Here is a 96,194-nt window from a genome sequence, read left to right on the forward strand (position 1 = left end):
AGTATTCATTTCCAGGCGCCTAATAAGTAAAAAAGCCCGTTGCAAATGCAATGGGCTTTTTTACGTCTAAGATTTGTGTATCAAATGAACATGATAGCTGTGTGGTCGACATGCCCATGTGATAATAGGTCATTTTCAGACGCCTAATTTCTCTGAAAAGAGAGTGATAAGCCCGTTGTTAACGCAACGGGCTTTTTTACGTCTGGAATTTGAGTTTTGTGCATCAACCTTTATTTATAAAAATGATCAAGATAGCAGTGTGGTCGACATGCCCATATGAGAGTAGGTCATTTCCAGGCGCCTAATAAGTATGAAAGCCCGTTGCAAACGCAACGGGCTTTTTTACGTTTGGAATTTGAGTTTGGTGTATCAATCTTTATTTATCAAAATGAGCAAGATAACAGTTTGTTCGATATGGTCATGTGAGAGTGATTCACATAAATAAATTATAAAACAGCTCTAAACACCTGGAATTAATATTATTTTTTTACTCGAGTCGGTTTTGTTTTATTGTTTGGATAAATTTGAACTACAATATGTGGAGTAAAGCTTTCATTATTAAACAGTGTTTATCCTGTTTATGTGGTTGTGTTATATAACTATTCCTTTACATCTTGCTAAGATTACCGCTAGCATATATTTATCTATTTTATTGGGTGGGTTTATTTTGCCTCGGTTGCCGAAACTGTCTTTGTCTGTAGTTGTTCCTGCATGTTTTTTTATCCTTTACCTCGGTTTGGTATGCGGGGAGTATTTTTATGAACATGCAGAATTAAATGATCAATTAGCGTTAAGACAATCAGAGCAAATTCAAAAAGATCTTTTTCGTATGAGTCATGTGATTGAGTCTTCTGTTATGACTCAAGACTTTGAACGTATTGAGCAGGAAGTTGCGTTAGTATCGACCGATCAGAATATGATGGCTTATGTTATTTTAGATTCTGCTAGTGATATTAAATTTGCTAACCATATAATTTGGCGGGAAAGTAATGCCATCAATGTCCTTGAAGGTTATTCAGCCGATAAGCATCGTGCTTCTATTGGCAGCAATAAACCTAATGTCATCGTGAATTTTGAACGTTTATCGATTCAAGCCTATTATCCGCTGAATTCAAATTCACGTTTTAGTTATTCGAATATGGTTGAACTTATTTATCTCGAATATGATATTGCAAATCTGCTATCTGAAGCTTCAGAGAGTTTGCTCAAGCGTTTTATTGAAATATGGGGTTTAGGTGCAATTGTACTGACATTGTTTTATATGCTCTTACATTATGCTTTTATTCGACCGCTGTCTCAATTAAGTCGTGCTGCTAAAAACATCGATAAGCCAGACTTTAATACGAATATTATCTGTGTTACTCGTGAGATGACGACCTTACGAGATTATTTAAATTTAGTGAAAGGGCGTTTGTACCGTAGCCAAAAGCGACTTAATAATGCTGAGCAACGTTGGTTGTTTGCTGTAGAGGGGGCACGTAATGGCATTTGGGATTGGGCTATTGCTACTGGTGATGTGTTTGTTTCTGATCGCTGGAAAGAAATATTAGGCTATCAACCTTATGAACTTGATAATGACTATTCTGTTTGGGAGTCTCGTTTACATCGTGACGATAAGCCCCAAGTATTAAATACCCTTCAAAATTATATCAATAATCAACATGATGAATATGAGAGTGTACATCGTCTACGGCATAAAGATGGCCGTTATATATGGGTGCTTGATCGAGGTAAAATTGTTGAGTGGGATGAGTTAGGTAGACCTTTAAGAATTATTGGTACTATTACCGATGTGTCAGGTGACGTTAAAAGTCAGCGTATTTCAGTGGATAAACCTAATCACAATGGCTTAACTGATTTAATTAATCGAGAGGTGCTTGCAGATCAACTTTATGATTTGCAAGTGCTTAGTCGCAAATCAGGTCAATTCTCAGCACTGTTAATGATTAATTTAGATAATTTTAAACTCATTAATGATGCCCTCGGACGGCAGTTAGGTGATCGCCTATTGATGCAAATTGCAGCTCGGTTATCTGGGAGCTTTGCTAATGCGGGTACCGTGGCGCGTCTTGGTGCCGATGAGTTTGTTATTTTGGCTAAAAACTTTGGTCATGATATCGATCAAGCAAACAAACGTGCATTAGCCTTAGCGAGTGAAGTTAGGCAGCTCATTGGTCGCGGCTTTACTATTTCCGAACAAAACTTATCTATAACAGCTAGGGTGGGTTTGGTTGTTTTTGACGGTATTGAGTCGCTAGAACCACAAGTATTATTGGCTCGAGCAGATAGCGCTTTAGAGCAAGCAAAGGATAGTCGCTCCAATGGCTGCGCTATTTATCAGCCAGAATTAGACCAGCAACATGTACAGCCAATAAAGCTGCAAAGTGAACTTAAGCTTGCAATTCATAATAAACAAATGTCATTGGTGTATCAGCCTGTTGTTGATCATGCTGGGCAATTAAATAGTGTCGAAGTGTTGATGCGCTGGTATCACCCACAATTTGGTTATATTAGTCCGCGCAAATTTATTGCAGCAGCTGAAGTGACAGATTATATTTTTGAGATTGAGCTTTGGGCACTCGATCAAGTGTTGTTGTTAATTAACTCTTTACTGCAAACTAATTCTACTGTGCCTGTGATGTCTCTGAATATTTCTTCAAGGCATTTTCATCAGGATCATTTTGCTCATGTAGTGATAAGCAGAATATCAGCGGTTCATATCTCACCTAAATTGCTCCAATTTGAATTAGCGGAAGACATTTTCAAGGTTAATGCTGATGACGCAAGAAATAAGATTATAGAACTACAAGCTTATGGTATTAACATCGCGATGGACGATTTTGGTGGTGGCTCTTGTGGTGTGCATCAATTGCAAGGAATTTCATTTTCGCAGGTCAAGTTAGCAGCTGTGTATCTTGAGGAAATAGAATATAACCCTGAAACATTTAACATTGTTAATGCCGTAGTTGAGTTTGCTAATAAGTTGAATTTACCTGTTGTCGCTAAGCAAATAGAAAATAAAAAGCAACTAAACTTATTAACTCATGCAAATTGTTCAGGGTTTCAAGGTTACATTATTAGCCGACCACTTGATCAAGATGACATTACACAGTTGATTAAGACGCAGTTATCGTTGAGTGTTGCGCCATAAAGTCCATTGAATACGACAATGCGATATTGCGCATTGTATCTGTTTCAATAAATACCTCATGAAACGCTCCTTCAATAACGACTTTATGACACTTGTTACTAAGCGAGCGATTTTGTGCTTCATTGCAAACAACGCTGTCCTTTTCTGCCTGTAAAATCAAAATCGGAGTTTGGCTCTCTTTGGCATAACCGATGCTTTGCATCGCTGCATCTAAGGCTTCAAGTAACCAATGATTGGTCGGTGATCCTAATTGAGCCTCTGGTGTGGCGTTAAATACGTTACGATAGTGCTGATAACGCTGCAGGCTATGAGTAAGCTGATTTCGGTTAAAATTGACGGCTTGATAAGCACCACCGCCTAATACAAAACGGCTGTTTACCTTGCCATTAACTATCTCGCTGTTATCAAATTTAGTGGCTAACCATCGTACTAACGACTCAGCAAAAGGCAGATTAATGCCAAACATAGGTGCTGAAAACACGGCCGCTGTAAATGTTGTGGGGTGCAAGTGTATATAGTGGCTTGCTATGGTGCTTCCCATTGAATGAGCTAACATAAATAGCTCTGTATGCTTAAAAGGCCTGACAACCTCATCAATGAATTGGCTGAGGTCTTGGGTATAATCACTAAAATTATCGACATATCCCATATGAGGGTTATGTGTCAGCCGGTCAGATAACCCTTGGCCTCGATGATCTAATGCATAGACGCTAAAACCCTGTTGAAATAAATCAAACATTAACTCTTTATATTTTATATATGACTCAACACGACCATTGCTAATGACTATTGCTTTTTGGCTATCTGGATGTTGGATATGGGCATAAGCGATATTAATCCCGTCTGGTGTCTTAAAGTGACTTTGTTCGACTCCTAGCCAAAAATCGCGCTGGGCGCTGGTATCTAACTTGAGTTCAGACGAAAATTTCATGTAATGCATTATGTATAAGCCAGCTGGTTAATATGTTTAGGCGTTTATCGAGTCATCACAATGGCCGTTAACTTTGGCCATTGGTGGTTAATAAGGCCTGTTGCTGCAAGATAAACTGATCAATCATTTGTTCTAATACTGACATTGGAATTGACCCATTTTCAAGTACTGCATCATGAAAAGCTCTGAGGTTAAAATCAGCGCCTAATTCGGTCTCTGCTTTTGCACGTAAACGTTTAATGATGAGCTCGCCTATTTTGTAAGACAGTGCTTGCCCTGGCCATGAAATATAACGGTCAATCTCTGTGGTGACATTATGCATTGATAGCGCGGTATTACTGGCCATAAAATCAATTGCTTGTTGGCGAGTCCAGTCTTTTGAATGCATCCCAGTGTCGACGACTAGGCGAGCTGCTCGCCACATTTCGTAAGTTAAACGGCCAAAGTTACTGTATGGGTCTTGATAAAACCCGGCTTCAAGTCCAAGGTATTCTGAATATAGTCCCCAGCCTTCACCAAACGCTGAAATATAGCTATAACGTCTAAAGTTGGGTAAATCAGTTAGCTCTTTATTTAATGAAATTTGCAGGTGATGCCCTGGTACTGCTTCATGCAGCGTGAGTGCTTCAAGTTCATATAAAGGGCGTTTATCTAAAGCGTAAGTATTAACCCAATAATAGCCAGGTTCGTCATCGCGGTTTGAGCCAGAGTAGCGTCCAGTGGTGTATTTAGGTGCTATTTCTGCAGGCACAGGGGCAATGCCATAAGGTGTACGAGGTAATTTACCAAAATATTTAGGCAGCATGGCATCGGCTTTTTTGGCAATAAAGGCGGCTTCTTTTAGTAGCTCATCAGCCGACTTAGGGTAAAACTTCGGATCGGTGCGTAAAAAATGTAAAAAGTCCGCAAAGCTGCCGTCAAATTTTACCTGTTGAATAATCGCCTCCATTTCGGCGCGTATTCTTGCCACTTCCTCAAGTCCAAGTTGATGGACTTGCTCGGCACTCATGTCGACTGTGGTGTAGTAATTAACTCTATTTTGATAAAACGCTGGGCCATCAGGTAGTGCTGATGCGGCAATTTCAGAGCGTGCATTGGGTATGTATTGCTCAGTCATAAAATCATAAAACTGTTGGTATACTGGCAATACTGTATTTGATACCAACTCAAGGCCTTGCAGGGTAAGTGCGGTTTTCTGTGCAGCGCTGAAATGGTTTGGGTAGTTAGTAAATGGCTTAAAGTAGCCACTTTTTTGTGGTTCAACAATAAAAGCACTAATACTGTCTTCGAAGCCTTTTAAGGTTATTTTTGCCGGCGTTATCCCGCTGGCAAGACCCTGCTTAAGCCAGAATGTTTGTTGTTCAAAATAGCGAGGCATGTCTTCTAACTTGGCAATATATTGCTGGTAATCTTCAATATTGTTAAAAGATGATTTTGCGATGGAGGCGATATACGCGTGAAAGCCACTTTCAGCGGTGATCGGCAGGTAATGGTCATGAAAGCGATAAAGGTCAACATCATTTTGCAGCTGAGCTTGGAGCATATCGGCGTTGATAACACTAGCGCTCGATAACTCACTACGGTCTAGCGCAGCGAGCTGTTTGAGCAACGTTTTTATTCGCTGATCTTTTTGTGCTAATGATTCTGGGGATAAGTCGGTGAGTTTACTGGCAGCATCTTTGTTGCCTAAACTGGCAGCAAGCTCAGGAGAATACGCTAAAGTGAGCTCCCAGCTTTTATCTATTAAGGTCTGTAAGTCTTGTTCGGCATTGGCTTGTGTCGCAGGCGCTACTGCGGAAGCTAGTGGTGCCGCGTTAAATTGACAACCAGATAAACTGAATACAAAAAGTGCAGGTAAAAGCAGCAAGCGCATCGAAAGTCCTTTCATGTAGCAAAGTGTTGGCTTCGTTTATTGAGAGTATGCCCGATTTCAATCTAAAAACACATGGCAAATACAGTTAAGGTTTGTTGTGACAGGGTTCAGAAATAAGCAATCGTCATCAGAAAATATGTAAATACATGTTAAACTAAATGCTATTCTCTGACCGAAAAAATTAAACCAATGGCAGGGTAAGTTTATAGGGGTTAATTATGATAGATACAACCATTCCGCTGGTTGATTTACATCGTCACTTAGACGGTAATGTTAGCGTAAAAACCATTTGGGAATTAGGCCATCAACATGGCATTCAGTTACCCGCTAATTCGTTAGAAGAGCTTGCGCCTTTTGTGCAAATTCAGGGTAAAGAAAACAATCTGGTTGATTTTTTAAAGAAGCTAGATTGGATGGTTGCTGTATTGGCTGATTTAGATGCTGTTAAGCGTGTTGCCTATGAAAACGTAGCCGATGCAGCAGCTCAAGGATTAGATTATGCAGAACTGCGCTTTAGTCCTTATTATATGGCGATGAATCATAATTTACCCATTGAAGGCGTGGTTGAAGCGGTTATTGATGGTGTTCGTGCTGGCGTTAAAGAGCACGACGTTCAAATTAACCTCATTGGCATTATGTCGCGCTCTTTTGGCCAAGAAAAATGCCGTTTAGAGTTAGAAGGCATTTTAGCGCACCGTGACAGCATTGTTGCAATGGATCTCGCGGGTGATGAGCTAGGTTTCCCAGGCGATTTATTTACCGAACACTTTAAACGTGTACGTGATGCCGGACTACAAATCACTGCTCATGCGGGTGAGGCGGCGGGTGCTGAAAGCATGTGGCAAGCCATTAACGTTTTAGGTGCCACTCGTATTGGCCATGGTGTTAATGCTATTCACGATCCTAAATTAATGGAATACCTTGTTAAACATCGTATTGGTATTGAATCGTGCCCAACCAGTAATTTACATACTTCAACCGTCGCAAACTATGATGTGCATCCTCTGCGTAAATTTTTAGACGCTGGTGTGTTAATTGGTTTGAATACTGATGACCCAGGCGTGAGCGCAATTGATATCGCGCACGAGTATCGTGTGGTTAAATCAGAAATGGGCTTTAGCGATAACCAATTGGCAACCTTGCAACGTAATGGCGTTGAGATGGCGTTTTTGTCAGACAATGAGCGTAAAGCGTTATACGCAAGAAAAGAGAAATAACCTGAGTTTAAATAGCTTGAGTTGAATGCCAATAAAACATTGCGTTAAACCTGATAAAGTACATAACAAAATAGCCAGCAAATGCTGGCTATTTTTATGTTCAGATATTGATTAACGCTGGGTTAAATCACCCGTGAAAACTGCTGTTGACGGGCTTTTTGACGATAATAGACATCAAAGCACATACAGATGTTACGGATAAGTAGACGACCGGTCGCGCTAACGGTAAGTTTGCGGTCCGTTATATCGACAAGCTTATCGTTAATAAAGGTCTGTAATAACTTTAAGTCTTCAGCAAAGTAGTCTTCAAATTGAATATCAAATGCGGCATCAATTTTGGCCATATCTAAGTCAAAATGACAAATGATTTGCTTAATGACCGCACGGCGGATTTCATCATCGCGGTTTAAGCTACAACCTTTCCAAAGTGCATGACCATTAGCGTCAATTGACTCGTAGTAAGGGCGAATGTCTTTTTGATTTTGTGCATAACAATCGCCAATTTGGCTGATTGATGAAACACCTAAACCTAATAAGTCACATTCTTCCTGAGTGGTATAACCTTGGAAATTACGATGCAGCTTGCCGGCATTTTGTAATTTAGCTAATTCATCTGTTGGCTTAGCAAAGTGGTCCATACCAATAAACTGATAACCGGCACCCGTCAACGACTCAATGGTTTGATGCAACATATCGAGTTTTTGTTGTGGTGATGGCATATCGGCATCTTTAATTTTACGTTGTGCCGCAAAACGTGATGGCAAATGCGCATAGTTAAATACCGATAAACGATCTGGCGATAATTCAATAATACGCGCGATAGTCTTCGCAAAGGTTTCGGGTGTTTGTAGCGGTAGACCATAAATAAGGTCAACGTTTGTCGATACAAATCCTAGTTCTTTTGCTCTGGCTATTAAGTCGAATATAAATTGTTCGTCTTGTTCGCGATTTACCGCAACTTGAACATCTTTATTGAAGTCTTGCACACCAATAGATACCCGGTTAAAGCCGGCTTCTTTTAGCGTGTCTAACATGGTGAGTTCTATTTCACGCGGGTCGACTTCAATTGAGTATTCACCTACTTCAGCAAAGTTAAAGTGTTCTTTAATTAGTGTCGTTAACTTAAGAATTTGCTCAGGACTTAAGAAGGTTGGTGTGCCGCCGCCCCAATGCATTTGGGTTACGGTGTAGTTTTTGAATAGTGGTGCGCGCTTAATAATTTCAGCGGCTAAATACTCAATATATTGGTCTGCTTTGTGGGCATGGCGAGTAATAATTTTATTACAGCCACAGTAGTAACAAAGCTTGGCACAAAAAGGAATATGCACATACAACGACAGTTTGTCGGTTTTGCTATTTTTAATCGATGTCAGTAAATCTTGCTCAGTAAAGGCGTCATCGAATTCTAATGCGGTCGGATAAGAAGTATAACGGGGACCGCTGTAATTGTATTTTTCGATCATCGACTGATCCCAACTAATCTGAGTGGGCTGCTTCAAGGCGTGTCCTCCGGGGGTAAATTAGCAACACGCGAAGTATGCAATGTTCGTAAACAAATTAACTTGATCTAGGTTGTAAAAATGAATGTTGCTTGTTTAAACCCATGCAGTTTAGCGCTCGCTGATATGAGATTTTGTTAGTAATGAGGCGTATATCACAGTCTATTACCGTAAAATATTGAAGTTAACCCAATGTAAATTGCTGCGAACCGAGATTTCGGGCTTTTCCGTCATAACGCGTTTCACAAAAGGTCATACTGCCGCTTCGGTGTTTGAGTAATATGCTAGTCGAGCGGGTGCCATACTCTTCGTGTTGAATAAAAATGGATGATAATCTGCGTTCCCACTCCATGCTCAGGCCTGTTTGTGGTAAATCGGCATCTGCTGGTTGAGAAGTGTCGAGCATTAATGTGCGTAGGGCTTCCACATCGGGTTGAACTGTTTTGGATATGTAACTTTGTAGTGCTTGTTGGCCTTTAGCCATTTTGGGCCATACATCGTCTAACGCACCATTGCTCACCGCATGAAATCCTGGTGATAACAATGTCGTTTGCAAGGTTTTACTGTTAAAGCAATACAGTTGTTGCTGTTGTTGAAATACTAAATTGAAAGGGTTGTAGTTGATGGCATGTTCGCTTAGCCATTGTGGCGTTATATCAGTCGTACATAACGCATTAACGACCAATTCACCACGACTTCGCACGCCGTTTTGTTGTTCCATTTCTCTTATATTGGTTAACCCTGCAAAGTGGCCAAGATCATTCACTCCAAGCCAAGTGCCGCCAGCGAGTTTGTCTTGGCCAGCATAAATAGTCGGTATGGTTGGCCAGCGATAAGCGGGCTCTGTTGCTCTATGATGAAATTCATCACGATTAGCACAAACAATCAGTGGGTAATCTGGGTGGGCATCAATAGCAACAAATAAAATGCACATGGGGCTACTCGTTAAAGGACGGTAACCCCATCATAACCATAAATGGTATTTACGGGTTATTTATGTTGATGATTGTGCTCTGAGTTATTAGCTTTAGCATGAGAATGATGATGGCTATGGTCATGACCTTTTGCATGGTCATGTGGCGCAGATTTTATATTAATCATCAAGCGACTTAAAAACTGTCGAGGTCCAAGGCGTAACAAGCTTGCGCCAAATAATAATACTATCGCCACCAAGCCAATCATATTGACGCTATCTGGCAGATTTAACGTAGCTGTTGAGCTTAATGTCACTTGGTCTGCGACCATTAGCCCCGCTAATAAAATAACGCCTAACATTAAGCCTTGTTTCCAATTCATTAATTTTAACTGACCAATACTGAGCACAGGTGCAGCTAATAACGTAAAGGCAATGGCTATCTGACTCCACCCGCTGTACGCCAAGGCTAATGCCAAAATAACGGTGCCAAGATTACAAAAGCGCATAGGTAAAAAGACCAACAGTAAAATAAACACCTGTGTCGCTGGGTTCTCTAGTGGTACGGATGGATGACCAATTAAATTAGCCAATACTAAACTTAATATTATCCAAGGCGCGCTTCGGTCAACGAGTTGGCCAAAACCAAAACGCAACGCTGATTTAGGCTGCGAAGGGTGTGGGTCGGTAATCTCGACTTTAGTGGTTGTCATCAGCACACCTATCGCCAATAAGCCAAACAGTTGATACAGTGCAAACCAAGGGCCCAGTAGTAGTAAGGTCACCAATAGCGCTTCAGGCCCTGCTAAGCGTTGTAACCAGCGCAGTGCGAGTGAGTGATGCGATGGTTGTAAACCCAGAGCAAATCGGGCTGTCGCAATAACATAGCTGGCTAATAAAATGGGTGAAATGGTTAATAACCAGCTCACAAACTGTTCAGGGCCATGGTTATGATGTGCATGCTCGTGACCTCCTGTGTCCATTAACAATAATAGTGCCAATAAACCTAAGCCTAATAAGCTGCCAATGCCTGCCTGGTATTGATATTTTCCTTGCTTGTCTTCGTGCTGATGACCATGAGGTTGATGTAGTACAACATGTAAAATTGAACCGGTTACAAATGCTTGTAGATAAACCGTATTTTCCAGGCTTAATTGAGTTAATAACTGCTCACCAGCAAAATAGCCTGCTGCGGTGAGTAACATCATTGCTGCTAACACAATACTGGCCCAGCGGGTTCCCACTTGCGGCTTTAATAACCACCAAATAGCCACCCCGACAGGTAGGCGGTGCATAATCACGCCCAAGGCAAGTAAGATAGAATTGCCTTCTTGCTGTGCGAGCACCATTGCACCACCATCGGTAATGGTGTGCAGTAACAGACCGCCAATACCGAGGGTTAAAGTAATATTATGGGTAATGTTTGAGTATCGATGAAACAGTTTTTCACTGGCTGTAGGGCCCCAAACACCGAGCAATACAAAAAATAGCGTAACAAAACCGCCGTGCTGAAGCAGCTCTGGCAATATATGGATGAGCACTAAACCGCCTAGTGAGACGAATATAAACCCGTCTAAGCCTTTGTGCAGCCCACTTCCCGATGAAAAATAACGGTAAAAAAGTGGCCCAAATAATAATGCGATACAACTAGCGATGAGATAGAGCATGTTATCCAAGAGTTCAATCGAAAAAAAACGATGCAGTATAACATTTTTCAATTATGTTGTAGCGTGCGAATAGCACAAGCTGAAAAATTTACTTAAAACAGATGAGGTAAGCAATGCTCGACAGTCTGCCATAGGCCACCGTGAAGGTAGAAGGTTATGCGATTGGAAACAGATTAAACGAATATCTGACTCATTACGTCGATTGTTGTGATGGTTTCGGTATACAATATCGCCACTGTTTTACAAATTAAAAGATTGTTGTCCATGGATATTTTTTCTGCTGCTGTGATGTTATTTCTGATTATGGATCCCCTCGGTAATTTACCGATTTTTGCCTCCATATTGCGCCACATCGATCCCAAAAAACGCCGCAGAGTCTTAATCCGTGAATTATTATTTGCGTTAATTATTATGCTGTCATTCTTGTATGCTGGTGAAGCTATTTTGAATTTTCTTAATTTACGTTCAGAATCGGTCAGTATTGCCGGCGGGATTATTCTATTTTTAATTGCGATTAAAATGATTTTCCCATCGCCTGGTGGCGTAGCAGGATTAGCCGCGGGAGAAGAGCCGTTTATTGTACCTATGGCTATTCCTTTGATGGCTGGCCCGTCTATTTTGGCCGCGTTGATTTTATTAGCACATACCGATAGCAGTCGAATGATGGATTGGACCATTGCTTTAGTGTCTGCATGGGCATTAAGTGCGTTTATTTTGATGTTTTACAAATTATTTACCCGTTTATTAGGCGAAAAAGGCTTAACTGCTGTTGAGCGATTGATGGGTATGGTGCTGGTGATGATTTCAGTGCAAATGCTGCTCGATGGTGTTTCAAATTATATAAGCCACACTGCCAGTTAATCCCAATCGGCTGTATTTACTTTTAAAACCGACTTTAATGAGTCGGTTTTTTGCTTTTTCGGCCTTCGTAATGATTTTTTTACTACTTTTTAATCGAACGGTCATCAATACATTAAACAATGTCTAAGTTTAATTGTAAGTCTATCGTTGCAGCTGTTAATGTCATGTAATTATGGGGTGGGGTGATATATGAAGCATATTTTGATTATGTTGGGACTGCTAAGCTTGAGCTTGCAGGGTTGCCAACATCAAGTGACTGAGACGCAAACCAGCAAACAGACCGCAGAAGGGGTCACACAACCCATCATTAAAGATTGCGGGCCTAGCGCCATGCCGCCGATACGAGATCGCAGCAAGTTAATTGTAAACTTGCGCGCCAAAGGAATAATTACCGACGATATGGAGCAGGCACAAATAGATAAAACGGTTGCCGACTATATTGCTAAGCGTCAAAAAGCATTTGAAAAATGCCATAAACCTACACCAAATACAGGTAAGTCGTAATGAGTAAGTTAACTAAATATCAAGGGTTTGCTGTTTCTAGCTTGTTGCTTGCATGCAGCATGGCCGCGGTAGCCGCGCCGCAAACGGGCACGCCAACCGATGGCGCTATCATCAATGAACAGCAAGTATTGTATTGGTTAATTAAACGCGGTGAATTAGCAGCAGATGCCAGTGATGCAGAAAAGCAAGCTGCTGTAGAAGCATTTGTGAGCCGCGGCCGTGATGCCACGTTTAAACCTGCTGCCATTGAAGCCAAAGCGGAGCAAGCGCGTCTTAATCAGTTATCACGGTCAAGTAGCAGCAATAAAACTGCTCAATATGCGGCCTCAAATAACACCGTTCAGGCTGACCAAGATATAACTAAAACGGTTAAGGTGTTGGCCGTGCTGGTGGACTTTCCTGATTTACCTTACGATGCTAACCAGCTTGAGTCTGGGGATACTGCGATGTATTACAGCAGTTACCCCGCATCACATTATCAGCAATTGTTGTTCTCAGAGACTGGTTTTACTGGACCCAATAATGAAACGTTACAGTCGGCATATCAATATTTTCAGGCCGTATCGGGCGAGAGTTTCTTTTTTACCGGTGACGTAAAAGGTTGGGTTACAGCAGACAATAACGCGGCATATTATGGTGCCAATAATGCTGACGAAGATGATCAAGCCGTGCCTGAATTGGTTAAAGAGGCGGTGGTTAAAGCGGTTGCTGATATGACCGATGCCGAGTTAGCTTCTTATGATGTAGAAGACCCATACGATTTAGACGGCGACGGTAATTACGATGAAGCCGACGGCATTATTGACCATGTAATGCTGTTTCACTCAAGTATTGGTGAAGAAGCGGGTGGCGGTGTATTAGCCGATGATGCTATTTGGTCGCATCGCTATTATGTAGACTCTAGCACAAGCGGTTATGCCATACCTGGGCGTGGTGGCCTTAAAGTATTTGGTTATACCGTGCAGCCTATCGACTCTGCTGCCGGTGTCTGTACCCATGAGTTTGGCCATGACTTAGGTTTACCTGATGAATATGATCTCACTTACAGTGGCGATGGTTCACCCGTAGGTGCTTGGTCGTTAATGTCTGACGGCAGTTGGACCGGTAGTATTGCTGGGGCTCAGCCAAGTGGCTTTAGCCCATATGCGAGATCGTATCTTCAACAAAAATATAAAGGCAAATGGGTTAACGAGCAAAATATTGCCCTAGCCGATTTAACCCGTAGTGGTACAGCAGTACAGTTAAATCATGCGGTTAATGCCGATGCCGTAAACCAGCTATCGATAGCCTTGCCCGCTGAAGATATTGCCTTTACAGCTCCTTTCAGTGGCGAGTACCAGTATTATTCTGGCCAAGGCAACATGGTTAATAATGCAATGTCTTTTGATGTGGCTTTACCTTTAGATACACCATTAGCGCTGACATTTAAAGCACATTGGAACATTGAAATTGATTATGATTATGTGCAAGTGATGGTCGACAGTGTGGCTATTGCGGGTAACTACACCGCCACAAATAATACTATTTACCCTAGTGTTAAAAACTTTATATCTGGCCAGTCGAGTGATATCAGCACGGCAACGGGGACAGAGTCTTGGGTTGATCTTAGTTTCGACCTTAGTGCTTATGCTGGCCGCACTGTTCAAATTAGTATGGTGTATAAAACCGATGAAGCTGTAGGCGACTATGGTATGGCGATTGATGACATTCAACTTACCAATCAAGGTAGCGCATTTTATGTCGATGGCGCAGAGTCTAGTGGTGTTGCAACCTTATCAGGTTTTAGCCGCATTGATGATAATCGTCCTGGTAAAGCAAGACGTTATATTGTCCAGCTTCGAAGCCATCAAGGTGTTGATGGTGGATTGTTTTATGAAAAATACGAACCGGGCGTATTGCTATGGTTAGAGAACTTTAATCAGGACGACAATAACGTTTCAGTGCATCCTGGTGAAGGTTTAATTGGGGTGATTGATGCTGATCAGAATCTTATTGGCACCCGCAGTACCGACGTGCAAATTCGTGACGCGGCCTTTAGCTTGTATGCTCAAAATAGTTATTCTGGTGACACTCACTTAAGCGCTGAGTCATTATTTGATGACAGCCGAGATTACAGTGCGCCACTTAAGCCACAAGCAGGTATGATATTACCTGAGTTAGGGTTAACCATGCAGGTAACTGAGCAAGCCTCCGATAGCAGCACGGCAACCGTTGAGTTTGCCTTAGCTGACAGCAGTGTTTTACCTGACGTGACGCTGACTGCAGAGGTTAGCGCACAAGTAAACGGTGCTGATGTGAGTTTTAGTGCTGAGGTGACAGGTGGTAGCGACTACACCTATGCTTGGTCTTTTGGTGATAATGCCACTAGCACAGATGCTGCTCCCACTTATACTTATGCACAATCAGGTGATTATGCCGTGAGCGTTGTGGTGAAAGACAGTGCGGGTAATACGGTTACCGCCACAGAGAACGTACGAGTGGTCATATTACCTGTTGCTGCGTTTACGTTAACTCAAACGGATGCCAGTGTTAGTATGACAAACCGTTCAACCGAAGGCTTTGGCGGGCTCACTTACCTTTGGAATTTTGGTGATGGCAGTGCCTCAAGCACAGTACAAAACCCGAGCTACACTTACACCCAGAGTGGCACTTATGCGGTGACATTAGTCGCAACAGACTCATTAGGCAATGAATCAACGGTTAGTCAAAATGTGACGATTACGCTTGCTACCACGCCTACTACCACCACGCCAACAGAGACCACATCTACTGACAGTAGCAGTGGTGGCGGTAGTTTAGGTTGGTTAAGTATGGTGCTGCTGGCACTTTCTGGTGGGTATCGTAAGCGGACTCAAACCGTTTAACGATTAGATTATCGACACAACCCATAAAAAGCCCGTTACTTTACATAATGGGCTTTTTTATTGCGGTGCGGCCAAATTTTTATTGATGTAATCAACTGCAGCGGGTAAAAAAATCTCGCTAACAATCAGTTGTGAATCGAGTAAATTAAAATAACGCCTTCGCCCCCACAAGCTCGATGCCACATGCTGGTTAAGGCTTGTGGCTAATGCCGCAAGTCTGCCACAGGTTTCGAACTGGGCCACTTCGATATCACCAGGGGTAATATCTGGGCTGGTAAATAATACCTCTCCAAGCGGGCGGGTTCCTAAACCTTCAAAATGATGGCTCTGAGTATGTAAAATATTTTGCGGGATTAATGTGCGGGCAAACACCCAAGGTGTGCCATCAAGGCATAATAGTACTTCACGGATCCAAACCGGTTCATTGTGGCTTGGAAACTCATGTTCAAGAGGTGAGAGCAAATGCTCCCCAAGGACTTTGACTTCAAAATGGCGACAATGGGTTTTAAGTCGTTGGGTTAAACTGCCTGGCGCTAATAACCAGTCTTTAAGTTGGTTATCGGGTAAGGAATCGATTTTTTGTGGCGAAAACCAATGAATTGATTCACCATATGGAAAGCTAACACTGGTCACGTTCATCTAAAACTCGTTACAATATACCTCAACGGCAATAGTCTATCATGTCGTGAATCACCAAACACGCCTCAAGGTGTGGACAACATGGCCGATTTAATTAACGTTACATCTTTAGGAGTGTCTCTTATTATGAAAAAATGGTTTTTTACGTTAGTTATTTGGTGCTGTGTTTCATTAAACGTCAACGCGGCAGATGAAGGTGTTGAAGATTACGCATATTATGGCTTTGAGCCTGATATCGTGACTAATTATATTTCTAATCGTAAAAAGTTAGGTTTTGTTAAGATCAGTGTTGAGTTGATGGTAAAAGATCCTAATGATCTTGTGAGTTTAGAGCACCACGACCCGCTATTACGCTCAGCTATAGTTGAGATTCTGGGTAACCAGTCTGAAGATAAAGTGAAATCGCTATCTGGACGTGAAGAAATTCGCCGTGAATGCTATGAAACCGTTAACCGTTTAATGGAGCAAGAAGTTGGCCGTGCAATCGTGGTTAATTTACTGTTCACCAAATACTTATACGATTAATGACCTATCCCAAATCTCGTGTTGGTCGAGCTAAGCAACCTACAAGTAAACGCTCGCCAATGGCACAGAAAAAAGCGCCACAGAGCAAAACCATAATCAAAACGTTACACCCTCGTAATGCTCACCAGCATGGTTATGATTTTGACAAGTTAGTTAGTGTAATGCCGTCATTAGCGACTTTTGTGCGGCCTAATCCTTATGGAAATCCATCAATCGACTTTGCTGACCCTCAAGCTGTTAAGGCGTTAAATGCGGCGCTGTTGCTCAGTGAGTACAAAATCAAAGCATGGGATATTCCGTCAGGATATTTATGCCCCCCAGTGCCTGGACGTGTCGATTATTTGCACTACATTGCTGACTTATTAGCATTAAAAGGTCACATTAAACGTGGAGCAGGAATACGCGCGTTAGATATTGGTACCGGTGCCAATGGCATTTATCCTTTGTTGGGGATTACCACCTATGGTTGGCAATTTGTTGCTTCAGATATTGATCCAGCATCGATTGATAACGTGGCTCATATTGTCAAGCAAAACCCTGATATTGCTGCAAACTTACAGCTAAGGTTACAACCCGACCCTCAGGCTATTTTTAGTGGCATTATTATTAAAAACGAACGTTTTGATGTCACCATGTGTAACCCGCCTTTTCATCGTTCTTTAGCCGAAGCCTCCGCAGGTACTTTGCGTAAGGTGACTAATCTCGCTAAAAGCCAACAACAAAAACACGGCAAAACCTCAAGCAATTTATCTGCAGTACAAACTAATCCTAAGTTGAATTTTGGTGGGCAAAAAGCTGAGCTGTGGTGCGATGGCGGCGAGCAACAATTTTTAGCTAATATGATCAACCAAAGTAAAGCGTTTGCCAGTCAAGTACTGTGGTTTACTTCGTTAGTCTCAAAGTCCGATAACCTCAAGCCATGCTATCAACTGCTTAAGCAATTAAATGCGGTTGAAGTAAAAACCATTGAGATGGCCCAAGGTAATAAAGTGACTCGCATTTTGGCGTGGAGCTTTATCCCCACGCAATTACATCAGCAGTGGGGACAATTACGAGGTTAGCTTGAGGTGTTATACGTTATTTTTGAGTGCATCAAACTCTACGGTTTCACTGCCGTGATAAATCAAAAAATGACGCCCTTTGGCGCGTGCTATCAAGGTAATGCCTAGCTGCATGGCTAAGTCTAAGCCCATTTGAGTCACACCACTGCGAGACAATAATACCGGTATTCCCATCTTGGCGACTTTAATCACCATTTCTGAGGTGAGTCGGCCTGTAGTATAAAAGATTTTATCGCTGCCTGTTTGCTGCTCTAGCCACATATCGCCGGCTAACGTATCTACTGCGTTATGACGCCCAACATCTTCAACAAATGCTAAAATTTTATCGTCCTGGCAGATACCACAGCCGTGTACTGCACCCGCATTTTTGTAGGTTTCATTGTAGGCATTAATATTATTGAGTAGCGCATAAACTGTTGATTGTTTTAATGCTGGTGTCGGCAGCACTATATCGTCTAAACCTTGTAAGAAACCACCATAAACCGTACCTTGACCGCAACCTGATGTAACCGTTTTTTCAGACAGTTTTTGCTCAATATCATCAGAGACTTCTTGGGTAATTACCGCTGCAGAACTCACCTCCCAGTCAACAATGACAGACTCTAATAAGCTTAAATCGCTAATAAATCCTTGGTTTTTAAGATAACCAATCGTCAATGACTCGGGTTTAGCACCTAGGGTCATTAAGGTCACGATTGGACGCCAATTTAAATACACAGTTAATGGGCGTTCACATGCGACAAATTTATCGACTATTTCACCTTGATCATCAACGGCTTTTACTGCAAGTGTTAATGGAACTTGAGTCGCTGTTTTAACAAAATTAACGGGCTTTGGAGTTGCAGATTTTGCCGAAGCAGATTGGGTCATAGGTAGCCTCTTGAGGTGTCTTTATTGAGATGTTGGCACAAATAAATGGCTTCATGGTTGATGAAGCATAGCAATAATTATTCCCTAAAACTGAAAACATCTTACTTAAGCGTGATCTGGCGCAAATCTTCAACAAATCAATACTTTTAACGTGTATTAATGTCCCAGTTAACATTGCAGAGTGGACATAATGTCCTATTGTTAATGGGTAAATTGGGATCAAGTTCAAAGTTAATTTTGATTTTTAGTTGGCACTATTTTTGCTGTAACTAAGATATAGCAATTCAAATATCCGTGGCTAGTTCAGCACGTCATTTAAGTCAGAGGTCAGCATCAATATGCAACATACCGACAAGATATGGCCGATGTATGTGTCACTCAAAAAAGTGCAAGTGCAAACCGGGCGCTGGTCATCAGTGCGCTGGGAGCTTGAACACATGGTGCCAGCAACGCAACCTAAACCAGAAAATGCGGTATTAATTCCGCTTGAGTTATACAAAGATCAACGCGGCAGTTACCGCATTAATCTCGATATGGAAAATCCAACGTTATTCATCGTATGCGATGAGCTAAGCGATGGCACCTGGGTTCCTGCGATGATTTCGGCCGACCAACACGTGAGTGCCGGTTGTCTAGAGTCAGACACGCCAGTGCTAAACGTTGCCATGCCAGGCGCCGTTGCCTGTTGGATTGAAGCCTTTATTACCCGCCATGGCGAAGTGGAAATCAGCGCCCATCGTCGTAAGCATGTTAATCGTCGTAAAAATGAAGGCCCGAGTGCAGATCATTTAGGAAACATGCGATGAGTAGCTCTGACGGATTATTAAGTCGTTGGGAGTTACGTCGCCAACGAGTCGCTGAAGAAGCTGAACAGCTTGAGCAAGAAGCCGCTCATGTTGATGAAACTGTTGATGTTGTCGCCCTAGATGATGCGAGTCAAACAAACGATGTTGATGAGGCATTAACTGATACCAACGTCGAAGACGAGCCGTTGCCCGATCCAAATACCATTGAAGTGGGTGGCAGCTTTGCCCGTTTTATGGCTAAAAATGTAGACCCAACCGCGAAGGCGGCAGCATTACGTGCCTTATGGAAACAACCACAATATGGGCATATTGATGGATTACTAGAATACGCTCTGGATTACTCCAATCAGCCAGTGTTATCTGCTGATGTATCAGCTGAGTTAGCCAATAAAGTATTTCGTTATGTTGTTGAAAAAACTGATGATGCTGAAGATGAACAGCTAGCAGAAGTAGAAGACAGTATTGATACCCCGCTTGAAGCTGAAATGGCCGAAACGGCAAATAACACAGATGTTATCGATGGCGATGAATCGTTAAGTTTATCTCAACAATCGACAGAGCCGCTTATGGCCAGTCGTGCACAAGTTCAGGATGATGACCAGCTTGTGCCAGCTTTTGCCAGTGATGAGGCTAAAGGCTAACAGACCTCTGCATACCTATATGATATTGATAAAGTAATGGGTGTGCGGTCAGTCGTTTGAATGAGCTTAGTTAAACAAGCGTTAATAACAGTAATGAGCCACTGTCATTAACCCAGAATAAAACCGATATTAGGAACGCAATGAGCATAATTAAAAACCAACCTATGCTGAAACAAGCTCGGCAGCAGGTGATGGCGAATACGCAGATCCTACAAAATCTGATCCCGCCAACAGTCAGCTATACTACTCAAGGTAATGTATTAGTCATTGGCCCAGAAGATCTTGCCCGTTTAGCCGCGGACAAATTGTCCACTATGAACAACTGTGTCATTTTGGCGAATGAAGCGATTACCAGCCAGGATGAAGCTCACCTTGAAGCAGTAATGAATGCCGCAACTGACATTGAAAGCTACTATAATAAATTAATCAGTATTAAAGGCTTTTTAGGCCAGTTTCAGGTTAAGGTTGAAGGTGACTACGGCGTAAGCGATTTAAGTGTGGTGGCAATTCGTCAAGCCCACTTTGATATCGTGCTCGACTTAAGCCACAGTCCAAGTATTAACTTAGAAATGTTACCTCCAGGCTATTTTTACGTTGGCCAAGACCAAGCGCTACTTGCTGATGCACTTGAACAAATCCCTGATTTAGTGGGTGAGTTTGATAAACCAAGATACGTCAAAGTCAATCATGACATTTGCGCTCATAACAAACATGGTTTAAATGGTTGTAATCGTTGTTTAAATTTTTGCCCTGCAGATGCAATTAGCAGCGTGGCACAAAAAATTGAAATCGACCCATACCTTTGTCATGGCGCAGGCAGTTGCAGCAACGCATGTCCAACTGGGGCGTTAAGTTACGACTTACCGTCACCAAAATCATTACATTCTTACCTTGAAAAGCTCGTCAGTCGTTACCGTTTACAAGCGCAAACAGCACCCGTGGTGTTATTTCATGATAATGAAGCTGGTGCGCAGTTTATTACAGATGAGTTAAGCGGTGATGTGTTACCCATCGCAATGGAAGAGATTACCGTAGCCAGTATTGACCATTGGATGACCACGCTAGCGTATGGCGCGCGTGAAATCCTTATTCTTAATACAGATTTGACCGCACCTACGTTAACCCAAATGTTAAACGGTGAGTTAGCGTTAGCAAATCGCATTTTAGATGAAATGGGCCAGCCACAACGTATACGCCTAATTAGCCCAGACGATCTTGCTGATTTATACCCATCATTGGCAATCAGTTTAGCGTGGCCAGTCATTATGCCAATGACAGTAAACCAAGCTGACGCTGGGCCTGCTAGCAATGCCAAGCGCAGTTTGTTGTTTCAAGCGATTGATCATCTAAACAGCCAAGCTGCAGCGGTTGATAATGTGTTATCTATTGCTAATGTTCCTTATGGCATTGTGAGCATTAACAGCGACAAATGTACCTTGTGTATGTCATGCGTTGCGACTTGCCCAACCCAAGCGCTAAAAGATGGTGGTGACAAGCCTGCACTTAAGTTTACAGAGCAAGATTGTGTGCAATGTGGTTTATGTGAAGCCGCTTGCCCTGAAAAAGTCATTAGTTTAGTGGCACAAATTAACTTTAATCCACAACAGCGCCAACAAGTTCAAATATTAAAACAAGAACCACCATTTGAATGTATACGATGCGGTAGCGAGTTTGCCACCCAATCAATGGTGCACAAAATGATAGAAATGGTCGGCGCGCACAGTGCATTTAGCGCCAATATAGAGCGTTTGAAAATGTGTGGCGACTGCCGAGTAAAAGACATGTTTGAAGACATCCTTGACGATCCAGAAAAGCAATTGCGATAAGAGATCTGCTATGACAGAAACAGTGAGAGAAATAAGCGAGAACGACCAATTAAGAGCTGATATTTATCAGTTGTTGGCAGCGTTAATGCGTCGTCAACCGAGTGCCGAATTATTGCAGTTTTTAGCTGATTTAGACATAGAAGTCGAAGAAGGCAACGCCATGAGCGATGCTTGGGTTGCATTGAAGCAAGCAGCACAAAAAAGTGATACTGATACCCTAGAAGATGAATATTTTGCCATCTTCTTAGGGGTCGGCAGCGGTGAAATAATGCCTTACGGCAGTTGGTTTATGACAGGTTCATTAATGGACAAACCCCTAGCCGCATTACGCAGTGACTTAATGCAATTAGGATTTGAACGCGAAGAAAACGTCAAAGAACCAGAAGATCATGTTGCCGCGCTATGCGAAGTGATGGGTTGCCTCATTTTAGAGGCTCCAGGTTATCGCCAATTAGCGTTTTATCAACGCCATATTGGTAGCTGGATTATTCGCTTTTGCGACAATTTAGCTAAAACACCTAGTGCTCAGTTTTACGTTGCGGTTGCGCAACTTGCTAACGCCTTTTTTATGGCCGAAGCTAACGAATTTGAACAGTTAAGTTTAAATATTCCGGTGAATTGTCCAGGTAGTGCTGACTTAGAACCAGTAGAAGAACAAGCTGTGCAAATTAACTAAACCGGATGATGGCCTACCCGGCCACATCTTTTTATCAATAAGGAGACATTATGAAGAAGCAAGCTTCCGACATGGGTCGTCGTCAAATGCTAAAAGCATTAGCGCTCGGCAGTGCGGCAGGTGCTGTTGCAAGTGTGAGTGCCCCAGCACTTGCTCAAGTGACTAAACCTTCTACCGAAGAGCCTAAGGGCAATAACTATCGCGAAACAGAGCATATTCGTAATTACTATGCTTCGTTAAGCAAATAACAAAGGAGAGTGTGTGATGCGATTAACCCGCAAATCAGACACAGTCGAGACTAAAACAACGTCCGGCTTAGGTCTTAACCGACGTCAATTCCTCAAGTCTGCCAGTTTGGCGACAGGTGGTATTGCCGCAGCGTCAATGCTTGGTGCAGGTATGATGCGTAAAGCAGAGGCAAAAGATGTGCCTCATAACGCACCTACAGAAGTGAAAAGAACCATTTGTTCTCACTGTTCTGTTGGTTGTGGTATTTATGCTGAAGTACAAAATGGGGTATGGACAGGGCAAGAGCCTGCGTTCGACCATCCATTTAACCAAGGTGGACACTGTGCTAAAGGTGCTGCATTACGTGAGCATGGCCACGGTGAAAAACGCTTAAAATACCCAATGAAGTTAGAAGGTGGTAAATGGAAGCGTCTATCATGGGATCAAGCCATCAATGAAGTAGGCGACAAAATGGAGTCGATTCGTCAAGAATCTGGTCCTGATTCAGTTTACTTTATGGGTAGTGCAAAATTTTCAAACGAACAAGCTTATATGTATCGCAAATTAGCGGCAATGTGGGGCACTAACAATGTCGATCACTCTGCACGTATTTGTCACTCTACCACGGTAGCCGGTGTTGCAAACACTTGGGGCTACGGTGCGCAAACTAACTCGTTTAACGACATCCGCAACTCAAAATGCATGATGTTTATTGGTTCTAACCCATGTGAAGCTCACCCAGTGGCGATGCAGCACATTTTAATTGGTAAAGAACGCGGCGCTAAAATCATTGTGGTTGACCCACGTTTTACCCGTACAGCAGCTAAATCTGATGAATATGTTCATATTCGTCCAGGTACTGACATTCCATTTATTTATGGTTTGTTATGGCATATTTTCGAAAACGGCTGGCAAGATGAATCATTCATTTCTCAACGTGTATACGGCATGGAACGTATCCAAGAAGAAGTGAAAAAATACACACCAGAAGAAGTTGAAAACATTGCTGGTGTATCTAAAGCGCAAATGTATCGCGTAGCCAAAATGATGGCTGAAACTAAGCCTGGCACTATCGTATGGTGTATGGGTGGTACTCAGCATCACATCGGTAACGCAAACACTCGTGCTTACTGTATTTTACAGTTAGCCCTTGGCAACATGGGTATTGAAGGCGGAGGAACAAACATTTTCCGTGGTCACGATAACGTGCAAGGTGCAACAGACTTTGGTTTGTTATTTGATAACTTACCAGGTTACTACGGTTTAACATCTGGCGCATGGAACCATTGGTCAAATGTATGGGATCTAGAACCAAGCTGGGTTAAAGATCGTTTTGACCAAGGTGAATACCTAGGTCAATCACCACAAACATCTGCAGGTATTCCTTGTTCGCGCTGGCACGATGGTGTGTTAGAAGACAAAGCCAAGATTGCCCAAAAAGACAACATTCGTTTGGGATTCTTCTGGGGTCAGTCTGTTAACACCGAAACTCGTGGTCGTGAAGTGCGTGAAGCGCTTAACAAGATGGACACGATTGTGGTTGTCGATCCATTCCCAACCATGGCGGGTGTTATGCACGAACGCCAAGATGGCGTGTATTTACTGCCAGCAGCAACTCAATTTGAAACCTATGGTTCAGTATCTGCATCTAACCGTTCACTTCAGTGGCGCTCACAAGTGATTGAGCCACTATTTGAGTCGTTACCTGACCACGTTATTATGTACAAATTGGCCAAAAAATGGGGCGTTGCAGATCAATTCTGTAAGCACATTAAAGTCAATGGTGACGAGCCATTAGTGGAAGATATCACCCGTGAATTTAACACAGGTATGTGGACTATTGGTTACACCGGCCAAAGCCCTGAACGTTTGAAAATGCACCAAGAAAACTGGGGCACCTTCAACGTTGAATCACTAGAAGCACCTGGCGGCCCAGCTAAAGGCGAAACCTATGGTTTACCTTGGCCATGTTGGGGCACACCAGAACAGAAACACCCAGGCTCACAAATTCTGTATCGCACAGGTCGTGAAGTTAAAGACGGTGGCGGTAACTTCCGTGCACGTTATGGTGTTGAGCACGAAGGTAATAACATTCTTGCAGAAGGTTCTTTCTCGAAAGGGTCTGAAATTCAAGACGGTTATCCAGAGTTTACTGCCGACATGCTTAAACAGCTTGGCTGGTGGGACGACCTAACGGCTGAAGAGAAAGTCAAAGCAGAAGGTAAAAACTGGAAAACAGATATCTCTGGTGGTATTCAGCGTGTGGCAATTAAACATGGTTGTATGCCTTACGGTAACGCTAAAGCGCGTTGTATCGTATGGAACTTCCCTGATGACATTCCATTACACCGCGAACCGCTATACACGCCTCGTCGTGACTTAGTGGCTAAGTACCCCACTTATGAAGACCGTATGGTAGCGCGCCTACCTACACTTTATAAGTCAATTCAAGACAAGGATTTTGCTACCGATTTCCCACTTGCTGTCACAACCGGACGTTTGGTTGAATATGAAGGTGGTGGCGAAGAGTCACGTTCAAACCCGTGGCTTGCAGAACTACAGCAAGAAATGTTTATCGAGATCAACCCAGCAGACGCAGCTGATCGCGGTTTACGTGATGGCGATGACGTGTTTGTTCACAGTCCAGAAGGGGCAAAAATTACGGTTAAGGCAATGGTGACACCACGTGTTATTGCTGGCGAATGTTTTATGCCGTACCACTTTGCGGGTGTATTTGAAGGCAAGAGCCTAGAGAAAAACTACCCAGAAGGCACTGTACCTTACATTATTGGTGAATCAGCCAACACGGTAATGACCTATGGCTATGACGTTGTGACTCAGATGCAAGAGACTAAGTCTAGCTTGTGTCAGATCAGCAAAGCCTAACAACACTTGATGAGGAGATAAGCCATTATGGCAGTCATGAAATTTCTGTGTGACACCAAACGCTGCATCGAGTGTAACGGTTGCGTCACAGCTTGTAAAAACGAAAACGACTCTGCTTTAGAGTGGGGTATTCAACGTCGCCGCGTGGTGACATTAAACGATGGTGAACCAGGAGAAGCATCAATATCAGTGGCGTGTATGCACTGTACCGACGCACCTTGTATGGCCGTATGTCCTGCAGACTGTTTCTACCGTACCGAAGACGGCATAGTGCTACACAACAAAGATACTTGTATCGGTTGTGGATACTGTTTCTATGCTTGTCCGTTTGGTGCACCGCAGTTCCCTAAAAAGACTGCATTTGGTAGCCGTGGCAAAATGGATAAATGTACTTTCTGTGCGGGTGGTCCTGAAGAAGATCATTCTGAAGCAGAGCGCCTAAAATACGGTTCAAACCGTATCGCAGAAGGTAAATTGCCAATGTGTGCTGAGTTGTGTTCAACCAAAGCGCTACTTGCGGGCGATGCAGGCATTGTGTCTGACATTTACCGTCAACGCATGGCAGCACGCGGTAATCCAAATGTGATTTGGGGCTACAATCCTAAAACAGGTGAAATGATCTAACCAGAGCATAGGCTGCGATTAAGTTCGCAGCCATTTAAGGAGTGACAATGTTAACTTTAACGTTAAACAAATCACTGCGCAGGATGTTTGCTCTGTTGGTTCTGTGTATGGGATTGGGGTTGGTCACATCGCCGGTGTATGCCGCTGATGAGCAATCTAGCCAGCAACAAGCAAAGTCTAAATCCAGCGATGCAGATCTCTGGCGCGCAGTTAAAGCCGGCGAACCGGGATACAGTACAGATAAAGGCTTAGAAGCCGATGTGCTTATCAATGTCGCAGGTAATGAAGGAAAGGCCTTGCGAAATACCTACCTAAAACCTGCAATCGGCTTAGCTGTGATAGGGGTTTTTGGTGCCTTTTTAGTGTTTTACTTAGTGAATGGTCCATCTAAACTGAGTAAAGGCTTTTCAGGCAAAATGGTACTTCGTTGGAGTAAAAGCGATCTGTGGTTACATTGGATTATGGCGATATCTTGCCTAACTCTGATGGTAACGGGTATCGTCATTATGCTCGGACGGCATTTTCTTGCACCTTACGTGGGTGAAGGAATATGGTCCGGTATCATCGCATTTAGTAAGTTTACTCACGACTGGTCGGGGCCTATTTTCATGGTCTCTTGGTTGTTGTGTATTATTAAATGGATGCCATTACAAACCTTTAAAATGTACGATTTGAAATGGTTTTTAGTGGTGGGTGGCTACATTAACTTTGGTCCGTTTAAAGGCAAACACCCAGACAGTGGATTTGCTAACGCGGGTGAAAAAATGTGGTTTTGGACCTTAGCTATTTTTGGTCTAAGCATCAGTGCCACAGGGGTCATGTTAGTGTTCCCTACACTTGACTTACCAAGAGAGTTGTCGTTGCTTGCCTTGTTGATACATGGCGTCAGCGCTGCAATCTTAATTGCGTTTACGATTGTACATATTTGGATGGCAACCGTACTCAGTGAAGGTGGTATGGAGTGTATGGTATCTGGCTATTGTGACGAAAACTGGGCTTCGCAGCACCACAATGTGTGGTACGACGAAATCAAAGCTGATGGCACGTTAAAATACAAAGAGTAACCCTATAAAGTAAGTGTTAACACACTTGTTTATGGTAGAGATAAAACACCTTGTTAGGTAACTGACAAGGTGTTTTTTATTGGCATTTTTTTGTTTTAGCTGTTTGTTGTATGGTGCGTGATAAATATGATCCGAATATTGTCATGACCAAAGGTTATCCTCATGATCAGAGAAAGAGGGTATGCTATTAAATATCCTGAAAATGGTCTGATTAGCCCACCTAAGCGACAGTTTGTTGCTAAAACATCTATGATTAAAAGAGGCTGTAATGGCAACCCCAAAAAATGATAAAACACCCGTTGATGAAAATGTTGATGATAGTGCTGCTTATGAAATGTCACAACGAGGCAGTCAGATTGATGATCCCTTAGAGGCTATTAAGGCTATGCGTTTAGGCCAATTGTCTGTTTGCCGCCTCAAAACCGAGCACGAAATGCAAGCGATGGTAAGTAAAGCAACGAGTACCAAAACCGTTAGACATAACGCGAAAACAGATGACTAAGTTTGGAACTGACTTTGTTGCATCAATAACAGAAGCTCTTCAGCTTTTGTTACCACGTCATTGCCATACCAATAAGGGGGCTCGTTGAATATTTCAAAATCGCATTACAAAGAACTTGTTATTGCCAAATCGCTATTAGAAAACCCTGGTTTAGCCGTAAAAATAAGCCACTTTATTGGTACGCCAATTGAAAAGGGTTTGGCGTTACTGCCTGCTAACTGGAATAAAAATATCGCCAAAGTCACTGAAAAATCGTTAATGAAAGCCTCTGAAGCCGCTATCTTTACCATGAAAGATATTCCCGGTGAAGCATCATCTAATCGCTGGCACAAATTTGGAGCTGCAGTGAGTGGTGGCGTGGGTGGCTTTTTTGGTTTAACCGCTATTGCAGTTGAACTGCCGGTTTCTACAACGATTATGTTGCGTTCTATTGCGGATATTGCCCGCAGTGAAGGTGAATTAATTACCTCCCTCGACACAAAAATGGCTTGCTTAGAAGTGTTTGCTTTAGGAGGCGCGAGTGATTTAGATGATAGCAGTGAATCAGGATATTTTGCGGTGAGAGCTGCATTAGCAAAGTCAGTGTCGGAGGCGGCTGAATTTATGGTAACAAAAGGAATAACTGACGAAGCAGCACCGCTTTTGGTGAAACTCATCAGCAATATTGCTGAAAAGTTTGGCGTACAAGTCACCCAAAAAGCGGCGGCTCAGGCGTTACCGGCTATTGGCGCTGCTGGTGGTGCAATGATCAATACTGTGTTTATTGATCACTTTCAAGACATGGCCAGAGGCCATTTTATTGTTCGAAAGTTAGAGCGACTATATGGCTATGATACAGTCAGAACAGCTTACAACTTGTTGCCTAACAACACGCATTAACCACCATTGAATCTCGTTTTAGCATTAGCGCTAATAATCAATAAGGTAAAGGATTTTTAAGCAAGGGACACCAGAGCAGATTTATTGCAGAAAAGGATAGCAACATGACACAAAATGGACCATCTCAACCGACAGGCAACGCGGTGAAACGTGAGACGCGTGAGCACGAAATAAGCCCATCAGAAGTCGCCTTGACCGGTGCGGAGCGTGAAGCCGTTGTAGAAAATAGCAGCCTTTCGTCGCTGACCGTTTACTCAATCATAATGCGTGAAGGCCAAGAAGAATTAGAGCGACCTTTATTGTCTTTGTGGTGGTCTGGCATTGCTGCTGGTATTGGTATTTCATCTTCGGTATTAGCCGAAGCGGTTATCCGCAGCAATCTGGGTAGCGATCATCCTTACTTATCTTTGGTTGAGAGTCTGGGTTATACATTTGGTTTTGTTTTGGTCATTTTAGCCAGGCTGCAATTATTTACCGAAAATACTATTACCGTTATTTTGCCCTTGCTTGCCAATACAACAAAGCATCATTTAGCTAGAACAGCGCGTCTATGGGCTGTTGTGTTAACAGCAAATTTTGTCGGGACTTTTTTTACGGCTGCGATGGTGGTGCATGGCGGCATTTTAACCGAAGATATTTTTAGTGCCATATTACAGATATCACGGCACGTAGCAGAGTTATCCCCCTCTGAATCGTTATTACGCGGTATTCCGGCAGGATTCTTTATCGCAGCACTCGTGTGGATGTTGCCATCAGCAAAAGGCTCATCGTTAATGTTGATTGTGATGTTTACCTGGTTAATTGCGGCAGGTGAGTTTACTCATGTTATTGCCGGCTCGAATGAAATATTTACTTTAGTGTTAAATGGCGAGCTGCATTTTGTTACGGCGCTGTCGTTACATATTGGACCAATGTTACTTGGCAATATCATTGGCGGAACAGGTTTATTTGCCATGCTAGCTTATGGCCAAGTTCGTCAAGAAATGTAACAGCTTAAGAGGTGAGAATTACGATGTTGTGCTAAGCGTAAATCACTGGCATTGTGTATTTTTGCTTGTTTATGATTTTTTTATGAGATCAGTATGAAGAACTTTTTTTTAATATTATTAAGCCTTGTTTTGTTGGTGCCACAAGCATTTGCTGCCGAGCCTGTAACCTACAACAAAGAGTTAGATGGTTTTAATTATCCTTTTGATGTTAAAACGTTTAATTTTAATTCGCAAAAAACCGATTTAGCCATGCGCTATATGGACATTGGCAACAAAGATGCCAAAAAAGTGATGGTATTATTGCACGGCAAAAACTTCTCGGGTTATTACTGGGAACAAGTTGCTAATGACCTGCTAAAAAGCGGTTATCGAGTGATTATTCCTGACCAGATTGGTTTTGGTAAATCAACTAAGCCCGACTTTTATCAATACAGTTTTGGCCAACTGGCGCTCAATACAAAATTGTTGTTAGACAGCTTACAGATTAACCAGTTTGAGCTTGTTGGCCATTCAATGGGCGGTATTCTTGCGACAACTTTTGCGGTTAATTATCCAAGTGCAGTCAGTAAATTGATTTTGATTAACCCTATCGGCTTAGAAGATTACAGCCAGTATGTGCAATTTAAAGACGTGAATTTTTTCTACAAAAATGAGCTAGGTAAAACCTTAGATAAAGCGCGCAATTACCAAAAAGCCAATTATTATGATGGCAAATGGTCTAGTGAGTATGAAAAGTTATTAGTGCCGTTACAAGGTATGTTGGCTGGCGATGATTGGCCTATCGTTGCTTGGAACAATGCCCTCACTTATGGGCCTATATTCTCTGAAAATCTCGTTGATAGATTTTCGCAGATAACCAGTGAAACGGTACTCATTATCGGTACCCGAGATCAAACCGGCCCAGGTCGTGGTTGGCTAAAAGAAGGGGTTACCAGAAAATTAGGCGAGTATAAAAAACTGGGTGTTAATGCGCATCAGTTAATTAAAGGCTCAACCTTAATCGAACTTGAGGGGTTAGGCCATATGCCACAAATAGAAGACTACCCAGTATTTATTAAGGCATTTCATCAAGCTATTGCTGAATAAATTTTTACTACGAGACTTTTTCATGTCTTGTTAAGGTTGCGTTGTGTCGCAATAAATTGGCGCAATTTAACGATATTTTTATCACACCTCGAGGATGCTCCTCGGGGTGTTTTTTTATACTCTCCCACCTCAAACAGTGCCCTCGAAAAATAACATTTATCCTGCTGAACATGCTTAATTAAACCAAGGTAATTTAATGTTTAATTTTTAAACACTTATATGTGTGATCTAAAAGGCATTTATGACTTTTTAAGCCAGTAAAATCTTCCTTCCTTAATGTAGATCAATTTACCACAGCGCTATCCCTCTTAATATCACCTCGAAATTTTAAACACTGTGCTTAAGCAAGGTGTTCAGTCCGTGCTTTTTAACAAGATGGCAGCATTGGCAACATGTTAAAAAGCGCTTCTTTTTCGATGGAGATTACATGAGTAAGCAACAACCTGATCTGAATCGCAGATCTTTGCTGAAAGCTATCACTATTGGTAGTACAGCAGGCGTCGCTATTGCCGCGACAGGCATTAAGGTTGCCAACGCAACAGAGCAAAGTGCAAGCACTTCTCAAATTAAAGGCTATCAAGAAACAGCCCACATTCGCAGTTATTACGATAGCTTACGCGGCTAGTTCAGGAGAATTTTAGCGATGAAATTAACTCGCAAGTCAGATACGGCTCTTACCAATAATGCTTCTAATAAGCTTGGTATTAATCGTCGTCAGTTTATGAAACAAATGGGTGTTGCAACAGGTGGTATTGCTGCAGCGTCAATGATGGGTACAGGTATGATCCGCCGCGCTGAAGCGAAAGATGTACCTCATAATGCACCTACTGAAATCAAACGGACTATTTGTAGTGCGTGTGCGGTAGGTTGTGGTTTATACGCTGAAGTACAAAATGGTGTGTGGACTGGCCAAGAGCCAGCATTTGACCATCCGTTTAATGCCGGCGGACACTGTGCTAAAGGTGCTGCATTACGTGAGCATGGCCACGGTGAAAAACGCCTTAAGTACCCAATGAAATTAGTGGGTGGGAAGTGGAAGAAAATCTCTTGGGATCAAGCTTTTAATGAAGTTGGCGACAAGATGATGGATATCCGTAAAGAGTCAGGTCCTGATTCTGTTTACTTTATGGGTAGCGCTAAGTTTTCTAACGAAGGCTGTTACATGTATCGTAAACTTGCTGCGATGTGGGGCACCAACAATGTCGACCATTCAGCGCGTATTTGTCACTCTACCACGGTAGCCGGTGTTGCAAACACTTGGGGCTACGGTGCGCAAACTAACTCTTTTAATGATATTCAGAATGCACATGCAATCTTCTTTATCGGTGCTAACCCTGCAGAGGCGCATCCGGTTGCAATGCAACATATCTTAATCGCCAAAGAAAAAAACAACGCTAAATTAGTTGTAGTTGATCCGCGTTTCTCACGCACAGCTGCACACGCTGATTTACATTGTGGTCTTCGTCCTGGTACTGATATTCCATTTATTTACGGTATGTTATGGCATATTTTTGAAAACGGTTGGGAAGATAAGAGCTTTATTGACCAACGTGTTTTTGCTATGGACTCTATTCGCGAAGAAGTGAAGAAGTTCCCGCCTAAAGAAGTGGCACACATTACCGGCTGTAGCGAAGAAGAAGTCTACCAAGCTGCTAAAATCATGGCCGAAAATCGTCCAGGCACCGTTATCTGGTGTATGGGTGGTACTCAACATCACGTGGGTAATGCCAACACTCGTGCTTACTGTATTTTACAGCTTGCTTTAGGCAACATGGGTATTCAAGGTGGCGGTACTAACATCTTCCGTGGTCACGATAATGTGCAAGGTGCAACAGACTTGGGTCTGTTATTTGATACCTTACCAGGTTATTACGGTTTAACTTCAGGCGCTTGGGCACATTGGAGCAACGTTTGGAGCTTAGATTTAGATTGGGTTAAATCACGTTTTGACCAAAACGAATACTTAGGCCGTGTGCCGATGAATACACCTGGTATTCCTTGTTCTCGCTGGCATGACGGTGTATTAGAAACACCTGAAAAACTGGCCCAAAAAGACCGTGTTCGCATGGGATTCTTCTGGGGTCAGTCTGTTAACACTGAAACTCGTCAGTCAGATGTGCGTGATGCATTAGACAAGATGGAAACCGTCGTTGTTGTGGATCCATTCCCAACCATGGCCGGTGTAATGCATCGTCGCCAAGATGGTGTGTACTTGTTACCTGCCGCAACTCAGTTTGAAACTGAAGGCTCTGTGTCAAACTCAGGTCGTAGCCAGCAATGGCGTGAAAAAGTGATCGAGCCATTATTTGAGTCGAAAACTGACCTTGAAATCATGTACCGCTTATCGCAAAAGCTGGGCATCGATAAAGAATACACCAAGCGCATCGCCAAAAACGCTAACGATCTGTTAGTGATTGAAGACATTACCCGCGAAATTAACCGTGGTATGTGGACTATTGGTATGTCAGGCCAAAGCCCAGAGCGTCTTAAGCAACATACCCAAAACTGGGGCTTATTTAGCAATAAGACTCTTGAAGCACTTGGCGGTGAAGTGAAAGGTGAAACCTATGGTCTACCTTGGCCATGTTGGGGCACACCAGAGCAAAAACACCCTGGTACTCAAATTTTGTATAACACAAATAAACATGTATTGCAGGGCGGTGGTAACTTCCGTGCACGTTATGGTGTTGAGTACGAAGGTCAAAACTTACTTGCTGAAGGCAGTTTCTCGGTTGGTTCTGAAATTGAGGACGGTTACCCAGAGTTTACCGCAGACATGCTTAAACAGCTTGGCTGGTGGGATGATTTAACTGCAGAAGAGAAGCAACATGCAGACGGTCACAACTGGAAAACTGATATTTCAGGTGGTATTCAGCGTGTGGCAATGAAGCATGGTTGTATTCCTTACGGTAACGCTAAAGCGCGTTGTATTGTTTGGAACTTCCCTGACCAAGTACCTGTTCACCGTGAGCCGCTTTATACACCGCGTCGCGATCTTGTGGCTAAGTATCCTACTTACAATGATATGCAAGTTCACCGTTTACCGACCTTGTATAAATCAATTCAAGACCACGACAGCTCAGTTAAATATCCACTAGCACTGACTTCGGGTCGTTTAGTTGAATATGAAGGTGGTGGTGAAGAGTCTCGCTCTAATCCTTGGCTTGCTGAACTTCAACAACAAATGTTTGTTGAAATTAGCCCTGCAGATGCTGCTGATCGTGGCCTGCGTGATGGCGATACAGTATGGCTTGAAGGTGCTGAAGGTGGCCGAATTAAGATTAAAGCCATGGTTACGCCACGCGTTAAGCCGGGTGTTACCTGGATGCCATACCACTTTGCAGGTGTGATGCACGGCGAGAGTTTGGCGGCTAACTATCCAGAAGGCACAGTGCCTTACGTTATCGGTGAATCGGCTAACACTGCATTGACTTATGGTTATGACCCTGTGACTCAAATGCAGGAAACCAAAGCGTCACTTTGTCAGATTGTAAAAGCGTAATTGCAGTTAAGCTAGGAGAATTGCCAACATGGCTACAATGAAATTTTTATGTGATACCAAGCGCTGCATTGAATGTAATGGCTGTGTCACTGCATGTAAAAACGAAAACGACTCTGCTTTAGAGTGGGGTATTCAACGTCGCCGCGTGGTGACACTCAAAGACGGTGAGCCAGGTGAAGCATCAATATCTGTTGCCTGTATGCACTGTACCGATGCACCTTGTATGGCAGTATGCCCTACAGATTGCTTCTACCCTACCGAAGACGGCATAGTGCTACACAACAAAGATACCTGTATCGGTTGTGGCTACTGTTTCTATGCGTGTCCTTTTGGCGCACCTCAGTTCCCACAAAAGTCAACATTTGGCGGCCGTGGCAAAATGGACAAATGTACTTTCTGTGCTGGCGGCCCTGAAGAAGATCATTCTGAAGCAGAGCGTCTCAAATACGGTTCTAACCGTATTGCTGAAGGTAAGTTGCCAATGTGTGCTGAGTTATGTGCAACTAAATCGTTGCTTGCGGGTGATGCCGGTGTGGTATCAAATATCTACCGTGAGCGTGTTGCTTCTCGTGGTTCTAACAATGCAATTTGGGGTTAATTCTCTGTTGTTAAGTTAGTCTCCAAGTGTTGCTAGGTATTCAAGATATTGAGCACCTAGCGACTCAAAAGGATGTAACATGAAAAATATACTAATCGCGTTATCTGTGGCGCTGAGTTTACTTTTTTGTGGTTTTGCCCTGGCAAATACCGCAGAAGAGCCGAGTTCAGCCAACGAGTTAATGTGGACTCAAGTAAAAGATGGTGCTCAAGGCGTTACCACGTCTCAAGGCCAGGCTCATAACCAGCTAATTAATACCTACGACATGCGTGTGTTTCAACTACGTAGCGACTTATTAGCACCCGCCATTATGGCTGCGTTATTTGGCATGATTATCGTGTTTGTGTTGTTTATTAAAGTAAACGGCATTTCAAAATTACACGGTGGTTTTTCTGGCAAAATGGTACATCGCTGGTCAAAGTTTGATGTCAGTGTTCACTGGTTGGGTGCGATTCCTTGCTTGTTACTGATTTTAACAGGGTTAACCTTGCTAGCGGGTCGTTTCTTTTTCCAACCATACTTGGGCGAAGGCTTATGGGCTGGGTTAATTAATGCCGCTAAGTTAGTGCATGATTATATGGCCATTCCATTTATGTTCGGTTGGCTACTGATGACCGTGCTTTGGGCTAAAAATCAAATGCCAAAAATGTACGACATCAAGTGGATGCTCTATGTTGGTGGTTATATTAATTTTGGTCCATTTAAAGGTAAGCACCCTGACGCAGGGTTTGCTAACGCCGGTGAAAAACTATGGTTTTGGACGTTTGCATTATTTGGTCTAGTGATTTGTGCTTCAGGCATGTTGTTACTGTTCCCAAATATATTTGAACCAAGCCGTACTCTAAGCTTAATCGCTTTAGTGCTTCACTCGGTGAGCGCCATTATTATTACCGCGTTTTCTATCGTGCATATCTTTATGGCTACAGTTATGTCTGAAGGCGGTATGGAGTGTATGGTCTCTGGCTACTGCGACGAAAACTGGGCGACTCAACATCACAACTTGTGGTTTGATGAAATCAAAGAAAATGGCACCTTAACTTACAAAAAGTAAATTAATGGCGTGTCATCTGTTAAACACCTTATTGGGCAACTGATAAGGTGTTTTTATTTATCCCTCGAAAGAGACTTCATCATTATTGATTAAGCATGACTTAATGCATTACCTTGAGCCACTGCATATCGCACAAAGCATTAGGAAACATGTTGATGCTGTTTACGCCATGGTGTCATTGTTTATGCCTGCGCATTTAGGCTTGCTATTTTTTAATCATTTTGGCTATATTCATTTGTTAAATTTACTGACATTGTATGCGGTACCTACGGGGTATTTTTATCGTAAAAAGGGTAATGTTAATGACCATAAACGCAGCAAATTGTGTTGTATTGCGGTAGGTTATTTTTGCAGGCACATTTGCGGTTATGCTGGGTCGGTTATTACGGATAAAGAGAGGGCATTATGACTTACCAGTTTGTTGAAGGTACGGTAGAGGATATTGTCGCGGTACTTGCATTGGTCCCTGAGTTTGACAATAGCATCACGGCAACCACAATCGCCGAGCGTCTTGCGGGTAAAAGCGCGTTAATTTTAGTGGCTAAGTACGATACAGCGCCCATTGGTTTTAAAGTGGGTTACTCGCTCAATCATGATGAGTTTTACAGTTGGCTTGGCGGTGTTGTACCACTGCACCGAGAAATGAAAGTCGCCTCTCAGTTGCGCCAGTTGCAAGAGTCTTGGGCGGTTGCGCAAGGATTTAAAGCGATTAAGGTTAAGTCCATGAATCAGTTTCCCAACATGTTACATATGCTTATTGCCAGTGGTTATCATATCTGTGGTTATGACAATAATGGTGCAACAACAAACAGCAAAATTGCTTTTATAAAAAACATCACACAGACATAAAATTAATCGCTTAATGGTATGACTTCTGTGCATGTTGATATTTAATACTGCTCGGTTTTAACGTGCTCATGTAGAATGCCGTTATTGCGTTTTTCATCTTTGGGTTTTTTCTATGCAAATCAATCGTGTACTTCTTACTGCTGTCGGTAGTGTGTTGTTGGCAATGGTGACGATTCAATCTGGCGCCTCTTTAGCAAAACAACTTTTCCCTATTATTGGACCTGAAGGCACCACGGCTTTGCGTTTAGGTTTTGCTGCAGCCGTTTTGTGGTTGGTGTTCCGCCCTTGGCGGGCAATGCCTCAAGGTCGAGATTGGCAAAGCATTATTATTTATGGTTTGTGCCTGGGCGGGATGAATATCTTATTTTATCTTGCGATTGAGCGTATTCCGTTAGGCATTGCAGTTGCACTTGAGTTTACTGGCCCTTTGGCAGTCGCCTTATTTAGCTCAAAACGTAAAAGCGATTTGTTTTGGGTAGCCTGTGCCATTGCGGGCATTTTATTACTCATGCCAAGTTTGTCGAGCGCTCAAGGGCTTGATATAGCAGGGGCATTGATGGCGCTTGGAGCCGGTGCTTGTTGGGCTGGGTATATTTTATTTGGTACTCGTACAGGCAAGCAAGCATCTGGCGGCATAACAGTGGCCTTAGGTATGACGGTAGCTGCAATTATTTTAGTGCCCGTTGGTGCTGTTACCCAAGGGTTAACGTTAATTAGTTGGGAAGTCTTACCGCTTGGGTTATTGGTGGCTGTATTATCAAGTGCCTTACCCTATTCATTAGAAATGGTTGCGCTGCGTAATATGCCGACGCAAGCGTTTAGTGTACTCATGAGTTTAGAGCCTGCAATTGCGGCCCTAGCGGGGTTTGTTATTTTGAGTGAACAATTATCTTTATTACAGTGGCTCGCTATTGGTTTAGTGATTATTGCGTCAATAGGCAGTAGTTTTACGCCTAAAAAAGCGGTTGAGATGGGCGTGTAGATTTCTATGCACGAGAATGTATTTTGTATTCTTCTCCAATAAAAAATAGTCAGTGAGGGGGCTCACTGACTATGTATAACCCTTTATCGATGTAGATTTATAGTTGCTTTAATGGTTTTATTTCTGCTCTTTTCATTTCTCTTGGGATCGGCTTACCGGGTTTTCCTGGTTTGACTGGCTTTAAGTGTTTTTTACTCGAAGGAACACAGAACAACTCACGTTGACCATTGACTATCTGATCTGGTGCAAACTGGTTATTGATTTCAAGATTGTGGTTTCTCACTTTGTTTTGCTTGATTAAGTCATAACAAACCATATGACGCTTTTCGTCTCGAATTTTATACATCTTGTCGTTGTGGATTTTGATTGAAGGGTTACATAACAATACTGGCTTACCCAAAACGGCACGCGTTTTACCAAACTGATCTTCTATCATGATGGTTTCTTCACGAAGAGCATCTCCTTTCTGCACGCCATAACATTGGAAGTGTTCTCCAGGCATATGGACAGCAACTTGTGCCGAGTCAACGATATCACCACAGGCTGCGGTAAATACTGAATAGGTCTTCTTCGCTAAATTATTCGTCGACCAAGCCCAGCGGAAATTATTCGCATTCACATTACTGGCGAGAGGGAAGTTCATGGTTCCCCAAGGTGAGGTGCCTCCGGCGACAGAACCAGGCAACAAGTAAGGTGATTGCCCATTAGCTAAAGAACCTGCAATTAATGCATTAATTTGACTCGCATTAGGCCCACCAGTTTGTGCCCAACCGGACGATGGTGTCGTTGATTGGTATCCCTTAAAGTGGCCTGAACCAGTATAAATAGTATTGTCACCTTTGAATATGGCAGCCATGCCTTGTGAAACTTTACCATCCCCCCATGCAATCACACTGACAGAACAGGTTTCTAGCGATTGTGCTGAGTTGTCAATATCAAACTTGAATGATTCAATTTTTTGCCAATTACTGCCATTGGCCCCACGGTAAACGACTGTAGGTGTACTACCATTACCTGGTGAATGTACCACAATGAAATCGTTATCTGCTGTGACGTTAGCGGTTATTGGGGTTGCACAAACTATTGTTGATGCACTCATTAGACACATACTGATTAATGTTTTTTTGAATATACTCATCCTGACCTTCCTTATTCTGGTTAGTAAAATGTTGAAGCATGCTTAATGACTTAAGCTGATTCAAAACTAACAGTTAAGATAAAAAAGTCAGTAAAGTTAGAGGGTTAAAAAGGGGGCGTTTTATGTTTTACCCAAATTTACCCTACTATTTAGTGGACTATAAAAATGGAAATGCATAGCGTCTAAGTTGATGCATTCATTCTAAAAAGGATATTTTATGAAATACATATTACCCCTAGTCACTCTGCTTAGTTGTGCTAGTAGCGCATCTGCGCACCAACTTGCATTTAATGAACTCACGCCTGTCAGTGCCGCGATTAAAACCGAAATAACTTTTGAACTGAGCGAGATGGATATGATTAAACAGTATCATTACCGTGCTCAGTACTTTGATATTGAAAAATGGATGATGAGTAAACAACTCGTATTACACAATGATCATGTTGCCGCATCAGATGCGCAGTCAACGCAAACAAAGCAGCTACAACAACCTATTGTCGAGTTAGAGGAATACGGCGGGTTTCATGGTGTGATAGACCCATTCACGAAGCTACAAGACAATAATGCTAATTCACCCGATCTTAATAGCGTGACAAATCGAATCAATATTGCAGGGCTTGTGGCTGTGTCGATGTGTAATGCTTATGCTTCGATTAATATCAAAGATCAAAATAATAATCTAATGCCTAAGTTTATTGCACCTAATAGCTTTTTAGTGGGGATAAATCCTGAAACAGCACAGCAAAGTGATTACCGATTGACCGAAGGATTAACGTTTAGTTGCGTGTATAAAAATGTACTTAAACCAGTAGTAAGAGACAGTGTTCGTGAGATTAAACTACAGCAACCATTACTTAAAAAAGGTGGGTAAACCGCAAAATTAATCGATTACGTTACGCCTAAAGACTCGCTCTTGATCACTTGCATAATTCGGTCAAGATGCGAGGTTAGTAGTGTTCTATCATCGTTAGACAAATTGCACTCAGACAAGATGAAGTGACATGTTTTAACAACATTACGCCAACGTGGATTATCAGGTAATTTTTTTACGTGTAGGTATTTATCTAAAGAGCGTGTTCTTAGACGACCAGAGTCGATAGATATCGTCCAAATTTGGCTTCTGTCGGCTAATTCTACTTTATTAGTTTTAGTGCTCTTTTCCCAAATATTAATGCAATCAAGCATGGTCGTGACCAGTAATTCTGCAAACGAGGCTGTTAATTCGCTTGGTGATTGTGGTGAGGTGTCAGGTTGTTGTTCGCTCTCTTCATGCTCTGTTGTGTCGTCATTTGACAATAAAAATAACTGCTGCTTATGTGACTCAATAATGGTCATTAAATGCTGCTGAGCTTTACGCTTTCGATAAATATAAAAACTCACTACAAAACCGACAAGTAAACTAATACTGGTGATACTCAAAATTAAGTTAAGCAATTTATCAATTTCTTGGCTTTTTTGTTGGTTGATGATTTGCTCTTCTGCTAATGCTCGTTGCACGCGTTCATTTTCAATATCACTTTGTATTACTTTAATGTTTTCGCTGTATTTTTTTTCAAGCAAAGCCTCATGTAATACCTGATATCGCTTTAAATACACTAAGGACTCATAAGGACGCCCATTGTCATAATAGAGCTCACTTGCATATTGATAGATACTCATTTTTTGTAATGAGTCTTGCTTGGTGTCGCTATAATCCATGGCGTTTTCAATGAATGTGATTGCTTGTGTGGCATTTTTTTGGTGATTGGCTATTTGCGCTTTTAAATAGTAAATCACATCATGAAATGAGTGATCTTGACGAGGTAAATATTCAGATAAACTCTCTGCAACTGCTTGAGCGGGTACAAATTCACTAGCATTGATATGGATTGTGGCCAAATTGATTAAAGCCGAAAGTTTGTCGTTACCCGTTAAATTGTCGTTATAGGCCGATATTACCTTATCGCTATAAAAGTGTTTTTTATTGAACTCATTGTTTATATTATATATTTCAGCAAGATTACCGTAGAGGTGCGACATGTAACTAATGGCATTTACGTCTGCATTGCCACTTGTGTGACGTAAATAATGCTCGAGCGACAGTTCAAAGTAGCGTTGAGACTCGGTATATTTTTCGAGCTTTTTATAGATAAGGCCCAGATTACTCAAAGTTATTGCGGTATAAAAATCATTCCCCAAAGCTTCTTTAATAGCCAAACTTTTTTGATAGTAGTTTAAGGCTTTTGCATAGTGGTTTAAATACTGCTCCGTTAACGCTAAGTCGTTGTAGCTTTTGGCTAACCAAAGGTCAGATTGTGCTGTTTGCGCGATATTTAATGCATTTTCAAATAGACTTTTTGCTTCAACATAGTCTTTTTTGTAGAGTTTTTCTGCTGCACTTTTGCGAAACCAAAGGTATTTGATTTCGTCATTCTGTTTAAATCCGGTGCTATTTTTTACAGCGATGAGTTGTTGTTCAGCGGCCGCAGCATTGTCTAACTCAAGGTAAAGATCGTATAACGTTAATTGTAATTTAGCGGCTGTAATAGGGTAATTTTCTTTATCTAATGCAGTGAGTTGTTGGCTACAAAAACTGAGGCTAGCTTTGGGAGAGACTTGTTTTATACGAGTGTTACATTGTTCAAGTATAACGTTAGTTTCACTATTTATGTCTTCCGTTACCCCAATGTCTGCTACGGCACTAAGGCAGTAAATACACAGTAAAAACATAGATAAAGAAGTTGTAGAAAATCCCTTCACGTTGTCACCAATTCAATACCTGATTTTTGGGGGCTGTTATACAGCGATATCCATTTAACATATTAACAACATAAACAGATAGTGAATGTAAATACAAGTAATCGTCGTGATTGATTGTCTGAGTCGCAAACTATGATGACATAGACACAATGGGTGCGGGTTGAGTTTAGTTATCGTATAGCTAAGCATTCGCGGGCTGATTTTTTGGCGATTAATCTTTATACTGCTCGCCTGTTTGGCTGGGTAGAAAGTAAAAATGAAAAGTTGGATATTGTTAAGTGTGGCGATTTTAACCGAAGTTGTGGCGACATCTGCGCTTAAAGCCAGTGATGGATTTACTAAAGTTACGCCTTCAATAGTGGTTATTGTTGGGTATGTGTTGTCTTTTTACTTTCTTTCTCTAGCATTAAAAGGGATCCCGGTAGGTGTCGCTTATGCCACATGGGCAGGCCTTGGGATTGTGCTTATTACCTTAATAGCTTGGGTGATGTACGGTCAAAAATTAGATTTAGGTGCACTGGTGGGCATGGGGTTTATTTTGATTGGTGTGGTGATAATGAATTTATTTTCGAATGTGACGCCGCATTAGCGTAGAAGGACAGGTAACGAAAAAGGGCTTAACAATGCACGTGACTGTTAAGCCCTTTTTCGTTTCGAGCAACTCGAAGCGACCCTAATGTCGCTTCGATTAAATGCTGACTACCATGCCATATCTAAAATTTTACGGCTGGTGGCTAAATCAACTTTGCCACTTTCAGATAATGCTGTCATGCCATGGGCTTCTAACGCGTCAACAACTTGAGATAGTTGCTCTTGCGTTACACCATGGTCACGTAAACGCACAGGTAAACCCACTTGCTTGAAGAAAGCTTCGGTTTTGTCGATAGCCTGATCTACACGGCTTGCTTCGTCACCTTCTGTAATATCCCACACGCGTGCAGCATATTGTACGAGTTTGGCGTGTTTTTGCTCTTTCAGCACACGCCATAATGATGGCAAGATCACAGCGAGCGTTTGTGCATGGTCAATATCAAATAGGGCAGTTAGTTCGTGGCCAATCATATGAGTCGACCAATCTAACGGTACGCCTGTTCCTATCATGCCGTTTAGGGCAGATGTGGCACTCCACATTAAGTTTGCACGAGCATCATAGTTAGTTGGCTCTGCAACTGTGATTGGGCCAACTTCAATTAAGGTACGTAAAATACCTTCTGCCATGCGGTCTTGTACGCGGGCATCAACTGGGTAAGTGGCATATTGCTCAAGCACATGCACAAATGCATCAACCACACCGTTAGCAACCTGAATTTTTGGCAAGCTGAAGGTTAATTCAGGATCTAGCATGGCAAATGTAGGGTAAGCACATGGGTGGTTTACTGGGAATTTACCACCTTGATAACTTACAACGGCAAAGGCGTTCATTTCAGAACCGGTAGCGGGCAGGGTAGCAATCACGCCGAGTGGAATCACTTTATCATCAGCCACTGGCACTGGGGTAAATCCATGTTGTAGTAAGCTTGCTGTATCGCCGTCAAACTGAGTGGCAAGGGCGATAAATTTGGTGCCGTCCATAACTGAACCGCCACCCACAGCTAACAAGAAGTCGATTTTTTCATTACGTGCCACTTCTACAACTTTTAGCAGAGTGTCATATTTTGGGTTGGCTTCAATACCACCAAATTCAAATACAGTGCGGTTACCTAAAGTGGCTTTGACTTTATCAAGCGTACCAAAACGTTGCACGCTGCCGCCGCCATAAGTGATTAATACTCTGGCATTGGCTGGTATAAGTTGATCTAACTCTGCAATACGGTCTTTACCGAAAACAACATGAGTAGGGTTACGATAATTAAAGTTAAGCATAATAGGCGCCTTTTGGTTTAGCGATAAAACAATAAATACGTTGCTGTTTACCGATACTCTTAAACATCAGGTTGTAAAAGTGACGTAAACAACAGCCAGAAATCATGTGTCTATAATAATCTCTTGAGTAAAAATAAACATACACAGAACTATTGCGTTCATGCTCATTCCTACTTTTTTTTGTTTAAATAAGACGTTTATTTGCTAAATATAATGCCTTTTACTACTTTTTTGGTAATATCTATCGTAACTCGGCAATGGTGCTGTTAATTTTATTAAGGTGGTTTTATGAATGAGATAGCAACATTAATGGCACAGCTTGCACCACAAGAAGGAGTTAATAATACTCATTTGGCTGGGGTACGTGTGTTTCGTGGCTCACAATATGCTTCTCGGGGGCCATTATGCTATTCCCAGGGGGTGTTGATTGTGGGTCAGGGCAAAAAGCGTGTCTATATTGAGGATAAAACCTTTGACTACGACCGTCAGCATTCTTTAGTAATGACGGTACCGCTCCCGGTTGAATGTGAAACTTTTGCCAGTATTGAAGAACCGGTGTTAGTGTTGATGGTGGATATTAACTTAGTGCAGTTAAATTACATCGTTAAGTTAATGGACGAACATCATCAAATTCCAAAAGATTTAAATGAGTCGCGCCAAAGTGGTTTTTTTATTGCCGACAGCACTGAAGACATGGATTGCAGTGTTATCCGCTTATTGCAGGCTTTGCAGTCGCCGTTAGAGGCTAAAGTGATGGGCGAGGCGTTAGTGCTCGAACTGCTATATCGCTTATTAGATGCGCCAAATTCCGCGCCGCTGTTTGCTTTGTCGTTAAGCCACACTCGTTTGTCTCGGGTTGAAAAAGCCTTGAGTTATATCCATAAGCATTATGGTGAGTCGGTTGAGGTGGATACGCTAGCGAGCTTAGTGAACATGAGCCCGTCGGCATTTCATCGTTGTTTTAAAGAGGTTACCACGTCTTCGCCTATTCAATATTTAAAGAAAATTCGCTTAAATAAAGCCAGAGAGTTATTGCAATTACAACGGCTGAAAGTGAAAGAGGTATCTACCCAGGTGGGCTATGAAAGCACCGCACAATTTAGCCGTGAATTTAAACGCTACTTTGATCAAAGCCCAGGTGAGTTTGCTCGGTTATAATACGCATTTTCGTTGGGGTATTTCATTGATTAAGGGTTTAATATGTCAGCAATTGCACCCACAAAAATAACGTTTTTTGAGTTTTTAACGCCACTCGTAGCGTCGGGGCAAAAGACGATTACCATCCGTGATTTCAGCGAAAGTCATTACCAACCTGGCACTCAAGTTGAGGTCTACACTCTTGAAAGCCATACTAAGGTTTGTGACATTGTTATTTTGGCCGTTGAGCCATTAGCCTTTGACGACATCAATGAATTTCATGCCGACCAAGAAAGCTTACCTTTAGACGAACTTAAACACCTTATCCAACAGGTTTACCCTGACCAACAACGTCTATTTATGATCTCTTTTGCGCTTGTTGAGACGCAAGTAAGTTCGAATTAATTGTCTATCAATCAGTGATCTCAAGTGTCATACCTCGTTTTAGACACGCTTCACTACAGCAGTGTCTAAAACATGATCTGCTTAACAAATGATCTCTTCTAACCATGTTAGTTTGCATATCTATTAGTTACTTCACATTTTAGCTACCGCTAAAGTGATACTTTTGCTTTCTGCGTGTGACGTATTTGTATATCTAACATTTTACTGTCAATGGTTTTGCTCTTAGGGCTTCATTCAATTAGGATTTTCTATGTCTTCAATCATTCAATCAGCCGGCCAAGAGTTGATTAAACCTTACCAAGCCAATATTACTGTGCCTAACTGGATGATAAGTTCAATGGAGCGGGTGATGCAGTATTATGTCGATAAAAATCTGCGTCTTGACACCATTTCAACAGACCGTATGCCTAAGCCTGTTGAAGGCAAAAAGTATATGTTGTACGCCCACATTCCTTTTTGTCATACCTTGTGCTCTTTTTGTACTTTTCACCGCTTTTTATTCCGTGAAGACAAAGCGCGTGAGTACTTTATTGCGCTACGCAAAGAAATGCAGATGGCGAAAGATTTAGGCTATGAATTTGAGTCTATGTACATTGGCGGTGGCACCACCACGGTTTTAGAAGATGAACTCGCTCGCACTATTGAACACGCAAAGACATTATTCCCGGGTATTAAAGAAGTGTCTTGTGAGTCTGATCCACAACATTTAGGCAGCCCTGAATTTAAACAGTTAAAAGGCCTAGTCGACAGAATGTCGATTGGGGTGCAAAGCTTTGATGACGGCATTTTAAAAATGACCGACCGTTTAGATAAGTTTGGATCTGGGCAAGAAACCTTTGATCGCATTATGGCGGCAAAAGAATTATTTCCAATTATCAACGTTGATTTAATCTTTGGTTTTAAAGGTCAAACTGACGAGATTATCCAGTCTGATCTCGATATGGCATCTAAGCTAGACCCGCGCCAAATTACCACTTATCCATTAATGATTACTCACCAAACACGTAAAAGTGTCAAAGGCGAACTCGCAGCGCCTCATGGTGAAATGGTTAACCAGTATCGTCAAATCTTGAATAGTTTAACAGGTCAGTATAACCAGCTTTCAGCTTGGGCCTTTGGTAAAACCGATAATGAGGGTTTTGATGAGTACGTGATTGATTATGATGAGTACCTTGGTGTGGGTTCAGGCTCATTCAGTTTTTTAAATGATACTTTGTATGTGAATACCTTTTCACTGAAAAAATACCAACAACGTATTGCACAAGGCCGCATGGCCGTTGAACAACAGAAAAAATACCAATTAAAAGAAGTGATGCAATATCGTTTCTTACTGGGTATGTTCTCTGGGCGTTTATCGCGTAAATATTTCCGCGATAACTTTAATGTCAATTTAGACACCGCATTATTTAAAGAAATGGCCTCAATGAAAGCCATGGGCGCGCTAAAAAATGATCCGGTTAATCCTGACGAATTAATTGTGACCGACAACGGTAAAATGTTGGGCTTATTGATGATGAAAGAGTTTTACTCTGGTATGGACAATGTGCGTGCGCAGTTGCGTCAACCGCTTGCTGAGGCAGACATGTAATTTATGTCGATAACCGTGTGATCTACGCCGATTTTGTTATACTCAACACTCTTTTGTCGGGGTTTTTCTAGGTATCGCTATGGCCAATATTTTACTGCTCGCTAATATCAATTGTGACCGTATTTTACGGTTAGATAAACCATTACAAACTGGCGGGCGGTTTCATTATCAGGACGGAGGCTTACGTTTAGGCGGTGGCGGTGCCAATACTGGCTTAGGTTTGGTGTGGGCAAAACACAATGTGTCGCTAGTCAGCGAAGTGGGCAGTGACGACATTGGCGATTGGATTTTAGCGAAAGCGAGTACCCTTGGATTAGATTGCCGTTTAGTTCATCGTTTTAGCGGTAACACCTGTGAGATGTTGCTGGTGATGACGCCAGACGGCGAACGCACCATTATTAGACCACAACGGCCGATATTCGAGTTATCTCACGCTCCCAATTGGCAACAATGGGACGCGTTTTATATCAATTCATCTGCAAATGGTGCCGACATATGGGCCCAAGATGCTATTGACAGTAATCCTCATTGCAAAGTGATTGCGCAACTGGCTAAAGATCAGCGCAAGCGTCCTTGCCATGTGTTGATTGCCTCGATTACCGATATGCAGGGGCGTTGTAATCAAGCGCCGTGGCAGTTTGCTCAATCTATTGCTGGCGATGCGCTACAGTATTTTATTGTTACCGATGGTGATAAAGGCGCAATAGCCTACAGTGTTGAAGGCGAACAGCATGTTCCCGCTGTGATGGCTGAGGTTGTTGATACCACTGGCGCAGGCGATGCGTATGCTGCGGGTGTTATCCATGGTTTATGCCAAAATATGCCCATTTTTGATGCAATGCATCAAGGGGCGTTATGGGCTTCATTTGCCGTTGCAACCCCAAGCTCTATACCTGGTGAAGCGCTTAAAAAGCACCTGACAGCAAGTTAATGAAAATCTTTGCCGTTGTCATTTTTATGTCATGGTTGATCATTACTATGTGCCGGTCTAATCAACTTATACTCGATAGCAAAGCGTAAATACGTCTATGTATTGGGTATTTTCGGTATTAACTCCCTATTTTTGTTGCCTTACTATTTACGAGTAAGGCTTTTTTTTACCTGAAATTTGGGTATATTGACTCTACAGGATCTGTGGGGAAGGCTGGATGAATAAAAAGTGGGTTAACCGTATTTCGGGTTTGTATTTAGGTGACCAGGTGCAAATGCACAATGGTGTTGCCAGTGGTATTAACCAAAAACATGCCGCAACACAACTGACTGTGCAGTTTGATCGCGTGGTGGGCAATAGTGAGGCCGATCCTAAGCATCATGGCGGCTTAGATCGAGTATTGCATCATTTTCCCCGCGAGCATTATGGCCAATATCGCCGCTGGGACTTAATGTCTAATTTTAAAGATGCGCCATCGATGGGTGAAAACATTAGTACTGTCGGTGTAAATGAGTCCCTCGTCAATATTGGTGATATTGTTCAAATTGGCGATGTCACTTTGCAAGTTACCCAACCACGCTCACCTTGTTTTAAACTCAATGTACAATTTGAACAGCCTAAATTTGCCCTCGCTATGCAAGAGAGCCGCATGTGTGGTTGGTTTTATCGAGTGTTGTCTGAAGGGGTTATTCGCCCAAGCGATAGTATTTGTTTAATCGAGCGTAAATCTGACATTAGTATTGCTAAGGCGATGCAAATTTACTTTTTACCTGAGTTTGATGCCGAGCAGTATCAAACTTTACTTGCTTGTGAAGGCTTAGCACAAAGCTGGGTAGAATCACTGCAACGCCGCTTAGCACAACAAAGTATTGAAGACTGGGCAATGCGTTTGTATGGTAAAGCCAGTTAAAAATACTGTTAGACAATAACGTATACTAAATAACAGCATGATAAGGAAAATCGAATGTCTGAACCGACAGGTGAAGTAAGTAAACAAGCAAAAGACATGGGCTTATTGATCCACGCCGCAAGCTTTGCGGGCTATGTGTTTCCATTTGGTAGCGTATTAGGTCCGTTGATTGTGTGGCTGATGAAGCGTGACGAGTTTGAGTTTGCTAATCAGTGTGGTAAAAATTGCCTTAACTTCAAATTGAGTTTAATGATTTATGCGATGATTTCGGCTGTTTTGATTTTGGTGGGCGTTGGCGTATTACTGCTAGCAGCGTTAGCATTATTAGATATTATTTGTACTATTATCGCGATAGTCAAAGCCAACGACGGCATTGCCTATCATTATCCACTGTCGATTAAGTTTTTGAAATAATACCTTAAGGTGCTAAAAATAATGCCACTCAATGAGTGGCATTATTATATTTACGAGCTGTAGAGTATTTGCTGGTTGCAAACACTCAAATGGAATTACACCTTAAAGCGAGCCACCAACACATCTAATCGACTAGCAAGCTGGTTCAAGGCTTTACTTGCTTCAGCTGCCGCTTGTGCTGTGTCTGAGGTACGTTGAGTAATATCATTAATCTCAGTCACATTACGGTTAATATCTTCAACCACAGTTGATTGTTCTTCTGTTGCAGCCGCGACTTGGATGTTCATATCGCTAATTTGAGCAATACGCTCACTTATGCCACTGAGCGACTGGCTGGCTTCATCAACTGCAGTAACCCCTTCTTTTGAGCGACTGCTCGATTGTGCCATAGCATTTACAGCTCGACTGGCTTCTGATTGCAGCTTATCAATCATGGTTTGTACTTCGTTAGTCGATGCAGCAGTACGTGAAGCAAGGTTACGTACCTCGTCAGCTACAACGGCAAAACCACGGCCGGCTTCTCCGGCGCGGGCCGCTTCAATGGCAGCGTTGAGTGCCAGTAAGTTGGTTTGCTCTGAAATCGCACGGATTACATCTAAAATACTGCCAATTGACTTAGTATGGGTCGCAAGTGATTCAATCACTTCGCCTACCTGTGCCACATCGATTGAAAGTTGATTAATGGTTGAGCGAGCGCGTGTTACCACTTTCTGGCCATCGACGGATTCTGTATCTGCATCACGAGCTGTCACGGCAGCTTGTGCGGCATTTGCTGCAATTTCATTTACCGTGGCGCCCATTTCGTTAATAGCAGCGACAACCATCATGGTGCGATCTTTTTGCAGATGACTGTCATCTAGAGTTTGGTGTGCCTGATTAGACACATCCACTGCAGATAGACCAAGTTGTTGGCTAGTATCTGCAACTTCAACAACAGTTTCTTGAATTTTGCTAATAAAACTATTGAACCCGCGAGCTAATTGGGCGATTTCATCTTCGCCATTGACTGGCAGCCGTTGGCGTAAATCGCCTTCGCCTTCACCGATGTTTCTGAACATTTCAGCAACTTGTGCGATCGGACGGCTTACTGAGCCTGCAACCGAAATGGCAATCACAATGAATACTGCAGCAATTAACACTGTCCATAATAGGATTTGATAAGCCGATTCTTCAAGTAAGGCAAACACTTCAGCTTCAGGCACTTGCGCAACTAAATACCAATCCATAGACTTAATGTAGCTGCTGGCGATTAACATATGTTGGCCATTTACATCAGCTTTGATTAAGTTGAAGTCATTTTTATTGAGTAAGTTGTTAGTGTTGGCGTTAGGGTATAAATTACTTAAAGTCGCTTTACCTATTTGGCTGGTGTCTTGGTGTAGTTTTACGTCACCTTTCGTGTCAACTAAATATATAAAACCGCTGTCTTCAATTTTAAATGAAGCTAGTAAGCTCACCATATCATCTAAAGATTTAGCGAGACCGACCAAGCCTCTACCGTCAGGTTGTTGATAATTAATGTAAAGTTTAACATCGCCGTTACTTGGCTCTGTAAATACATTTAGCATCCGTTCTTGTTTGCTATCGCGATAATCAAAAAACCAAGCATCTTGTTGTTGGTTTAATATACGCAAAAAACCATCTTGATTATAATAGGCTGCCGTTTCGCGGTCGGCGTAGGATGCTTGTGCTAAATCATATTGATTTTTTACACTATTAAGTTCAGCGATAACAATTTCTTCTTGGTCTGCAGGTCGACCATTTTCAAGCCATTCAAGCAACATTTTACTTTTTGCTAGCTGTTCACCAGCATTCATAACTGTGCTGATTTGAAGATCGACTTCATTGCGAATTTGCATCAACAAGCTGGGCATTTCAGAGTTAAGCATACGTTGCTCAACCACTTGTTTCGCACTTCGCTGGCTCAGCAACCCAACTAACATGGTTGATAGCAGCACAGCAAAAGTAACGGTGAGTAGGATTTTTTGCTTAATGGTAAGGGTGTTAAATGTATTCATCTACAACGGCCTCTAAAAGTGTCTCTTTGTTATATCGGACACAATGGCAATAAATTGATAAAAATTTTGTATTTACTCATAAAGTACAAAACGGCTGATGGTGTAGGTCTTTGTGATGTTATGTGGTTAATGATAGTCGAAAAAATAAAAAAAAAGCACCTATTTTTAAGTGCATTTTTTTGACAGTAGCCAATAAATTAACGATGGGTGAACAACGAGTTAATGGCAAATAAACATAACTTGTCGTTTACATGTTTGGATAGTTTGGTCCGCCGCCGCCCTCAGGGGTTACCCAGGTAATATTCTGGCTTGGATCTTTAATGTCACAGGTTTTACAGTGAATACAATTTTGGGCATTAATGACAAACTTTTTTTCACCCTCATCTTCTACGACTTCATATACGCCAGCAGGACAATAACGTTGCGCAGGCTCGTCAAATTTGACTAAATTGACTGAAATCGGAATGCTTTGGTCTTTTAAATGTAAATGACAGCGTTGACCTTCCTCGTGATAGGTGTTCGACAAATACACTGAAGATAACTTGTCAAAACTGAGTTTTCCGTCTGGCTTTGGATAGTCAATCTTACTGTACTCGCTAGCTAAACCCATTGAGGCATAATCTGGTGTGGTATCGCGGAACGTTACCGGGAACTTACCACCAAACCAGTTTTGGTCTACGTAGTTAAATGCGCCACCCATTAAGGTGCCAAATTTATGCAACGCAGGGCCAAAGTTACGCGACTGATGTAGCTCTTCATGCAGCCAGCTTTCTTCAAAACGTTGCTGGAAACAGTCAAGGTCTTTACCGCCCTCTAACCCGGCAATTAGCCCTTCACCTAAGGTTGTCGCTGCAATAATTCCGCTCTTAATCGCAGTATGGGTGCCTTTAATTTTGGCAAAGTTAAGGGTGCCTGCATTACAACCGATAATTAATCCACCCGGAAAGCTCATCTTAGGCAGTGAGTTTAAACCGCCTTTAGCAATGGCTCTGGCACCGTAAGTTAGGCGTTCACCTCCGGTTAGTGTTTGAGCAATAACCGGATGCGTTTTATAACGCTGAAACTCGTCAAACGGGCTTAAATGCGGGTTTTTATAGTTTAAGTCGATAATTAATCCCACAGCGACTTGATTGTCTTCCATGTGATATAAAAATCCGCCGCCAGATGAGCCATTGACTAACGGCCAACCGCCAGTGTGAACCACTTTACCTTGCTGGTGTTGCTCAGCAGGGATTTTCCAAATCTCTTTAAACCCTAAACCATAATGTTGTGGGGTTTTGCCATTATCTAAATGGTATTTCTGAATAAGCTGCTTACCGAGGTGGCCTCGGCAGCCTTCAGAGAACACGGTATATTTAGCGTGTAACTCCATGCCTGGCATGTAGCTGTCTTTAGGCTGGCCATTTTCATCGACGCCCATATCGCCAATCAAAATGCCTTTGACGCTGTTGTCGTCATTAAACAGCAGTTCACTTGCAGCAAAGCCCGGAAAAATTTCGACACCCATGGCTTCGGCGCGATTAGCTAACCAACGAGCAAGGTTGCCCACACTAATAATGTAGTTGCCTTCATTGTGCATGGTTTTAGGCACTAAACTGTTGGGCATTAAGCGTGATTTTGACTCAGAGTTGAGTAAATAAATTTCGTCGTGACTGACTTTGGTGTTGAGGGGAATATCAGAGTCGCGCCAATCATTGAATAGCTCGTCCAGTACATCGGGCTCAAATACCGCGCCAGATAAAATGTGGGCGCCCACTTCAGAGCCTTTTTCTACCACACATACCGTGATTTCTTTATCGGCATCTTTTGATATCTGCATTAAACGACAAGCCGTTGCTAAACCTGCTGGGCCTGCACCGACTATTACAACGTCGAACTCCATTGACTCGCGTTCCATGTTCTCACCTTTCAAAGTTTCCCGTTAGCGTGCGGGTTTATTGTTTTTTTATCACGATAGTTAAACGATCGTTTATCCTTTTACTCACCTTACCGCAAAATTTGCTTTTGTCACAGGGGCAAACACAATCTTATCAGCGTGAGTCGAGTCACAAATAGTTAACGATTTAGTCATTTTGAATAAGATATTCGTCTAAAGGGGTATTTGTAAACCCGCAAATAGGCCTATAATTAGGTCTGACGGTTCTCCGAGCTTTTTGCCCTACGTCAATGATATGGGCATTTTGCCGTGGTAATTTTGCCACCGGGGTGAGTAAAGAAATGCACTTACCTCCCACACTTGGAAAGGTTAACATGTCCCAGTTACAAGACAATTTTGGACGAAAATTTCATTATTTACGGATGTCAGTCACTGATGTTTGTAATTTCAAATGCACCTATTGCTTGCCCGATGGCTATCGCCCTGATGGCAAGCCTACTTTTTTAACGCTCAACGAAATTGAAAACCTCGTTGCGGGTTTTGCTGCTGTGGGTACGCAAAAAATTCGTATCACAGGTGGCGAGCCAACCCTTCGCAAAGATTTTACTGATATCGTGCGCATCGTTGCTGATAATCCTAATGTCAATACAGTAGCAATGACTACTAATGGTTATCGTTTACAGCAGCATGCAAAAGAATGGTATGACGCAGGTTTGCGCCGTATTAATGTCTCAGTAGACAGCTTAGACCCAAAAATGTTTTACCAAATTACCGGTGAAAATAAATTCGACCAAGTGATGCGTGGTATTGATGCAGCACTTGAGGCGGGGTTTGAGCGAGTCAAAATTAATGCGGTGCTATTAAAAGGCTTAAACGATAAAGATTTACCGCGTTTTTTACATTGGATTAAACACACGCCTATTGATTTGCGCTTCATTGAACTGATGGAGACAGGCCTAGGTCGTGACTATTTCAATGCCCATCACTTGGCCGGAATCGACATTAAAAAGCAGCTTGAGCAAGAAGGCTGGTTATACGATTTACCGAGTGCCGATGATGGCCCCGCACAAAACTTCAGTCACAGTGATTATCAAGGCCGTATTGGCCTGATTATGCCGTACGCCAAAAACTTTTGCGCCAGCTGTAATCGTCTAAGGGTCTCTGCCAAAGGTAAATTGCATTTGTGCTTATTTACTGAAAATGGCGTTGATTTACGCGATTTACTGCAAGATGCATCGCAACGTGATGAACTAATCTCTCGTTTGCATGGCCAATTAGAGCAAAAGAAAGAAACTCACTTTCTGCATCAAGGCATTACTGGCGTGACGAAGCATCTAGCCTCTATTGGTGGCTAGTCGCCACCTTTCTTAGCTCAAAATAAGTGTCGTTAACCTACAAATTCTGTTTGATAAGGTATTCATATCATGAGTAATCGTTTCACCCACATTAATGCCGATGGTAATGCTCACATGGTCGATGTCACTGAGAAAGCCGTGACCGAACGCGAAGCCAGAGCTGAAGCATATATCGACATGGCCGCAGATACATTAACGATGATCATGAGCGGTAGCCACCATAAAGGTGATGTGTTTGCTACAGCGCGTATTGCTGGTATTCAAGCTGCTAAAAAGACTTCAGATCTTATTCCGTTATGCCATCCTTTAATGTTAACCAAAGTGGAAGTTGAGCTTGAAGCTCAGCCAGAACATAACCGTGTCCGTATCACTAGCTTGTGCAAATTGTCTGGTAAAACCGGTGTTGAAATGGAAGCGTTAACCGCTGCGTCTGTGGCTGCGTTAACCATTTACGACATGTGTAAAGCCGTGCAAAAAGACATGATTATCTCGCAGGTGAGATTACTAGAAAAACGCGGCGGAAAATCTGGCCACTTTACTGCTTAATATTGGCTAGTTAAATTATTTATTGTCATCAAATTAATGTGTTGAGAGACCACTATGATCCAAGTATTATTTTTTGCGCAAGTCCGCGAGTTACTCGGTACCGCGAAAGTGGAGCACAGTAGCGCCAATATTCATACCACAGAAGAGCTACGCGCAGCACTGGCTGCAACCGATGATAAATGGGCCAAAGTGCTCACTTCGGATAAGCTACTTGTTGCGGTTAATCAAACGATAAGCCAATGGGATACCAAAATAAAAGCCGGTGATGAAGTTGCCTTTTTCCCTCCAGTAACAGGGGGTTAATCATGACAAATGTAACCACTGTTAGAGTGCAAACTCAGGACTTTAGTGTTGCCGACGAATATGCCTTACTAGCCAATGACAACCAAGATGGTGCAGTGGTCAATTTTATTGGTAAAGTGCGCGATTTTAATGATGGCAGCGCAGTGACTGATTTAACGTTAGAGCATTACCCAGGCATGACCGAGTCAGTATTAGATCAAATTTGCCAACAAGCACGTGAGCGCTGGCCATTAAACAAGGTGACCATTATTCACCGTGTCGGCACGATGGCGCTAGGTGAGCAGATTGTGTTTATCGGTGTCACCAGTGCTCATCGTAAGGCTGCCTTTGCTGCATGTGAGTTTTTAATTGATTTTTTAAAGACCAAAGCACCATTTTGGAAACTTGAAGCCAATGATACTGGCAGTAAATGGGTCGAAGCTCGTGACAGTGATGAGCAAGCGGCTAAAATGTGGCAAAAATAGTGTGGCAAAAATAATCTAACTAATATTCTGCCGTTGTTTGCTCAACCAATAAGGTCAGTTATTAATGTTTTCTACTTCGTTATCTGTTTTTACTCATGGTGAGCGTTTCAAAAGCCAATGTTACGCTATTGCCTTCACGCTAGTATTGGGTCTATTGAGTGTGATATTGCCGACTCATGTTGCTCAAGCTGCCGATACTCCTGCCATCGCTGCCGCAGCAAATATTAAATTTGCCCTTGATGACATCGCGAAGAACTTCAAACAACAAACCGGTTTGTCTGTTCGTATCAGTTATGGCTCATCTGGCAACTTTATCACTCAAATTCAACACGGCGCCCCCTTTGAAATGATGCTCAGTGCCGATGAGTTTTATATTGAGCAATTGCATAAGGCGGGTTATACCCAAGATGCTGGGGTTATTTATGCCATCGGCCGCTTAGCACTAGCAGCACCAAAACAATCACCGTTAATTCTTGATGCTGAGCTGGTGGGGTTAGAGCAATTTATTCGCGACGGTAAGCTTAAGCGCTTTGCGATAGCCAATCCCGATCATGCTCCCTACGGTGAACGTGCCCGAGAGGTGCTAAAAGCCAAGGGGTTATGGGATGCTGTGCAACCTAAGCTCATTTTTGGTGAAAATGCGTCACAAGCCGCTCAGTTTACCATTAGTGGTTCAACTCAAGGTGGCATCGTACCTTTGTCCTTGGTACTTGCGCCGCAATTTACTCAGTTAGCTAACCATGTGGTTATTCCTGATAATTTATACCAACCGCTAAATCAACGCATGGCATTAATGCCAAATGCTTCAGAAACCGCAACGCGCTTTTATCAATACATGCAAAGTCCACAAGCGCAAAAAGTATTAAGTGAGTTTGGTTTTAACTTGCCTAAAACAACAGTGAAGCTCGACTAATGGATTGGCAAGCGCTGTTGCTGTCGGTCAAACTCAGTAGCTTTACTGTGTTGTTGTTAATTCCGTTGGCGATCATCATCGGCCGAGGGTTGGCGTACTTTCAATTTCGCGGTAAATCATGGTTAGAAGCATTAATTTTAGTGCCCTTAGTGTTGCCGCCGACTGTCATTGGTTATTACTTGCTGGTGGGCCTGGGTAATCAAAGCTTCATCGGCGGCCTTGCTGAGCAGCTTTTTGGTCAACAACTGGTGTTTAATTTCTCCGGGCTAGTGATAGCTTCCATTATTGTCAATATTCCCTTTGCTGTGCAGCCGATACAGCGTGCTTATGAAACCATTCCAATTGATATTCGCGACGCAGCAGCTTGTTGTGGTATGAGCCGTATGCGGATTTTTCTTAAAGTCGAGTTACCTATGGTGTGGCCTGGTGTATTAACTGCATTAGTGTTGTGCTTCTCCCATGTGTTAGGTGAATTTGGTGTGGTATTGATGCTCGGCGGTAATATTGCTGGCGAAACCAAAACGATCTCTATAGCCATTTATGACAGCGTGCAAGCCTTCGACTTTGATTCTGCAGGCATGATGTCATTGGTATTGTTGCTGTTTGCGGTGAGTGCTTTGGCATTAACAACCAGTATGTCGCGGCGTTTAGGAGGCCTTAATGCCACACAACGCTGATCTTGTTTGTGATATTAGCCAAGAGCTGCCTATTCCATTGGCGGCAAACTTTACCTGTAAAGCCGGTGAAGTGTTAGCGGTAGTGGGGCCTTCTGGCGGCGGGAAAACCACCTTGCTAAGAATGATTGCTGGGCTAACAATCCCCAAGCAAGGCCGTATTCAATGTGGTGATGTTTTATGGTTTGATTCTGCAGAGGCTGTGATGTTAACACCGCAGCAGCGCCATATTGGCTATATGCCACAACATTTTGGTCTATTTCCGCATTTGTCGGCGTTAGATAATGTGATAGCAGGGCTTGACCATATCCCTAAGTCAGAACGTAAACAGCGTGCTTTAGATTGGCTTGAACGGGTTAATTTACATGGTTTACCGAACCGCCTTCCGGCGCAACTTTCGGGTGGTCAGCGTCAACGTGTGGCATTGGCGCGAGCATTGGCTCGCGAGCCTGCCATTTTATTACTCGACGAGCCTTTTTCGGCTGTTGACCGTGAAACCCGCGAACGCTTGTACATTGAGCTTGCAAGGTTAAAGCAACAACTGTCCATTCCTGTGGTGATGGTGACTCACGACATTCATGAGGCGTTATTGCTCGCCGATAAAATGATGTTAATTAGCCAAGGCAAAATGCTGCAACAAGGTCAACCATTTGAAGTGCTATCGCACCCTAATGATGAAGCGGTAGCTCGTCAAATGGGCTTGCGTAATATTTTTGATGGTGAAGTGGTTGAGCAAGACGTTGAGCGTAACATGACTTGGTTTAAGCTCGGTGAAGAACTCATTATCAGCGACAGTGCTCCACCACTCGCAAAGGGTCAAGCTATCCGTTGGGTTATCCCCAATCAAGGGATTCGGTTTAATGCCATCAGCAGTGGCCGCTTATGTAAAAGCATCAATAAGCTTGATGTCATGATTGAGTCAGTATTAGTCATGGGCGAATCGTCACGCGTAATAGCATCTGTTATCGGTATTGGTTCAATACTTAATGCTGACGTACCAACCCACTTAGTTGAAAAGTTAGCATTACAAACCGGAGTGCAAACCACTATCGCGTTAAAGTCTGAGCAAATTCATATCTTAAACACCCCTTAATTCTAATTGATTTTAGCTCGAAGGCCTTGTTTTGCGGTGTTTATGATCAATTATTAATCTTAGATTTCTTGGGACTTTGGCCGCTCTTAGGTAGAGTAGTGCTGTAATAAAATTTTCAATCAAATAGAGGCTAGTGATGGTTCGGTTGCTATTAGCAATATGCTTTCTTCCTTGTGCCGTGATGGCTACGCCGTCGATGCACACTTTATTGATCAACGGTGAGTTTCTCAAACCCATTGTGGTCATGGAGCAGTTAGAACAACAAGACAAAGGCACAATATGTGACTTTGATGTTGATGTGGAAGAAGGATTACTGGTTTACAAGATTTCTATGGTTAACGTAGAAGCACGAGAAATCAGTAAGTACCAGTACCGAGCGTTAGATGGTGTACTGCTAACCGAAAAATCATCTGCTTATAATTCTGACGATATCGGCTCTGTAAATGCCGCTAAAATGTTACAAGCTAAGCATATGACATTTTCTGCGCTAGTCGCTTTAGCGATTGAAGATCAACAAGGATACTTAACGCAAGCGGAATTGGACCACGACTTATCTATTAGTTATCTCGAACTAAAATTACTCAATCAAGATAGTAAAAATACCATTGCTTTCGACATTGAAACCCTGCGTCCACTTCCACTGCTCAAATGGGATTAAAGACTCTATGACTAAGCGTATTTTATTGGTTGAAGATGATGCCACGACGTTAAAATATGTGGCCGATGGATTTACTGCACAAAACTACCAAGTAGACAGTGCGACTGATGGCCAAGAAGGCTTAACATTAGCCAAGCACAATCAGTACGACTTACTCATTTTAGACCGTATGTTACCTAAGCTTGATGGTTTGACGTTATTGTCAGCCTTACGCACCAGCGGTAACAAAACACCGGTACTCATTTTATCCGCATTAAGCCATGTAGATGAGCGCGTAAAAGGCTTGCGTGCCGGCGGTGATGACTACATGACCAAGCCGTTTGCATTTGCTGAGTTATTGGTGCGTGCTGAGAAACTGGTTCAACGTAATGTTATCGAGCCCGCGGCGACCGATATTGAAGTCGGCGGCTTAAAAATGGAGCTGCTAACTCGTAAAGTGACCCTCGATGAGAACGAGTTAATGCTGCAACCAAAAGAGTTTCAGTTACTCAAATACCTCATGGAACATCCTAACCAAGTGATAAGCCGTACACTGTTGTTTGAAGCGGTGTGGGATTACCACTTTGACCCTCGTACCAATGTGATTGATGTGCATATTGCAAAACTGCGTCGTAAGTTTGAAGAACTTGGACACGGTGAGTTAATTGAAACAGTAAGGGGTGCGGGTTATCGCCTCTGCAAAGGCCATTAAGCCTTATCAAAGTAGTGCGTGGCGCATCACGCTTATCTTCTCGACGTTAGTGACCATTTTAATTGTGATGTTGGTATTAAGCCTTTATCGACAGTTAGTCATTGAACAACAAAACCAGGTAGATAAGCACCTAGCCGCCGAAATGCAGCGATATCAGCAGTTAGCGTTAACCGTGAATCGCCGCAGTTTTGCGGCGCAAATTCGCGCCGCCGATCCTAAAACTGCTTTAATTGCATGGCGTAATAGTGTCGACATGGTTGGGGCATTAACTTTTTTGCCTGAAAACATGCCGCAACTCCCAGAAACCAAAGACTTTCCTATTTTTACCGGTGGCCCTGATAAATTACATATTTTGACCGGTGGTCTGGTGATTACCCGTTACGGCCCTGTATTGATTGCCACCCGTACCGATCACCTAGCAACTCTCATTGAAAAGTTTATCAATGCGGCATTTTGGGCGGTGGCATTCACTTTAGGCTTAACGCTGGCTTTGGGGTATATTTTCTCAAAAGCCATCCTTAGACGACTGGTCGAATATAACCGTTTGAGCGAGCAAATTGAGGCCGGACATTACGAAACTCGCTTGCCTGTCAGCGACAGTCAGGATGAGTTTGATATGCTAGCGCGGCAATTTAATTTAGTGTTAGACACCCTGGAACAAAACTTACGTGCAGTGCGGGGCGTGACAGATAATATCGCCCATGACCTGCGTACGCCGCTATCGCATTTGCGAATTGGTATTGAACAGCTCGCTGACAAACCCACCAACGAGCTGGCCGATGCTAGCGCAGAGTTACTTGAAGAGTTAGACCATTGTTTAGGCACCTTCGATGCAATGTTGTCATTAACTCGAATTGAAGAAGGCCAGCAAACGCTCGATTTACAACCAGTGAGCTTACAACAAATTTGCCAAGACTTATTTGAAATGGCCGAAGTGATTGCTGAGTCTCGCGACCAGGTATTAGACATTTCACTTGAAAATGACGTGCAGATTAATGGTGACAAATACCTATTATTCCAAGCGCTATTTAATCTAGTCGATAATGCGATTAAGTATTCACCAGTTGGCGCATCCATTTGTATAAAGCAGCGTGGTAAACATATCCAAATTAGTGATAATGGCCCCGGGATTATTGATGAAGATAAAGAGCGAGTATTTGACCGCCTTGTGCGCTTAGACCCGAGCCGTCATTACAAAGGGACTGGCTTGGGCTTGTCGATGGTAAAAGCCATTTTATCACGTCATAAAGCCACTATTTCATTACACGACAATAACCCAGGGTTGTTAGTTAATATTCATTTTAAATAGTCAGCGACTCAGTCGCTGGCTTTGATTGAGTTGGATCCATCCATGTATCAACTGCTGAGCGAGCAAGATGACTTTATTGTCATAAATAAAGACCCTAATGTGCATTTTCATAGCCAAGATGGCACCGCAGGGGTTATCGCTCAAGCCGAAGCGGATTTAGGGTATAAATTGTATCCGGTCCATCGCCTAGACACTCCCACTTCAGGCTTGCTCATTGTGGCCAGAACCCCACAAGCGGCCAATGTATTTACCCAAATGTTTACCGCTCATCAGGTGCAAAAATACTACTTAGCCATCGCATTAGGTAAGCCTAAAAAGAAACAAGGTTGGATAGTCGGTGATATGGCGAAATCTCGCCGAAGTATGTACAAATTACTTCGTACTACAGACAACCCAGCTATGACGCAGTTTTTTTGTGCCAGTCTCAGTGAAGGTAAACGTGGCTATTTACTCAAACCTTTAAGTGGTAAAACCCATCAACTACGTGTTGCGCTGGCGAGTATTGGCGTGCCTATTTTAGGCGATACGCTTTACGGTAAAGATGACAGTGATCGCTGCTATTTACATGCGTATTGTGTGCATTTTAACTATTTAGGCCAGCAATATGCGTTTGAACAATTACCACTTCACGGGGATCAGTTTGTTGATGAGTCGTTTGTTCAACTAGTTAACGAGCAATGGGATCAACCTGAGCGATTGCTCTGGCCGAGCAAACGCTAACTCACAGCGTTATTCATTACCATAATATTACTGACTTGGCTCGACGTTGTCTGACGATGCAGATTGTTTGGTGCTAATAGTGTTACGGCCATTGTTTTTGGCGATATACATAGCGTCATCAGCTAATTGTAATAACTGCTCTACACTGAGATGCGGTTTACTGGTGACATAACCGATACTTAATGACACTGAGACGGTATTTTTTTGCCACAAAATAGAGCTGTTATTAATTTTAGTTTGAATTTTTTGCGCTACGACAAGAGCATCATTATCAGCAGTTAACGGCAAAATAATTAAAAACTCTTCACCGCCATAACGACAAATAAAGTCAATTTTGCGTAAGGATTGCTGCAACACTTTTGCCGTATTTTTGATGATAAGGTCGCCTGCAAGATGACCATAGGTATCATTAATTTGTTTAAAGTGGTCTAGGTCGAGCACGAGGATGCTATAAGCTAATCCATTACGTTGCCATAAGGCGTCAACCTCTTCTAATTTTTTCAGTAATGCATGGCGATTCCATAGTCCTGTTAGTTGGTCTTTATTGGCCAAACTGGCCACCTTGAACACTAAGCGTGTTAAGGCGTTGCCATACAAAACGAGGTTACTTACCAGCAGCAAAATGATGTAACTCCACATCACTAGAGGGGAGTTTAATTTATCTGCGGCAGATAAATTAGCTAACTTTTCAGGGTAGATAAACAGGGCAAGAGCGCGAATTAAAAATAACGATGCCATCAAAAAAAACGGTGCGTTTATCAGTGTGGCATAGTAGATAGAGAGATGCTTTCTGGCTGCTCTGACATTATCAAGCCCCATTAAAGAGAGTAACACAGCAGCAGTGACGCTCATTAAAATCACTAAATAGACAGCGTAACCAAGTGAAGGGGGTACCATTAACATTAATAAGCCGCAAGTGGCTAGAGCAACCAGGTCGAAGAGATAAGACGCGGGCTGCTTAAACAAGTATTGGCAACCCCATCGCGCGAAAGCAAATCCCAGCAAAATAGTCATATCGGCCACGAACCAATACAAATAGTTAACTTCTGTGGTGCGTTGGGTATAGAGTAAAATACCTATTACGGTCAGTAAATTGGCAAAAGCAAAGCGCCAACTTGCTTTAGGGGCAATACGGAATACGCCAGCATATAGGGCCCATGCAATGGTGCAGCTGGCACCTATTAAGAAAAAAAATTGAACAAAAATAATACTTTGGTTATCTTCCATATGACCTATTAGTATTTAACAACGTACCGTGAATAGAGTGCTACAGTTTTTGGGTCCATAGATATTTTGTGAACTGAGTAGCAAAATGTTAGGGTAAATTCTCATCATAAACAAATGATGTCAGTTACTGTTTTTATAATGGCAATTGCTGAATTAAGCAAACAATTAAGGATGATAAATGGATACAAATAAGTTATTACTGGTAATTATCGCAATTTTGCTACCACCGTTAGCCGTTTTTTTGAAAAAAGGCTTAGGTAAAGATCTATTGATTAATGTGTTATTGTGTTTTTTCTTTTTTATTCCGGGTTTAATCCACGCACTTTGGGTTGTGCTACAAGAGGATCTATAACCATTTCAAAGTGGTAATGGTTCAGCAGATTGGTTAATCGCAATCACTCGATCTCATTAGAGATTATGCGGCATAAGCGTTATAATGAGCAACTTATCGAGTCGATGATGTAATCACTATGAACCGTAAAAAGAAAATCAATCAAACCCTTAAGGCCAAAGCCAAAAAAGCCAATGCTAAATTGCATAGCACCAATAAACCGGCTTACGTGTCAAAAGCTGAACGTGAAAGATTAGCACAACAAGCTTTGCTTAACGGCGACGTTAATCAATGCTCTACAGAGCAGTAGAGGGACGACACCGAGCTAGCGCTTCTCGTCCTCTCGCTGCAGTAGGCCTTCTCTAACGCTTAGGCTGGGGGTTACCGCATATTTTACATTGCACCTGTTTAGGCAGTTTTAGCTCTCTGAACTCCATTGTCATGGCATCAACCATTAACAACTTTCCTGCCAATGGTTTGCCTAACCCGCTAATAACCTTAATGGCTTCAGTAGCTTGAATACAACCGATCATTCCTACAACCGGCGCTAAAATCCCCGATTCCACACAGGTTAATTGCTGCTCGCCAAATAGCGCGCTAAAGCACTGATAGCAAGGGGTGTCGGTTTGATAATCAAATACGGTTACTGTGCCTTCCATCCGAATGGCTGCGGCAGAAACCAATGGCACTTTATGGTTAAAGCAGCTTCTATTTAACTGTTCGCGCACGACAACATTGTCTGTGCAGTCAAGCACAAAACTGTGCTGGCTAACGAGCTGATTAATTTCATCGTCATCTAACAATTTATTGATAGCGTTGATGGTAATCAACGGATTAAGTTGAGCCAAGGTTTGTTTGGCCGAATCAACTTTGGCCTGACCAACATTGGCATCAAAGTGCAGTACTTGGCGTTGTAAGTTAGACAGTTCAACATGGTCAAAGTCGACAATCGTCATTTCGCCAACACCGGCAACAGCCAAGTATTGGCTTGCTGCGCAGCCCAAACCGCCAGCACCAATAATGAGTACTTTTGCTAATTTGAGCTTTTCTTGACCGTCGATATCCATGGCTTTAATGGAGATTTGACGGCTATAGCGCAGCATTTCATTGTCGGTTAATATTTCTTGGTCTTCAGACTGCATAATTCTCCTAGCACAGCACGCTGTTAAAAGGCTCTACGGTTACTGTATTGCCTTTGGCTAAGTCGCCTTGGAATTGTTCTAAAATCACAAAGCAATTAGCTAGGCTCATCGACGTTAACATGCCTGAACCTTGGCCTCCGGTTATGGACACTTCGAGTTCGCCTGAGGCATTACGGCTTAATATGCCACGTTGATATTCTACTCGACCTGGATGTTTACGAATGTCGGTTTGCAGTGTCGCTTGACACAATAACGGGGCTTTAGGCGTAATGCCCTGCATCTTGTTTAATATGGGCAACACTAATTTATAATATGTCACCATTGAAGACACAGGGTTGCCTGGTAAACCACAAAATATTGCGTTACCTATTTTACCAAAAGCAAAAGGTTTGCCTGGTTTAATGGCGAGTTTCCAAAAGGTGATTTGGCCTTCTTCAGATAATATTTGTTTAGTATAGTCAGCATCGCCTACAGATACGCCGCCAGAGGTCAGTACCATATCCGCTATAGTGGCGGCTTCTTTAAAGGCACCGCGTATTGCTTCTTTGTCGTCGTTAATGACGCCTAAATCAATCCATTCGACGTGACTTTTGCTCAATAAACCTTGAATCGAATAACGGTTTGAATCGTAAATTTGTCCTGGTGACAGCTCACTGCCAATAGGGCGTAATTCGTCGCCTGTTGAGAAAAATGCCACTTTTAACTTACGTGTTACACGTACTTGGCTAATCCCTATGGTGGCTAACACCCCCATTTCTGCAGCGCGAATGGTGATACCACGATGTAATACTTTGGTGCCTGCCAATAATTCTTCGCCACGGCCACGCACATTGGCGCCGAGTTTTTTGGGATGTACAATAGTGATACTGTCGCCGTCAACTTGGGTCTCTTCTTGCATTTGTACCGTGTCATACCCAGCAGGAACAGGAGCGCCGGTCATAATACGGATGCAGCTATTGGGTTGCTCTTTGCCTTTAAAAGGATGGCCTGCAAAAGAACTCCCAATAAGAGTGAGCGTAGTTTTATCTTGTGAGAGATCTAAATCGACATAACGGAATGCGAAACCGTCCATTGCTGAGTTGTCAAACGGCGGTAAGTCGATACTTGATGCTAAGTCTTCTGCTAAAACGCGGTCGATGGCATTGCTTAATGTCACTAACTCGGTATCTTGGGTTGCATCAACTTGCGCTAATAATTGTTCAATGGCTTGATCTGGATGCATTAGCTTAGGTTGCGCGCAAGGGTCTTGATTGTTTGGCATCTGAACTTCCTTAATGAATACCTAAGGCACTCTTTTAGTGCCTGAGTTAAAAATGATGTTCGCTATTAATAGCGCTTAGTATGCCATGATGGTAAAAGAGTTTTATGATCATACTTAAGGTTTTTCTCACTTATGTCACAAACTGACGCTGTTTCTTCATGGTATCTATACATTATTCGCTGTGCTAATTCGCATTTATACACGGGTGTAACGACAGATGTTACTCGGCGCTTTGCTGAGCACCAAAGTGGTGGGCCCAAAGCGGCTAAATTTTTAAAAGGCAAAGGCCCGCTAACGTTAATGTACCAAGAGACGCTTATTGACCGTAGCTCGGCACTTAAGCGTGAGATAGCAGTAAAAAAGTTGTCTCGATTACAAAAACTACAAATGATAGAACAATTTACGGCCAAGTAGCAGCGCTGATAATGATTAAACTTTGTATCAGCGATATCGTTATTGACGCCATATATCTAGAGTAGGCTCTCAAGCCATGCTTTTGCCCTTGGCATCGTAGTGCTTTGCTAAGCGGGATCTTACTTTGCCGCGCGCAATACCGGATACACAAGATACTGATTATCATAATAAGGACTACGCTGATAAAACCATCTCAATCTAGCTTTGCTGTCATTGGCAAAGATTGGATCGGTTAATGCTTGCTCAAATTCGCTTTGTAATGCCGGGTTTTCTGCTAACATTTTTGCCGCAAGAGGCTCTACCGCATAGTCTTCAATGTATTCTGTGCGAGTAAAAATAGTGTTGAAAAACCCCCAATAAAATAATGAGTCTTCAGCCTGTGGCTCAAGTAATAATATGGCTAAATCACCCAGAGGTTGGTCGGTTGCTACGCGGATTGTGCCAGTGGGTAATAAAGTGGTGATTTTATGACGACTGGTGTTAGCGGTAACCGTTTGATGGCCTTCATAATCAGCGCTTGAAAATGTTGGATCGCTAAACCGATATTGTTGAGCAGCAATAGAGGTTGGCTTGGTCAATTTAGTCATACGAATGCCATGTAAAGACAAGCGTTTAATCACTTTTGTCCACTGAGGTGGAATGTAATAGGCGACAGGTCGCGATACAATCACATCTGGCTTAGTGTTTGCCTTTACAGGAATATTGGCATACAACTTAGGCTCACCCGTCCAACGCACTACATTTGCACCGCTAATTGGACTGGTTTCAATTCGATAATCAATCCCTTTAAAATCTCGGCCTTGCGGCAGCATTTCACTTTGCCAGCTTAGAGTTACTTTGCTTGGATTACGGTATTTATCTTCATAAATGGCTGACTTTAATTTGGTGCTATTTTGGGCTACCGTTTTCAGCGTTTGTTCTAACATAACATAAGTGCCTAACACCCTTTGTTTATAGGGCTTTAGGCTGTGGTTTTCGATTAAAATAGTTGGCAAGTGGCGAGCATCACCATAACCATTGGAAAAACGTGGGCTAGGGTTCCATAACGATACACCTTTGGCCATGTCGGCATTATCTATCGCAAACACTAACGGACCAGGAATATGACCTTGTTCGGTCAAGGCGGCTTCTATTGCAGGGCGGTAAATCGTTTCTAACCAAGTAAAGCTGCTTGGGCTGTAACCTTGTTTTACGTTGTAACCAAAGGTGACATCGTATTGGTAATCAATGCCGTCGGTAACGTGTACATCAATGTAGAGATCGGGTTGCCAGATATTGATGGTGCGGATCAGGTGTTGCATCTCTAGTGCATCGGCTTTGGCATAATCGCGGTTTAAGTTGAGGTTATTTGCCGTGGTACGCCAACCCATATTTATTGGGCCACGCTGATTAACGCGATTGTATTCGCTGCTACGCTCATGGGCGTCAACGCTTAATATGGGTATAAATAAAAAATTAACGTTTTCAAGTAACGCTCTTTTGTTGCCGTGGCTAATGTCTCTTAGCAACATCATTCCGGCATCTTTACCGTCAACTTCTCCCGAATGGATCCCCGCTTGTACCAGTACCGTTGCTTTGTCGTTGTTGGATAATGCCGTTGCCGTTTCGGCGCCTTCACTTGAGGCAACTATCATCCAGATATCGCGTCCTTGAGGGCTTTTCCCTAGGCTAACTTTGTGTAATAAATCGCTACTGTCGACCAATTTATCTAACCACGCCATGGTGTCGTCATAGTTCGGGGTGCTGAGGTAACCTTGTTGCTCAAAAGGGGTTGCCCATGGTTGGTCTGTCGCCATAAGTAAGGTTTCGCTGGCACCTGACCAAGGCTTAATCGGCGGTAATATGCTGTCGTTGATAAAGGTATTTGCTGGCGTGATGCTGGTGAGTGATGAGGGCTGTGCTTGTTGTTCTGTCGTCGCACTGGCCGTGGCACAAAATAACAAAGGGCTGACCCATAAACTAGCAAGCAAAAAACGGCGCATGAAGACCTCAAGGTAATGATGTAAGGGGGTAAATTGATATGACATCATAGCATTACCTCTGGATGAATATGAGGCTACAAAATAAAAAATCCCAACTAGAGTTGGGATTTTTGTTGTTCACAGTTTATTTCGCCGAGTGATATTTTACACTTTAGGGCCAGCCTGCTTAATTACATCAGACACTTGATATTTAGCAAAGTTTTCGCTGAACTCTTGTGCTAGTTGCTGTGCATACTTGTTGTATTCAGCTATATCATTCCACGTATTAACTGGGTTGAGTAACTTGCTGTTTACACCTGTTACGGCAACTGGCACCTTTAGATTGAGTTTATCAATGTGGACGGTTTCAACATCTTTTAGCTCACCACTGACAATCGCATCGACAATGGCGCGAGTGGTTGGAATATCAAAACGTTTTCCAACACCATGTGGGCCACCAGTCCATCCGGTATTAACCAGGTAAACTTGGCTACCAAACGATTCAATACGTTGCATAAGTAGCTCTGCATATACACCTGCTGGGCGAGGGAAGAATGGTGCACCAAAACAGGTAGAGAAGGTCGACTGAATGGCTGAGGTTGAGCCCATTTCAGTAGAGCCTACTTTTGCTGTGTAGCCCGATAAAAAGTGGTAAGCGGCTTGTTCTTTACTCAGTACGGATACCGGCGGTAATACACCTGATACATCGCAAGTTAAAAACACGACAGCATGTGGCTCCCCACCGTGGTTTTCTTCTTTACGTTGGGCAATATGCTCAAGTGGATAAGCCGCGCGGCTGTTTTCAGTTAAGCTGGTGTCGTTATAGTCAGGTACGCGTTGCTCATTAAGTACCACGTTTTCTAATACTGTGCCAAACCGAATCGCATCCCAAATTACTGGCTCATTTTTTTGGCTTAAGTCGATGCATTTGGCGTAGCAACCGCCTTCAATGTTAAATACTCCGCCGGGAGCCCAACCGTGCTCATCATCACCAATGAGCAAACGCTTAGGGTCGGCAGATAGGGTTGTTTTACCCGTGCCCGATAAGCCAAAAAATAACGTTGTATCGCCATCGTGCCCAACGTTTGCTGAACAATGCATAGGTAATACGCCCTTAGCTGGGAGTAAAAAGTTTTGCACTGAGAACATCGACTTTTTCATTTCGCCGGCGTATTTCAAGCCAGCTAGTAACACTTTACGTTCGGCGAAGTTTAGAATCACAGCGGCATCTGAATTGGTTCCATCGCGTTCTGGGTCGCACACAAAACCTGGCGCATTAATAATTTGCCATGTGTCTTTGTTGTTGCGGTTAAACACGGTTGGAATGATAAACAGGTTACGGGCAAAAATTTGATGCCATGCATATTCCGTGGTGACACGAACCGGAATGTAATGCTCATCATCGGCGCCGACTTCGAGTTCAGACATGAACAATTCTTTGTCTGCCAGGTAAGTTTCAACACGGCCCCATAATGCATCAAATTTACCAGCATCAAATGGGCGGTTTACGTTGCCCCATTCCACATCTGCCTCGGTAGTTGAATCTTTTACAATAAAGCGGTCGTTAGGGGAGCGACCTGTTCTTTCGCCCGTTTTAGCCACTAATGCACCATTGGCGGTTAGCTGACCTTCTCCACGAAGAAGCGCGATTTCAACAAGTTGTGCTGTCGTAGGGTTAAGGTTAACGCGGTGTGTTAAATCCGCCATAGTGTTGATCTCCATGTCTTTTAGGTCGGTGTTCGCTTTTAGTCGATTTTATTATGTTGTGATTAGCTCGATTATTGTTATTGCACGATGGCTGTGAGCTAACGAGGGCGATTGTAACTGATGTTAAGGCATTGGTAACGTACAGTTTGGTAATTTTTGTGAAAGTTTTTAATGTTTAGTACTTTTGTTGACTGTTTTTAGGCACAAAAAAAGCGCTTTCGCGCTTTTTTGTGTAATTAATTACGTTTTTTAGATCTTTTAGGGTTTACTGCTTTGCATCGCTACTGTGACTGCCCGCATATAGCGCAGCAACGTCGATAGCATCAAAGGTATAAACCTGGTTGCAATACTCACAGCCCATATCAATTTTGTCATCTTCAGCTAAAATCGCTTCAATTTCTGCTTGAGAAAGCGTCTTAATTGCGGCGGCGCTGCGATCACGTGAACAAGTACACTTAAACGTCACATCGACAGGGTCAAATAAACGCACTTCTTCTTGATGGTATAAGCGATGCAACACTTCTGGTGCTTCAAGTGTAAATAGCTCTTCTGCTTTAATTGTGGCGGTTAATGTTGATAAGTGTTCAAAGTCATCATTTTGTTCAGACTTGGTGGGTAACACTTGTAATAACATACCTGCAGCTTGTTTGCCGTTAGCAAACAATTGAATTTGTGATGGTAATTGTTCAGATTGATTAAAATATTCTTCTAAGCAAGCTGCCAAGTTAACGTGGTCTAGCGAGACAATACCTTGGTAACGTTCACCCTCATCTGGTGTAAGGGTAATCACCATATAACCCTTACCAAACATTTCTTGTAAGCTGGCATCGTCGGCTATCTCGCCTTTCCAGCGCGAGACACCGCGCAATACTTGCTCATTATTACCATTGATAACAGCAAGAGATACTGGGCCGTCACCTTGCAATTGCACGCTAATGTCGCCGGTAAACTTAATGGTCGCGGTTAATAGCGATGTAGCGGCCATTAATTCGCCTAGCAAATGTTGTAATGCGACTGGATAGTCGTGGGCTGAAAGCACTTCTTGATAGCAGTTTTCAAGTTGCACGATTTCACCGCGAACATCGGCGTCGTCAAATAGATAGCGGTGTAACATATCGTTGTTCATCTTTACTCTCTTAACTCTGTTAGGCGCTTAAAAATCTTTAAAGCGCATAAGCTGTCGTCGTTGTTTTTTATCCGGTTTATGATCTGGTGCCGGATTATTCAAAATATTAAGTCGCCGAGCTTCAGCGTTGATTATACGTTTGCTAATGCTTTCCTGGGTTTCTTCATACAAGGTTTGCGCGATGTTTGCGCCTTGTCGATGACCAGACAACACTTTAATAATAACTTCTTTGTCATCATTACCTTGGCGAAGGCGAATTTTCGCACCAACTTCAGCATTCTTACTGGATTTAGTCCTTTGACCGTTGTAATGTACTTTACCGCCGTTAATCATATCTTTTGCGATGGCGCGAGTTTTATAAAATCGTGCCGCCCAAAGCCATTTATCTAACCGAATAATGCTTTTTTCGGACTGAATTTGATTCAAAGGGCCTCCAAAACAGGGATGATTTCACAGACTGAATAACTTAACTGCCATACAATACAAGTATTATTGCATCCTGGGGCTAAATTGAGCCTCATTTGTGGGCGCAAACTTAGCATATTTGGTGTAGATTCGCCAATCGATATGCTAGAGGGTTGTTGCTTTATTCTCTGTGGGTTAGCATGGCAAATAAGTATAACATTTTAAACATTAAAACAGAGACCTGTACCAAGACGTATAGAGGGTCCAAAAACATATGGATTTATTAGATAAACTGATCAACAAAGCTGCATCTGTGCCGCATAAACCGATAAGTGGCGTGGTATTTTGGCTGGGATTGGTCATTGTGTTGCTACTTGCTGCACAAATTACATGGAAGTTAATGCCAGTCTCTTCGCCATCCGCGATTTGGCAACCTTCTCCTATTTCTGCTAGCACAGCAAAGCGCATTGAGCTTTCTGGTGTGCGTAATCTATTACTTTTTGGCCGTGTTGATGACAATGCCAATAAGCCTAAAGCTGAAGTTGTTGAGCAGATTACCGACGCCCCAAAAACCAACCTTTCAATCCAATTGACTGGTGTTGTTGCTTCTACAACAGAAGAGCAAGGCCTGGCGATTATTGAGTCTAGTGGTCAACAAGAAACCTATAGCTTAGGTGACAAAATCAAAGGTACGTCAGCATCGTTAAAAGAAGTGTATGCCGACAGGATTATCATCACCAATGGTGGCCGCTATGAAACCTTGATGCTTGATGGACTTAAATACAGTGCAGAAAGCCAGGCCAACGAGCGGTTACAACAAGCCAAGGTCGATAAAAGGGTGACTCGAGTAGATCGTCGTAACAATGAACGTTTCTCTGAAGAGCTGTCTAACTCTCGCGATGAGTTACTGGCTGATCCAAGTAAAATTACTGATTATTTAGCTATTTCACCTGTTCGCAATGGCGAGGAGCTATCTGGTTATCGTTTAAACCCAGGTAAAGATGTTGCGCTGTTTAAGCAAGCGGGTTTTCAACCAAGCGATTTAGCAAAATCAATCAATGGGTATGACTTGACCGATATGGGTCAGGCTTTAGAAGTGATGGCGCAATTGCCTGAGCTCACCGAAATGGCTGTCATGGTAGAGCGTGAAGGGCAGTTGGTCGAAATCATGTTTAGTTTGCCAGAATAATTTGGCGTTAGAGGATTGAGTAAAATGAATAACAAAGGGATCCGACATAAGATTATTGCTGGAATGTTAGTCGGCGCTGCGATGATGGCAGCGCCAATGGCTTGGTCGGAGCAATATGCGGCTAATTTCAAAGGCACAGACATTCAAGAGTTTATTAATATTGTCGGTAAAAACCTCAATAAAACCATCATCGTTGACCCTACTGTACGTGGTAAAATTAACGTCCGCAGTTACGACTTGTTAAACGATGATCAATATTACCAATTCTTTTTAAACGTTTTACAAGTGTATGGTTATGCCGTCGTTGAGATGGAAAACCACGTCATTAAAGTCATTAAAGACAAAGACGCTAAAACATCAGCTATTCGTGTGGCCGATGACAAGATGCCAGGCCTAGGAGATGAAATGGTGACCCGCGTGGTGCCATTATATAACTCTGAAGCGAAGCAGCTTGCTCCGTTATTACGCCAGTTAAACGACAATGCCGGCGGTGGTAACGTGGTCAACTATGACCAGGCTAATGTGCTAATGATTTCTGGCCGTGCAGCTGTGGTCAATAAACTGGTTGAAATTGTACGTCGTGTAGATAAACAAGGTGACACTGCTGTCGAGGTCGTCTCACTTAATTTTGCCTCAGCGGGTGAAATTGTTCGTATTGTTGAAGCATTGTATCGCTCAAGTGCTAACCAAGCGCAATTACCAGGTCAAACCCCTAAAGTGGTTGCCGATGAGCGTACCAATGCCGTCATCGTCAGTGGTGATGAAAAAAGCCGTGAGCGAGTCGTTGAGCTTATTCAACGCCTTGATGCCGAACAAGCGAATACGGGTAATACTAAAGTACGCTATTTGCATTATGCTAAGGCAGAAGATTTAGTTGAAGTTCTTACGAGGTTTGCGCAAAACCTTCAAGAAGGTAAAGACGGTAGTACATCGGCTCAAGGTGCAAGTAGCCAGCGTCGTAGTGACATTAATATTATGGCTCATCCAGACACCAACTCATTGGTCATCAGTGCCGAGCCAGATCAGTTACGTACCATTGAAAGTGTCATCAATCAGCTAGATATTCGCCGTGCACAAGTATTAGTTGAAGCGATTATTGTTGAAATATCCGAAGGTGATGATGTTGGCTTTGGTATTCAATGGGGAACTTCTGCTGGTGGCTTAACGCAATTTAACAATATAGGCCCTAGTATCAGTGAAGTGGGTGCGGGTGTATTAGCTGCTCAAGAAGAAGATGGAACTACCGTTACGGTCACGAACTCAGATGGTGGCTCGACAACAACAACTAACCCAACATCTGATGGTGACTATACAATACTTGCTGAAGCACTAGGCAAAGTGAATGGCATGGCGTGGGGCGTGACGACCGGTAACTTTGCGGCATTAATTCAAGCGGTATCGAGTGATACCAACTCAAATATTCTGGCTACGCCGTCAATTACCACGTTAGATAATCAAGAAGCCTCATTTATTGTCGGTGACGAAGTGCCTATTATTACAGGCTCAACGTCGAGCTCAAGTAATGACAATCCGTTTCAAACCGTTGAACGTAAAGAAGTCGGTGTTAAGTTAAAAGTGGTACCACAAATTAACGAAGGCTCGTCGGTTAAAATGACCATCGAGCAAGAAGTTTCTGGTGTGAATGGTAATACAGGTGTCGATATCAGTTTCTCGACCCGTCGCTTAACGACAACCGTAATGGCTGACTCTGGTGAGATTGTTGTCTTAGGCGGATTAATCAGCGAAGACGTTCAGGAAAGTGTGCAAAAAGTACCTATTCTTGGCGATATCCCTTATTTAGGTTGGTTATTTAAATCGTCTTCGAGTTCTACGACCAAACGCAATCTAATGATTTTTATTAAACCGACCATTATCCGTGACGGGATCACAATGGAAGGTATTGCAGGCCGTAAATACAACTATTTCCGAGCATTGCAATTAGAGCAACAAGGCCGTGGTGTTAATTTAATGCCTAACACTGATGTACCAGTGCTTGAAGAATGGAATCAAGAAGCTTACCTACCAGATGAGGTCAATGACGTGTTAGAACGTTATAAAAATCGTCAAGGGTTAGATACTGAACTGCGAGATTCTGATCCAGCGCTACGTATCATTGATGAAAGCATGCAAAAGGACAAGGCTGAAGACAATGAGTGATAGCGCAGTGACAGAGCCATTAGCCCAAGTATCTAGTGATGTCGCTATGGAAGTGGTCGAAGGCGATGAGGTTTTTCACTCGAACAGCAAAGAGCGCCTGCCATTTGCGTTTTCACATCGTTTTCAATTGGTATTAGCCAAAGAAAACGAGCAACTTTGTTTATTTTATACCGACAATACTCCGCTCAATGCCATGCTTGAAGTGCGCCGCTATGCGGGAGTTGAGTTAGCGGTGATTAAGTTAGAAGTTGCTAAGTTTGAAGCTAAATTAACCCAAGCCTACCAAGCTAACTCTTCAGAAGCGCAGCAGCTAATGGAAGACATTGGCAACGAAATGGACTTGTTTACCCTAGCTGAAGAACTGCCGCAAACCGAAGACTTGCTTGAAGGTGATGACGATGCACCAATCATTAAATTGATTAATGCATTATTATCAGAAGCCATTAAAGAAGAAGCATCTGATATTCACGTCGAAACTTACGAAAAACAACTTGTAGTGCGTTTTCGTATTGATGGTGTATTAAAAGAAGTCTTAAAGCCAAACCGTAAGCTGTCATCACTACTTGTGTCACGTATTAAGGTTATGGCGCGCTTAGACATTGCTGAAAAACGCCTACCACAAGATGGACGTATTTCGTTACGTATCGCTGGCCGTGCTGTTGATGTGCGAGTGTCGACTATGCCATCAAGCCATGGCGAACGTGTGGTAATGCGTTTATTAGACAAAAACACCGGTAATTTAGATCTACAACAGTTAGGTATGACGGCGGGTATTCGTGAACAATTTGACGAATTAATTCGTAAACCTCACGGCATTATTTTGGTGACCGGTCCAACAGGTTCGGGTAAAAGTACCACCTTGTATGCTGGTTTAACTGAGATTAACTCGAAAGATACCAACATCCTAACCGTTGAAGATCCAATCGAGTACGAGTTAGAAGGTATTGGTCAAACCCAGGTAAACACCAAAGTTGACATGACTTTTGCCCGCGGTTTACGGGCGATTTTACGTCAAGACCCTGATGTAGTGATGATTGGTGAGATTCGTGACCTTGAAACAGCCCAAATTGCTGTGCAAGCCTCATTAACGGGTCACTTAGTTATTTCAACCTTGCATACCAACACGGCATCTGGTGCGATTACCCGCTTACAAGACATGGGCGTTGAGCCTTTCTTGGTGTCATCGAGCTTACTTGGGGTATTAGCCCAGCGTCTTATTCGTACCCTTTGCCCTCATTGTAAAGAGGCCCACGAGCCCGACGAGCGCGAACGTGAGTTATTAGGCGTTACCGCGAACGACACGCGCGTTATTTACCGTGCAAAAGGATGTAAAGCCTGCGGTCATAACGGTTATCGTGGCCGAACGGGTATCCATGAGTTGTTGATTGTTGATGACAATGTGCGCGAGCTTATTCATGGTGGTCGTGGCGAGCTAGCCATCGAAAAATACGTACGTAAAAGCGTGCCGAGCATTCGACATGACGGCATGAGTAAAGTATTAGCGGGCGTCACTACTCTTGAAGAAGTACTACGCGTGACGCGCGAGGAATAATCAATGGCAGCGTTTGAATACAAAGCCCTTGATCACAAAGGCAAGCAAGTTAAAGGTGTGGTAGAAGCAGACACTGCACGTCATGCTCGTAGTCAGCTACGTGAGCAACGATTAATGCCGCTTGAATTGCACCCCGTTAATGAAAAAGAAGCCCAAACACAACGCGGAGGCTTTAGTCTTGGCAATGTGTTTAAAAAACGGATTTCAGTTGCAGAACTGGCGTTAATCACCCGTCAAATTGCCACGTTGGTTGCAGCAGGCTTACCAATTGAAGAAGCATTAAAAGCGGTTGGCCAGCAGTCAGAAAAAGCCCGTTTAGGCAACATGATTATGGCCGTACGTTCTAGGGTTGTAGAGGGTTATAGCCTAGCGGACTCAATGGCTGAGTTTCCTCATGTGTTTGATGACTTATACCGTGCAATGGTCGCATCGGGTGAAAAGTCGGGCCATTTAGAGGTGGTGCTTAATCGTCTTGCAGACTATACCGAACGTCGCCAACAGCTTAAATCTAAGCTCACCCAAGCCATGATTTACCCCATTGTGCTTACCGTAGTTGCCATCGGCGTTATTGCCGTATTGCTGGCGGCTGTAGTGCCTAAAGTTGTGGGTCAGTTTGAGCATATGGGCCAAGAACTTCCCGGTACAACCCAGTTTTTAATCTTAGCGTCTGACTTTGTTCAGCACTGGGGCGTATTGGTTGTATTGATTATTTTTGGCGGCTTGATTTTGTTTCAGCGCATGCTGAGTAATCCAATTATGCGGATGAAATACGACACAGCATTACTCAATATGCCTGTTATCGGCAAAGTGAGTAAAGGTCTCAATACTGCCCGTTTTGCCCGTACTTTAAGTATTTTGTCGGCAAGTTCTGTGCCTCTACTTGATGGTATGCGTATTGCCAGTGAAGTATTACAAAACGTCAAAGTGCGTGCAGCTGTTGATGATGCCACTGCGCGGGTGCGTGAGGGAACCAGTTTGGGTGCGGCGCTGACGAATACTAAGCTATTTCCAGCAATGATGTTGTACATGATAGCCTCAGGTGAAAAAAGTGGTCAGTTAGAAAACATGCTTGAACGCGCGGCAGACAACCAAGACCGCGAATTTGAGTCTAACGTTAATATTGCACTTGGGGTGTTTGAACCTATGCTGGTGGTCAGCATGGCTTCGGTTGTATTATTTATTGTCATGGCAATCTTACAGCCAATTTTAGAGTTAAATAATTTAATCAGTGGTTAAGCAACTCAGCAAAACCAATAAATTTAAGATTTGAGTCATTTTTAGAAGGAAGTCTTTAATGCAACAACACAACAAACAACGCGGTTTCACCTTACTTGAAGTGATGGTGGTGATTGTTATTCTTGGTATTTTAGCGTCAATGGTTGTGCCTAACTTGATGGGCAACAAAGACAAAGCCGACCAACAAAAGGCGGTTTCAGACATTGTTGCGCTCGAAAATGCCCTAGACATGTATAAGCTAGATAACAGTATTTACCCGACAACAGAGCAAGGGCTTGACGCATTAGTCAATAAGCCTAACTCATCGCCAGAGCCGCGTAATTTCCGTGACGGTGGTTATGTTAAGCGTTTACCTCAAGACCCATGGCGTAATGACTATTACCTATTAAGCCCAGGTGAGAACGGTAAAATAGACATTTTCAGTGCCGGTCCAGACGGACAAGCAGGTTCTGAAGACGACATTGGCAGCTGGAACTTACAAGACTTCCAATAATATGCATTTTCGTCGTCATGCTGGATTTACCTTACTTGAGGTATTACTGGTCGCATTATTAATGGGATTGGTGGCATCGGCTGTCACCATTTCTATGAGTGCTGCAGGACCAGAGCAAGCCCTTAACAAGCAAGCACAACGATTTATATCGGCGACCGAAATGGTGCTGGATGAAAGTGTGCTCAGTGGTCAATTTATCGGCATTGTGATTGACGAAGACCAATATCAATTTGTGTTTTACCGAGAAGGTAAATGGACGGCTGTGGAGCAAGACCGTTTACTTGCGACTCGAGAAATGGATCCCGGGATCGTACTTGATGTTGTGATAGATGGCATGCCATTAGTGCAAGAAGATGAGCAAGACGAATCTTGGTTTGACGATCCATTTATTGACGAAGAGAGCGAAGAAGATAAAAAAAAGCACCCAGAACCGCAAATTTTGCTTTTTCCTAGTGGCGAAATGACGCCGTTTGAACTTAATTTTACCACCGTTACTGACGAACTTAAGCGGATCAATGTATTGGTCGTTGGCGACGCATTAGGACGGCTAACGTTAGGGCGTGTCGATGAGTAGGCCTATTTCTCGTCGTCTAAAAGGATCAATAACAAAAGGTCAGGGCATGACCTTACTCGAGGTGATTGTTGCCTTAGCCGTGTTTTCAATTGCGGCTGTTTCAGTGACCAAAAGTCTAAGTGAACAAATGGCCAATATGCCCATTTTAGAAGAGCGCACTTTGGCGCAATGGGTTGCCAGTAATCAAATGGTTGAAGTGCGATTAACTGGTGCATTTCCCGACATTGGTAAAAAAGAAGGTGAGGTCGAACTTGCAGGGCGTGAATGGTTTTGGCGCCAAGAAGTAGTTAAAACTACCGATGAAAAATTTAGAATGATCAAAGTGAGTGTCAGTGACGATAACCGCTATCAACGTATTGTGGCTCAGGTAAGTAGTTATGTGCACAGCAACGACTAATTACAAAGGGTTTACCTTACTTGAAATGCTCATCGCGATTGCGATTTTTGCCATGTTAGGCCTCGCGGCTAACTCGGTATTATCGACAGTAATGAAAAACGATGAAGTTACCAAAGAGTTTTCTGTTCGGCTTAAAGCATTACAACAAGGCTTTGGTGCATTAGAAAGGGATTTAGGCCAAATGGTGGCGCGCACACCAAGATCATTTGAAGGTGGCCGTGGCAGTCAGTTTTTTCAAGCGGGCAATAATATTCTCGACTCTGATACCCAGGCATTAATGTTTTATCGACTAGGTTGGTTAAACCCTGATGGCATGTTACCTAGAGGCAGTGTGCAGTCGGTTGCCTATGTGGTGCAAGCGGGGCGTTTAGAGCGTTGGTATTATCCATACCCTGACCCCGTTGTTGGTGCGGAGCCATTAAAAAGTTTAGTGATTGACCATGTGTTATCGGTGGAGTATTCGTTTTATATTGATGACAGCTGGCAAACCAAAGTTGATGGCACCGTCATGCCTAAAGGTATTGCCATGGAAATAGAGATTGAGGGTTTAGGAAAAATCCAGCGGCGCTTTTTATTGCCCAAAGGTGCGCCTGCTGAAGGATCTGACGATGATACAAAAGATGACTCAGATGATGAGGGGGCAACCTAATGGGTGGGCAAAAGCAGCGCGGAGTTGCTCTCATTGTGGTCATGCTGATTGTGGCTATGGTTGTTGTTATTGCGACAAACATTACCAGTCGTAACCAACTATCAATGCGGCGCACGCTGAATATGGCGCAATATGACCAAGCATACTGGTATGCCATGTCGGCTGAAGAGCTTGCAATTAAAGTGCTAAAGCAAGATTTTGAAGATGCCGAAGGCACTGTACATTTACAACAATATTGGGCACTGGCTAATGTGGTATTTCCAGCCGAATACGGTGAAATTGTTGGTGAAATAAACGACATGCGCGCTTGCTTTAATGTTAATGCAGTGGGCGAGCCTTCAATAAACACTGAAAATAACCAGCCTAAAATGACATTGGCTGCAAGGCAGTTTCAGGCTATGTTGATTAGCTTAGGCGTTGATGAGTTTGGTGCAGAACAATTAACACAAACATTAAAAGACTATATTGATACCGATTCTGTCTCGAGTGCATACGGTGCCGAAGATGCCGAATATGAATCACGTAATGTGCCCTATCGTGCGGCAAATACCTTGATGCAACATCGCAGTGAATTAAGAGCCGTATTGGGTTTTAATCAAAATGTATATTTAAATATTTTAGATTATGTATGTGCAATACCGGGCGACAGCCGACAGATATTGAATGTCAACACCGTTAAAGTAGAGCAAGCCGCACTACTTGTGGGTATGTTAGAAAACCAAGTATCGATAAGCGAAGCAGAAAGCATTATTAACGAACGCCCCGCAGATGGTTACGGTACGATTGAAGAATTTTGGGAAAGCTCGTCGCTCAGCAGTGTTGAAGCAGAAGATGATCTTAAATCCAGTTTTGTGGTCGACAGCGAGTATTTTCTATTACACGCTGGCGCCAAAGTAGACAACGCAATATTTCGAATGGATAGCGTGCTTAAGCGCAATGGTAACAACTTAGAAGTGCTCACCCGTCAGTACGGTGGCCAACAATAATAACAAGTTCATTGCGTGTAAAAGACGTATTGAGAGTGGTGGAGAATAACAGTGTCTGAACGGCTATTTATCCGATTAGGAAAAACATCAGAACACCCATGTTCATGGTTAGTATGGTCTGAGCAAGAGCAAGAGATTATCGCCTCGGGTGAGTTAGCTGATGCAGCAAGCCTCAGCACGCTTGCTGAGCGTGCAGGTAATCGTCCTGTTGATGTATTGGTACCCGCTGCCAGCATGACATTGACCCAAATTGCTCTACCTGAAAAAGGTCAACGCCAAGCATTAAAGGCGTTACCTTATATGCTCGAAGAAACCCTCGCAACCGATGTCGATAACATGCACTTTGTTGTAGGCCCGCGCGAAGGTGAACAGCTCAATGTTGCTGCCGTTGCTCATGAGCAAATGCAAGCCTGGCTTGCCTGGTTGCAAGAAGCGGGCTTAAAAGTAAAACGCATTGTGCCAGACTGTTTAGCATTACCATTAGAGCAATGCCGCTGGGCTGCAATGAGCTTAGGTAACGAATACTTAATTAGAACATCTGAAGGCAGTGGCATTAGCTTACCTAAAGCCTGGTCGACATTTGCTTTACCGCAACTGGTTAATAACGCAACGGCATTAAACGATAATCAAACGATTAATGTTGCCAGTTACAGCGACGACATCGCAATCGAAGGCGTGCAAGTTGATAATAAACCACTCGACTTGCCGATGATGGTTCTGGCTAAAGGTATTTTAAATGCGCCAATTAACCTATTAAGCGGTATTTATAAGCCCAAGCGTGAATACAGCAAACATCTCATTGTGTGGAAAAATGCCGCCATTATGGTGGTGGTTGCAATAGTGTTGGCACTCATCAATAAAGGGTTGGCGATTCACCAGCTCAACAATGACACCGACCTGTTACGGGCACAAAGCGAAGTGATTTTTAAGCAAGCCGTGCCTGGCGTAAACCGTATTGTCAATTTACGCTCGCAAATGGACAGTGAATTGCGCCGTATGCAAGGCCAAGGTGGTGGCGCAGCATTCTTTGAAATGCTCGACGGCCTTAAGCCAGCATTTAATAAAGTACCAGACTTAAAACCTAACAGTTTACGTTTTGAAGGTAACCGTGAAGAATTGCGCATGCAAATTACCGCGCAAAACTATGCCCAGGTGGACCAGTTTAAAGAAATTGTTGCCAAAGACTTTCAGTTAGAAGGTGGGGCAATGAATAGCACCGATGAAAACGTCACCAGCACTTTAACCTTGAGGACCAAATAATATGGAAAACTTACGTATTTGGTGGCAAGGTTTAGCGACACGAGAGCAACAGCTTGTTGGGTTTTGTGCTGCTATTTTGGTTGTCGGCTTTGTCTATTGGGGCATATGGACACCCATTTCGAATGCACAAATTGACGCTGAGCGCAGCCACAAGGCTGCTCAACAAACGTTAAATTATGTCAAACAAACTGCGAATAAGTTAGCCGGTTTAAAACAGGCAGGTACTAAAGCCAGTGCACGTGGCAGTTTAAGTTCTATTGTCAACCAAACAGCAGGCCAATACCAGCTAGAAATTACCCGTATGCAGCCTCAAGGTGACAAAATTCAAATATGGATGGATGATATCCCATTTGATGTATTATTGGGTTACTTGCACGAATTGGTTGAGCAAAAAGGCTTAACGCTAGACAGCGTGGATTTAGCCGAATCTGATGTAACTGGCTTTGTAAAAGTCAGACGTATTCAGCTTTCACAGTAAGGATTTTTTGTGAGTTTATTTTTTAAAATACTGTTTGGTGTTGTGGTTTATATCATTTTTATGATTGCCTATGTGCCAGCAAACTGGTTGGTTAGCATTGCGCCGTTACCTAACAATGTATTAATCAGTGGCGCTGAAGGCACCTTATGGCAAGGCAAAGCAGCATTAGTGAGTGTCGATAAACGTCAAGTTGAGCATGTTGCCTGGCAATTAAGCCCATGGGGTTTGTTTATGGGCCTGGCTAACATTGACTTTAGCATTGGCAATCGCGCAACACCGGTGAGTGGTAAAGGGAGCCTAACCTGGTCGTTTGCTGGTGTAAGTGGTAAAAATATCCGTCTTGATGTACCCGACAGCTTTTTATTAGCGGGTGCTAGACTACCTTTTAAAACGCAAATAAATGGCGACGTGAGTTTGATGGTTGAGGTGTTGGAGCAGGGGAAACCTTGGTGCGAGCAGCTCAAGGGTAAATTATTTTTAAATAGTACTGATGTTAAAAATCAGTTTGGTATTTATCCGTTAGGTAATATTGCATTGGGGTTAAGTTGCATTGACGGCCAATTACAACTCGCCACAGATGAAACACTAAATGCATTAGGGTTAACAGGTACTGCAATTTTAGGTGAAGGTAACTTAGTAAAAATCAGTGCTAAAATAAAACCAACTGACGCGCAACCACAAGATTTAAGTAAGTCATTACAATTTTTGGGACGTCAAGATAGCCAGGGCTATTATCCTATAAATTACCAAGGCATCGTGCCTGGACTGTAGTGGCAAATCTTAATAAAGCGCGTTGATAGCAATATCAACGCGCTTTTTAGTTAAAGCAATTTAGAGCGAACGCAATAAGTCACTCACCGCCGGAAATTGATTAAATACCGTGTGTGTTTTTTGGCTGTCAGGATTACTAATGCCTAGCTGATAACCTACGCCGGCTCTTTTTGAAGCGGCTAAAATGACTTCACTGTCGTCAACAAACAAACACCTTGCTGGGTCGAGCTTAAATTTATCGAATGCATATTGCCAAAAGTTGGGATGCTCTTTGGGGTAGCCACTTTCGTGGCTCGACAATAACTCGTCCAAACCTTCGGCTAAATTAGTATGAGTGAGCTTTAATGCCAAGCTATGAGGGTGCGCGTTTGTGAATAAAATACGCCGTTTACTTGCGCTCGCAAGCGCTTGTAAAAATGGCATACTGTCTTGACGGATTTTTATTTTATCTGCAGCCGTATGATGCAAAGCCAAAATATCTAAGCCTAAATGCTGTTGCCAATAATCTAAGCAATACCAGTCTAATGTGCCAACGACATTATGATACGCCTGAGTCACTAAATCATTCGCATCATCTAAACTAATTTGCCGTAACAGGCTTAATTGTTGTGGCACTAATTGTAGCCAAAAGTGGTTATCAAAGTGCAAATCTAATAGAGTGCCATCCATATCAAGAAGCACTGTGTCTATCTTATGCCAAGGAAACATGCAAATTCCGGTTGTAGAATATACGTAGGATAGTAATATTGTATCTTGTCTTTATTAATTCGTCACATGGGGCTGCAATGACACAGCGGCATGAAAAGCCGGAAATCCTGCACACTGAGATCGTTGCCAAAAGCCGATTGTTTCAAATTGAGCAGGTTCATCTGAAGTTTTCAAATGGCGTAGAACGCCAATATGAAAGAATGAAAGGCGGTAGCAGAGGTGCAGTTATGATTGTGCCTATCCACGACGGTAAACTGTTACTCGCCAGTGAGTACGCTGCGGGCACCGATAATTACGAGTTAGGTTTTCCTAAAGGGTTGATCGACCCAGGCGAAACCGCCATTGAAGCTGCCAACCGTGAGCTACAAGAAGAGATTGGCTTTGGCAGCCATAAGCTGACACTGTTAAAAGAGTTGTCACTTGCTCCCGGTTATTTTTCAAGCAAAATGCAGATCTTTGTGGCTGAGCAACTTTACCCAAGTCGTTTAGAAGGTGATGAACCTGAGCCAATCGATATCATTCCTTGGCCATTAACAGATTGGCAAGCTCTGCTTGATAATGCTGATTTTTCAGAGTCTCGTAGCGTAAGCGCTTTATTTTTAACCCAACAATACCTCGCTTCAACAGAGCAGACAAAATAAGCGTTAACAGTGACATCATTGACTATATTTTATTGATGTACGCACAAATTTAGGCAAACAACCGCGACATAAAGGGACGAATTGTTCCCCTTATAAGGCCATCCTTATCGAACTCAGCGATTGGAGTAGTAATGAAGCCAGAAGATGTAATTGAGCAAGTTATTGATATAGCGACAGAAGCCGGCAAAAAAATCCGTGAGATTTACCTCGAAGGGACTTTTAAGCGAGAAGTGAAATCTGATAATACTCCTGTCACTTCAGCAGATTTAGCTGCCAATGATATTATTTGCAGTCAGCTAGCGGCATTAACACCCGACATTCCTATTTTAAGCGAAGAAGCTGCCGACATTCCTTTAAGTGATCGCGAAACCTGGAAGCGTTACTGGCTTGTTGACCCGCTTGACGGTACCGGTGAATTTATTGCAGGCAGTGGTGATTTCTCTGTCATTATTGCGCTGGTTGAACACAACCGTCCGATAATGGGCATTGTGTATGTCCCGATGACTCAAGTGTGCTATTACGCTATAGCAGGGCTTGGGGCATATAAACGTGATGGCAAAAATGAACTGCGTATTACCAGTAAACAGATAGCAAACGGTGAAACTGACAATATTCGTTTAGCGGTAAGTCGTCGCCAAGATCCACAATCCGTTTTGAAGTTACTGAATAAACCTAATCATTGCGAATTAGTGGTGATGGGTGGTGCAGCCTTAAAGAGTTGCTTAGTCGCTGAAGGCCGCGCTGATTGTTATGTGCGTTTAGGCCCAACGGGTGAGTGGGATACCGGCGCTGCACAGATTATTATTGAAGAAGCAGGCGGTGCGCTCATTGATATAAACTTACAACCATTAACGTATAACGAGCGGGAAAGCTTGGAAAACCCTAATTTTATCGTTGTAGGTAGCCCCAATTTACCGTGGGATATCTTACTTACAACCTAAGCGTGTCGGTTGGTAAATATATTTTATGTAGCATATTGCTTTTATATTGACGTGTGAATATTGTATCTCAATTGTTAATAAGCTGTTTTATTGAGAGCAAGGCACATGAGACACAAAGGAATGTATACTGCTTCAACTTCGATGTTATTAATCCTCGGAGCGATTGGATTGACAGGTTGTGGAGGTGGTAGTGATGATAGTTCACCTGACAGCGGTGGCGGCACACCAGATGGCCGCCTAACTGGCGATGTTGTTTATTACGCCGCAGCGTGTGATGTCACACAGCCAGCGGTGGGAACTGACATTATTGTACATCGTAAAGATGGCAGTATTTTAAGCCAATCAAAAATACCTTCAACGGGTAAGTTTGATATCGCTTGGCCGAGTGAGGCTTATCATTTTTCATATGCTCAGACCATCAACGATGAGTTGTTCGTGAACAGTCTGCTTAATGTTGTTGCGGGTGATATCGGCATTGTGGGTGGACGTAATAGTAACCTTGACTCGGCGTGCTCTTGCACTGACTTTAATTTTTCGTTCGATGATATTTACTTCGCTTACAATGGCTATACCGTTTACCTTAATGGCGACAACAAGACGAGACGTGCCAACGTTTGTAAAAAAGATGGTCAATACCCTCCAGTTAATTTAGTCCTCACTCCCAGCCATGATGATGGGCTAACATCCTATGCGGCACAAATCGATGTTAACAATTATGCTGCCAATCGCACTATATATGTTGACCCCTCTATATTTGAAAACGCCGCTAATGAAAGTGTTTTACTCGATGCTGTATTAAGCAGTGCCAACAGTAATATTGAATACCCAGATTTTAGAACATTTTCAGAAACAGATTATGGCCGAGCAAACTGGATTTCATGGATGATGTCGCCGCATGTTTTCCCTGGACTCTTTGATAATAACTTCATTACTTCATCTCATTTTGATTACTTAGGAGGCGATGCTTACGGCGAGGTATATTATTACACCAGTCGGCGTCATCGCGTAACCGATCCAGGCGATACTCAAATTGTCCAATTACAGCAAAACCAGCAAAAAATGCTGCAAAGTACAGATGCAATTTTAACTAGCTTTAGTGAAGACGGTGCCAGTAATTATGATTTTACGGGGATAGGGACAGGTAAAACCTTACTTCAGGTTAATTTTGGTCAAAACGGCATTGCGCACTGGACAATTGAAGCCCCCTTAAAAGGGACGTTTCCAGATTTGGATTTACCAACAAATTTACAAACACCGTTTGAGCAAATTACCCAAGCGAATTTATCGGTAATGATTTATGGCTACTTTAGTCATTCGTCGAGCCAGTATAATCAATTCCGTACAAAAGCAGTCGAAATACAACGCGCTGATTTGAAAACTCGGTCAGATTTTTATGATAATTATGTTATTGAACAAATTTCTGTAGATATTTATTAAGCCTACAAACAAACGCCCTCAAAAGAGGGCGTTATTTTTTTAGGCTGTTTTACGAGCGTCTAACCATTGATGAATGGCTTGCCTGTCACCTTGAAATATAACCCGATCGCGCTTCTTTTCTAATTGAAACTCATACATAGGGTCATAGTAAACGTCTAATAGCAAACTTATCCAGTCTAGATGTTTGCTGGCATCATTTTGACTTTGTTGCTGTAATAGAGCCTCATCAACAAGCTGTTGAAGCTGCTGATGTTGCTTTCCGCCCAAGCGTTTACGAATACCCGTTAAGCTTTGGGTGAGATAGTGGCTAAATGCTTCAAACCCGTCTTGCTCACCAAATTTAACAACATAATCAGCCAACTTATCGGTGATATAGTCTTTGAGTAACCGAGGTAAGCGAATATCTCTGGGTTCATCGAGTAATACAATATCTGCTTGTTGCATCGCTTGATAAAAAGCGTGCGGTAATGCCGACCGACCAATCAGATAGCTTTCATCTTCAAGTAGTAAATGGCGATGTTGCAGCTGTTGATGCTTGAGTAATGAAACCGCAAGGTTATTTTCAAAATTGATTTGTGTCGGCTGTGGCTCAATGTTTTTGCCAAAACTTGAGCCTTTATGGTTTGCGATACCTTCTAAATCAACCGACTCATCGCGCTGATGTATCAACTCTGTTTTACCACTACCAGTAATACCACTTAATATCAGCATACTGGTTTGTTTTGGTGCATTGTCGATAGCACCGATTAAAAAACTGCGCATTGCCTTATAGCCGCCTTGGATAAAAGGCACATTCATGCCTGCATCTTTTATCCATTGCTGGGATAGCTTTGAACGTAATCCACCTCTAAAACAATATAAATAACTTTCAGGGTGTTGTGACAATTGAGCTTGCCATGCTTCTATTCGCGCTTGCTTCACTTTACCGGCGACCAATTGGTGGCCTAGTGCGATGGCGGCATCCTGGCCATGTTGTTTATAGCAAGTGCCGACTTTAGTGCGCTCATTATCTTGCATTAATGGCAAATTAACCGAATGCGAAAAAGCACCTTTAGTAAACTCCACTGGTGCTCGCACATCAATTAATGGTCTGTTTTCAAGTAATAACCGGCCATATTCAGAGCTGGAGATAATGTCACCCATTAAATTAGCTCGATGAGAGTATCATCGCCAGTACCAACCGGCGTGAACTCGACCATTGAACCAATACACATCGCTTGTATATTATTTGCCGTTAACAATGCTTGTAGTTCAGCTTCGCTTTCTGCGTTTACTGCCACTAATAAACCACCGCTGGTTTGCGGATCGCACAAAATGGCTTTTTGGTCATCGGTGAGTTGCGGTAAATGTTCACCGTAACTGTCAAAGTTACGATGGGTGCCGCCCGGCACGCAGTCTTGCGCTAAGTAATCAGCAACCTTTGGCAGTAAAGGTACGTTATGTAATGCAAGGTTAGCTTTGAGTTTTGCTCCTTGGCACACTTCAATTAAATGGCCTGCCAAACCAAACCCTGTGACATCCGTTAACGCATTCACACCGGTAATTTTTGCGATTTCAATACCAATAGTATTAAGCTGACACATAGCTTGTGGGGCAATGTGACTGTCCTCGTCTCGTAATTTCTTTTGTTTTTGCGCCGTGGTCAAAATACCAATACCAATTGGTTTGGTGAGGTATAAGCGATCGCCAGCTTTTGCCGTGTTATTTTGCTTGAGTAATTCTAATGGGATTTGCCCCGTTACGGCTAAACCAAAAATCGGTTCAGGTGCATCAATACTGTGGCCACCGGCAAGCATTATGCCTGCATCAGCACAAGCTTGGCGCCCACCATCAACCACTTGTTGGGCAACCTCTGGGGGGAGAACATTGACTGGCCAACCTAAAATTGCAATAGCCATAATAGGTGTGCCACCCATGGCGTAGATATCACTAATCGCATTAGTTGCTGCAATACGACCAAAAGTGAAAGGGTCATCAACAATAGGCATGAAAAAGTCAGTAGTACTAATAATGCCAGTTTGTTCATTGAGCTTATACACGGCGGCATCATCACGGGTTTGATTACCGACAAGTAAGTTAGGGTCAGTAAAAACGGGGAGTTGTGAGGCCAAAATAGTGCTTAGGATTTTAGGAGAAATTTTACAGCCGCAACCGGCGCCATGACTATATTCGGTTAATTTTACTGTTTGCTCAGACATAATAGGGTGATCTTTAGACGGCGTATTGAGCAGCAATTATAATCACTATTAGGCAGAATATCTTGTGTTTTAGTCATTTATACAATCTAGTTATTACTTTATGTTCGATAAAATAAATTATTGTGAACATTGTTTTTTATTTTGTTTGCTGTTAGCTTATCACTCATCAAGACAAATGATGTTAGGTAACTACAGTGGCAAGACGTAAAGAGCACACTCATGAGCAAATTAAACATATGGCAATCGAAGCCGTTGTCATGCATTTGCAACATGACAACCTTCATTCTTTGAGTCTGCGAAAAGTGGCTAGTCAAATTGGTTATGTGCCGAGTACCTTAATAAATATTTTTGGCAGTTATCAGTATTTATTATTGGCTGTATCAGAACAGACTTTGGTGAATCTATCTGCGGTGCTTCAAGGGTTAACATTGCAGGCGCCGATAACGAATATTCAAAATATGGCAATGGCTTATAGTGATTTTGCTCTACAACATAAAAGCTGTTTTCGGTTGGTGTTTGAATTAACGATGCCAGACGATCAGCCTTTACCGCAAAACCACACCACGATTGTTAAATCATTATTTGCTTTAGTGGAGTCGCAATTACGCAGTTATTGTACAAACATTAGTGAACCACAAGCAGAATTGATGAGCCGAGTGCTTTGGGGCGGTATTCATGGGTTAACGACTTTAGCCTTAGATGAAAAGCTATTTGCAACGCACAATGACTTACACACTATGTTGTGCAGTCATGTACAAGGATATATTGCTGGTATAAGCAAAACAGGGAGTTTGCATGATATTAACTAAACGCTTTTTACCTTATTTTGTGACTCTGTGTTTAGGGGCGCTAAATGATAACTTTTACAAAAATGTCTTGTTATTACTAGTGACCTACAGTCAGCTTAATGCATTACCTATCGACGTTAACTTGTTTGTCAATTTAGCCGCTGGCGTGTTCATTTTACCGTTTTTCTTGTTTTCAGCTCATGCGGGTATCGTGGCTGATAACATGAACAAAGCAAAATTGATCCGGCGGTTAAAGCTTTTAGAGCTAATCATCATGTCCACAGCTGCGGTCGCGATAATTAGTCAGAGTTATATGGTGATGTTGTTTCTGTTGTTTTTAACCGGTAGCCAATCTGCTTATTTTGGTCCGGTTAAATACTCATTATTACCGCAAGCGCTGAGCGAGGCGGAATTAGTCAAAGGTAATGCCTTAGTTGAAATGGGCACCTTTTTGTCGATTCTTATTGGTACATTAAGTGCTGGCTTAGTGGTAGCGAATGAAAATGGTTTAACCTGGGCAGCGATTATTGTGTCGGTGCTTGCTATGGCGGGTTACCTTTCCAGTCGAGCTATTCCTTCTTTGCCAGCACAAGGTGAACTTAACCCAAATAAGTTTTCTTTATTTTCTGGTACCTTACGCTGTATTAATAAAGCACGTGAAACAAAGTCAATTTGGATGGCAATTTTAGCCATCAGTTGGTTTTGGTTTTTAGGTGCCACTTATCTGACTCAATTTCCTAATTTTGCCAAGTTGCATTTGCACGCTGATGCTACCGTCGTGTCTTTGTTGTTGGCGTTGTTTTCTGTCGGCATTGCCGTTGGCTCTTTTGTGTGTGAACGTTTTTCGTTTGGCCATGTTGAACTAGGTCTGTTGCCGTTTGGGGTATTGGGACTCAGTGTATTTAGCTTCGACATGATAGGCGCAATCCCGCTACAAGTGGTTGAGCCTGGTTTTGTGTATAGCTTTGAGTCTTTTATTAGCAATACTCAGCATTATCGAGTCATGATTGATCTGTTTTTGGTTGGGTTAAGTGGTGGGGTATTTATTGTACCTTTATATGCGTTTATTCAAACCCGCGCAGAAAAACAAGAGTGCGCTCAAGCCATTGCGGCTAACAACATTATTAATGCGTTGTTTATGGTGGGCTCTGCAATACTCTCAATCGTATTACTCGGGGTATTAAATTGGACAATTCCTGAGTTATTTATGTTAATTGGCATAATGAATTTAGCGGTATTGTTGTATGTTTACTCACAGGTGCCTGAGTTCACCCAGCGGTTTATCAGCTATTTGCTCAGCCACGTGATGTATCGCGTTAATGTGAATGGAAGACAGCACATTCCGGCGCAAGGAGCAGGGATCATTGTCAGTAACCATGTGAGTTATGTTGATGCATTAATCATTATGGGAGCTTCAACGCGGCCTATTCGGTTTGTAATGGATAAGTCCATCAGCGAAATTCCACTTTTAAGGTACTTATTTAGGCATGCAGGGGTGATTCCTATCTGCTCACCTAAAAAGTGTGAAGCCACCTATGAAAGTGCATTTGAACAGATCCACCAGGCATTAGCCAATGACGAGCTGGTGTGTATATTTCCAGAAGGTCGGTTAACGCCAGACGGTGAAATAGGTGAGTTTAGACCAGGAATTGAAAAGATATTACAGCGCGACCCAGTACCCGTAATACCACTTGCACTTAATGGGTTATGGGGCTCGTACTTTAGTCATAAAGGCGGACATGCATTAACGACCAAACCTACTCGTTTTTGGTCTAGAGTGAAAGTGAATATCACCGCACCCGTAGTGGGAGAGACAACTAGCCGCATGGCATTGCAAAAGCAGGTGACACAACAATTTGACATGAACCAGTAGATAAACAAAAAGGCCATCTGGATTAACTCAGATAGCCTTTTTAGTGTTACTTCACTTACTGGGCGTAAGCTGCGGTTAAGCTTTTCCATTGACGCTGCCTTTCTAAAAACTGGCTGCGTAAGTGTTGCACTTGTTGTTTAAGATTATGATCGGCTAATTGTTTACGTTTGGCTTCAATTAAGCTCTTTTTCGCTTGATAGTATTCAAGCAAATGTTGCTTCATTAAATCGTATTCAGCTTGAAACTTTTCAATAATTTCATCGCAGTTAGGTAAATGTGCTACCTGATTTTGCGCGTGTAAAAGTTGCATCTGCAAACGTGCACTTTCAATACGCTCTTGCGGCACTTTTCGCAGGTTAGTGGCTAAGCCAACCCAGCTCATCGCTTTGATTAACCATTTGGTTGGATCGTAATCCCACCACTTAATGCCATTACGATAATCGTTTTCAAAAATATGGTGAAAATTGTGATAACCCTCGCCATATGTTAATAACGCTAAAAAGGCATTATCGCGCGCAGTGTTTTTATCTGTGTACGGCTGTTTACCCCAAATGTGGGCTAAAGAGTTAATAAAGAAGGTGCAGTGATGTACTACCACTAAGCGTAATAAACCTGCCATTAACACCATCGACAGTATGTCACCGTTTAACCAACCTAAAAATGCTGGTAAACCAATGTTCATCAAAATGACTAAAGCTAAGTAGTGTTTATGTTGCCACATAACGATACGGTCGTTTTGTAAGTCGCGTACGTTATTGTAATCGCTGTAACGACTGGCTTGATATTCACGTAGCATCCAGCCTATGTGACTATACCAAAAACCCATTTTAGCCGAGTACGGATCTTTATCATTATTATCAACATGTTTGTGGTGTATACGATGGTCACTACACCAATGTAAAGCACTGTTCTGCAGTGCTAATGCGCCACCTAAGGCGTATAAAAAACGAACCGCAGGGTGGGCCTTATATGCTTTATGAGACCATAATCTATGGTAGCCGGCGGTAATCGATAAACCACTAGCGTAAGCAAAAACAACAAATGCAATCCATTCAATGCCGTCAAAGCCATGGGTGAAGCCACGCCAAGGGATTAATACCACAGCGCCAATTAAGGTAATGGCAAATAGCAGGGTATTAAGCCAAATGATTGGAGGTTTTTTCATTTAATAAGATTCCAATAATAGGTTATAGCAAGTTGAGCGTACATTTGTACGCTAATTTAACTTAGTCGATAGGGACGGGTCAAGTTTAACAGGGCTGTGTTTCTGTTTTAAAAACGGTATTATCTGTTGCTAAATGTTGACTGAATGGATTAGTAAATGGGTGTTAGAGCACAACAAAAGGAAAAAACGCGTCGTGCATTAGTGGATGCAGCTTTTAATCAATTAAGCGCAGAACGCAGTTTTTCGAGTTTAAGTTTGCGTGAAGTTGCACGCGAAGCAGGTATTGCTCCCACTTCTTTCTATCGTCATTTTAAAGACATGAACGAACTTGGATTAACCATGGTTGATGAAGGTGGTTTAACCTTGCGCCAAATGATGCGCAAAGGTCGTCAACGTGCAGAAGCCGGTGGCAGTGTCATCCGTATTTCAGTCGATACCTTTATTGAAGTATTAGAATCAAATCCAAACGTATTTCGTATTTTATTACATGAACGCTCAGGAACATCTGCCGCGTTTAGAGCTGCAGTTGAGCGTGAGATAGAACACTTTATTTCAGAGCTCGCGCATTACACTGAAGCGCAAGCCAACCGCACGCCTGAACTTGCTCGAGCACAGGCTGAAGCATTAGTTATTTTAGTGTTTAATGCTGGAGCATCGGCGTTAGATTTAAAACGTAGTGAGCGAAAGGCGTTAGCTGATCAGCTTGTATTACAGCTGCGCATGGTGGCAACGGGCGCAGAAGCGTTACAGCAAAAAATGGACAATCGTACCTAAGAGTTTTCTGTATTGTAGATACAACAAGGACGCAATGAATGCGCCCTCGTTGTATCTAGCAAATCGCGCTGAGTTATTTACGCACAAGCAACACACCTGACTCCATATGGTCGGTATATGGGAATTGGTCAAATAATGCAAAGCGGCTAATTTCATGGGTTTCGCTTAGCGTAAGCAAGTTGTCTTTTAAGGTTTCAGGATTACACGAAATATATAAAATTCGCTCATAGCCTTGTACTAACTTTAACGTTTCCAGGTCAATACCTGCGCGTGGCGGGTCAACAAAGATGGTATTGCAATCATAACTGTCTAAATCAATTCCTTCTAAGCGTCGATATTGACGTTTTTTCGCCATCGCGTCGCTAAAGTCTTCTGCCGACATACGAATAATCTGAACATTATCCACTTTATTGATAGCAATATTGTATTGAGCGGCATCAACAGATGGCTTAGCTAATTCCGTGGCTAATACTCGGTTAAAGTTTTGTGCTAATGCAATGGTAAAATTACCATTGCCACAATACAGTTCCAGTAAGTCACCTTGGCTTTGTTTAGTTACATCTATCGCCCATTCGAGCATTTTTACTGATACTTTTGCATTCGGCTGAGTAAAGCTGTTTTCAATTTGCTTGTACTGTAATGTTTGTTGATTAACCGTTAACGACTCGACCACAAAGTCTTTGTCTAAGTCGATTTTCTGCTTGCGAGCTCGGCCAATAATATTGACATTAAACTGTGTCGCTAACTTAGCTTTTAATTGAGTCGCTTGCTCGCGCCATTCATCATCAAGCTGACGATGATAGAGCAGTGACACTAAGATCTCACCACTAAGCGTTGACAAAAAATCTATCTGAAATAGCTTGTGACGTAATGCTGGATTAGGCTTTAATTCTTCTATAATTGCCGCCATCATTTGATTAATCAGTAACCCTGCTGGTAAATATTGGTCACAACGCACTTTTGCATTCAGTGCTTTATCAAACATGTAGTAATATAAGTCATCGCCTTCATGCCACATTCTAAATTCGGCACGCATACGATAATGCATAGGTTCAGAAGCAAAGATTTCTAGCGCTGGTGGATTGAAATCGGCAAAGGCCTGTTCAAGCTTGATGCGCTTTTGTTGTAATTGTGCATCGTAGTTTTTAGGATCCATTGCAGCTAAATTCATATCGTCCACCTAAGACTGTAAAAAAGGGCGCAAATATTATACTAAATGACACTGATGTCTAGTATTACGAGCCTAATGATAAAATGACATAACAATAAATATTGAGCAGATTCATCTTTGGAGCCCATATTGTCTGGACCTATATTAGTATTTGATTCTGGCATCGGCGGATTGTCGGTCATGAATGAAATTAGAAAACAGCTACCTCAGCATGACTATTGCTATCTGTTTGATAATGCCCGTTTGCCATATGGCAACTTGTCAGAACAAGAGCTGATCAGTGGTTGTATTGCATTAATAACCCAGCAAGTTAAACGCCTCAATGCCAGTATAGTGATCGTTGCATGTAATACTGCAAGTACACTCGTACTGCCTCAATTGCGCCAGTCACTTACTATTCCAATTGTTGGCGTTGTACCAGCAATCAAACCTGCAGCAATGTTATCGCAAAAGAAACACATAGGTTTGCTGGCTACACCAGGAACAGTGAAACGAGATTACACTCAAGAGCTTATCAATCAATTCGCTGAAGATTGTCGAGTCGAATTGTTTGGAACATCTGAACTCGTGTTATTAGCTGAACAACATGTAGCACGTCAAACTATCGATAAAAATAAGTTAAAAGCTATCCTACTACCAATTATTGAATCTGATATAGATGTATTGGTATTAGGTTGTACACACTTTCCGATGATTGCTACTGAAATTAGTGATTGCATAGGAGCTGGTGTGACATTATTAGATTCGGGTGAGGCAATAGCGAAGCGGGTCAGCTTTTTGCTTTCGAAAGAACATTACGGCAGTAAGCAATTACAAACATGTTATACAGCAGAAATTAGTGAAGGGCTTAAAGAAGCATTAGTCGATTATGGCTTTAGTGATTTTTCGCTGGTAACCATAACCGACTAACGATATCGCTAGCTCACTTATTACGAATTCTGGCTACTATCAGAGTCAGATTCTTGTGATTTAGCTTCTCTTACTTTTAAAGTACGTTCTTGGAAGCTGTAGTCATTCAGCTTAGCCATTGCCTTTTGAGCTCCAGCTTCAGACATTTCAACAAAACCAAATCCTTTACGACGACCCGTCTTGCGGTCACGAACCAAACGCACCGAGTTAACCGGACCATATTCACCAAATAAAGCTTTCACTTCACCTTCGTGCACACGGTAAGGTAAGTTACCTACATACAGTGTCATCGTTGGACCAACATAAGGTTCATCAGCAGAGTTTGCTGAACTTGTTGGCATAAAGGTAAAAATCAACGTTGCCACTACTACACCAGCAATAAACGCTACAGAAGAAGATGCACCGCCAAACTGAGAAAAAACAAAAGCGCCAAGAAGCGCCGCAATCAAAACAATCACGAATGATTTCTGCATAAAATAATCTCTAATGAATATAAAAATGATAAATAACTGTTAAAAACCGTTACATAGTAATTAAATTTTGCCAGATACACCAGACTACTGTTGAAAAATTGAGCTCAAAATTAACTTAAATATCAGAAATAACCATTTTGTGATCTAGCTAAAGGTGCTTCTTTAAGCAAAAAACTCAAAAAAGAAACGATCTGAACAAAAGTTCAACGTTCGAAACTATTATTAATTAAAAGCGCTTGCACTAAATCTTAAGCTGCCTATAATGCGCATCCACTGACACGGCAGACAGCG

General features: G+C 42.6%; 92 protein-coding genes and 1 riboswitch. Of the genes, 67 read left to right on the forward strand and 25 right to left on the reverse strand.

Annotated features, from left to right (window positions below; all coding sequences use genetic code 11):
- The first annotated feature begins 829 nt into the window (after positions 1–829).
- Positions 830–3,151 carry a putative bifunctional diguanylate cyclase/phosphodiesterase gene (locus IEY42_RS07720; RefSeq protein ID WP_229779970.1) on the forward strand — a complete coding sequence of 774 codons (2,322 nt, stop codon included), beginning with the start codon at positions 830–832 and terminating at the stop codon, positions 3,149–3,151.
- On the opposite strand, the gene IEY42_RS07725 is transcribed toward IEY42_RS07720, so the two are convergent.
- A complete protein-coding gene (locus IEY42_RS07725) occupies positions 3,117–4,091 on the reverse strand; it encodes an alpha/beta fold hydrolase (protein ID WP_188924723.1) in 975 nt (324 codons plus the stop codon). The two genes, IEY42_RS07720 and IEY42_RS07725, sit on opposite strands and share 35 nt — an antisense overlap.
- A gap of 58 nt (positions 4,092–4,149) precedes the next feature.
- Positions 4,150–5,955, reverse strand: a complete 1,806-nt coding sequence (locus tag IEY42_RS07730) for a DUF885 domain-containing protein (RefSeq protein ID WP_188924724.1) — start codon at positions 5,953–5,955, stop codon at positions 4,150–4,152.
- A 218-nt stretch (positions 5,956–6,173) separates the two neighbouring features.
- On the opposite strand from IEY42_RS07730, the gene add reads away from it, so the two are divergent.
- Positions 6,174–7,172 carry an adenosine deaminase gene (add, locus tag IEY42_RS07735; RefSeq protein ID WP_188924725.1) on the forward strand — a complete coding sequence of 333 codons (999 nt, stop codon included), beginning with the start codon at positions 6,174–6,176 and terminating at the stop codon, positions 7,170–7,172.
- A gap of 122 nt (positions 7,173–7,294) precedes the next feature.
- Here add and hemN read toward each other — a convergent pair whose 3' ends face one another.
- The 3 genes from hemN to IEY42_RS07750 form a co-directional block, all read right to left on the reverse strand.
- Positions 7,295–8,671 (reverse strand): oxygen-independent coproporphyrinogen III oxidase, encoded by a 1,377-nt coding sequence (hemN, locus tag IEY42_RS07740; RefSeq protein WP_188924726.1) that lies wholly within the window; start codon positions 8,669–8,671, stop codon positions 7,295–7,297.
- A 184-nt stretch (positions 8,672–8,855) separates the two neighbouring features.
- On the reverse strand, positions 8,856–9,605 hold the full coding sequence (locus IEY42_RS07745; protein ID WP_188924727.1) for an NRDE family protein: 750 nt from the start codon (positions 9,603–9,605) through the stop codon (positions 8,856–8,858).
- Between the two features lie 56 nt (positions 9,606–9,661).
- Positions 9,662–11,251: a metal transporter gene (locus tag IEY42_RS07750; RefSeq protein ID WP_188924728.1), complete on the reverse strand. Its 1,590-nt coding sequence runs from the start codon at positions 11,249–11,251 to the stop codon at positions 9,662–9,664.
- 264 nt (positions 11,252–11,515) lie between these two features.
- On the opposite strand from IEY42_RS07750, the gene IEY42_RS07755 reads away from it, so the two are divergent.
- From IEY42_RS07755 to IEY42_RS07765, 3 genes are all read left to right on the forward strand, one after another.
- Positions 11,516–12,112, forward strand: coding sequence for a YhgN family NAAT transporter (locus IEY42_RS07755; RefSeq protein ID WP_188924729.1), 597 nt, complete (start codon positions 11,516–11,518; stop codon positions 12,110–12,112).
- 189 nt (positions 12,113–12,301) lie between these two features.
- A complete protein-coding gene (locus tag IEY42_RS07760) occupies positions 12,302–12,616 on the forward strand; it encodes a hypothetical protein (protein ID WP_188924730.1) in 315 nt (104 codons plus the stop codon).
- On the forward strand, positions 12,616–15,480 hold the full coding sequence (locus IEY42_RS07765; RefSeq protein ID WP_188924731.1) for an immune inhibitor A domain-containing protein: 2,865 nt from the start codon (positions 12,616–12,618) through the stop codon (positions 15,478–15,480). Before IEY42_RS07760 ends, IEY42_RS07765 begins: the two co-directional genes overlap by 1 nt.
- 57 nt (positions 15,481–15,537) lie before the next feature.
- Here IEY42_RS07765 and IEY42_RS07770 read toward each other — a convergent pair whose 3' ends face one another.
- Entirely contained in the window at positions 15,538–16,119 is a 582-nt protein-coding gene (locus tag IEY42_RS07770; RefSeq protein WP_188924732.1) for a chorismate--pyruvate lyase family protein, read from the reverse strand.
- Positions 16,120–16,245: 126 nt separating this feature from the next.
- Between IEY42_RS07770 and IEY42_RS07775 the strand changes: the two genes are divergently transcribed.
- Together IEY42_RS07775 and rlmF are read left to right on the forward strand one after the other, a co-directional pair.
- Positions 16,246–16,644: a flagellar basal body-associated protein FliL gene (locus IEY42_RS07775; protein ID WP_188924733.1), complete on the forward strand. Its 399-nt coding sequence runs from the start codon at positions 16,246–16,248 to the stop codon at positions 16,642–16,644.
- A complete protein-coding gene (rlmF, locus tag IEY42_RS07780; protein ID WP_188924734.1) occupies positions 16,644–17,705 on the forward strand; it encodes a 23S rRNA (adenine(1618)-N(6))-methyltransferase RlmF in 1,062 nt (353 codons plus the stop codon). Before IEY42_RS07775 ends, rlmF begins: the two co-directional genes overlap by 1 nt.
- Positions 17,706–17,714: 9 nt before the next feature.
- On the opposite strand, the gene IEY42_RS07785 is transcribed toward rlmF, so the two are convergent.
- The gene (locus IEY42_RS07785; protein WP_188924735.1) at positions 17,715–18,575 is read right to left on the reverse strand and encodes a formate dehydrogenase accessory sulfurtransferase FdhD; all 861 of its coding nucleotides are present in this window, start codon (positions 18,573–18,575) and stop codon (positions 17,715–17,717) included.
- A gap of 338 nt (positions 18,576–18,913) precedes the next feature.
- Between IEY42_RS07785 and IEY42_RS07790 the strand changes: the two genes are divergently transcribed.
- The 19 genes from IEY42_RS07790 (at position 18,914) to IEY42_RS07880 (ending at position 37,764) form a co-directional block, all read left to right on the forward strand.
- Positions 18,914–19,381: a DUF3305 domain-containing protein gene (locus tag IEY42_RS07790; RefSeq protein ID WP_188924736.1), complete on the forward strand. Its 468-nt coding sequence runs from the start codon at positions 18,914–18,916 to the stop codon at positions 19,379–19,381.
- The gene (locus tag IEY42_RS07795; RefSeq protein WP_188924737.1) at positions 19,378–20,022 is read left to right on the forward strand and encodes a DUF3306 domain-containing protein; all 645 of its coding nucleotides are present in this window, start codon (positions 19,378–19,380) and stop codon (positions 20,020–20,022) included. The genes IEY42_RS07790 and IEY42_RS07795 overlap by 4 nt, the downstream gene beginning before the upstream one ends.
- A gap of 140 nt (positions 20,023–20,162) precedes the next feature.
- Positions 20,163–21,848, forward strand: a complete 1,686-nt coding sequence (locus IEY42_RS07800) for a 4Fe-4S binding protein (RefSeq protein ID WP_188924738.1) — start codon at positions 20,163–20,165, stop codon at positions 21,846–21,848.
- 10 nt (positions 21,849–21,858) lie between these two features.
- Positions 21,859–22,524 (forward strand): TorD/DmsD family molecular chaperone, encoded by a 666-nt coding sequence (locus IEY42_RS07805; RefSeq protein WP_188924739.1) that lies wholly within the window; start codon positions 21,859–21,861, stop codon positions 22,522–22,524.
- Positions 22,525–22,574: 50 nt separating this feature from the next.
- Positions 22,575–22,772: a formate dehydrogenase gene (locus IEY42_RS07810; protein WP_188919404.1), complete on the forward strand. Its 198-nt coding sequence runs from the start codon at positions 22,575–22,577 to the stop codon at positions 22,770–22,772.
- Positions 22,773–22,788: 16 nt separating this feature from the next.
- Positions 22,789–25,638, forward strand: coding sequence for a formate dehydrogenase subunit alpha (locus IEY42_RS07815; protein ID WP_188924801.1), 2,850 nt, complete (start codon positions 22,789–22,791; stop codon positions 25,636–25,638).
- A gap of 27 nt (positions 25,639–25,665) precedes the next feature.
- The gene (gene fdh3B / locus IEY42_RS07820) at positions 25,666–26,262 is read left to right on the forward strand and encodes a formate dehydrogenase FDH3 subunit beta (RefSeq protein ID WP_011635550.1); all 597 of its coding nucleotides are present in this window, start codon (positions 25,666–25,668) and stop codon (positions 26,260–26,262) included.
- Positions 26,263–26,309: 47 nt separating this feature from the next.
- A complete protein-coding gene (locus IEY42_RS07825) occupies positions 26,310–27,326 on the forward strand; it encodes a formate dehydrogenase subunit gamma (RefSeq protein ID WP_188924740.1) in 1,017 nt (338 codons plus the stop codon).
- 268 nt (positions 27,327–27,594) lie between these two features.
- Complete coding sequence (locus IEY42_RS07830) at positions 27,595–27,828, forward strand: hypothetical protein (protein WP_188924741.1); 234 nt, start codon at positions 27,595–27,597, stop codon at positions 27,826–27,828.
- 84 nt (positions 27,829–27,912) lie between these two features.
- A complete protein-coding gene (locus tag IEY42_RS07835) occupies positions 27,913–28,707 on the forward strand; it encodes an EcsC family protein (RefSeq protein WP_188924742.1) in 795 nt (264 codons plus the stop codon).
- 104 nt (positions 28,708–28,811) lie between these two features.
- A complete protein-coding gene (locus IEY42_RS07840; protein WP_188924743.1) occupies positions 28,812–29,696 on the forward strand; it encodes a formate/nitrite transporter family protein in 885 nt (294 codons plus the stop codon).
- A gap of 93 nt (positions 29,697–29,789) precedes the next feature.
- Positions 29,790–30,782, forward strand: coding sequence for an alpha/beta fold hydrolase (locus IEY42_RS07845; RefSeq protein WP_188924744.1), 993 nt, complete (start codon positions 29,790–29,792; stop codon positions 30,780–30,782).
- Positions 30,783–31,209: 427 nt separating this feature from the next.
- Positions 31,210–31,407 carry a formate dehydrogenase gene (locus IEY42_RS07850; protein ID WP_188924745.1) on the forward strand — a complete coding sequence of 66 codons (198 nt, stop codon included), beginning with the start codon at positions 31,210–31,212 and terminating at the stop codon, positions 31,405–31,407.
- Positions 31,408–31,425: 18 nt separating this feature from the next.
- Positions 31,426–34,284, forward strand: coding sequence for a formate dehydrogenase subunit alpha (locus IEY42_RS07855; RefSeq protein WP_188924746.1), 2,859 nt, complete (start codon positions 31,426–31,428; stop codon positions 34,282–34,284).
- A 28-nt stretch (positions 34,285–34,312) separates the two neighbouring features.
- A complete protein-coding gene (gene fdh3B / locus IEY42_RS07860; protein ID WP_188924747.1) occupies positions 34,313–34,882 on the forward strand; it encodes a formate dehydrogenase FDH3 subunit beta in 570 nt (189 codons plus the stop codon).
- Between the two features lie 79 nt (positions 34,883–34,961).
- Positions 34,962–35,933: a formate dehydrogenase subunit gamma gene (locus tag IEY42_RS07865; protein ID WP_188919384.1), complete on the forward strand. Its 972-nt coding sequence runs from the start codon at positions 34,962–34,964 to the stop codon at positions 35,931–35,933.
- Between the two features lie 103 nt (positions 35,934–36,036).
- A complete protein-coding gene (locus tag IEY42_RS07870; RefSeq protein WP_188924748.1) occupies positions 36,037–36,342 on the forward strand; it encodes a DUF2306 domain-containing protein in 306 nt (101 codons plus the stop codon).
- Entirely contained in the window at positions 36,339–36,782 is a 444-nt protein-coding gene (locus tag IEY42_RS07875; RefSeq protein WP_188924749.1) for a GNAT family N-acetyltransferase, read from the forward strand. The genes IEY42_RS07870 and IEY42_RS07875 overlap by 4 nt, the downstream gene beginning before the upstream one ends.
- A gap of 112 nt (positions 36,783–36,894) precedes the next feature.
- Entirely contained in the window at positions 36,895–37,764 is an 870-nt protein-coding gene (locus tag IEY42_RS07880; protein WP_188924750.1) for an EamA family transporter, read from the forward strand.
- A 97-nt stretch (positions 37,765–37,861) separates the two neighbouring features.
- Here IEY42_RS07880 and IEY42_RS07885 read toward each other — a convergent pair whose 3' ends face one another.
- Positions 37,862–38,902: a DUF7450 family protein gene (locus IEY42_RS07885; RefSeq protein WP_188924751.1), complete on the reverse strand. Its 1,041-nt coding sequence runs from the start codon at positions 38,900–38,902 to the stop codon at positions 37,862–37,864.
- A gap of 217 nt (positions 38,903–39,119) precedes the next feature.
- Here IEY42_RS07885 and IEY42_RS07890 point away from each other — a divergent pair, with 217 nt between their 5' ends.
- Entirely contained in the window at positions 39,120–39,773 is a 654-nt protein-coding gene (locus tag IEY42_RS07890) for a hypothetical protein (protein WP_188924752.1), read from the forward strand.
- A gap of 17 nt (positions 39,774–39,790) precedes the next feature.
- On the opposite strand, the gene IEY42_RS07895 is transcribed toward IEY42_RS07890, so the two are convergent.
- Positions 39,791–41,641: a tetratricopeptide repeat protein gene (locus IEY42_RS07895; protein ID WP_188924753.1), complete on the reverse strand. Its 1,851-nt coding sequence runs from the start codon at positions 41,639–41,641 to the stop codon at positions 39,791–39,793.
- Positions 41,642–41,897: 256 nt separating this feature from the next.
- On the opposite strand from IEY42_RS07895, the gene IEY42_RS07900 reads away from it, so the two are divergent.
- On the forward strand, positions 41,898–42,230 hold the full coding sequence (locus tag IEY42_RS07900; RefSeq protein ID WP_160055443.1) for a DMT family transporter: 333 nt from the start codon (positions 41,898–41,900) through the stop codon (positions 42,228–42,230).
- Positions 42,231–42,340: 110 nt separating this feature from the next.
- On the opposite strand, the gene IEY42_RS07905 is transcribed toward IEY42_RS07900, so the two are convergent.
- Positions 42,341–43,504 carry an iron-containing alcohol dehydrogenase gene (locus tag IEY42_RS07905; protein WP_188924754.1) on the reverse strand — a complete coding sequence of 388 codons (1,164 nt, stop codon included), beginning with the start codon at positions 43,502–43,504 and terminating at the stop codon, positions 42,341–42,343.
- Positions 43,505–43,792: 288 nt separating this feature from the next.
- On the opposite strand from IEY42_RS07905, the gene IEY42_RS07910 reads away from it, so the two are divergent.
- The 6 genes from IEY42_RS07910 (at position 43,793) to IEY42_RS07935 (ending at position 48,889) form a co-directional block, all read left to right on the forward strand.
- Positions 43,793–44,662: an AraC family transcriptional regulator gene (locus tag IEY42_RS07910; RefSeq protein ID WP_188924755.1), complete on the forward strand. Its 870-nt coding sequence runs from the start codon at positions 43,793–43,795 to the stop codon at positions 44,660–44,662.
- A 42-nt stretch (positions 44,663–44,704) separates the two neighbouring features.
- Positions 44,705–45,046 carry a N(4)-acetylcytidine aminohydrolase gene (yqfB, locus tag IEY42_RS07915; RefSeq protein ID WP_188924756.1) on the forward strand — a complete coding sequence of 114 codons (342 nt, stop codon included), beginning with the start codon at positions 44,705–44,707 and terminating at the stop codon, positions 45,044–45,046.
- Between the two features lie 250 nt (positions 45,047–45,296).
- Entirely contained in the window at positions 45,297–46,634 is a 1,338-nt protein-coding gene (locus IEY42_RS07920) for a coproporphyrinogen III oxidase family protein (RefSeq protein ID WP_188924757.1), read from the forward strand.
- A 79-nt stretch (positions 46,635–46,713) separates the two neighbouring features.
- Entirely contained in the window at positions 46,714–47,565 is an 852-nt protein-coding gene (locus IEY42_RS07925) for a PfkB family carbohydrate kinase (RefSeq protein ID WP_188924758.1), read from the forward strand.
- 217 nt (positions 47,566–47,782) lie between these two features.
- Complete coding sequence (locus IEY42_RS07930) at positions 47,783–48,475, forward strand: MOSC domain-containing protein (protein ID WP_188924759.1); 693 nt, start codon at positions 47,783–47,785, stop codon at positions 48,473–48,475.
- 54 nt (positions 48,476–48,529) lie between these two features.
- Positions 48,530–48,889: a DUF4870 domain-containing protein gene (locus tag IEY42_RS07935; protein WP_188924760.1), complete on the forward strand. Its 360-nt coding sequence runs from the start codon at positions 48,530–48,532 to the stop codon at positions 48,887–48,889.
- 95 nt (positions 48,890–48,984) lie between these two features.
- Here IEY42_RS07935 and IEY42_RS07940 read toward each other — a convergent pair whose 3' ends face one another.
- Both IEY42_RS07940 and IEY42_RS07945 read right to left on the reverse strand, forming a co-directional pair.
- Complete coding sequence (locus IEY42_RS07940) at positions 48,985–50,907, reverse strand: methyl-accepting chemotaxis protein (RefSeq protein WP_188924761.1); 1,923 nt, start codon at positions 50,905–50,907, stop codon at positions 48,985–48,987.
- A gap of 247 nt (positions 50,908–51,154) precedes the next feature.
- Positions 51,155–52,804 carry an electron transfer flavoprotein-ubiquinone oxidoreductase gene (locus tag IEY42_RS07945; protein ID WP_188924762.1) on the reverse strand — a complete coding sequence of 550 codons (1,650 nt, stop codon included), beginning with the start codon at positions 52,802–52,804 and terminating at the stop codon, positions 51,155–51,157.
- 233 nt (positions 52,805–53,037) lie between these two features.
- Positions 53,038–53,170, forward strand: a riboswitch (molybdenum cofactor riboswitch).
- Here IEY42_RS07945 and moaA point away from each other — a divergent pair.
- From moaA to IEY42_RS08000, 11 genes are all read left to right on the forward strand, one after another.
- Complete coding sequence (gene moaA, locus IEY42_RS07950; RefSeq protein ID WP_188924763.1) at positions 53,158–54,138, forward strand: GTP 3',8-cyclase MoaA; 981 nt, start codon at positions 53,158–53,160, stop codon at positions 54,136–54,138. Its footprint overlaps the riboswitch before it by 13 nt.
- Positions 54,139–54,207: 69 nt before the next feature.
- Positions 54,208–54,684, forward strand: coding sequence for a cyclic pyranopterin monophosphate synthase MoaC (gene moaC / locus IEY42_RS07955; RefSeq protein WP_188924764.1), 477 nt, complete (start codon positions 54,208–54,210; stop codon positions 54,682–54,684).
- 54 nt (positions 54,685–54,738) lie between these two features.
- Positions 54,739–54,987, forward strand: coding sequence for a molybdopterin synthase sulfur carrier subunit (gene moaD, locus IEY42_RS07960; RefSeq protein ID WP_188924765.1), 249 nt, complete (start codon positions 54,739–54,741; stop codon positions 54,985–54,987).
- Between the two features lie 2 nt (positions 54,988–54,989).
- Entirely contained in the window at positions 54,990–55,451 is a 462-nt protein-coding gene (gene moaE / locus IEY42_RS07965; protein WP_188919347.1) for a molybdopterin synthase catalytic subunit MoaE, read from the forward strand.
- A 64-nt stretch (positions 55,452–55,515) separates the two neighbouring features.
- Positions 55,516–56,364 (forward strand): molybdate ABC transporter substrate-binding protein, encoded by an 849-nt coding sequence (gene modA, locus IEY42_RS07970; protein ID WP_188924766.1) that lies wholly within the window; start codon positions 55,516–55,518, stop codon positions 56,362–56,364.
- Positions 56,364–57,041 carry a molybdate ABC transporter permease subunit gene (gene modB, locus IEY42_RS07975; protein WP_188924767.1) on the forward strand — a complete coding sequence of 226 codons (678 nt, stop codon included), beginning with the start codon at positions 56,364–56,366 and terminating at the stop codon, positions 57,039–57,041. The genes modA and modB overlap by 1 nt, the downstream gene beginning before the upstream one ends.
- Entirely contained in the window at positions 57,025–58,131 is a 1,107-nt protein-coding gene (locus IEY42_RS07980; protein WP_188924768.1) for an ABC transporter ATP-binding protein, read from the forward strand. Before modB ends, IEY42_RS07980 begins: the two co-directional genes overlap by 17 nt.
- A gap of 181 nt (positions 58,132–58,312) precedes the next feature.
- Positions 58,313–58,789 carry a hypothetical protein gene (locus IEY42_RS07985; RefSeq protein ID WP_229779971.1) on the forward strand — a complete coding sequence of 159 codons (477 nt, stop codon included), beginning with the start codon at positions 58,313–58,315 and terminating at the stop codon, positions 58,787–58,789.
- A 7-nt stretch (positions 58,790–58,796) separates the two neighbouring features.
- Entirely contained in the window at positions 58,797–59,480 is a 684-nt protein-coding gene (locus IEY42_RS07990; RefSeq protein ID WP_188924769.1) for a response regulator transcription factor, read from the forward strand.
- Between the two features lie 67 nt (positions 59,481–59,547).
- The gene (locus IEY42_RS07995) at positions 59,548–60,789 is read left to right on the forward strand and encodes a sensor histidine kinase (protein WP_275974560.1); all 1,242 of its coding nucleotides are present in this window, start codon (positions 59,548–59,550) and stop codon (positions 60,787–60,789) included.
- A 42-nt stretch (positions 60,790–60,831) separates the two neighbouring features.
- The gene (locus IEY42_RS08000; RefSeq protein ID WP_188924770.1) at positions 60,832–61,509 is read left to right on the forward strand and encodes a TIGR01621 family pseudouridine synthase; all 678 of its coding nucleotides are present in this window, start codon (positions 60,832–60,834) and stop codon (positions 61,507–61,509) included.
- Between the two features lie 27 nt (positions 61,510–61,536).
- On the opposite strand, the gene IEY42_RS08005 is transcribed toward IEY42_RS08000, so the two are convergent.
- Complete coding sequence (locus IEY42_RS08005) at positions 61,537–62,736, reverse strand: GGDEF domain-containing protein (protein ID WP_188924771.1); 1,200 nt, start codon at positions 62,734–62,736, stop codon at positions 61,537–61,539.
- 178 nt (positions 62,737–62,914) lie between these two features.
- Between IEY42_RS08005 and IEY42_RS08010 the strand changes: the two genes are divergently transcribed.
- Together IEY42_RS08010 and IEY42_RS08015 are read left to right on the forward strand one after the other, a co-directional pair.
- The gene (locus IEY42_RS08010) at positions 62,915–63,088 is read left to right on the forward strand and encodes a YqaE/Pmp3 family membrane protein (RefSeq protein ID WP_160055483.1); all 174 of its coding nucleotides are present in this window, start codon (positions 62,915–62,917) and stop codon (positions 63,086–63,088) included.
- Positions 63,089–63,206: 118 nt separating this feature from the next.
- On the forward strand, positions 63,207–63,377 hold the full coding sequence (locus IEY42_RS08015; RefSeq protein WP_188919332.1) for a DUF2986 domain-containing protein: 171 nt from the start codon (positions 63,207–63,209) through the stop codon (positions 63,375–63,377).
- Positions 63,378–63,429: 52 nt separating this feature from the next.
- Here IEY42_RS08015 and moeB read toward each other — a convergent pair whose 3' ends face one another.
- Both moeB and moeA read right to left on the reverse strand, forming a co-directional pair.
- Complete coding sequence (gene moeB, locus IEY42_RS08020; protein ID WP_188924772.1) at positions 63,430–64,209, reverse strand: molybdopterin-synthase adenylyltransferase MoeB; 780 nt, start codon at positions 64,207–64,209, stop codon at positions 63,430–63,432.
- 7 nt (positions 64,210–64,216) lie between these two features.
- Positions 64,217–65,470, reverse strand: coding sequence for a molybdopterin molybdotransferase MoeA (gene moeA, locus IEY42_RS08025; RefSeq protein WP_188924773.1), 1,254 nt, complete (start codon positions 65,468–65,470; stop codon positions 64,217–64,219).
- A gap of 132 nt (positions 65,471–65,602) precedes the next feature.
- Between moeA and IEY42_RS08030 the strand changes: the two genes are divergently transcribed.
- Complete coding sequence (locus IEY42_RS08030) at positions 65,603–65,884, forward strand: GIY-YIG nuclease family protein (protein WP_188924774.1); 282 nt, start codon at positions 65,603–65,605, stop codon at positions 65,882–65,884.
- A 119-nt stretch (positions 65,885–66,003) separates the two neighbouring features.
- Here the strand turns inward: IEY42_RS08030 and IEY42_RS08035 are convergent, their stop codons facing one another.
- The 4 genes from IEY42_RS08035 to hslR form a co-directional block, all read right to left on the reverse strand.
- Entirely contained in the window at positions 66,004–67,866 is a 1,863-nt protein-coding gene (locus tag IEY42_RS08035) for a M14 family metallopeptidase (protein WP_188924803.1), read from the reverse strand.
- A 144-nt stretch (positions 67,867–68,010) separates the two neighbouring features.
- Entirely contained in the window at positions 68,011–69,567 is a 1,557-nt protein-coding gene (locus IEY42_RS08040; RefSeq protein ID WP_188924775.1) for a phosphoenolpyruvate carboxykinase, read from the reverse strand.
- A 250-nt stretch (positions 69,568–69,817) separates the two neighbouring features.
- On the reverse strand, positions 69,818–70,678 hold the full coding sequence (gene hslO / locus IEY42_RS08045) for an Hsp33 family molecular chaperone HslO (RefSeq protein WP_188924776.1): 861 nt from the start codon (positions 70,676–70,678) through the stop codon (positions 69,818–69,820).
- Positions 70,679–70,705: 27 nt separating this feature from the next.
- On the reverse strand, positions 70,706–71,104 hold the full coding sequence (gene hslR, locus IEY42_RS08050) for a ribosome-associated heat shock protein Hsp15 (RefSeq protein WP_188924777.1): 399 nt from the start codon (positions 71,102–71,104) through the stop codon (positions 70,706–70,708).
- Between the two features lie 253 nt (positions 71,105–71,357).
- On the opposite strand from hslR, the gene gspC reads away from it, so the two are divergent.
- From gspC to IEY42_RS08110, 12 genes are read left to right on the forward strand one after another with little or no spacing between them, the layout of a single operon-like run.
- Positions 71,358–72,272: a type II secretion system protein GspC gene (gene gspC, locus IEY42_RS08055; protein WP_188924778.1), complete on the forward strand. Its 915-nt coding sequence runs from the start codon at positions 71,358–71,360 to the stop codon at positions 72,270–72,272.
- A gap of 24 nt (positions 72,273–72,296) precedes the next feature.
- Positions 72,297–74,429 carry a type II secretion system secretin GspD gene (gene gspD / locus IEY42_RS08060; protein ID WP_188924779.1) on the forward strand — a complete coding sequence of 711 codons (2,133 nt, stop codon included), beginning with the start codon at positions 72,297–72,299 and terminating at the stop codon, positions 74,427–74,429.
- Entirely contained in the window at positions 74,422–75,981 is a 1,560-nt protein-coding gene (gspE, locus tag IEY42_RS08065) for a type II secretion system ATPase GspE (protein WP_275974557.1), read from the forward strand. Before gspD ends, gspE begins: the two co-directional genes overlap by 8 nt.
- A 3-nt stretch (positions 75,982–75,984) precedes the next feature.
- Positions 75,985–77,217, forward strand: a complete 1,233-nt coding sequence (gspF, locus tag IEY42_RS08070; RefSeq protein ID WP_188924780.1) for a type II secretion system inner membrane protein GspF — start codon at positions 75,985–75,987, stop codon at positions 77,215–77,217.
- Positions 77,218–77,275: 58 nt separating this feature from the next.
- Entirely contained in the window at positions 77,276–77,710 is a 435-nt protein-coding gene (gene gspG, locus IEY42_RS08075) for a type II secretion system major pseudopilin GspG (protein WP_188924781.1), read from the forward strand.
- Between the two features lies 1 nt (position 77,711).
- Complete coding sequence (gene gspH / locus IEY42_RS08080) at positions 77,712–78,284, forward strand: type II secretion system minor pseudopilin GspH (protein ID WP_188924782.1); 573 nt, start codon at positions 77,712–77,714, stop codon at positions 78,282–78,284.
- Entirely contained in the window at positions 78,277–78,681 is a 405-nt protein-coding gene (gene gspI, locus IEY42_RS08085) for a type II secretion system minor pseudopilin GspI (RefSeq protein ID WP_275974556.1), read from the forward strand. The genes gspH and gspI overlap by 8 nt, the downstream gene beginning before the upstream one ends.
- Positions 78,662–79,330 carry a type II secretion system minor pseudopilin GspJ gene (gene gspJ, locus IEY42_RS08090; RefSeq protein WP_188924783.1) on the forward strand — a complete coding sequence of 223 codons (669 nt, stop codon included), beginning with the start codon at positions 78,662–78,664 and terminating at the stop codon, positions 79,328–79,330. Before gspI ends, gspJ begins: the two co-directional genes overlap by 20 nt.
- Complete coding sequence (gspK, locus tag IEY42_RS08095; RefSeq protein WP_188924784.1) at positions 79,330–80,316, forward strand: type II secretion system minor pseudopilin GspK; 987 nt, start codon at positions 79,330–79,332, stop codon at positions 80,314–80,316. Before gspJ ends, gspK begins: the two co-directional genes overlap by 1 nt.
- Positions 80,317–80,367: 51 nt before the next feature.
- Positions 80,368–81,576 carry a type II secretion system protein GspL gene (gene gspL, locus IEY42_RS08100; RefSeq protein WP_188924785.1) on the forward strand — a complete coding sequence of 403 codons (1,209 nt, stop codon included), beginning with the start codon at positions 80,368–80,370 and terminating at the stop codon, positions 81,574–81,576.
- Between the two features lies 1 nt (position 81,577).
- The gene (locus IEY42_RS08105; protein ID WP_188924786.1) at positions 81,578–82,054 is read left to right on the forward strand and encodes a type II secretion system protein M; all 477 of its coding nucleotides are present in this window, start codon (positions 81,578–81,580) and stop codon (positions 82,052–82,054) included.
- A gap of 9 nt (positions 82,055–82,063) precedes the next feature.
- Positions 82,064–82,825, forward strand: a complete 762-nt coding sequence (locus IEY42_RS08110) for a type II secretion system protein N (protein ID WP_188924787.1) — start codon at positions 82,064–82,066, stop codon at positions 82,823–82,825.
- Between the two features lie 60 nt (positions 82,826–82,885).
- On the opposite strand, the gene yrfG is transcribed toward IEY42_RS08110, so the two are convergent.
- Complete coding sequence (gene yrfG / locus IEY42_RS08115; RefSeq protein ID WP_188924788.1) at positions 82,886–83,533, reverse strand: GMP/IMP nucleotidase; 648 nt, start codon at positions 83,531–83,533, stop codon at positions 82,886–82,888.
- A gap of 77 nt (positions 83,534–83,610) precedes the next feature.
- Between yrfG and nudE the strand changes: the two genes are divergently transcribed.
- From nudE to IEY42_RS08130, 3 genes are all read left to right on the forward strand, one after another.
- Complete coding sequence (nudE, locus tag IEY42_RS08120) at positions 83,611–84,174, forward strand: ADP compounds hydrolase NudE (RefSeq protein ID WP_188924789.1); 564 nt, start codon at positions 83,611–83,613, stop codon at positions 84,172–84,174.
- A gap of 131 nt (positions 84,175–84,305) precedes the next feature.
- Positions 84,306–85,115 (forward strand): 3'(2'),5'-bisphosphate nucleotidase CysQ, encoded by an 810-nt coding sequence (gene cysQ / locus IEY42_RS08125; RefSeq protein ID WP_188924790.1) that lies wholly within the window; start codon positions 84,306–84,308, stop codon positions 85,113–85,115.
- Between the two features lie 105 nt (positions 85,116–85,220).
- On the forward strand, positions 85,221–86,552 hold the full coding sequence (locus tag IEY42_RS08130) for a hypothetical protein (RefSeq protein ID WP_188924791.1): 1,332 nt from the start codon (positions 85,221–85,223) through the stop codon (positions 86,550–86,552).
- A 39-nt stretch (positions 86,553–86,591) separates the two neighbouring features.
- Here IEY42_RS08130 and mnmH read toward each other — a convergent pair whose 3' ends face one another.
- Both mnmH and selD read right to left on the reverse strand, forming a co-directional pair.
- Positions 86,592–87,695 carry a tRNA 2-selenouridine(34) synthase MnmH gene (mnmH, locus tag IEY42_RS08135; protein WP_188924792.1) on the reverse strand — a complete coding sequence of 368 codons (1,104 nt, stop codon included), beginning with the start codon at positions 87,693–87,695 and terminating at the stop codon, positions 86,592–86,594.
- On the reverse strand, positions 87,695–88,750 hold the full coding sequence (selD, locus tag IEY42_RS08140; protein WP_188924793.1) for a selenide, water dikinase SelD: 1,056 nt from the start codon (positions 88,748–88,750) through the stop codon (positions 87,695–87,697). The genes mnmH and selD overlap by 1 nt, the downstream gene beginning before the upstream one ends.
- A gap of 194 nt (positions 88,751–88,944) precedes the next feature.
- On the opposite strand from selD, the gene IEY42_RS08145 reads away from it, so the two are divergent.
- Together IEY42_RS08145 and IEY42_RS08150 are read left to right on the forward strand one after the other, a co-directional pair.
- Complete coding sequence (locus tag IEY42_RS08145) at positions 88,945–89,559, forward strand: TetR/AcrR family transcriptional regulator (RefSeq protein ID WP_188924794.1); 615 nt, start codon at positions 88,945–88,947, stop codon at positions 89,557–89,559.
- Positions 89,546–91,411 carry an MFS transporter gene (locus tag IEY42_RS08150; RefSeq protein ID WP_188924795.1) on the forward strand — a complete coding sequence of 622 codons (1,866 nt, stop codon included), beginning with the start codon at positions 89,546–89,548 and terminating at the stop codon, positions 91,409–91,411. The genes IEY42_RS08145 and IEY42_RS08150 overlap by 14 nt, the downstream gene beginning before the upstream one ends.
- A 55-nt stretch (positions 91,412–91,466) precedes the next feature.
- On the opposite strand, the gene IEY42_RS08155 is transcribed toward IEY42_RS08150, so the two are convergent.
- Complete coding sequence (locus tag IEY42_RS08155) at positions 91,467–92,576, reverse strand: acyl-CoA desaturase (protein WP_188924796.1); 1,110 nt, start codon at positions 92,574–92,576, stop codon at positions 91,467–91,469.
- A gap of 156 nt (positions 92,577–92,732) precedes the next feature.
- Here IEY42_RS08155 and fabR point away from each other — a divergent pair, with 156 nt between their 5' ends.
- The gene (gene fabR, locus IEY42_RS08160; protein ID WP_188924797.1) at positions 92,733–93,350 is read left to right on the forward strand and encodes an HTH-type transcriptional repressor FabR; all 618 of its coding nucleotides are present in this window, start codon (positions 92,733–92,735) and stop codon (positions 93,348–93,350) included.
- A gap of 73 nt (positions 93,351–93,423) precedes the next feature.
- Here the strand turns inward: fabR and trmA are convergent, their stop codons facing one another.
- Positions 93,424–94,521, reverse strand: coding sequence for a tRNA (uridine(54)-C5)-methyltransferase TrmA (gene trmA / locus IEY42_RS08165; protein WP_188924798.1), 1,098 nt, complete (start codon positions 94,519–94,521; stop codon positions 93,424–93,426).
- Between the two features lie 129 nt (positions 94,522–94,650).
- Here trmA and murI point away from each other — a divergent pair, with 129 nt between their 5' ends.
- Positions 94,651–95,430, forward strand: coding sequence for a glutamate racemase (gene murI, locus IEY42_RS08170; protein WP_188924799.1), 780 nt, complete (start codon positions 94,651–94,653; stop codon positions 95,428–95,430).
- A gap of 20 nt (positions 95,431–95,450) precedes the next feature.
- On the opposite strand, the gene IEY42_RS08175 is transcribed toward murI, so the two are convergent.
- On the reverse strand, positions 95,451–95,903 hold the full coding sequence (locus IEY42_RS08175) for an RNA recognition motif domain-containing protein (RefSeq protein ID WP_188924800.1): 453 nt from the start codon (positions 95,901–95,903) through the stop codon (positions 95,451–95,453).
- Positions 95,904–96,194: the final 291 nt, after the last annotated feature.

The sequence above is a fragment of the Shewanella algicola genome (genome assembly GCF_014648035.1).
Classification (GTDB): domain Bacteria; phylum Pseudomonadota; class Gammaproteobacteria; order Enterobacterales; family Shewanellaceae; genus Shewanella; species Shewanella algicola.

Coding starts and splice junctions, on each gene's coding strand:
- gspK (WP_188924784.1), top strand. CDS start 79,330: ATGGGTGGGCAAAAGCAGCGCGGAGTTGCTCTCATTGTGGTCATGCTG.
- IEY42_RS08035 (WP_188924803.1), bottom strand. CDS start 67,866: ATGCGCCGTTTTTTGCTTGCTAGTTTATGGGTCAGCCCTTTGTTATTT.
- IEY42_RS07875 (WP_188924749.1), top strand. CDS start 36,339: ATGACTTACCAGTTTGTTGAAGGTACGGTAGAGGATATTGTCGCGGTA.
- IEY42_RS07770 (WP_188924732.1), bottom strand. CDS start 16,119: ATGAACGTGACCAGTGTTAGCTTTCCATATGGTGAATCAATTCATTGG.
- gspH (WP_188924782.1), top strand. CDS start 77,712: ATGCATTTTCGTCGTCATGCTGGATTTACCTTACTTGAGGTATTACTG.
- IEY42_RS07730 (WP_188924724.1), bottom strand. CDS start 5,955: ATGCGCTTGCTGCTTTTACCTGCACTTTTTGTATTCAGTTTATCTGGT.
- fdh3B (WP_011635550.1), top strand. CDS start 25,666: ATGGCAGTCATGAAATTTCTGTGTGACACCAAACGCTGCATCGAGTGT.
- IEY42_RS07840 (WP_188924743.1), top strand. CDS start 28,812: ATGACACAAAATGGACCATCTCAACCGACAGGCAACGCGGTGAAACGT.
- IEY42_RS07985 (WP_229779971.1), top strand. CDS start 58,313: ATGGCTACGCCGTCGATGCACACTTTATTGATCAACGGTGAGTTTCTC.
- IEY42_RS08130 (WP_188924791.1), top strand. CDS start 85,221: ATGAGACACAAAGGAATGTATACTGCTTCAACTTCGATGTTATTAATC.
- moeB (WP_188924772.1), bottom strand. CDS start 64,209: ATGCAGTCTGAAGACCAAGAAATATTAACCGACAATGAAATGCTGCGC.
- cysQ (WP_188924790.1), top strand. CDS start 84,306: ATGAAGCCAGAAGATGTAATTGAGCAAGTTATTGATATAGCGACAGAA.
- IEY42_RS07790 (WP_188924736.1), top strand. CDS start 18,914: ATGCAACATACCGACAAGATATGGCCGATGTATGTGTCACTCAAAAAA.
- IEY42_RS08040 (WP_188924775.1), bottom strand. CDS start 69,567: ATGGAGATCAACACTATGGCGGATTTAACACACCGCGTTAACCTTAAC.
- gspD (WP_188924779.1), top strand. CDS start 72,297: ATGAATAACAAAGGGATCCGACATAAGATTATTGCTGGAATGTTAGTC.
- IEY42_RS07900 (WP_160055443.1), top strand. CDS start 41,898: ATGAAAAGTTGGATATTGTTAAGTGTGGCGATTTTAACCGAAGTTGTG.
- IEY42_RS07805 (WP_188924739.1), top strand. CDS start 21,859: ATGACAGAAACAGTGAGAGAAATAAGCGAGAACGACCAATTAAGAGCT.
- IEY42_RS08030 (WP_188924774.1), top strand. CDS start 65,603: ATGTCACAAACTGACGCTGTTTCTTCATGGTATCTATACATTATTCGC.
- IEY42_RS07830 (WP_188924741.1), top strand. CDS start 27,595: ATGGCAACCCCAAAAAATGATAAAACACCCGTTGATGAAAATGTTGAT.
- IEY42_RS07800 (WP_188924738.1), top strand. CDS start 20,163: ATGAGCATAATTAAAAACCAACCTATGCTGAAACAAGCTCGGCAGCAG.
- IEY42_RS07905 (WP_188924754.1), bottom strand. CDS start 43,504: ATGCTTAACTTTAATTATCGTAACCCTACTCATGTTGTTTTCGGTAAA.
- IEY42_RS07990 (WP_188924769.1), top strand. CDS start 58,797: ATGACTAAGCGTATTTTATTGGTTGAAGATGATGCCACGACGTTAAAA.
- IEY42_RS07935 (WP_188924760.1), top strand. CDS start 48,530: ATGTCTGAACCGACAGGTGAAGTAAGTAAACAAGCAAAAGACATGGGC.
- IEY42_RS07745 (WP_188924727.1), bottom strand. CDS start 9,605: ATGTGCATTTTATTTGTTGCTATTGATGCCCACCCAGATTACCCACTG.
- mnmH (WP_188924792.1), bottom strand. CDS start 87,695: ATGGGTGACATTATCTCCAGCTCTGAATATGGCCGGTTATTACTTGAA.
- nudE (WP_188924789.1), top strand. CDS start 83,611: ATGACACAGCGGCATGAAAAGCCGGAAATCCTGCACACTGAGATCGTT.
- IEY42_RS07910 (WP_188924755.1), top strand. CDS start 43,793: ATGAATGAGATAGCAACATTAATGGCACAGCTTGCACCACAAGAAGGA.
- IEY42_RS07930 (WP_188924759.1), top strand. CDS start 47,783: ATGAATAAAAAGTGGGTTAACCGTATTTCGGGTTTGTATTTAGGTGAC.
- modB (WP_188924767.1), top strand. CDS start 56,364: ATGGATTGGCAAGCGCTGTTGCTGTCGGTCAAACTCAGTAGCTTTACT.
- selD (WP_188924793.1), bottom strand. CDS start 88,750: ATGTCTGAGCAAACAGTAAAATTAACCGAATATAGTCATGGCGCCGGT.
- yqfB (WP_188924756.1), top strand. CDS start 44,705: ATGTCAGCAATTGCACCCACAAAAATAACGTTTTTTGAGTTTTTAACG.
- IEY42_RS07785 (WP_188924735.1), bottom strand. CDS start 18,575: ATGACCCAATCTGCTTCGGCAAAATCTGCAACTCCAAAGCCCGTTAAT.
- IEY42_RS07980 (WP_188924768.1), top strand. CDS start 57,025: ATGCCACACAACGCTGATCTTGTTTGTGATATTAGCCAAGAGCTGCCT.
- IEY42_RS08010 (WP_160055483.1), top strand. CDS start 62,915: ATGGATACAAATAAGTTATTACTGGTAATTATCGCAATTTTGCTACCA.
- moaA (WP_188924763.1), top strand. CDS start 53,158: ATGTCCCAGTTACAAGACAATTTTGGACGAAAATTTCATTATTTACGG.
- IEY42_RS07920 (WP_188924757.1), top strand. CDS start 45,297: ATGTCTTCAATCATTCAATCAGCCGGCCAAGAGTTGATTAAACCTTAC.
- IEY42_RS08005 (WP_188924771.1), bottom strand. CDS start 62,736: ATGGAAGATAACCAAAGTATTATTTTTGTTCAATTTTTTTTCTTAATA.
- moaC (WP_188924764.1), top strand. CDS start 54,208: ATGAGTAATCGTTTCACCCACATTAATGCCGATGGTAATGCTCACATG.
- IEY42_RS07765 (WP_188924731.1), top strand. CDS start 12,616: ATGAGTAAGTTAACTAAATATCAAGGGTTTGCTGTTTCTAGCTTGTTG.
- moaE (WP_188919347.1), top strand. CDS start 54,990: ATGACAAATGTAACCACTGTTAGAGTGCAAACTCAGGACTTTAGTGTT.
- IEY42_RS07825 (WP_188924740.1), top strand. CDS start 26,310: ATGTTAACTTTAACGTTAAACAAATCACTGCGCAGGATGTTTGCTCTG.
- IEY42_RS07850 (WP_188924745.1), top strand. CDS start 31,210: ATGAGTAAGCAACAACCTGATCTGAATCGCAGATCTTTGCTGAAAGCT.
- IEY42_RS08155 (WP_188924796.1), bottom strand. CDS start 92,576: ATGAAAAAACCTCCAATCATTTGGCTTAATACCCTGCTATTTGCCATT.
- IEY42_RS07945 (WP_188924762.1), bottom strand. CDS start 52,804: ATGGAACGCGAGTCAATGGAGTTCGACGTTGTAATAGTCGGTGCAGGC.
- IEY42_RS07995 (WP_275974560.1), top strand. CDS start 59,548: ATGTTGGTATTAAGCCTTTATCGACAGTTAGTCATTGAACAACAAAAC.
- yrfG (WP_188924788.1), bottom strand. CDS start 83,533: ATGTTTCCTTGGCATAAGATAGACACAGTGCTTCTTGATATGGATGGC.
- IEY42_RS07810 (WP_188919404.1), top strand. CDS start 22,575: ATGAAGAAGCAAGCTTCCGACATGGGTCGTCGTCAAATGCTAAAAGCA.
- IEY42_RS07890 (WP_188924752.1), top strand. CDS start 39,120: ATGAAATACATATTACCCCTAGTCACTCTGCTTAGTTGTGCTAGTAGC.
- IEY42_RS08150 (WP_188924795.1), top strand. CDS start 89,546: ATGATATTAACTAAACGCTTTTTACCTTATTTTGTGACTCTGTGTTTA.
- IEY42_RS08015 (WP_188919332.1), top strand. CDS start 63,207: ATGAACCGTAAAAAGAAAATCAATCAAACCCTTAAGGCCAAAGCCAAA.
- gspG (WP_188924781.1), top strand. CDS start 77,276: ATGCAACAACACAACAAACAACGCGGTTTCACCTTACTTGAAGTGATG.
- hslO (WP_188924776.1), bottom strand. CDS start 70,678: ATGAACAACGATATGTTACACCGCTATCTATTTGACGACGCCGATGTT.
- modA (WP_188924766.1), top strand. CDS start 55,516: ATGTTTTCTACTTCGTTATCTGTTTTTACTCATGGTGAGCGTTTCAAA.
- IEY42_RS07940 (WP_188924761.1), bottom strand. CDS start 50,907: ATGAATACATTTAACACCCTTACCATTAAGCAAAAAATCCTACTCACC.
- gspI (WP_275974556.1), top strand. CDS start 78,277: ATGAGTAGGCCTATTTCTCGTCGTCTAAAAGGATCAATAACAAAAGGT.
- IEY42_RS08000 (WP_188924770.1), top strand. CDS start 60,832: ATGTATCAACTGCTGAGCGAGCAAGATGACTTTATTGTCATAAATAAA.
- IEY42_RS07775 (WP_188924733.1), top strand. CDS start 16,246: ATGAAAAAATGGTTTTTTACGTTAGTTATTTGGTGCTGTGTTTCATTA.
- IEY42_RS07855 (WP_188924746.1), top strand. CDS start 31,426: ATGAAATTAACTCGCAAGTCAGATACGGCTCTTACCAATAATGCTTCT.
- IEY42_RS07870 (WP_188924748.1), top strand. CDS start 36,037: ATGCATTACCTTGAGCCACTGCATATCGCACAAAGCATTAGGAAACAT.
- IEY42_RS07815 (WP_188924801.1), top strand. CDS start 22,789: ATGCGATTAACCCGCAAATCAGACACAGTCGAGACTAAAACAACGTCC.
- IEY42_RS07750 (WP_188924728.1), bottom strand. CDS start 11,251: ATGCTCTATCTCATCGCTAGTTGTATCGCATTATTATTTGGGCCACTT.
- IEY42_RS07760 (WP_188924730.1), top strand. CDS start 12,302: ATGAAGCATATTTTGATTATGTTGGGACTGCTAAGCTTGAGCTTGCAG.
- fabR (WP_188924797.1), top strand. CDS start 92,733: ATGGGTGTTAGAGCACAACAAAAGGAAAAAACGCGTCGTGCATTAGTG.
- IEY42_RS07865 (WP_188919384.1), top strand. CDS start 34,962: ATGAAAAATATACTAATCGCGTTATCTGTGGCGCTGAGTTTACTTTTT.
- gspC (WP_188924778.1), top strand. CDS start 71,358: ATGGATTTATTAGATAAACTGATCAACAAAGCTGCATCTGTGCCGCAT.
- IEY42_RS07845 (WP_188924744.1), top strand. CDS start 29,790: ATGAAGAACTTTTTTTTAATATTATTAAGCCTTGTTTTGTTGGTGCCA.
- gspJ (WP_188924783.1), top strand. CDS start 78,662: ATGTGCACAGCAACGACTAATTACAAAGGGTTTACCTTACTTGAAATG.
- IEY42_RS08175 (WP_188924800.1), bottom strand. CDS start 95,903: ATGCAGAAATCATTCGTGATTGTTTTGATTGCGGCGCTTCTTGGCGCT.
- fdh3B (WP_188924747.1), top strand. CDS start 34,313: ATGGCTACAATGAAATTTTTATGTGATACCAAGCGCTGCATTGAATGT.
- IEY42_RS07795 (WP_188924737.1), top strand. CDS start 19,378: ATGAGTAGCTCTGACGGATTATTAAGTCGTTGGGAGTTACGTCGCCAA.
- trmA (WP_188924798.1), bottom strand. CDS start 94,521: ATGAATTTAGCTGCAATGGATCCTAAAAACTACGATGCACAATTACAA.
- add (WP_188924725.1), top strand. CDS start 6,174: ATGATAGATACAACCATTCCGCTGGTTGATTTACATCGTCACTTAGAC.
- IEY42_RS07880 (WP_188924750.1), top strand. CDS start 36,895: ATGCAAATCAATCGTGTACTTCTTACTGCTGTCGGTAGTGTGTTGTTG.
- moaD (WP_188924765.1), top strand. CDS start 54,739: ATGATCCAAGTATTATTTTTTGCGCAAGTCCGCGAGTTACTCGGTACC.
- moeA (WP_188924773.1), bottom strand. CDS start 65,470: ATGCCAAACAATCAAGACCCTTGCGCGCAACCTAAGCTAATGCATCCA.
- IEY42_RS07725 (WP_188924723.1), bottom strand. CDS start 4,091: ATGCATTACATGAAATTTTCGTCTGAACTCAAGTTAGATACCAGCGCC.
- IEY42_RS08105 (WP_188924786.1), top strand. CDS start 81,578: ATGGAAAACTTACGTATTTGGTGGCAAGGTTTAGCGACACGAGAGCAA.
- IEY42_RS07720 (WP_229779970.1), top strand. CDS start 830: ATGAGTCATGTGATTGAGTCTTCTGTTATGACTCAAGACTTTGAACGT.
- IEY42_RS07885 (WP_188924751.1), bottom strand. CDS start 38,902: ATGAGTATATTCAAAAAAACATTAATCAGTATGTGTCTAATGAGTGCA.
- IEY42_RS07925 (WP_188924758.1), top strand. CDS start 46,714: ATGGCCAATATTTTACTGCTCGCTAATATCAATTGTGACCGTATTTTA.
- gspE (WP_275974557.1), top strand. CDS start 74,422: ATGAGTGATAGCGCAGTGACAGAGCCATTAGCCCAAGTATCTAGTGAT.
- IEY42_RS07755 (WP_188924729.1), top strand. CDS start 11,516: ATGGATATTTTTTCTGCTGCTGTGATGTTATTTCTGATTATGGATCCC.
- rlmF (WP_188924734.1), top strand. CDS start 16,644: ATGACCTATCCCAAATCTCGTGTTGGTCGAGCTAAGCAACCTACAAGT.
- gspF (WP_188924780.1), top strand. CDS start 75,985: ATGGCAGCGTTTGAATACAAAGCCCTTGATCACAAAGGCAAGCAAGTT.